Origin of the sequence: Bacillus sp. WMMC1349, assembly GCF_013155385.1 — a bacterium.
Classification (GTDB): domain Bacteria; phylum Bacillota; class Bacilli; order Bacillales; family Bacillaceae; genus Bacillus.
Window position 1 is genome coordinate 1,599,730 of the sequence record NZ_JABJUQ010000007.1, and the last position, 114,929, is coordinate 1,714,658.

The window sequence follows — 114,929 nt, forward strand, 5'->3', positions numbered from 1 at the left end:
TGTTGCAGCGCTTGTTCCGAAAGCTGAGATCGAAGGTGAGATGGGAGACACACATGTCGGACTGCAAGCAAGATTGATGTCCCAAGCGCTTCGGAAACTGTCCGGAGCGATTAATAAATCGAAAACGATCGCAATCTTTATTAACCAAATTCGTGAAAAAGTCGGTGTCATGTTTGGTAATCCTGAGACAACTCCTGGCGGAAGAGCGCTGAAGTTCTACTCATCTGTTCGCCTTGAAGTGCGCCGTGCTGAACAGCTTAAACAAGGAAATGATGTCATGGGAAATAAGGCGAAAATCAAAGTCGTGAAAAACAAAGTGGCACCTCCTTTCCGGACAGCTGAAGTCGATATTATGTATGGTGAAGGCATTTCAAAAGAAGGGGAAATCATCGACCTTGGATCAGAGCTTGACATTGTCCAAAAAAGTGGAGCATGGTATTCTTATCAAGATGAACGTCTTGGACAAGGGCGTGAAAATGCAAAACAATTCCTTAAAGAAAATAAAGATATCCTTCTTACCATTCAAGAGCAGATCAGGGAGCATTACGGACTGGATACAGGTAGTCCTGCTTCACAAGAAGAAGCTCAGGAAGAACTCGAAATTTAATCCTCTAAGGTTGCCGGCGAAGATCGGCAACCTTTTTCTATGTTTAAGTGAGATGGGAAACGTTAAGACAGCAAGCTTGACAAGTATTTCCCACACAATTACAATGAAATTGTATCACTTGTTTTTCTTAACATGATTGATAAACATTTAAACTTGACAAGGGCAGTGAAACGATTTTCATTCCCTGTGAAGGTTCTGTATGTTGAGAGATAGTACAATGTACATGCCGACACTTACTTTTAGCAAGAAACAAGTTCATAGCAAGAGGAGGTGAAAGTATGAGTCCTTTAACAATTCTCATCTCCATTTTGCTGAGCCTATTCTGTTTAGTTGTTGGCTACTATGTTCGTAAAATCATTGCCGAAGCAAAAATTTCAGGTGCGCATCATGCAGCCGAACAAATTCTTGGAGACGCCAAGCGAGATGCGGAAGCGTTGAAGAAAGAAGCCCTTCTTGAAGCAAAGGACGAGATTCACACGCTTCGGATAGAAGCTGAACAAGAAGTTCGTGAAAGACGAAATGAGCTTCAAAAACAAGAAAACCGTTTACTTCAAAAGGAAGAGAACCTTGACCGAAAAGATGAATCATTAGATAAACGGGAAGCGATGTTGGAGAAGAAAGATCATTCTCTGAATGAACGACAACAACATATTGAAGAGATGGAAAGCAAAGTGGATGAAATGATTCGTATGCAGCAGTCAGAATTAGAGCGAATTTCTAGTCTGACGCGTGATGAAGCGAAACAAATCATTCTCGAACGAGTTGAAAATGAGCTTTCCCATGACATCGCGATCATGATGAAAGAAACTGAAAATCGTGCGAAAGAAGAGGCTGATAAAAAAGCAAAAAATATTCTTTCATTGGCCCTACAGCGTTGTGCGGCTGATCATGTAGCTGAGACAACGGTTTCAGTTGTTAATCTTCCAAATGATGAGATGAAAGGGCGTATTATCGGACGGGAGGGGCGCAATATCCGTACATTGGAAACGTTGACGGGTATCGACCTTATCATCGACGATACACCGGAAGCTGTTATTCTTTCGGGATTTGACCCGATCAGACGGGAAACCGCTAGAATCGCTCTTGATAAACTCGTTCAGGATGGCCGTATTCATCCTGCCAGAATCGAAGAAATGGTTGAAAAATCCCGCCGTGAAGTGGATGATTATATTCGTGAAATGGGCGAACAAACGACTTTTGAAGTTGGTGTTCATGGTCTTCATCCGGATTTAATCAAAATTCTCGGTCGTTTAAAGTTCAGAACAAGCTATGGTCAAAATGTATTGAAACATTCAATGGAAGTGGCATTTTTGACCGGTCTAATGGCTTCAGAACTTGGAGAGGATGTCACACTTGCTAAACGGGCAGGACTTCTTCATGATATTGGAAAAGCGATTGATCACGAGGTGGAAGGAAGCCATGTTGAAATTGGTGTAGAACTTGCCACCAAGTACAAGGAGCATCCAGTCGTCATCAATAGTATCGCATCACATCACGGAGATCAGGAACCAACTTCCATCATCGCAGTGCTCGTGGCAGCAGCCGATGCGCTGTCAGCCGCAAGACCTGGTGCACGAAGTGAAACGCTTGAAAACTATATTCGCCGCCTTGAAAAATTGGAAGAAATCTCCGAATCATATGAAGGTGTTGAAAAGTCATTTGCGATACAAGCTGGACGGGAAGTACGGATCATGGTAAAACCGGATTCAATTAACGATCTAGAAGCCCATCGTCTGGCACGAGATATTCGAAAACGAATTGAGGACGAGCTAGATTATCCTGGACATATTAAAGTAACTGTGATCAGGGAAACAAGAGCAGTTGAATATGCAAAATAAAGTGGTGCAGAATGCATCGCTTTATTTTTTTGTTTTCTTATGTAACACTATTAAAAAGCCTATTTTAAAAAAGAAAGGATCAAAACATGAGAATTCTATTTGTTGGAGATATTGTCGGTTCACCCGGCAGACATATGCTCAAAAGCTATTTGCCAAAACTAAAACTAAAATATAAACCGCATGCCACCATCGTAAATGGAGAAAACGCCGCACATGGGAAAGGCATAACTGAAAAAATATATCATGAAATCATAGAAGCGGGAGCTGATGTGATCACAATGGGAAACCATACATGGGACAAAAGAGAAATATTCGATTTTATTGATGATGTTCCCAAAATGATCAGACCTGCTAACTTTCCGAAAAACACACCAGGGAAAGGAATGACATATACAAGAGCAAATGGGAAGGAGTTGGCTGTCATCAATCTGCAAGGTCGGACATTTCTTCCACCGCTTGACTGTCCTTTTCAAAAAGTAGATGAGCTGATTGAAGAAGCCTCTCGAAAAACGCCGTATATTTTCATCGATTTTCATGCTGAAGCAACTAGCGAAAAACAGGCGATTGGCTGGTATACAGATGGGAGAGTGTCAGCCGTTGTGGGAACACATACACATGTTCAAACCGCTGATAATCGTGTACTTGAAAAAGGTACAGCATATATTTCTGATGTGGGGATGACCGGCCCATATGACGGAATTCTTGGAACTGACAAAGAAGCAGTGATCAAACGCTTTAAAACAAACCTTCCTGTTCGCTTTGAAGTTGCCGAAGGTCGTACGACATTAAGTGCAGTTGTCATAGATATCGATGAACAAAGTAAAAAAGCTGTTAAGATTGATCGAGTTTTAATTAATGATGATCATATGTTTTTTGAATAGCATTTTAGAAAAATATTAAATAGAAAGCAGGAATATCCAGATCTTTTAGTGAATATAGTAAAAATGGAAGGTACCCTGCTATTTTTGAAAAGCAATATTGGGGATGGCTTTAGAAATAGCAATATCTAATAATGATTGTTCTAATGAACACTCACTTATCTATTGTAAATTTAGAGGGGGAGCAGGAATGGAAATATTAAAAGTTTCAGCAAAATCAAATCCGAATTCAGTTGCAGGTGCACTCGCAGGAGTTTTAAGAGAACGAGGAGCTGCAGAAATTCAAGCAATCGGAGCAGGAGCACTAAATCAGGCTGTAAAAGCTGTGGCGATTGCCCGTGGATTTGTCGCACCAAGTGGAGTTGATCTGATTTGTATCCCGGCCTTTACCGACATTCAAATTGACGGTGAAGAACGAACAGCGATTAAATTGATTGTAGAACCTCGCTGATAGACAAAGAACTTCCTATTCCATATGCTTCAACCTGCTTACAGATGTAAGTGGGTTGTTTTTGGTTACAGAAAATAGCGGCACAAAGAAAAAAACATTGATAATCATTTTCATTTAGTATATAATGATGGGTTCTAGGTTGTATTGACAGCCTGGAACCTTTATACTGAAGAGTGAGTTTGTTTGAAAGGAGACAAAAAAACATGAATGAGAAACAGCGAACTGAAAGCGGACAGATTAATCCAGCGGACAAAAAATCCGAGAAGGATTACAGCAAGTATTTTGAAGCTGTTTATATTCCGCCTTCATTAAAGGATGCAAAAAAACGCGGCAAAGAAGCCGTTGAATATCATAACGATTTTAAAATCGCAGAGCAATACAAAGGCATTGGTGAGGGACGAAAGTTTTATATCCGCACATACGGCTGCCAGATGAATGAGCACGATACAGAAGTAATGGCAGGAATTTTTACGGCTCTTGGCTATGAACCGACCGACTCGACAGAAGATGCCAATGTCATTTTGTTAAACACATGTGCTATCCGAGAAAATGCAGAAAATAAAGTGTTTGGTGAAATCGGTCATTTAAAATCTCTAAAAAAAGATAATCCCGATTTGATTCTCGGTGTTTGTGGATGTATGTCACAAGAAGAGTCAGTTGTCAACAGAATTTTGAAAAAACATCCATTTATTGACTTGATTTTCGGTACACATAACATTCACCGCCTGCCAGAACTGTTATCAGAAGCTTATCTTTCAAAAGAAATGGTTATTGAAGTATGGTCTAAAGAGGGAGACGTAATTGAAAACCTACCAAAAGTTCGCCATGGTAAAATTAAAGCATGGGTGAACATCATGTACGGCTGTGATAAATTTTGTACGTATTGTATTGTACCATACACAAGAGGAAAAGAACGCAGCAGACGTCCTGAAGAAATCATTCAGGAAGTCAGAAGGCTTGCGGCAGAAGGCTATAAAGAAATTACGCTCCTTGGACAAAACGTTAATGCTTATGGAAAAGATTTCGAGGATATGGAATACGGTCTCGGCGATTTAATGGATGAGCTCCATCAAATTGATATTCCTAGAATCCGGTTTACAACAAGCCATCCGCGTGATTTTGATGATCACTTGATCGAGGTGCTTGCAAAAGGCGGCAATCTGTTGGATCATATCCATCTTCCAGTCCAGTCTGGTAGTTCAGCAGTATTGAAGCTAATGGCACGTAAATATGACCGTGAACGTTATCTTGAATTAGTCGCTAAGATCAAAAAAGCGATGCCAAACGCTTCTTTAACAACCGATATTATTGTCGGTTTCCCTAATGAAACAGATGAACAGTTTGAAGAAACACTTTCCCTGTATCGAGAGGTTGAGTTTGACAGTGCATATACGTTTATTTATTCACCTCGTGAAGATACACCGGCAGCAAAAATGAAAGATAATGTTCCAATGAGGGTGAAGAAAGAACGTCTTCAACGTTTAAATGAACTGGTCAATGAAATTTCCGCCAAGAAAATGAAGGAATATGAGGGGCAAGTTGTCGAAGTATTAGTTGAAGGTGAAAGTAAGAACAACCCCGATATTCTCGCAGGCTACACTCGAAAAAACAAGCTTGTCAATTTTAAGGGACCCAAAGAAGCAATTGGTCAGCTTGTTCAGGTGAAAATTCATCAGGCGAAAACATGGTCGCTTGACGGAAAAATGGTAGGAGAAGCAACCGAGGTGAAATAAAATGACTCTTTACACAAAAAAAGATATTGTCACAAAGGCACGCGAACTTGCTAAAATGATGGCAGAAACAGAAGAAGTTGACTTCTTTAAAAAGGCTGAAGAACAGATTAATGAAAATAGCAAGATTACAAATATTATCAGTCAAATCAAAGCCTTACAAAAGCAAGCTGTCAACTTTAAACATTATGAAAAACATGAAGCGTTAAAACAAACAGAAGCAAAAATCGATGCGCTTCAGGAAGAGCTTGATGAGATTCCGATTATCCAAGAGTTTAGACAATCTCAAATGGAAGTTAACGATCTTCTTCAACTCGTTGCTCATACAATATCAAACCAAGTGACAAATGAGATCATTCAATCGACCGGAGGAAATCTTTTAACAGGAGAGACCGGCTCAAAAGTTAAAAACTCACAACCTAGCTGCTCATTATAATTCAGCGCCTTTTAAAAGGCGCTGTTTTTTTAAAATGATTTGGAAAACCCCTGGCTATACCGGGGGTTCGAGAGAGCTTATAGCGTGGTCATAAAAAAACCTCCTTCATGGTAGGATAAAGTTGGTTTCCCGACCACTTCATCTCACCATAGAAGGAGGCATGCCCTCGTGAAGGACATGAACAGTTTATCGGAATTTTAAGTATCACGTAGTTTTTGCCCCAAAGTACAGAAGACAGATGATTATGGAAAATATAAAAAGAGCATTGGGCAAATCATAAGAGATTTATGTGAATGGAAGCAAATGCTTGCCCAGATCACATCCATATGTTAGTAAGTATCCCGCCAAAATGAAGTGTATCTCAATTCATGGGTTACTTAAAAGGAAAAAGTAGTCTTATGATATTTGATCGACATGCCAACTTGAAATATCGATATGGAAATTTAAAATTTTGGTGTCGGGGTTTCTATGTAGATACAGTGGGTAGAAATAAGAATACAAGAATATAATAGAAATCAGCTAAAAGATGACTATATAGCAGATCAGTTAACATTGTTTGAAAGATATGACCCATTTACGGGAGAGAAAAATCGTAAGAAATAAAGAAATTCTTTAGAATGAGTGAGTGAATGTGGTGCAGAAGGGAAACCCTTTCAGCGGGCCTTTTAGGCCGAGGCCAGTAACAGAGGCTTTCAGCCGCAGAGCAAGGAGCTGTCTAAAAAGTCCTTTTTCAACATAAATCAGCGAGCAAATTCCCCAATTTTTATTCATCCACACGACTTTCAGGACACCCCCTTTGATTGTGGAAATGGTATGTCTTTTTCTTTTCGCATTTTAAGTCAAGTTTATCCGCTTTTCTGCATACACTTAAACAGATTCATAATATAAGACTCTCTTTTTCATTTCTTAGGATTTAGCACATGAGACAAATGCCCAGCATAAAATAACATGATCAAAAACAAGGAGGCATGACCGAATGTCTGAATACAGGGAAATTATTACAAAAGCGGTGGTTGCGAAAGGCCGGAAATTCACCCAGTGTACTCATACAATCTCCCCTTCACAAAAGCCAACCAGTATTTTAGGGGGATGGATTATCAATCATAAGTATGACGCTGAAAAAGTCGGCAAAACGGTTGAAATTGAAGGGACCTATGATATCAATGTTTGGTATTCATATGCTGACAACACAAAAACAGAGGTTGTTACAGAACGCGTTTCATATGTTGATGTGATCAAACTGAGATATCGTGACAAAAATTACTTAGATGATGAACATGAAGTCATCGCGAAGGTGCTTCAGCAACCAAATTGTCTGGAAGTAACGATTTCTCCAAATGGAAACAAAGTCGTTGTTCAGGCAGAACGAGAGTTTTTATCTGAAGTGGTGGGTGAAACAAAAGTTGTCGTTGAAGTAAACTCTAATTGGACTGAGAGTGATGAAGAAGATGCATGGGAAGAAGAACTAGATGAAGAACTGGAGGATATCAATCCCGAGTTTTTAGTAGGAGATCCAGAAGAATAAGAGGAAGCTAGGGAAACACCGCCCTAGTTTCTTTTTTGTGTTATAATCTATTTTGGAATAAATAGAACGTAAAATACATAGTGGGGGATTTTTATGGCAAGTTACACGCCTATGATACAGCAATATTTAAAGATTAAGGCAGATTATCAGGATGCCTTTTTATTTTTTCGTCTCGGCGATTTTTACGAGATGTTTTTTGAGGATGCAAAAAAAGCATCTCAGGAACTCGAAATCACTTTAACGAGCAGAGACGGAGGTACAGATGAACGAATCCCGATGTGCGGAGTTCCTTATCATGCTTGTTCATCCTATATTGAACAGCTGATCAAAAAAGGTTATAAAGTAGCGATCTGTGAACAAGTGGAAGACCCTAAGACTGCAAAAGGAGTCGTAAAAAGGGAAGTTGTTCAGTTGATTACACCGGGAACCGTCATGGACGGAAGGGGCATCCATGAAAATGAAAATAATTTTATCGCCTCGATCAGTGTTAATCAGCACACATACGGTCTTGCGTTTTCAGATTTGACGACAGGTGAAAATCTAGTAACAACCATTGAAAATTTTGATGATGTCGTGTCAGAAATATATTCTGTCGGAGCACGGGAAATTGTTGTTGCCAGTAGCTTTAGTGATAAAAGCATTGCCATGTTAAAAGATCGCTTAGGAGCAACCATTTCTTTTGAAGACGAGATAGAAAAATCGGCTGATATTGTCAAAGACGTACCAGATGATGATATGAGGCAAACCTTTCTCAGACTTTACACATATTTAAAACGCACGCAAAAAAGAAGCCTTGACCATCTTCAGAACGTACAGCCATATCAATTAGAAGAAGCGATGAAAATCGATCTATATTCTAAGCGTAATTTGGAACTGACTGAAACGATCCGTTCAAAAAATAAAAAGGGCTCACTTCTCTGGCTATTGGATGAGACGAAAACAGCGATGGGCGGCCGCCTTTTAAAACAATGGATTGACCGTCCGTTGGTTCGGAAAAGCCAGATTGAAGAGCGGCAGGAGATCGTTGAAACATTGATCACACATCTGTTTGAACGCGAAGATTTGCGCGAACGGCTGAAAGAAGTATACGATCTTGAGCGGCTTGCTGGCCGGGTGGCTTATGGAAATGTGAATGCTAGGGATTTGATTCAATTGAAGGAATCACTAAAACAAGTTCCAGCAATAAAGCAGCTTGTCACTTCTCTTGATCATCCGAAAGCAAAAGAACGTGCAGAAAAAATTGATCCATGTGATGACTTGTTAGAACTTTTAGAAGAAGCTCTTCATGAGGATCCACCACTGTCTTTAAAAGAAGGAAACTTAATTAAAGACGGTTTTCACGCAAAACTGGATGAATATAGAGATGCAAGTAAAAATGGGAAGGACTGGATTGCCCAACTTGAGCAAAAGGAGCGGCAATACACTGGGATTCGCTCCTTAAAGGTCGGATTTAACAAGGTGTTTGGCTACTATATTGAAGTCACAAAAGCAAACATTCATCTTCTTGAAGAAGGACGTTATGAACGAAAACAAACGCTAACAAATGCTGAGCGCTATATAACCCCGGAATTGAAAGAAAAAGAAGCATTGATTCTAGAGGCGGAAAACAATATTTGTGAACTGGAATATAAGCTGTTTTCCGAGCTTCGCGAGCAGGTGAAGCAATATATCCCCCGCCTGCAAACACTCGCTAAAATGATGAGCGAACTCGATGTTTTGCAGTGCTTTGCAACAATTAGCGAGAATCGCCATTACGTAAAGCCGATATTTTCTGAGGACAGCGTTCAAGTTGTTGATGGACGTCATCCGGTCGTTGAAAAAGTAATGGATAGCCAGTCATATGTGCCGAACAGCTGTGAAATGGGGAAAGGCAGACAAATGCTGTTAATTACAGGGCCAAATATGTCGGGGAAAAGCACATACATGAGACAGATGGCTTTAATTGCAATTTTGGCGCAAATCGGCTGTTTTGTCCCTGCTAAAAAAGCAAACTTACCGATCTTTGATCAGATTTTCACGAGAATAGGGGCAGCCGATGACTTAATTTCTGGTCAAAGTACTTTTATGGTGGAGATGCTTGAAGCCAAAAATGCGATTATCCATGCAACAAAAAACAGCTTGATTTTATTTGATGAAATCGGTCGTGGTACATCAACATATGATGGAATGGCACTTGCTCAGGCGATCATCGAATACGTTCATCACCATATTGGTGCAAAAACACTGTTCTCCACCCACTATCACGAACTGACAGCACTTGAGGAAAAGCTCCCAGATCTGAAAAATGTTCACGTTCGTGCGGAAGAATATGAAGGAAAAGTGGTTTTTCTCCATCAAATGAAAGAAGGAGCCGCAGACAAAAGCTATGGAATCCATGTCGCTCAACTTGCTGAACTGCCTGCCGATTTAATCAGTCGAGCCAAAACAATCTTAGCAGAGCTTGAAGCTGGTGCAAAGGAAGCGACACCAACAACAAAAGAAACTCCGACAGCTGTAGCCGAGGAAAAGCCTGCCCAGTTATCTTTCTTTGAAACGAATCAGCCTCAAAAAATGAAAGCAAAGCTGTCTAACAAAGAACAGGGCGTTTTAGAGGAATTTAAAGCGATGAACCTATTGGATATGACCCCTTTACAAGTGATGAATGAATTGTACAAGCTGCAAAAAAAACTAAAATAAAGAGAGGTGAACCAACTTGGCAAAAATAGTCCAGCTTCCTGATGATTTATCAAATAAAATCGCCGCGGGTGAAGTTGTGGAAAGACCGGCATCAGTTGTTAAAGAACTTGTCGAGAATGCAATCGATGCAAACAGTTCAGTTATTGAAATCGAGGTTGAAGAGGCAGGACTTTCCTCTATTCAAGTTGTTGACAATGGTGAAGGGATGGATGCGGAAGACTGCAAAACCGCATTTTTGCGTCATGCAACAAGCAAAATCAAAGATGAAAACGATCTGTTCCGCGTCAGAACACTCGGATTCCGCGGAGAAGCTTTGCCAAGTATTGCATCTGTCTCACACTTAACCATCAAAACAAGCACTGGTGAAGGAGCAGGTACCCATCTCACACTTCAAGGAGGAAAAATCATTTCCGAGCAAAAATCGTCTAGCCGGAGAGGAACAGAAATTACGGTAGCCAATTTATTTTTTAATACACCGGCACGACTAAAATATATGAAAACGATCCATACTGAGCTCGGTAATATTACAGATGTTGTCAACAGAATTGCTTTGGCCCATCCAGAGGTATCGATTAGGCTGCGTCACCAAGGAAAAACTTTGTTGCAAACAAATGGGAACGGGGATGTTCGCCATGTACTGGCAGCGATTTATGGAACAGCAGTTGCCAAAAAAATGCTTCCGCTTCGTGCTAGCTCCCTTGATTTTGAAGTGAAGGGCTATATAGCGCTTCCTGAAATCACCCGAGCTTCACGAAATTACATGTCATCTGTTGTGAATGGTAGATACATTAAAAATTTTCCGCTTGTAAAAGCCATACACGAAGGCTACCATACATTGTTGCCGATCGGACGGCACCCGATCACTTTTATTGAAATCAATATGGACCCGCTCCTTGTCGATGTCAATGTACATCCGTCTAAACTTGAAGTACGGTTGAGTAAGGAGACCGAGCTTCACGAATTAATTCGCGATGCAATCAAAAACGTATTCAAACAGCAGCAACTCATCCCAAGTGTGCAAACACCGAAACCTCCGACTCCTTCATTTGTGAAGCCTGAACAGCAAAAAATGAGTTTTGACAATGCTCCTGATATAAAAGCTAAACTAGAACCAGCTTCAGTGCCTTCTTTCTCAGAAATTGTAAAGGAGGCACCACTATCAGAGGAGAAAGAGGAAGATCTTCCTCGGCAAGATGTATGGTCTGAATCAGAGGTCATTGAAGACATGGTGGAAGAACAATATAAAGCACCATCGGACAATAAGTTTAAGCACGACGAAGAAACAGCGACAGCAAAAGAACGTGTCCCGATTATGTACCCGATTGGTCAAATGCACGGCACCTACATCCTAGCGCAAAATGAAAACGGACTGTATATCATTGATCAACATGCTGCACAGGAGCGAATTAAATATGAGTATTTTCGGGAAAAAGTTGGCGAGATCGAACCAGAAGTCCAAGATCTGCTTGTACCGCTGACTTTCCATTATTCAAAAAATGAAGCCATGATCATTGAAGACCATTTCGAAGATTTGGCTAAAGTTGGCGTCTTTCTTGAATCATTCGGTGCCGGCAGCTATATCGTCCGAAGTCATCCGACATGGTTTCCGAAGGGTGAGGAAGCGATGATTATTGAAGATATCATCCAACAGGTTCTTGATAACCGAAACATCGATATCAAAAAACTTCGCGAAGAAGCGGCCATAATGATGAGCTGTAAAGGCTCAATCAAAGCGAACCGCCATTTGCGCGATGATGAAATCAGCGCTCTGCTCGACGAGCTGCGCCGGACAGCCGACCCCTTCACATGCCCGCATGGCCGCCCGATTATCATTCATTATTCGACATATGAGATGGAGAAGATGTTTAAAAGGGTGATGTAGGGAATATACGTTTTTTGAGCGTGAGACACGATATGTCTCACCTTTTTTATATGTCATGGTTATTGTCGGAAAAAGAGTTTTTATATCAACGGTGAGGGCCGAGGTCACTTGGTCTTGTTAGCACGCTATTAATGGATATACTGCAGGGAGTTTATACGGATGCCAACACTTATATTCAAGGGATTTATCGCTTGACTGGAAAACTCAAAAGAAGGGCAGTGAAAACTAGTACACTGCTCATATCTATAAATTGACAAGCAGAGCGGTTTATATAGCGAGGAAAATGCGACGGGTTACTTTAAATCTTCAACACCTATTAAAAAGTTTAGTGTGCCGTCTGTAAAAAGAAAATTAGAAAGCGGCACGAAGGATTCAAAAAAGAAAAGCGATTGGAAGCTTTAGTTCTAAAAAATTTCGGATAATGGAAGGGATTTAAATAAAAGAGGGCTTGTCTTTGAGATGAAGCCCTCCTTAGGTTCTCTAGTACTTGGAAACCCATAGGGCAACCATTATACAAATTTCGTAGTTGTTTTCATTTTTCGAGAAAATGTTATAATGAAAAGCCATGAAATGATTTGAAGAGGGGGAATTTCGATGCATTACATAACTGCATGCTTAAAAATCATCAGTGATAAAGACCTTAATGAAATAATGAAGGAATTCAAAAAACTTGAGGAAGAAACTAACAAAGAAGAAGGGTGTATTAAATTCCATGCTTATCCGCTTGAACCATCAGAACGCAAAATAATGCTTTGGGAGATTTGGGAAAACGAAAAAGCTGTTAAAGCCCATTTCACGAAAAAACACACAAAAGACGTTCAAAAACAAGAATTAACGGAAGTAGAATGGTTAATTAAAAGCAATGTGAATGATTAAAAGGCTCCTTAAAAAGAGACATTCAATGACTAAGAATCAACTACTTGTAATTAAGTGGTAAATTATTGGCGGATTGTTGTCCAACTCTGCCAACAATCATCATTTTCATTCAGAAATCATCCGATATTTAATTCAATAGCCCTTGAAATAAAAGGGGTGATCAGAATCGAATATACTTGTTTTGAAGGCATCATCTACACTGGCAGTGTAGCCCTGACCACATACTTCAGAGTGACCACTAAAATGATCACCATTTTTTTAAAACTTGCTGAAAAAACATAAAAATAAGAATAAGTGTTGTTTGTAAAAAATCTTATAAGGTTTAGAGATCAGAAGGGAACGAATGTTCGAGAAAGATCGTTTTTAAACGGGTGATGTGAATGGTCTTGATTCTATCTTTGGTCATGGACTTGAGAAGGCTGTGAAAGTTTTTCAAAAGGCGAATGGTCTGGCTGTGGATGGGGTAGCTGGGAGAGTTACTTGGACAAGATTTTTTGTATAAGGGGCTGTCCTGAAAGTCGTGTGGATGAATAAAAATTGGGGAATTTGCTCGCTTTCCGCGGGCGATCCGCGAGCCTCCTCGGAGCCCGTACCTTGCTCCTCTTGGGTCTCACCTGGTTCGCTGTTTCCGCAGGAGTCTCGCAATTCCCCCCTGATTTATGTTGAAAAAGGACTTTTTAGACAACACCTATCATTGTTAAGTTTTATTCCTCTTCATTTTCATAATCAAGAAATTCATTGAAATTATTTGATAAAAAATACATATTTTCCATTCCATCCTGTTCTTCATCATGTGTCCAATGATAAATTTGTCCAAAATACTCTTTGCTTATTCCGATACATATTTGATTCCCACTTGGATCATCTGCTATTGGAATAAAGCCAATTTCTAATATTTCATCAAAAATATCAAATTTTTTCTCTAAATTGTCATACATACTTCCAATTCCATAAAAAATATTTAATATACTTTCACTTAATTCATCAGAAATCTTGTAAGTACCTGGAGTTGGATAACCTCCATTATACGCCAGTAAAAATTCTCTATAATCTATAGGAAATGTAATATTATGATTGTGCTCAAAACCCTCTAAATCACCTGTAGTTAAACGCTCATGTATCATTTCAATTTTTATCTTAGTCCCACTCCTTATTTGCTATTTTTCCCATTCGTTTTTGATTGTCCACCTATGTGCTTAAATTCATCATGAATATTTTTTTCTACAAGCTGCATTGTTTTCCCATCTTGGTGATGCTGCCAAGTGTATCCTATAGGAGGTCTCCTTTTATCGAAAATCGGTGTTTACTTAGTTTAGCTGCTTTATTAGCATTCTTAAAATCTTTCGAATTATTTTTAGGCGAACGAACCTCTATTTGTACAGACTGAACATTTGGATGCATATAAGGTGTAAAATCTGGTTAACCATTAGGATAACTTACTGATACTCCAGACTTGTTAGTATAAGTCCAAGTTCCATCACTATCAATAGAAATTTTTCCACCCTTATCATATCTTAGGTATCCGCGAGTTCATCGGTTTGTTTCCAAAATTTCTTTAGTGAAATCTTCTAATTTTAATGGGGTGCTATTACTCGTCCCTTTACTAACATCTTTCCCTGGCTCATGCTTCGTCGGCTTAGAAGACTCATGAGGATGCTTACCAGAAATGTTTCCAGCACCTTTAGTAGACTCGTGAGGCTTATCAACCTTGTGACCAGCTTCGTGTGGTTTTGATTTATGTGGAACTTTAGGTTCTCCACCATGGTCACCTTTCGGAGTCTTCTTAATGCCGTCCCCACCATGAGCTTTTCCACCTTTAGGACTTGTAAAATGATCAAACGACTTCTTGATGAACTGAATCATCTCATGTCCAGACTGCCGTAAATTAAGTACATTTATAAGACTTCCCACAAACTGCATCTACGGATTCCTCAAGGGGTTATGTAATTGTGTCCATTCTGTCTTTCAAGAATGGTGTAGCCTATTTTTCAGGATTTTACGAACCTAATAAGAAGGCAAGACTTGAGGCATTATTGAAGTAAAATCAAAAAGGCCCACTATATATGGCCTCTAAGTAAAATTAATATGATTTATAGGTAATATGTTTATTCACTTAACACCAATCTTAAATAATCTGCACATTTTTCAACGGTACTGTTTAATTCTAGAAGGTTACTACAAAATATTTTTTTTATTGGTTTTTCCCAATCACCATCTCTTATAATAAAAACTATAAACTTGTTAACTCCAGAATACCACCCAATATCTAATATATAGTTATTAGGATAATTTACTTTAAACATGTCTTCTTTTAATCCATCATCGTCAAAGTCAAGGGGTTGATTTAAGTTTATTATAAAATCATTGTGTGTTATTTGACCAGGCGTAAAATCTATATTCTCAAACATATACTATCCTACTTTCTTTTGGTTAATTTTTGGTACTCTCGTTTTGTAATGGGATGACTATGAACTGTACCATCAGGACTTATTTCTACTCTTATATATGGAGTTTCAACACCAGATTTAGCTCCAACAATTTTATCTGCTTTGAAAAGTTTCCACGGTTTACCGTTTGTGGCATCTATCCCATTCTTTAAAGCGCTTTTTTCAAGTTCTACAATATCTGTTCCATGTTTGTATTTAGCAGGACTACTTTTAGTAGCATTTACTATCTTCTTCCAAGGAACATTCTTTGGTGCCATGTGCTTACCATCATATGAACTGTGTTTATAAGTACTATATTTCGTACCCTTAGCACCTCTATGATGATCAAAAGACTTCTTAATAAACTGAATCATCTCATGTCCAGACTGCCGTAAAGTAAGCGCATGTATAGGAATTCCTTCTGTTACGAGGATCTCCCGTGCAACTGGGTTAGGTAAGTCTCCTATTTTTATGAGTCCTTTTTTGATTAGTTCTCCAACTTCCTTGAGATCTTTAACGACTCTGTTTCCTACGACTATTCCAACGTGTCCAGCACCTTTGATTCCTTGTTTGATTGCCGTTTTTCCAGCGCCTTTGATTCCTTGTTTGACTATTGATTTACCCGCAGCGCTTGCAAATCTTCCAGCTTTCGAAGCAATTGATGCACCCTTTGATGCTGCACCGGCACCACCTGATATAAATGTAGTGACGATATTTAATTTAAGATATTCAGCATAATGTGTCCTTGAATACAAATCTCCATGTACAAAGTTTTTATCCCATTTTTCTTTTACTTCATCCCAAGCAGAATTCCAAGCTTTTTTATAGTCGAATTCTATAATTGAGTTTGCAGTTCTAACTGGATGTAATGCAGAATTTCTTACAAATTTATTTAGTGTTACAACGCCTTCAAGAGTTTCCTTAACAAAATCATATCTAGCCACTGTTATTCCTTTTGCATAGTCGTATGCAGAGCCTAGATATTTTTTACCTGCCTCATCTACAGGTGCTAAAACTTCTTTTAGTTTCTCCTCTCCTGTTTCTATAAGATTTATAACACCATCATCAAAATCGTCTAACTTCTCTGATACATAATCTATAGGATGTTCCCAGAAACTAACATCTTCTTCTTCAAGGGATTTAACATACTCCTGTTGTTCTGGTGAAAGGTTGTTATAACCAATTTCTTTAGCCATTTTAACATATTCATCAGGGTCAGATACGTTTGCAAGCTTCTCTTGCAACTCTGCAATTCTGCGGGCTTCTGCTTGCTCTTTTTTCGCATTAATATATGTAGTCGCTTGTTTGTCGGTTTTGATTGCTTCTTTATATAACTTATTCGAGTGAAAAGCCTTTTTATCAAAATACATAGGAGAAGCGCTTTTGCCATTACTTGTGGCTTCCATCAATGCTGAGAATTTTTTGGAGATACTTTCGGCTTCAGCCAATGCTTGTGTGTATTCGCCTGTCAAAGATTTATCCAGATCGTCTACAGCATCAATTGCATTTTCCCGAGTTGTTTGTGCTTTTGACATCTCTACTGTGTAATTGTGGTCAGTCCACTTATCCAGATCAACGATGTCGCTCACTCGGTCTATGATCCGATCCATGCTACTCTTTAGGGAGTCGACGATTTGATCGGATTTTTTATCTGCATTTTTCAGTTCAGTCTTTAAAAAAGACATTTCAATGTACGAATCGGGCAGTTTTTTCGCTTCGATATCACCAGAAACCCCATTAAAAAACGAGCTCTGCATATCGGCAAGAGTGATCCAACTGTCGACAACCTCAGCCTGTCCTCTAAAAAACTCTTTAATGTTATCTGCGCCTTTTCCTGTGAAATCATCGCCTAAATCTGCCACTCCAAGACACGCTGTTTTTAGCGTCTGAAGTTTCTCTTTTAGGCTTTTATAATCTTTTTTTCGTTGATCGGCTCTTTCAACTAAAGTACTGGCTTCAAAAACTTTAGCTGAACTGTCTAACTCTTTGTCTTTCTTTTTCTTGTCCGCCATCACATTTTCCTTTCAGATAGTTATTTTTTTAAACAACATCATAAAAATACAATCAGTTAAAATTTTATCATGTTAATGAAAAGGATGGCGGTGAAATCTTGCTATTCTAAGAAAATGAATCTTTAGGATTAGGATATTATTCCTATTATAATTGGTTGGAATTTTTAGAGATTTCTAACGTATTATCTTCAAATAGACGGTCGTATTTCCAAAAGATCAATCATTGTTCATCAAATCAATGAAGGTTTTATTCGAGCGTATTGTTTTAAGAGCCGACAAACAAAGACGTTTACAATTGAAAATATCCTCGCTGTTTTTCCTGCGGATCATAAAAAAGTTGTTTGGAGAGTTTTTTAGCAGTGGGGTAATCAATTGCTAGAAAAATTTTTGTATTGTATGATGATCTTTGCTTGTTTTACTGTTTTTTTAATTACCATGAGTCAATCAGCTCAAGTAGCTTCAAGTAAATCTATGCGTATAAGCGGTGATTATAGTATCGTTTTGAAGGACCATATGTAAGTGGCATGTTCATGTTTATAAAGGGAAATAGAAAATTGCGTCTGAAAATATGGATGGCTCTAAGCATGATGATGAATCTACTTTGAAAGATGCTCCAAAGTCTGTTGTGATAAATTAAAATCAAATGGAACAATTATAAGAGCAAAGAAAAAAACTTAAAGAAGTCCGTACAAAAGTGCAACAATATAGCTGGTGGCAGTTATTATTTGATCCGACTCCACTTATATTGTTGGCTTCTGCACTGGGTGTTGCTTTTCAGACAACTCTATGCTTGTTTGGAAAAAATAGCATTTTAATTTTGAAAGGATAAGATATCAGATGAGAACTTTGAATTCAAGATTTAAACGTTTGTTAAGGTTACGCGACGTTGAATTTTTTATGGTGGAATTAAGTGATTCGGAAAAAACACCTTTTTTATTGTTTCACGATGAAAGGTTATCAGGAGACAGTAATCATGTTAATATTTATTTGATTTCTGATTTTAAATTATCTGAGGAATCGTATCAAGACGTTTTGAGTTTTAATGATGATCTTTTAGATATGAAACATGGTTGTTCTTATTTTATGAAAACTGTTTCAGTTGAAGAAGAGTTTGATTTTGATTTTCCTGACGATATGCTTGCTATTCGTAAATATGTGCAAGAAATACTTTCTTTGTTGGGAATTGATAAAGAACTTCCGGACTTTAAAGAAACTGCTTTTAATTATTTATCGCAAGATTAGTGTCAAGAATCAATATTGGCGATATTTCATTGCAAAAAATTGTTTCTTGACTTATCATAAAGATAAGGATAAATTCTAAAGAAATTGCATAAAATAAAAAAAGAAGACCCGACTGTTGGTAGCAGTCGGAGTCCATTGTACAAAGTGGCCCATCAAAGGGCTGACTCAAAAGGTTGGTTTTAAAAATAGACCTTTCCCTTAAAGTTTAGAGGCTCAAGGGAAGGTCTATTTTTTATTTATATACGACAACAAGGCAAGAATAAACATGCCAAAAGCAATCATTAAATAGATTGCTTGAAATGTTGTCATGAGCATCACCCCCTTTCCATAGGGTAGGGGATGAGCCAGATTCCCTTGAGTGAGCCAAGACTTTGTACATTGAATATTTTACCACACACTCCAAAGGGCTGAGAGTGTTTTTTATTTTCCGAAGGCAAAATGTTGATGAAAAGTATGCATTTCAAAATAATTTTTCGAAATGTTTATCTTTAAATATGGCACAACCAAAGGAAACTAAAAGATTGTATTTGGCAAAAAATATGTCTTTTGTGTAGCTCTTTTTTGACCACATACTTCAGAGTGACCACTAAAATGCCCACCATTTTTTCAAAACTTGCTGAAAAAACATAAAAAAGTGTTGTTTGTAAGAAATCTTATAAGGTTTAGAGATTGGAAGGGAACGAATGTTCGAGAAAGATCATTTTTAAAAGGGTGATGTGAATGGTCTTGAGAAGGCTGTGAAAGTTTTTCAAAAGGCGAATAGTCTGGCTGTGGATGGGGTAGCTGGGAGAGTTACTTGGACAAGATTTTTTGTATAAGGGGCTGTCTAAAAAGTCCTTTTTCAACATAAATCAGGGGGGAATTGCAAGACTCTCACGGAAAGCGAGCAATTTCCCAATTTTTATTCATCATTACCATGCATTAAATCATCTAGTCTTTGGTTCTGTTCTTGAATTTGTCTAAAGCGCTCTATTCTATTCCTTAAATATGTTAATGAAATTTTTTCGTTACTTGAATCATTGGATTGGTATATTGTAACTTTTGCGCCTTCACTTGATAGAGATGTAATCAGTTTTTCCAGGTTAGCAGTCTCTTCTTCATTTTCAAATAGAACACACTCAAAAACAGGTTCGTCATTTTCAATTCGTGATGTAAGTTCACTTAATCCGAGTTTAGTGAAACTTCTCAAATGTTTACCATACTTTAAAAAGTTATTGTCATTTTCAACTTTCAGACTAATTTTCCACATTTTTTATTCTTTTCTGTTTTAACGCTCTGGGGTAGTCTGTTGCTGTTTTTCTGTTTTTGTAGCCATAGCTTTAAGTGTGGTGACCGAATCATCGTTTTACCATTATGTTTTGTTAGACCAGATTGTATAGAGTGGTTATTTTTGTTCTTAGAAGCTATCTTCATCTAGACCTTTTCATTTCTTAAGTTTCCTTGCAACCTTTCCTGTTAAAGGGAGTAAGCAAAGAGGTTTTATTTCTTCATAGTTTTTGTTGGTGTTGAAAATTTAGCAGTAACTGCTCGCCAACACCACGCAATTCAGACGCTTCAAGTGCAAAACATAGTTAAAACTTTGCTGCAGGAACTCCAATTAGAACTTTTTGAACCGTTTTCTAAATGTTGTTGTTTTATAGCGGTTAGTATTTTGTTTGTGGTTGATATGGCTTTTTTCCAACTTAATATGCCCATAAATTACTTTAACATATCTTCCAAACTAGCCCATTATCGGTATGCTACAGCAGCAAAGCATTCTCCAGTTTAAACAGATAAACTCCTTCAAAAGTTCTCTTATTATTATAATAATACCCATTGGTTTCCACCGACAAATGTTCCGATTTTTTCGAGGTCTTTTTCATATTATATGTGTCACTAGTTATCGATGTCTAGCGAACCTTTATACTATCTGATTCGTGTGAAAGGCTTAGATGAGGGAGCAGCTTTTTCCACCCACTACTTGAGTTTTTGCTGTAAATAAGGGTTGCTCTTTTAGATATTGCATTTGATTTATCCGCTGGAAGAAAAAGAAAGCATACTAATCTGTCTACTACGGAGGGGATTTTTTATGGGGACAAAATGACGGATTTTAACACGTAAGCCATAGAAAAGCATTGATAAAAGCAAAGTTAGAAGAAGGTTAACCATATTAATGTAGAGCGGATAGATAAGATAGAGAACCCAGTCAAGGAAATCCAAGAATTCCTCGAAGATCCTCAATCTAACATTCCCCCTTGAAGCAGAGGTGGAAATGCTATAAAAGCTCTTAGAGATGTAAAAGGGAATACAGGATGATTGAAGTCATGAGAATAGGGAAAATTGGGTAGGAAGAAAAAATGTGTTGGAAAAACCTATGATATTTCTTTTCTTTAATTTACATGTCATAGTACCGATATAATGATTAAGTAGAATTGAAAGAGTGATGCCAATTGTTATCCTTAGGAGATATCATAATAATAGAATTCGAAAACGAAAATCAAGAAGATGTCATTGCGAAAAGCAAAGTGTCATCTATTGAAGAAAATGTTTTAAGAGTACAATATCCTGTTAATGAAGAAACGGGAAGGACTGTTATTATTCCAACAAATACAATGGTCACGATTCATTTTGTAAATAAAAAACGAGTCCCGTATAAGTTTACCAGTGTCATACAGGGACGAGAGATCCATTCCAATATCCATGTATTAACTATGTATTTACCTGAAGAAGATCAAATGACAAAAATTCAAAGGCGGCAATTTTTTAGAGTAAATGCAACGCTTCCGGTCACTGTTCGTCCATATGGATCTGGCTCAATATTTAAAACATATACAGCAAATATTAGTGCTGGAGGTGCGGCCTTAATCATTGAAGACACAGAAAAACACGAACCAGAAAAAGATTTGAAATTAAGTATCTCTCTACCAAATGAGGAGCATGATGACGCTGTGATTAACGTTCATGCTCAAGTCAAACGCACTTACCTTGATCGCAGAACAAACAAACAGATCATGACAGTTGAATTTATCATGATGAATGAGCATGATAAACAAATATTTGTTCAATATTGTATAAAATGCCAATTGATAGAAAGAAGAAAACTTAAATCTGAATCTGAATGAGATGTTCTATTTGCTATTGTCTAGATGGGACAGCCTACGGTGTCTTTGTTCAAGGTAGAGAATGTTAACCCTCCAAAAATTGAGGAAGACGGTGATCTGCCACGGATTCTCTTATTACAATGGAGGGTTTTTTATGGAATTTATATAAAGAACTGTTGACGAGGCATAACTACTGAAAGTGCAGATTTTTTTTGACCTTTCAAAACTCTAGATTGAAAGTAAATAAAATTTACTGACCGCATTAATGGTTGGACTGCAAAGGTCTGTGACTGAATGAAACAGGATGGATGGTGTGAGAGGCTTAGCCATGCTTCTCAATGTTTCTGCATGTAGCAAGGCAAGAGCCAGAATGGTAATGTTACCATTAAAAAAGGCGGCAAAGCCGGTTTTATCGCTGAAGATATCAAACGATAAGAGCAGGCGCTAAACAATTCCACTGATGAATAAGTACACAAAACTGAATAAAAAAATCAAGATTCCTATCAGAACATTATACTTTTGAAGCGAGTTCTTATCGTAATTTTTTGATATAAGAATGAACCCAACTGATAGGTAGGTAATAAACATACCAATTTCAAACTTAAATAAAAGAGCAATAAGAACTCCAAATACAAGTGCCACTGCAAGGAAAATCTTCAAAAGTGGATTCAAAATATCTCTCCTCTTTAGCAAAGCCAGTTATGATTTCACAAAAAAACTTATTATTTCCATTATATCACAATGAAAACGCTCTGTTGGGGATAAAGGAACTTTTTTTAAAAACCCTGTTATTTACGAACTTATTATTTTAAAAGCCGATAGACAAAGCCGTTTCCTCTTTAGACACCCTCGGCTGCTGAACAGCCGAATTACTCGATGCAAAATTGCCCATCAAAAGGCTGGTTCAAATGAAACTTAAGAGCTTTTCAGGATTTTTCTTTCACAACACGGCAATCAACATGCTGAAAGCAATCATTAAATAGATCGCTTGACACATAGGGAAGGGGATAAGCCAGCTTTTCTTGAGTGTTTTGAATATGAATATTTCACCATATAACTCCGATGTTGAGAGTATTTTTTATGATGTCTCCATCACTCATATCAAATTAGGATAACGAATCATTTTAAGGCAAATGAACGCCAACTTTTTGAGCAGCTTTTACGAAGCGGCTGGTCATTCAAGCATACTAGAAGTCTTAAAAAACTCATTGGTGAATTGTTGTCCAACTTTCATTTAGAAAAAACAGAAATTTCTGTCAATATACTGAAAAGGTACCGATTCATAATGTTTTAGTTATTTGCAGATATGTATTATACTGTAATTGTAAGATGAGATGGATAGATAAAGGGGTGTTTACATATGGAAATTAAGTCGGTAACTTTACAAACGGAATGTATCAAAGAGATGAGAAAGTTTTATGTAGAAAAATTCGGATTTCCTTTACTTAAAGAAGATAAAAATAGCATTCAAATTGCAATTGGTTCAAGTGCGTTAAAGTTTACATCAGAAAATATAGAAGGTAAGCCATATTACCATTTTGCTTTTAACATTCCAGCTAATAAATTTGCTGATGCAAAATCATGGGTTAGAGAAAAAGTTAGCTTAAATATTGAAGATGGAGATGATGAAGTATATTTCTCAGGTTCACATGCACATTCACTTTATTTTTATGATCCTGCAGGTAATATAGTTGAGTTCATTTCTAGGCATTCTATCTCTAAAAAAGGGTTGGAACCTTTCTCTATTGAGTCTGTTCTAAATATTAGTGAAATAGGTCTGATTGTAGATGATGCAATAGATGCAGGTAAAAAGCTGATGGATATCGGAATTCATGAACGAGAAAATGAGCCTTTAAGCCCAACCTCACTTCATTTTATGGGAGATGCTTCAAAAGGAATATTCATTTTACTTACTCAACCAGGAAGAAGATGGCTTTTTTCTGATAAATTATCTGCTATATATCCTCTTGAGATTATAACGACCAATAACAATCGAGTGATAATGAACTCAGATAAACAGTTAGAAGTGTACAAGACTAGCAATAAGTAAAGATTTTGTTTTGCATGTTAGATTTTAGTAATGGTTGAGTTTTCGATAGCATCACGTTGGACAATGTAAAAAACAATGGCTTTTTCTTGAACACTTTGAACTCTTTTTATGTAATCGGCTTTTTTAGCTAACTGAGTGAACCAACTTTGTGTGTGGTATTTCTAAGACATTCTAGATTGTAATGGGCTCCGTTGGGAGGTGAGATTTGAGGAAGGTATTGCGCTTATACTTGGAGCGAAACAAGAAATCAACGTGATCGATGCTAATTAGATGTGGAATGTTATATTCTTTTCTGAGTTTTTTTTTTGAAAATTAGCAGTATGATCCCTGATGCTATTAAACTTATGATTAGTGATGTTGTGTCTAGTTTGAAAATATTCTTTATCCCATTAATAAAACAAGACCATAAAATATATATAGTAATAGCGCTTAAAATAAACATTCTGAACCATCTGGGGATGGCTAGCCAAACTTTTAGAAATTTTGTTGAGAATTTTGCCATTTTATCCTCCTGTTAACCCTCTGACTTGTTATGAAAAATAATATAGTAGTTCTGAAGGCAGCAGAAGCCAATTGTCAACGCTAAATGTCTCACTGAAGCGAGAGCGGAAGGGATTTAAGGAGTTGACAATCTTGCTACCGAATCCTCTTGGTATTGAACAAAAAAACATGCGATTTCTATTTGCCTTTAAACCAGACTGCATCTTTTATAATGTCCGAGGATAATGATACACCTCTTCTAAAGTTTCGGTCGCAAATACTTCCTATGGTAAGACCTCTTCAGTGAAATAATCAAGTATCATACATCCCGCTCCCTGTGCTACGATATTGTAAGCTGCAGTTGACTTCTTAATCTGTACATGACGATTTGGAAAGTGCATGAGTCGCTTTTGTGCTGTTTCAGAGGCTACTTCATAAAAAAGAGGTTTTGGAACTAAGGTTCCTCCACATATCACAATATCTGGGCGCAAAAGGAAAATCAAATTACTAAGACCGATACCAAAAAAATAAGCTGCTTCCTTAACGACTTCAAGACAAAGAGGGTCTTCTTTCTCTATTGCATTTAAAATATGGTGAAAATTGATATCTTCTACATCATGAATCTTATCCTCAAGTAAGGACATGTGACCACGTTTCATTCGCCGGACGACTTCATCACGAATAGCTGGCAAACTGCTATATGCTTGTAGACAACCATATGATCCGCATGAGCAACGTCGGCCGTGGAGATCGACTATGGTGTGTCCAAACGCATCATTCATGTCATTTTTGTTATGAACCAATCTGCCTTGTAAAATTGTACTGTAACGAATCCCCATATCACTAGAGACAAAAACGACATTATCTGTTTCTTTCCAATAGTTATTGCGGTATTCAGCTAATGCTGCCAAATTTGTTCCATTATCAAGCAGTACGAGGGTTTTATTTTTCTGTTTTAAATGGTCGACAATATTTAGATTATCCCATCCTTCTGCAGGAAAAGAATGAGGATTTGTGATCACTTCCCGTTCTTGATCAATAGGATCCAAAACGCCGATACCAATTCCTAGCAATTTGTCCCTTTGAATGTTGTGTTTCGCTAATAGTTCATCGATGCATTGGGATACAAAATTTAATGTGTACTCTCCTGTACATTTGGAATCCATCTTTAATTTTTCAATGGCTAAAATATTTAAGTTCAGATCCAGAAGCAATACTGTGGTGTATAAATTGGTAATTTCCACGCCAACTAAATAATAAGTGTTAGGATTGATAACGTACATCAATGGTTTTCTTCCGCCACTTGATTCTCCAATCCCACTATCATAGATCAGTCCTTCTTCAACAAGTTCATCGAGTAGACGTGCACAAGTCACATGTTTGTAGCCAGTTAGTTCAGTAAGTGTATTGATCCTTACAGGCCCAAACTTGCGAACCAAGCTATATAAAAGTTTTAGTTTTTTTGTCTTTGGCGATGTTAGCCCCACAAATTGGTTTAGCATTATATTTCCTCCGAAGACTCTTCATTTATTATATTTATTTTATCTAATTTATTTAAAAAGATGAAGCCAAATCATTCTAATCTTTTATTTATTTATATAAAAAGAACGCCGTTTAGAAGGTGTTATTTTGTTTTTCTTTTGTTATTTTTACATACTTTTTATAAAAATGAAATTTAGTTATTTACAATCAGTCGTTTTACCTGCTAAACTAGTCTTAACAAATTGTTATGAATGTTGTCACCTTAACAGTTTGTCTAATAGCTTATTTATTTAAGGAGGAGTTATCAATGCATAATTACCAAGAAATTTTAGAAGCTAGAGATTTTATTATGAATAAAACTGCTCATCGTCCAACGATTGGAATGATTTTAGGATCAGGTTTAGGAGCTCTTGCTGATGAAATTGTAAGCCCTTTCAAAATTCCTTATCATGAAATTCCACACTTTGCGAAGTCTGAAGCAGTTGGACATGCAAATGAATTAGTCATAGGAGAATTGCAGGGAAAAACGGTAGTGGTGATGAAAGGGCGTTTTCATTATTATGAAGGCTTTAGCTTGGATGAAGTAACTTTTCCAGTACGTGTGATGAAGGCACTAGGTGTAGAAAATTTGATGATTACTAATGCATGCGGTGCGATTAATACAAGTTTTAATCCAGGGGATTTAATGCTAATTACTGATCACATTAATTTAGTTGGTACAAATCCATTGATTGGTCCTAATCATGATAAATTGGGAACCCGTTTCCCAGACGTTTCTGAAGTTTATCATCAGGGTTTACGACATATTGCCTCTACTGTAGCGAAAGAACAAAATATTACATTACAACAAGGTGTATATGCTTGGTGGAGCGGACCGACATACGAAACCCCAGCTGAGATTCGGATGATTCGCACATTAGGTGCGGATGCTGTTGGTATGTCAACAGTCCCAGAGGCAATTGTTGCTGTTCATGGAGGTATGAAAGTACTTGGTATTTCCTGTTTAACTAATATGGCATGTGGGATTCTTGATCAACCATTAAGTCATGATGAAGTAATTGAAGTAGCTGCTACAGTAAGAGAGAAATTTATTAAATTAGTTAAAGAATCTATTGCAAGAATGTAAGACAAGATGAGGTCTCAGGTGATTGACGCCTTGTTGGCTATTGAAAACCTAAGATGTGCAATCGGTTTCCAGAGAGAGCACACGTGTTGACGATCGTCATTTGTTACAGTTACATGATTCAATTATATTATTCTAACTGTTTAAGTCTCTGATTTTTATGATCGACAAATCAACTATTATGCTTAAGATCAGGAGGAAGAAATGAATACAAAATTACGTCTTCGAATTATGTTTTTTCTTCAGTTTTTCATTTGGGGATCTTGGCTTGTAACAATTGGATCTTATATGATCAACACGTTGCATTTTACTGGAGCTCAAGTCGGGCTTGTTTTTAGCTCAAAAGGAATTGCTGCAATTCTGATGCCAAGTATTACAGGGATTATTGCAGATCGTTGGATAAAAGCAAATAGATTATACGGGATTTGCCACTTTTTTGGAGCTGGCGCATTATTGGTAGCTGCACAGATTTCAGATCCTATCATCATGTTTTGGGTTATGCTTTTTAATGCAATCGTTTACATGCCAACAATTGCTTTATCTAATGTCATTTCTTATGTTTCTTTAGAAAAAACAGGGCTTGATACAGTAAAAGACTTTCCGCCTGTTCGTGTTTTTGGAACAGTTGGTTTTATTCTTGCCATGTGGACGATCAGTTTTTTAAAGCTTGAATTGAGCAACATTCAGTTATACGTTGCTTCCGGTGCTTCACTCTTACTTGCACTGTATTCATTGACACTCCAAGATTGTCCAACATCGAAAGCGAAGAAGAATAAGTCGCTCGTTAGTCTTTTAGGCATTGATGCTTTCGTACTTTTTAAACAAAAGAAAATGGCGATCTTTTTCCTTTTTGCGATGCTGTTAGGAGCAGCACTCCAGATTACGAATACTTTTGGGAATCCATTTCTACATGATTTTGCATTGGATCCTCATTATAAAGATAGTCTTGTTGTTAAATATCCAGCAGTTTTATTATCAATATCACAGATTTCAGAAGTATTCTTTATCCTTGCCATCCCTTTTTTCTTGCGTAAATTCGGAATAAAAAAGGTTATGTTGATCAGTATGGTGGCATGGACTTTACGTTTTGTATTCTTCGCTTATGGAAACCCATCTAGTGGAGGATTTATTTTATTACTATTATCAATGATTGTGTACGGTTGTGCATTTGACTTTTTTAATATTTCCGGAGCGATTTTCGTAGAAAAAGAAGTGGATCATCGAATTCGCGCGAGTGCACAAGGTTTATTCATGACAATGGTTAATGGAATTGGTGCCTATGTAGGTGCTATTATGAGTGGGAAGGTCGTGGATTATTTCACTGTAGACGGTGTGAAGGATTGGCAAAGTATTTGGTTAGTGTTTGGAGCATATACGCTCATTCTCGCCGTTGTTTTTGCAGTAAGTTTTAAATATAAACATGACCATAATGAAATGAAGAAAGTAACAATAGGTCATTGAAAACTTGAAGTAGCAAGGAGAAAGATCAGGTGGGATTATGAAAGGGATTATATATATCATCTTAGGAGCTTGTAGCTATGGAGTTTTATCTACGATTGTAAAATTAGCTTATAAAGCTGGATTTATCGTGAATGATGTTGTTGGAATTCAAATGTTCTTGGGGGCGTTCATGTTGTGGGGAGGTGTGTTTTTTAGCAGTAAAAAGCGTTCAAACACAAATAAGTATGTAAAGCCAACCAAAAAAGAAATTTTTCTGTTAACTGTGGTTGGGTCTACAACAGGATTAACAGGAATGTTTTACTACCTTTCCCTTCAATACATTTCTGCATCATTAGCAATTGTCCTTCTATTTCAATTTACATGGATGGGCGTGTTCATTGAGGCGCTTATTAATCGAAGGGTTCCAGAGAAAGGGAAGTTGCTCTCGTTAATTCCTTTATTTATCGGAACACTCTGTGCTACCAATATATTTTCAACAGGAGTAAGCCATATCCATTTGTTAGGATTTTTATTTGGGCTATTGGCAGCCATGTCATATACGATCTTTATTCTACTCAGTGGAAAGGTTGCCGTTCAAGTAAATCCTATGACAAAAACAGCACTTATGATTTCCGGCGGCTTTACAGTCTGTACAATCATTTTACCGCCTACATTCTTTGCTAACGGAAAACTACTAGTAGAATTGTCTCTAGAATTTGGGATTTACTTAGCTTTTTTTGGTCCCTTTCTTTCAACATTGCTGTTTTCTAAAGGTGTTCCACTAGTTGGTTCTGGTTTGGCATCCATTTTGGGAGCATTAGAGCTTCCTACAGCGGTTATAATGTCTTTGTTTGTCCTAAAAGAACATGTAGGTGCTTCCCAATTTGTAGGTATACTTCTCATTTTAGCAGGTATTTGTCTTCCTAGATTGTTGAAAAAGAAAGTTTTAATTGAGAATGCAAGTACAGTGAATAAAAATTTTTGAATTTAAGTTTATAAGTCCAAGTTTTGAAACACCATAGATATTCCTTCTATGGTGTTTTTTGACTTTAAGAATATATGGTCTATAATTATTGTAAATTATCTAAATAAGATTAAACTTGTTTGAAGCCTTGATGGGTCATATTTCCATTGGCTGCTAAACTCCAAATTTCACAGTATGGAGGAGTGAAGTGAAATGAACAAAAGCTTCTTACCGATTGGTATTATTTTAGTAAGTCTTATCGTCATGATTATAGCGTTTCCGAATGTGCCGCATGAATTACCTGTTCACTGGTCAAACGGTAAACCTGATCAATATGTTGATAAAACATGGGCTATGTTGTTAATGCCTTTTCTTATGGTAGTTTCGCATATGTTATGTCATAAAAATAACATGACCATATTATATAAAGTCAATATGACGATGCTAAGTTTTTTTTGTCATACACTTGGTCATCATTGCTTTTGGCTTAGGTTTCGAGTTTAATATTCGCTTGTTCATCGGAGCTTTACTTGGATTTTTTATCATCATTGTGGCTCATCCTATGCAAAAAACAAAATCTAATCATGCGTATGGATTGAGGACACCGTGGACATTAAAAGATGAAAGAGTGTGGAAACAGGTCAACCGTTTTGGAGCAAAATTGTTTGTTGTCATAGGCTTTCTAATAATAGGATTATCTATTGTCATACCTGAGTATATAACAATTGTTCTGATTGGTTTGCTATTGGTGGGCGCATTAATAGCAGTTTATGCCTCATATATAATCTATAAGAAACTAAATAGTTAATAGATTTACTTACAAGGAGCTGTCTAAAAAGCCCTTTTTCAACATAAATCAGGGGGAATTGCGAGACCCCGCAGGAGCAAGGAACGAGCTCCGAGGAGGCTCGCGGATCGCCCGCGGAAAGCGAGCAAATTCCCCAATCCACACGACTTTCAGGACACCTCCGACTGTTTCAGAGCATGGGGAGAGCAGCACGACCTAATCAGTGTATGATCTGCTTTTCTAGTTATGAAAGTGTCGATATTGATTACAAAAAGAAGCCCAATGTGAAGGCTTCTTTTTGTACCATCATTTAATCTCTCAAGATTAACAAGTCGTTGATTCTGAGTCAACAGAGCGATTGATCTCCTTATCAGACTTGGACTGAGGTGCAACACAAACTTTATTACGCCCAGTCCTTTTTGCTTGATATAAAGCCTTATCGGCCATTTCAATTAACGTAGAAGAATCATCTGCAGTACCACCAGTGCAAGCAACACCGATGGAGACTGTAATCGAAACTTTTTCTCCACAACTAAGCGGAAATACATGGTTTTCAACGGATGCCCTAATTCGTTCACTAACTTCAAGGGCTCGGTTTAATGGACAATCTAAGAGCAACACTGTGAACTCTTCTCCGCCATTTCGACTCACAAGATCAGATGATCTTATGGAATGTTTAAGAATATGTCCAAGTTCTTTTAAAACGATATCACCTTGTTTATGTCCATAAGTATCATTTACTTGTTTGAAAAAGTCGATATCAATATAGAGTAAACATAGCTTTTTACTCTCGGTTTCCGAGTTTTTCCATTGAAAATTTAAAATTTCATGGAATTTCCTAACATTATTTAATCCGGTTAGTCCATCTGTAAATGACTCTAATTTATATTGATTAAATAGTTTTTGAGTTTTTCTTAAATACTCCAACATATAAAATGAAAAGAAGCCTGATAGGTATGAGATGACCCAATATGAAGGGAGTAAATGACTTAATAGCCTTATATCTTTTATTAGGAAAGAAAAAATAACCGATAATATGGTGTTTGCTAGTGTCAGTGTCGTCAATATTTTCATTCTTTTTGAAAAGTTCACGTTTGCAATCCATATAGAAACAAGCGTACATAATAATAAATAAATAACAGCTGCAATATTTATACTAAATAACAAGCGACCTAGCATGATCAAAATCATGGCTATCAATGCGGGAAGACTACCGCCATAAAATGCAAGTAAAACGATAGGGATATGTCTAAGATCAACCATCGTTTCATCAATATGAATACTATATTGCATTAAAATATTCCCCAATAATCCTCCTAACAACCCTAAAAGAAGCCGTGTTTTAAATGGGGAATTCCGATGAATCGGCAGTGAATTCGTAAATTGAGTATACAAAAAAATACACGAACAAAGCATTGCTAAGTTAATCATCAAATCTTTTATGAACACTATCATATTTATCACCGTTTTTCACAATAACACAAAATCTTTAAAATGTAACCACTATATTTTTCTATAAAACATGGAATAAATGGAACAAATACGAATTGTAAATCTAATTGTTTGTTAAACTTATCGAACAATTAGATTGGAGAAATACGGAATACGAAATGATTATGCTATAATTTTCTTTGTCAAAAAGCATATCGGGAAATTTTTTCTCGCAGTTATATTGATGCCTTAAAAAGGAGGCCGAACACAAGAAAGGATTGAATCACATTGAAAGATGCTTATTATCGAAACATCATGGTTTTACTTCTCTGTTTGACAGCAGGAATAGTAGATGTGATTGGCTATTTAAGTATAGGTCATGTATTTACCGCAAATATGACTGGGAATATCATTTTTTTAGGATTAGCGATCGGTCATTCACTCCAAAAAAGAGTGATGTACTCACTGACTGCATTATTGAGCTTTATCATCGGTGTAGTGATCGCATCGATGATTGTTTGGAAGCAGGAAAAATCATTGTGGCCTTTTGTCATAACCAAAACACTTGCTGTTGAAGGGTTTGTTTTGCTGCTCTTTGCCTGTCTATCCCTATTCCATCCTTCCCCACACCTTTTAATCATGTTGCTTAGTATTGCAATGGGTCTTCAAACGATCGCTGCAAGAAAGCTCAATATTGCGGGTATTTCCACTACTGTTTTGACTGGAACGCTCGCTTCTTTTTTCGAAGATATCATGAAGCGATTTTGTAGCAATAAGAACAAAAAAAACTTTCAATCAGATGCATTGTTACGGGCTTTTGCAATTGTGTTGTATTGTCTTGGCGCTATTATCGCTGCATTTACTAAACCCGCTTATCCATTTGTAGCTATTTGGCTCCCGATTTTGATCATTTTTGGGATGATTATTGTCACTGAAATCATGTTTCAAGTTGAAAAAAAGCATTTTTTTAACTCTAAATCTATGTAGTGTAAAAAGGGATTATAACGATTGGAAAAAACCCGGTCTTAGGGGACCGGGGCGACAAAAATTGTCTAATAGATTGAGTTAAGGTGTTAGTAATGCTTTTTAAAATCGAAATACTTACAATAGTAATACTTCTTGTCATGATCATGGTCATAATACTTTTTATCGTAATCATAATCATAGTCATAGTGTTTCTTGCAAGGATCGAAATACACCTTTTTACACTTGAAGTAATAGTAATCATCATGTTTTTTATGGTGGTCATAATAGTAATCCATAAAACTTTCCCTCCTTCATATTTTAATCAATTTTATAGTATGTCATTTAAATGAAACAGTTTGTGTATTTGCTACGTATATTAAAAAGAGGCGAATTACTAGAGTGAGAGGATGATGATCGCGGATAGAATAGTTGATATTTTTCGTATCGATGGATTGAAAATTGAATACTCAATGCTAGGCGATGGTGAACCTATACTTGTGATGCATGGTGGACATTCAAATTGCTATGAAGAGTTTGGCTATCAAGCCCTGTATGAAAAAAGTTTTTCATTGATTACACCTTCTCGATCTGGCTATGGTCGAACATCTAAAGAAATCGGAGACACTTTGGAGAGTGCTTGTCATTATTATTTGGCATTACTGGATCATTTAAAAATAGACAAAGTTCATGTGCTTGCCATGTCAGCAGGAGGACCAAGCGCTCTTTATTTCACTTCAGTATATCCAGACAGAGTGAAATCGTTGATTTTACAAAGTGCTGTGACAAAAAAATGGCTGACAAAGAAAGACATTGAATATAAGATCGGAAAAAGCTTGTTTCATCCGTTTGCTGAAAAGGTCGTTTGGAAATTGATTTCATCACTGAGTAATCGATATCCAAAATGGATATTTAAAAAAATGATCCCTTCATTTAGCAGCTTGCCTCCTGAACAAGTGATGTTTAAAGTGAAAAATGAAGATATTGAAGAGTTACGAAAAATGAATAATAGACAGCGCTCAGGTCATGGCTTTATAATTGATTTAAAAAATATTGATGAGCTATCAGTTTATCACTTACAGTCGATTACTTGCCCCGTTTTAATTATGCATTGTCCGCACGATCGAGCGGTTCCGCTTGATCATGCTGATCATGCCAATCAATATCTGCCTAATTCTAAGATTTATCAGGTAGATGCATGGGGACATTTGATTTGGCTAGGAACTGGAGCTAACTCAGTTGCAGACAAGGTGATCAGCTTTATTCATTCGCTAAAATAAATTTATTTTGTAGTATGGAAATGCTTTCATGTGGCAGGGTAACTGATATACTTAATAAGGAGGAACAACGTATGCTTATCGTTACAACAGATGCAATAGTAGGAAAAAACATTCAAGAAGTAAAAGGACTCGTTACAGGAAGTATTGTACAGTCACGAAACATCGGAAAAGATATCCTTTCAGGATTCAAATCGGTAATTGGCGGGGAATTAAAAAGTTATACAGGTATGCTTGAAGACTCAAAGAAAATGGTGAAGGAACGTTTAATTGAACAAGCAGAAGCTGCTGGCGCAAATGCCATCGTTGGACTAAGGTTCGAGCTTTCAGCCGGCCAAGGTACTTCTGAATTAATCGGATATGGAACGGCTGTCATTGTTGATTAATCTAAAAAGTCCTTTTTCAACATAAATCAGGGGGAATTGCGAGACTCCTGCGGAAACAGCGAGCCAGGCGAGACCCAAGAGGAGCAAGGAACGAGCTCCGAGGAGGCTCGCGGATCGCCCGCGGAAAGCGAGCAAATTCCCCCAATTTTATTCATCGACACGACTTTCAGGAATTTATTAACTTATTTTGGCTCTGACTGCTCTGCCTTGTTATTTTTATTGATAAAGTGGGGGTATTTCTTATAGATGATCACCATAATGATCAGCATGTATACACCATAGATCGCAAATGATATCAGTTTGTGTTCATTGAAATTAGCACCAGCAATGGAGATAACGAACACATTCGGAATTTTTCCCAGTGTTGAAGCAACAAAAAAGATGAGCCACTTGACTTTGCTTAATCCACAGACAATGTTCATGACAACGGAAGGAATGACAGGGATCAGCCTTCCTAAAAGTACGGCTGTGAAAGCATTTTGATTAAAATAACCTTCATATTGATTCATTTTAGGATATTTCAGCATTTTTTTCTCTGCCCAATCTCTAAACCCATAACGAGCAAGAAAAAATAGCATCATTGTTCCTAGCATTGATCCTGATAAAGTGATCAATGCCCCGTTGATGATTCCAAAGACAGCTCCATTTAACCCAGCGATCACGGCAAACGGAACAATGGGAAAAAACACACAGACCGCCACAATCAGGCAGCTAAATATAATAGAATAAATGCCTCCTGCTCTAACTAATTCAAGCCATGACTCTTTTTGAGAAAAACCGATCACAATGATCATAATGACCGAAAGAATACTTAACCATTTTTTTGTCATAGTTGCTGTTTCTGCCTTTCTTTTTTAAGTACTTAGCAATACGTTTTCTAAATAGGTGAAAATCTCGTCAGTTTTTGATAAATTGCAATTACTAAGGATAATGAGCACCTTTTTTTGATTGATATATCTGTTGATCGTGCTGTAAAAACCATGTATTTCGCCTTCATGCCATATTTTATATGTGTTTTGTTTATTAATAAACCATCCATACCCGATCGAATTGTTTTGGATAAGGTTTAAAACAGGACCTTGTTTTTGATAAGCTGACCTTTTGAGACAGGTGTAAAGGGTGTCTCTCAGTGTGCTTTTCGTTAACAGTTTTTCAGTATAAAGAGCGCGATCCCATAAATACAAATCCTCGACTGTTGAGAAGAGCCCGCTTTCTCCATGACCGTATATAGTAGGTGCTTTAATGACTGCCTGATTCATACATATGTACCCAACAGTTGGAGCAATATCTGCCGGTGAAGTGAAAAACCCTGAATTATTCATGCCTAACGGTTTAAATATGAGCTTTTGAATGACGTTTTGGTAAGAATCTTTTGTAACAATTTCCAATATTTTAGAAAGAAGAATGTAGCCCGAATTGCTATAGTTAAATTTCTCGCCAGGATTGAACTCGAGCGGTTTGTCAATAAAACGCGTGATGAGTTGATCAATTGGTGTAAGCTCTAACTCGATATCAAGCAACTCTTCTGTTAAGAAATCAGGAATTCCTGAAGTGTGGCTTAACAAATGTTTGATCAGGATCTTGTCCCCATTTGGATAGTCATTTAAATATATTTCAAGGGGGTCAGAGATGTCAATCAGACCTTTTTCATGAAGTTGCATAATAGCCATTGCTGTAAACTGTTTTGTTAATGAAGCAATTTGAAAGCGAGTATCCGCTTTATTTTTGACTTTATCCTTGTAATTAGAGTATCCATAGCCTTTGGATAAAATAATGCCACTTTGATCAGCTAAAAGAATACTACCATGAAAACAATGGGTGGATACCCGTTTCTCCAGATAGGTATCCAGCTGTTCTGTTGTGTATGTCAATAGAACCAGTCCTCTCAGAATCTACCTAGAATCAAATGAAAAAGGAAGTTAAATAAAATCATAACAACATAACTTTATAAAAGTTTTTTTATGTTTACTATAAAACGGGCTATAATTTAAGCTAATTTAAAAAACAAAGCCAGTGAAGAAAAATACTTCACTGGCTTTGTTTTTCCAAAAACTTCTATATTTGAGGTAAATCTTTAGCTTTTTCCGCGGCTTGTAGATCCATCCGGATCTGTTCCGAGAGGTTGGTCGGATGATAATAACCTTTAGAAATCATATAATTGGTAATTTGTTCATGGGTGTCAATGGCGTCATTTAAATATTGTTTTAATGTTTCACGTACTTCTGGAGAGGAAGTTTCGGTAATGGCAACAGCGATATTTTTTACCCCTGATTTGGCAGAGATGAGAAAATCAGTTGCGACTACTTGTTCGGTCAACGCTCCCATCCCTGTCATGTTTTGGATGAAATCATTCACAGTGTTTCACTCCTAACCGTTAAAAGACCTTGTAAATGTTCAATCTGTTGTTTTGTTCGAGATGCATCACGTTGTAAAATATCTTTAAGCTCTTGATCTTTGACAAGACCGGTCATCGTTGCAGACTTTGTTAAGCAAAGATTTTTAAACATTAACAGCTCATGAAGTTCCAGTGTTTCATGAATCGCATTGTTCAAGCATCAACACTCCTGTTCATATAGTTTACTTCTGTTTCGTTCATATTTTCATGATTTCAGGCTGGATTTATTCGATTCATTTATTGGAACAATTAGCAAATTGTCCATTAAACTTTACGGATACGGAAAAATTTAGTTAATAACCATGTGCCTTGTGGGAAACTTAATGTCAACTGCCAGACACCTCCGTCATCAAGGTCATACTCTTGCATAAGTTCCAGTTTCCTGCCAATACTTTGTGCATCTTCAAACCAAACTGTATGCTTGTTACCTAGTTATCGACATATTGAAAGAATGGTGATTCAAATTCTTTTGCATATTGAACAGGAACTTGATATTTCATTGCAAGCCGAATGGTATGTTGGTTTGAAATTCCTGGATAGACAACACCTTGTTGATAAGGAAGTGTCCCTTATATCCATAATGCGGGAAACCAAGAATAATTTTATGTTTTGGAACATGATTGAGGGCAAATTGAATGGTTGTGCAATCGGTCCTGGCTCACTTGTTCCATGATGCCAGTCATAAGGCATAATAAACATGTAGTCGCTGAAAGAGGCAATAGCTGAATAATCATAACCATGTGATATGATTACTTGTTTTTGGCGGGACAGCAACAGTCAAAACATAGCCGGAAGTTCGTTTAAAAAGGCAGGGAATAAATCCTTATCTTTAGCTGAGACATTTTCAAAATCAATATTGACTCCTGCATAACCCTTTGTTTGAATGGTGCGAAAAATGTTTTCAACCAAGTTTCGTCTAACAGCTGGCTGCTGTAATACTTGATGAATAAGGTTTGAACTAAATCCTGTTTTTGTTAAATTGGTAACCGTCATAATGGGAGAGACATCGCCTTTCCATCCTGTTTTAATCGCTGTTAAATCATTGAGTTGACTTAAAGATCCTTCACTTGAAAAGTGATATTCAAAAAGTGCCAAGTATGTGGTGTAGGGAGCAAAATTTTTGATCAATTCCTGATCTAACTGGGGATTTCTTGTTGGTGTAGTAACCTAAACCTGTTATGTATTTTTTTGAAGTCTTGGGAATTGTCAATTTCATTCCCGGGCGTAAGAGGCTGGGAGTTATCGCTGGATTTACCTTTTTCAAGCTTTCTACACTTAAAAATGTCTTATTTGCCATCGAATCAAATCCAACGAAATTCCTAATTTTGCACCAATGGAAAATAAAGAGTCTCCAGGCCGAACGGTATAGATGAACAACGAATCCACTTCCTTCTTTCATGACTTGTGAAACTCTTAAATATTCATATGTTTGAGATGATCTGTTCATGCTGTTTTAAAAAAACAAGAGGAAGACCCTAGGGATAGCTAGGATTTTCCTAAAGATCATTTTTAAAACATTTCATTAATTTCCCAAGATTCTACTATTTGATAAGCGGTTTGCGGATCCATTCCACGCCCCAGTAAATATGCCATTGCAGCCACTTCTGTCATGGCATGTTGATAAGAAGTGCCCTTTGCTTCCTTTAAACCATAAGAAACAAAAGGAGCGATCGTATTTAATGTCATGGATTTCAGTTGTGGATATAACGGGGTTTTCATCGTATGGGCTGTCGTTTCTGATTGGGGATATTGCGGAAACTGTCTACCTTGCATCGCATACATATGATTCATGTAATCCATTATTTTCTTCCTTTCTTAACTTGATGAATTCGATTATAGCTTATGCTCCGCTCATGTCCTACGTGTTAGGCATGTTCCTATGTTAGGTTTCAAAAGTCTAGTACGGAAAGAAAGGATAACCGTACCCGCCGTACCCGCCATACCCACCGTATGGACCTAGCAGTGCCCCTGCTGTAAGGCCTCCTAAAAGTCCGCCGAAAAACGGACCGGGACCGTAAAAGAATGGTCCGCCAAAGGGTCTTCCGAAAAAGGGTCTTCCATAAAAAGGTCTTCCGATAATTCGATAATCACCGTGAGAAAAATGATCATGTCCGATTACGTTCATAAAAAATCCCTCCAATAATATAATGATACTTGACTACAATAATGTATTCTGCCTAAATGTTTTTGCTTGGGCAGACGGCTATAGGTCATCGGAATTTCTATGGCACCTGCCTTAAAAGGAGAGAGCAAAATGGGATTATATCTGTCAGATTGGGATCTGGCGCCTGCACATGCTCATGCGTACCGGGCGAGAACATCTGAATTTGCTGGGCATGTTCATTTAATTGAGGGATTTTCACAGCCTGCTAATGGAAGTAATACAGATGCTCATATCCATTTTTATTCAGGAATTACCTCATTTGAAAATGGTCATTACCATAGATACTACGGGATGACTGGGCCGGCCATTTTGAGAAAGGATGGGACTCACTATCATGAGATAGGGGGGACGACTTATTTTGCTTACACAAAGTCTCCCTCTATGCATTATGGGGGGATTGTTTATGTAAGCGGGGACCGTAAAGAAAGGCATAGGCATTCATACCGCGGCGTGACGAGAGAAGTGGTCGGAAATGAACCGCTCGGATGGTAATGTTTATATGTGGTATAAATTGGATAAAATGAAATTTAAAAGCTAAAATGGTATAATGGGAGGAGATTGTATAAAAGAGAGTGATCATTAGTGAATAAAAACAAACCATCTGTCATTGTCATGATCGGTCCGACTGCGGTTGGCAAGACACAATTGAGTGTGATGTTGGCTGCCAGTTTAAACGCAGAGATTATTAGCGGAGATTCAATGCAAATTTACAGAAAAATGGACATTGGCACAGCGAAAATTAAAGAAGAAGAAATGAATGGAATACGACATCATCTTCTTGATATAAAAGACGCAACAGAACCTTTCTCAGTCGCAGAGTATCAGCAGATTGTGAGAGAAAAAATTGCTGAGATTGAAGATCGCGGAAAATTGCCGATGATTGTCGGGGGAACAGGGCTTTACATTCAATCGGTTCTTTATGACTACTCATTTACAGAAGAAGCAGGAGATTCTAAGTTTCGAGCAGAAATGGAAAGACTTGCAGTTGAAAAAGGGAATGAATATGTGCACTCTTTACTTAAAGAACGCGACACTAAAGCGGCAGAAGCGATTCATCAAAATAATGTTCGCAGGGTCATTAGAGCGCTTGAGATTTTACATACCTCTAAGAAAACAATGTCCCAACATATCAAAGATCAACAAAAACAACTTTTATATAACACAGCACTTGTCGGTTTGACAATGGACCGCCAAGTGCTTTACGACAGAATCAACAACCGGGTTGATCTAATGATGGATGAAGGACTTTTAGAAGAAGCAAGGCAATTTTTTGAAGATGAAAAAGTGAGACACTCGCAATCTGTGCAAGCGATCGGTTATAAAGAACTGTTTGCATATTTCGAAGGCAGGGAGACGCTGTCAGAGGCTGTCGAGACGTTAAAGCGAAATTCAAGACGCTATGCTAAACGGCAGCTGACATGGTTTAGAAATAAAATGGATGTCACATGGTTTGATATGACACCGCCAGTTAAAATCGAGCAGAAAAAGCAGGAAATTTTCACATATATAGCAGGAAAGATCGAATTTTAAGCGAAACAATATGATATAGAGAAATGAGGAGGATCAAGAACATGAAAACGATAAATATTCAAGACCAGTTTTTGAATCAGATTCGTAAAGAAAATACATTTGTCACAGTCTTTTTACTAAATGGATTTCAACTCCGAGGTCAAATAAAAGGGTTTGACAATTTCACAGTATTGCTTGAAACAGAAGGAAAACAGCAGCTTATTTACAAGCATGCGATTTCTACTTTTGCACCGCAAAAAAATGTTCAGCTTGAGCTCGAATAACCATCTTTTCATAAAGAACCATGCCGGCGGACGGCATGGTTCTTTGCATTCTCTAAATCAGAGCTTCAAGGGGAAAATCAAATCCGATGCTTTCAAATTTACAAACTGTCCTCTAATCGATAAACTATAAACTAAATCGTTTTTTCGCAGGAAGGAATGAACAGAATCATGAAACCGAATATTGTCATCAACCATTGGGAAGAAACATGTGAAAATGATTCTTGTTATGAATATGGCACAAGCATCATTGTGAATGGAAAAGAACTGATTAGGGAAGCCTCGATCTTCACTGCTGTTCAATCAATTCTTAAAGAACTTGGGATCGAAGCCGATATGAAAGAGGTATGTGAGAATAAGTGTTGTAACACTTACAAAAAATAAGCGAAAAAGTCTAGTCTACTATCTTATTTTTTTTCATGTTATGATAATTTCAGTTTATGAGTAGAGTGAGCAAACAGCTCTTTTTCTACTCATATTTCTTTGCCTTTGCAGCTTGTTATGCTGATACATAAATGTGAACTTTTTTTCGTCTCGAATCAATATGTTGTGTTTTGGTGAGTGATAGTATACCATATATTGTGTAAGGTCAAGTCTAGAAACAATTTTAATAGGTTGTGATAATGTTGATTCAAATCGTATTTGATTCAAAGACGGGGAATGTTCAGCGCTTTGTGGATAAAACACCATTTCGGAATATAAAGAAAGTCAACACAGAGGAATACTTAGATGAACCGTTTATCTTAGTCACCTATACAACAGGATTTGGGGAAGTTCCGAAAACAACTGAGATGTTTCTGGAAAAAAATGCTCATCTGTTAAGAGGAGTTGCTGCAAGCGGGAACAGAGTATGGGGAGAATATTTTGCAAAAAGCGCAGAAAAAGTATCGAAACAGTATCAGGTTCCGATTCTCCACCAATTTGAACTCAGTGGGACGATCAAAGATGTTGAACGATTTACTCAGGAGGTAGAAAGAATTGTCACAAAATCAAGTGCCAAAATGGATCCAGTTAAACAATGAGATTATGATCCAAAAAGATGGAAAATTTCAGTTTGATAAAGATAAAGAAGCTGTACATAGTTATTTTGTAGACTATGTCAACCAAAATACGGTTTTTTTTCATGATCTGAAAGAGAAAATTGATTATTTAATCAAAAATCAATATTATGAAGAAGAATTTTTAAGCAAATACACGTTTGAAGAAATCAAAGAAGTATTTAAACAAGCTTACACTAAAAAATTTAGATTTCCGTCATTTATGAGCGCGTTTAAGTTTTATAACGATTATGCGTTGAAGACAAATGACAAGAAAAAAATACTTGAACGCTATGAAGACCGGATCTCAATTGTCGCTTTATTTTTTGCGAATGGTGATAAAGAAAAGGCACTGGAATTTGTTAAGGTGATGATCAATCAGGAATATCAGCCAAGCACACCAACATTTTTAAATGCTGGACGCAAGCGTCGCGGTGAACTTGTTAGCTGTTTTCTTCTAGAAGTGAATGATTCATTAAATGACATTTCTCGGGCCGTGGATATTTCAATGCAGCTATCCAAGCTTGGTGGAGGCGTTTCTCTGAATCTTTCAAAATTGCGGGCCAAAGGTGAAGCTATAAAAGATGTTGAAAATGCCACAAAAGGGGTTGTCGGCGTCATGAAGCTCCTTGATAACGCGTTTCGCTATGCTGACCAGATGGGGCAAAGACAAGGTTCAGGTGCAGCATATTTAAACATTTTCCACCGTGACATTAATGATTTCTTAGATACGAAGAAAATCTCTGCAGATGAAGATGTCAGGGTAAAAACACTGTCTATTGGTGTTGTCATACCTGATAAGTTTATTGAACTTGCAAGAGAAGATAAAGCGGCATATATATTTTATCCCCACACTGTTTATAAAGCATACGGCGAGCATTTGGACGAAATGAATATGGACGAGATGTACGATCAGTTAGTTGAAGATCCAAGGGTGAAAAAAGAAAAGACAAACCCCCGTAAACTGTTAGAGAAACTTGCGATGTTAAGATCGGAATCCGGGTATCCATACATCATGTTCCAAGACAATGTCAATAAAGTCCATGCATTGAATCATGTATCAAAGGTGAAGTTTTCTAACCTTTGTTCAGAAGTTCTTCAGGCTTCCCAAGTTTCGTCCTATACAGACTATGGTAAAGAAGATGAAATCGGTCTGGATATTTCCTGCAACCTTGGTTCTTTAAATATCCTGAATGTGATGAAAAACAAATCACTTGGACAAACGGTCAAACTTGCGACAGATTCATTGACACATGTTTCAGAAACGACCAACATTACGAACGCACCTGCTGTCAGAAAAGCAAACAAAGCGATGAAATCAATTGGTCTTGGGGCGATGAATCTTCACGGATATTTGGCACAGCATGGAATTGCATATGAAAGTGAAGAGGCTAGAGATTTTGCAAATACTTTTTTCATGATGATGAATTTTTATTCGATTGAGCGATCAGCAGAAATTGCCAAGCAAAAAGGTGAAACATTCCATCAGTATGAAGGTTCTACTTATGCGACTGGAGAATACTTTGAGAAGTATGTGACACAAGACTTCACACCAAAGTTGGACAAGGTTGCACATCTTTTTGAAGGTATGCATATTCCGACTAAAAAAGACTGGAAACGCTTGAAAGAATTTGTAAGAGAACATGGTTTGTATCACAGTTATAGACTGTGTATCGCACCGACAGGTTCAATTTCATATGTGCAGTCAAGTACTGCGTCAGTAATGCCGATTATGGAACGAATTGAAGAGAGGACATATGGCAATTCGAAAACCTACTATCCAATGCCAGGACTTGCACCAAGCAATTGGTTTTTCTATAAAGAAGCATACGATATGGATATGTTCAGAGTTGTTGATATGATTGCAACGATTCAGCAGCATGTTGACCAAGGGATCAGTTTTACATTGTTCCTAAAAGACACAATGACGACACGCGATCTGAATCGGATCGACCTTTATGCCCACCATAAAGGAATTAAAACACTTTACTATGCAAGAACGAAAGATACAGGGCAAGAAGGCTGCCTTTCTTGTGTCGTTTGATTAAAGGAGAGTATGCAAAAGTGACGAAAATATATGATGCAGCAAACTGGTCAAAGCATGAAGATGATTTTACCCAAATGTTTTATAACCAAAACGTGAAGCAGTTTTGGCTCCCGGAAGAGATCGCGTTGAACGGTGATCTTCTTACGTGGAAGTATTTGGGTTCTAATGAGCAGGACACTTACATGAAAGTACTCGCTGGGTTGACGCTTCTCGATACAGAGCAAGGAAACACCGGTATGCCTCTTGTCGCAGAACATGTTGAAGGCCATCAGCGTAAAGCAGTCCTGAATTTCATGGCGATGATGGAAAATGCTGTTCACGCTAAATCCTATTCAAACATTTTTATGACGCTTGCACCAACAGAGACAATTAATGAAGTGTTTGAATGGGTGAAACAAAATAAATATCTGCAAAAAAAAGCTCGAATCATTGTCGGACTTTATGAAAAAATCCGCCATGGCGACAAAATATCGTTATTTAAAGCGATGGTCGCATCCGTTTACTTGGAAAGCTTTCTATTTTACAGTGGCTTTTACTATCCGCTCTATTTTTATGGACAGGGAAAACTGATGCAAAGCGGTGAAATCATAAATTTGATCCTGCGTGATGAAGCAATCCACGGTGTATATGTCGGATTGCTTGCTCAGGAAATTTACAACATGCAGACTACTGACAAGCAACAAGAATTATATACGTTTGCGATCGATCTCCTCCAAGAGCTTTATGAAAACGAACTTGAGTATACAGAAGATCTGTACGATCAAGTTGGTCTTTCACATGATGTGAAAAAATTCATTCGTTATAATGCAAACAAAGCGCTAATGAACCTTGGATTTGAAGCTTATTTTGAAGAAGAAGAAATCAACCCGATCGTATTGAACGGTTTAAATACAAAGACGAAGTCACACGACTTCTTCTCTATGAAAGGAAACGGTTATAAAAAAGCAACCGTTGAACCTTTAAAAGATGATGATTTTTATTTTGACGAACAATAAAATTTGATGTTTATGGCGGTATTCATATCGCCGGGCAAAAGAGCAGAACCCCTCTGCTCTTTTATTCTGAGGAGGAAACGATGACAATGGGAAAAATGGATGAAATCATTCTCGTGGCACCACGAGCACATGTATTTGCAAATGAAGCCTTGACATTTCAAGGTGTGAATAGCGATCAAGAGACAATCGAAAAGATCATGAAACATATTGAAGACAACTTTAAGGAAATGAGAAGAGGGGATGCTGAGGAAAACCCTTCTTTTAAACAGCCAATTCCATATGTCGTGATTAAAAGAGAAGATGAGATATTCGTTTATGAACGGCTTGAGGGAGGAGGCGAAGCGCGGCTTCACAACAAGCTTTCCCTTGGCTTTGGTGGCCATATGAACTTTGCCGCTGACTTAGCGTTCTCTGATATCTTAAAATTAAACACAGACAGGGAACTTGACGAGGAATTAATGATTGAGGAAGAATCCAAAGTTAAAATGAGCACGCTTGGACTGATTAATGATGATGAAAACAATGTCGGTAAAGTGCATATCGGCATCCTTTCTGCACTTGAATTAAAACCGGGTGCACATGTTGAAGTAAAAGAAAAAGACCAGATTGCCGGCCATTGGATGAGGGCTTCTGATTTGAAAGAGAAAAGTGTATATGACAGACTTGAGTCATGGTCACAGTTTGTCGTTGATATATTAGTTTGAATAAAAATCTAAGAAAATTTGCTTTTTTGGCAGATTTTCTTAGATTTTTTTGTTAAAATTATATTCAAAGGAGAAAAGAGGGATAATAATGACTTTAATTCTAACAGTTCTATTGGTTGTTTTCGGGTTTTTCTTCTTTACGATCTTCCTAAATACTAGATATTTTATGAAAGGGAATAGTTTAGTTTTAAAATTTGGTCTATCTAAAACTGAAATTCCACTTGGTGACATTGTTGAAATTAAAGAATCGGATCAGTATGGAACAGCAGAGCGTGTTGACCATCGGATCGGTATACCGTATGGTCAGCCGGATAGAGTAGTGATAAAAACCAAAACGAACAATTATCTTGTTTTTTTAAACGGTTCACATCTTCTGATGAACAAATTTAAAGCTGCTAAGATGTCTTAAAGGTTTATGAAAAAGGCTGTCTAAAAAGTCCTTTATCAACATGAATCAGAGGGGAATTGCGAGACTTCTGCGGGAACAGCGATCCAGGCCAGGCTCGCGGATCGCCCGTGGAAAGCAAGCAAATTCCCCGATTTTTATTTATACACACTACTTTCAGGACACCCCTTCATTTTATTCCTGATCAATAAAAACATCAAAACCGGCATTCTTTGCTTTCTGAGCAAGTGTTTCAGCATTGTCTTTTTTAGAAAAAGCACCGATCTGTACTTTAAATAAGCGGTCTCTATTCATGACGACCGTTTCAAATCCTTTTGCTTTAGCCTTGTTGGCAAGAGAGTCTGCATTCCGTTTTTCTTTAAAGGCACCGATCTGCACTTTATAGAGTGGGCTCTTTTTGGTTAGTCTAAAAGCATTGGCTAGTCCATTTGCATGGCCTTTGACAATGGAATTAATAAAAGCTGCTGATTTCAATTTATTGGCATCATTATCATTGTCAACAAATCCATTTTCTGTTAATAAAGCCGGCATAATCGTTTCACGCAACACATAAAAATCTGCAGTTTTTTGACCGCGATCTGGGAACTCAACTGCTTTTAAAATTTCTTCATGAATGATATCCTGATAAGTGGTAGTCGGTGAACCGACATCAGGAAAAATATAACTTTCAAATCCACTTCCCCCTCCAGCGTTCACATGAATAGAGAGAAAAAAATCAGCCTTCCAGTTGTTTGCTGTCTCTGTTCTTTGCATGAGACTGACAGTCTCGTCATTTCTTCTACTTAACTGAACCAACACATTTTCATACTCCTTTAATAAAAGACTTTCAAGAGCTAAGGCGATGTCTAGTGCCAAATTTTTTTCCTGTAAACCATTACCGACTGCACCTGGATCAATGCCACCATGGCCCGGATCAATGAAAATTTTCACCATTTCATTCACCTCAACTTATTTTATGAAAAACAGATCATCATGGGTTGTACTTTTGTCATTTCTCTCTAAAATATTACAAAGAACTTGCTTTTTTGTTTAGTCTATAATATAATTTAAATACGCTGCATTGTACGTAATGTTAATTAAGTTTTAACCTTTATGCTGTAACAGGGAGTTTTATATCGAAACTGGAATGCCAAGCCTTCCAAAAAAGGACGGCAAGAAAGTTTCTGCAGACACCCACTTTGAGGAGTGTGGTTTAAAACTTTCTTACTTGCATACGGCAAATGCGGCACATAAGTCATTTTGAAAAATGGCTTTTTTATTTGCGTTTATTTAATTATACATAAAAATATTATGTTAACAAAAAATAGATAGACCATTCCCTCTGATAATTATAAGAGAGAGGTCTATTTTCTTTTATGCGATTAGTCTAATTGATTAGCATGTTTCATATTAAATACAGCTTCTATAATCGAAAGGAAGATTGCAGCAATCAGAAGGGTATTTGAAGGGATAAAAACATCATCGACAAATTGATCTGCAATATGAAATGTGAGCAAATTCATGATCAGATCGATTACAAACTTTAAACAAAAATATAAAGTAACATGTTCTATTGATATGGAGGCGATCGTAATTAAAATCTTGCCCATCACATCAAAAACTCCCCCAATTAAAAAACAAACAAAAATAAAAAGTAAAATTGATGTATATGAGGCAAAAGACACATCAAAAATCCTAAAAAACCCAATGGCACCAAAGAAAACAGCAAACAAAAAGATCGAGACACCGATAAAAAAAATCATGCCGATCGAAATGATGATAGTTAATTTAGATTTTAAGTTTAAATGTTTAAAAGGCACATCATTTTTATTCATGAATCAATTGTACTCCTCTCAAAAACGATTCAATGTCGAGAAAATGTCACAATCCCGATCTGTCAATGCAATGTTTTAATATTTATATATTTTAACAAAAAAACCAATTGAAAAGAATAGGGTTGAGTGTTACGATTTTTAATGAAATGTATGACATAACAGGAAAAACATTCATGATTTCTTGGTTTCTTTCAAAAAATTCACAATAGAGAGAAGGCAGTATAATGAATTTAGAAGAAAAAGCCATTGAAGAATTTAAATCAAAAATGGATGGAAGTGAACAGCTTCAAGAAACAATATTGACTTTTTATGAGTGTGAAGTAGGATTTTCTGGAATGGTTGGGATTGCGAATGGACCCACTCCAATTAAAGGCATTCTCGGATATAGCAATAAACAACTGCTGTTTTACGGAGAAATGTTCAAAAAAGTGCCTATATCATTTCAGATACCATCTGACCAAATCGCTAAAATAAAAGAAAAAAAACAACCATTCACACTATTTAAATCAGTCCCTTCGTTTGTGGTATTCCATCAAAATGACCAAGTGACCTTCACAACACGTGGAGATCAAGAAGAGTTTGCTAAGCTAAAATTGTTCTTTGATCATATGCTTTCCATGTTTGATGTTGTTTCATCTAGTTGACTATAATTTTATTATGTTAAATGAATGGTTTGATAAGGTGAAAAAACAAACCACTGTTTGTTTTTTGGGCACACTTTTTATGAAGCAGTTATAATGACTGCTTTTTTATTTTGGATGCAAGCCTGAAGGACGGTTACAAATTTTAAGCCTTGATAACTGAGTGATGAGCTTTCATTCAAAAGGGGCTTGTCCGGAATGCTCTAGGAGTGGTTTTATTTTTACGGACCTTGCATTTCTGGAGAATGTCAGAACTACTTGTGAAACATGTCATGGTAAACACTTCAAAGAAGTTTTTCAGTATAAGTTAGCTGACAAAACGATTTCAGATGTTTTAGACATGTCAGTCAAACGAGCGAAGAAGTAGCTCACACTTTAAAAACATGATCAGTAGGTGAATGTCAAAAAAACATTTACTTACTTGACGAGCCGATAACAGTACGCATATGGCAGAGTGATGGGGAAGGCAAAATCGAGTAATTGCGGGGTTCCGGATAATAACTCTCACACAGATTGAGTGATGGCAAAAGAAGAAACCATGCATCAGTGTGAAACAGCTGACCTGCACCTGCCAAATATCAATATCAGACTGTAACCGTTGCGATGACTTCGTTCAGAAAAATAGCGGAGAAGGTGGAAGCAATATTTCCTGGGTAAGCGCAAATTACGACGTTGTTCATCGTTCAAATATTTAACATTTGTTATCAATTGTAGAACAAGAGAAATTCTTGTAAAATAACGTTAGACATGATGGAGGGAGAGTCGATATGTATAAGGGATTGTTTTATTTGTTCTTTGTTTTAATACTGTTTGTGATCTTTATTTTGACTAATTTCAAGGAAAGCTTTATTGCTTACTTTTAAAATAGGTTTTTATATTAGTACATGTTCACCCCCTGCTTCATAGTTTAATAGTGTATATAGAAGCTACAGAAAGGGGATTTAACATGCACTGTAAAAATGTGATGCCACCGATTTGTCATCCTACTCAATGCTGTTACAATCATTGCTACGGAGAAACTGTCGTACCACATGTCCATCCACAGCATACAACCAATATTAATCATCAACATTTTCAACACGTTCACTACTTTCCGCAAACCCAATCAACGGTTGGGCAAACGACACATCAGCATTTTGTTAGTCCTGGTCAGGGACCTGGAGTCGGTTTCTAACAGGACGTAAACAGGATGAATCAAGGCATATTCAATTCAAACAAATCTGTAAAAATGGGGCGAATTCAGGGCCCCATTTTTCAAATTAGGTGATGAAAATGAAAGTATTGGCGGTCACTGGCTACAAACCATTTGAAATCGGCATTTTTAAACATGATGATCAAGCTCTGTTTTACATAAAAAAAGCGCTTGAAAACTGCATTCTCACTTTGCTTGATGAAGGACTAGAATGGATTCTCATCTCAGGTCAGTTAGGAACGGAAATGTGGGCAGCTGAAACTGTTTTCTCTCTTCAAGAAGAACATCCAGGGCTAAAAGTGGCGGTGATTACACCTTTTACTGATCAAGAGAAGAACTGGAATGAGGCAAATCAAGAGCGATACCAAGCCGTATTGGCGCAAAGTGATTATACGGAAAGTCTGACACACAGACCATATGAAAGTCCGTTACAGTTTAAGCAAAAAAACCGATTTTTTATTGACAAGTCTGATGCTCTGTTAATCCTTTATGATGAAGAAGTAGAAGGGTCGCCTCTATATATGCTGAATGAAGCAAAAAAAGCTCAGGAAAAACGCGATTATCCTATTTTCGCCATTACAATGGATGATCTTCGAATGATAGTTGAAGATGTCAGTTTTTCCGACGAATCTGAATAAAATGACGAAGAGAAAATTTGACATCAGAAACGATTTCTGAAAAAATATAATATGATGATTCACGATATGAGGTGAAAAAGATGCTTGCTGATAAAGTGAAGCTTTCTGCTAAAGAAATTTTGGAAAAAGAGTTTAAAACAGGAGTTAGAGGCTACAAACAAGAAGATGTTGACAAATTTTTGGATATGGTCATTAAAGATTATGAAGCATTCCATCAAGAAATTGAAGAACTGCAGCAGGAAAACCTGCACTTGAAAAAACAGCTGGAAGAAGCCAGCAAACGACAGCCAGCTCAATCAAATACAACCAATTTTGATATTTTGAAACGGTTATCTAATTTGGAAAAACATGTATTTGGAAGTAAATTATACGATTGAGGAAAAACCATTGTCTTTTAAAGAGTTGTAGGATATAATGATATATGTCTTAACGTTCGGGTAATCGCTGCAGATTGTAAAGATCTGTAGAGGAAAGTCCATGCTCGCACAGGCTGAGATGTCTGTAGTGTTCGTGCCTAGCGAAGTCATAAGCTAGGGCAGTCTTTTTTTAGGCTGACGGCAGGAGAAAAGCCTAAGTCTTTGAGATATGGCTCAGTATCCTTGAAAGTGCCACAGTGACGAAGTCTCATTAGAAATGATGAGAGTGGAACGAGGTAAACCCCTCGAGCGAGAAACCCAAATTTTGGTAGGGGAACCTTCTGGACGGAAATGAACGGAAGGAAGGACAGAGATGACTCTGTAGATAGATGATTACCACCTGAGTACGAGGCTGATTGCCATTTGCAGTACGAAGGAACAAAACATGGCTTACAGAACGTTATAGATCAGTCATTAAGATTACAATCATGAATGGTAAAACATAAAAGCTGATGAACTGTCAAAGACGGTTTATCGGCTTTTTTTGTGGGAAAAACTGCTGAATATAATAACTTTCTCAAGTTCGTCAATCGTACATGTAGCATTGGAGTAGTTTTGCTTATCATACTTGATGAAGTGGCATATTTCCCTTTTCAGCAACAAGGCTCCGAATTATTGTTTTTACATAATTGCGGGCTGTTATGAACATTGCATTAAATGAGGATGCCAGATTGGTCACCAGCTCATTCATAGCGTTTCACAGAGAAGTATACATAAAGCGAACCATTCAGAAGCCCTTTAAGTTTAGGTCAGTAATGCACGATGTAGGCAAAGTTAACATAACTGCAAGCTCAAATATCGTTGTCGTAAAAGGGAAGGTTACTTTTGAATAATTGGAAAAAATGAGTTTTGTTTTACTCTCTGTATCATTTTACAGTCTTACTGTTTATAGGAATGGTTGAGGCTATGCTGGGTGTAGGTGCTTTTTTAGGAGCTGCTATGAGCCTTTTCCTCTTAAGTCATTTCAAATCAGGTCATTTGCTGCTTTTTTCGACAACCTTACTCGGTATATGGATGTTTTTGGTTGTACCTCTACATAGGCTTTCTCGTATATATGTTGTTCCTTCTCTATATATTTGGGTTTCGATGATTGGGTTCAACATTCCGATGAGCAGCTTATTTCTTGGAATTTTACAAATGACTTCTTATACAGTTTTGTTATTAGGATTAATAATTTCGGGAGTACTAGCTACATTTTTTGGTGCAGTAACTGTGACTGCGATATCCGGGTTGTTAATGGCCATTAAAACAAAGGGATTTAAAGAGGTTTTAACGATAGATCAACCGAGTAGCAGAGTGTCTGTTTCAAGATTGGAACAAAAAGATGTTTGATATCATTGCAAATGAAACAAAATATGATATATTTGAGAACATATATTTGTATATAATAGATAAGAGTTGCGGGAATGCTCAGGCAATAAGATTCAAAAAAGGGGTGCCCAGGTTAGAGACTGACTTTTGGGACATCTCTTCATATGAAAGACATACATATAAAAGAAGGTGTTATAAATGAAATATAAAATAATTGCAACTGCACCGATGGGAATTGAAGCGATTGTTGCAAAAGAGGTGCGCGAATTAGGCTACGATTGTATTGTTGATAATGGAAAGATCATTTTTGAAGGTGATGCACTGGCGATTTGCAGAGCAAATCTGTGGTTGAGAACGGCTGACAGAATCAAAATTCAAGTTGCGGAATTTACTGCGAAAACATTTGATGAATTATTTGAACAAACAAAAGCAATTGATTGGCAGTCCTTTATTCCTGAGAATGCGAACTTCCCTGTTATCGGAAAGTCGGTCAAATCTGTACTGGCCAGTGTGCCTGATTGTCAACGTATAGTTAAAAAAGCGATAGCTGAAAAGTTGAAAGCACAATATCAAAAGGGAAGCGAATGGCTTGAAGAAACAGGTCCTGAGTATAAAGTCGAGATCTCTCTTTTAAAGGATAGGGCGATGCTCACACTTGATTCTTCTGGGATAGGACTTCATAAAAGAGGATATCGTGTCGGTCAGGGAGAAGCACCTTTAAAAGAAACGCTTGCTGCTGCCCTTATTCTGTTAACAAACTGGACGCCGGACAAACCGTTTGTTGATCCGTTTTGCGGCTCAGGAACGATTCCAATTGAAGCGGCTTTAATTGGACAAAATATTGCACCGGGGTTTAACCGAGAATTTGTTTCTGAAGAATGGGAATGGATCGGGAAAGAGGTCTGGGATAAAGCGCGGCTGGAAGTTGAAGAAAAAGCCAATTATGATCAACCTTTGTCAATTTACGGATATGATTTGGATCATCGCATGATTGAAATTGCGAAGACGAATACTGAAGAAGCCGGTTTGGCTGATATCATTCAATATAAGCAGATGCAAGTAAAAGACTTCACGACAAAAGAGGAGTATGGCGTGATCATCGGAAATCCGCCGTATGGAGAACGGCTTGGTGAAAAGCAAGCTGTAGAAAATATGTATCGGGATATGGGGAAAACTTTCGCTGGACTTGATACATGGTCAATCTATATTCTCACCTCGAACGAACAGTTTGAAGAGTGTTACGGAAAAAAAGCGACGAAAAAACGGAAGCTCTTTAACGGTTTTATTAAAACAGACTATTATCAATATTGGGGGAAAAGACCGCCAAGAAATAAATAACTCACATGTGAACTGTCGACACTGTCGGCAGTTTTTTCATTTAGGTATCAATTAAACATAATGGGTTAAATTATGTGGGAAAGGAAAGGTGAACATGAAAAAAATATGTTTAACAAGTATATTAGCGTTATTCCTTTTTCCGGTGGTTGCTCATGGAGCCACAACATATACAGTCCAACCGGGGGATAGCTTATGGAAAATAGCCGTCAAATATCAGGTTGGGATTAAGGAACTTATTGGGGCCAACCCGCAAATTCCGCGTCCCGATTTAATCTATCCGAATCAAAAAGTAAATATCCCAACCATTACTGAAAAATCTGTAGAAAAGCAAGTCATTCAACTTGTCAATCAAGAAAGAGCAAAAGCAGGTTTAAAGCCGCTAGCAGAGGATTGGGAGTTATCAAGGGTGGCAAGATACAAAAGTATGGATATGAGAGATAAAAACTATTTCTCACATCAAAGCCCAACATATGGTAGCCCATTTCAAATGATTAAAGCTTTTGGTATTAGTTATAAGACTGCTGGTGAAAATATTGCAAAAGGTCAGTCAACACCACAGGCTGTTATGCAATCTTGGATGAACAGTTCTGGTCACAGAGCAAACATTTTAAGTGCTCAATATACCCATATAGGTGTAGGCTATGCCGCTGGGGGTACAGGGAGACATTATTGGACACAACAATTTATTAGCAAATAAGGGAGGACTCTTCCCTCCCTATTTTAGCTGTTTTCTTAAAACAGTTTTACATAATCCAGGATTCATTTTTCTTTTTAAATGAGTGATGACGTTTTTTGTCATGTCTAGAGCAGTGTTTTTTACATGGGCTATGGTGTCTCTTGCAAGGCCTATGACAGTCTTTCCTACAAGGTTCATGCTCGTAATATTTTCTGCAAGGTTCGTCATAACCTTTCTTGTCATGTTCATGATAATAGACATCTTCTTTATAGTGCTCATTCCCGCAAGGCTCATAAAAATCTTTATTATAATGCTCATGGTAATAGATATCTTCTTCTTTTTCATCATACTCATGATACTTCTCGCAAGGTTCATAATGGTGACAAGGTTTATCATAACCATACTCAGGGCATTTTCCACAATGCTCATCATAATAGTGATGATATCTTCCGCAAGGCTCATAGCTATTTTTCATACAAGGTGTATCATAAAATTTCATATCATGCTCTTTTTGATAGGGATTATAATCATGATATTCATGATAATCCCAGTCATCTTTCTGATATGGCTCGTAATCATACATAAGTCTCCACCTCAGTCTATTAATTTTGAATTCTCTACAAGATATGATAAAAGAATGGAATAGTTTGGGTAGATGATATAGCTATTTAGCACATTGTATTGTGCAAATTTATAGTGTTCCCATTTTTAACATGTTACGATTTCATATGTAAAAAATATGTAAGTGGGGGATTATGAAGTGAAGCGGGATCAGAGTAAATATAAATGGATCGTGTTATTGATCGCAACCTTTGCACAGGGATGCGCTACTTTTGTAACTTATGGAACAGGTCCTTTAGCGACTTTTTATCAACAATCGCTCTATTTATCTCAATTTGAAACAGGAATCATCGTTTCTGTTATTAACATTGGGCCTATTTTCTCAATGATCTGTTTAGGTGACTTGATGGATCGTTATGGAGAGCGCTGGTGTATTGGATTGGGAGCTATTTTGTTAGGATTAAATATTTCCCTTGCTTACTTTGCGCAAAGTTTTTTTAGTTTACTGATTATTTTACTATTTACTGGTGTTTGGTATGGAACAGCTCAACCAGGAGGAAGCAGTGTTATTTTGAAGTGGTTTCCACATAAAAATAGAGGTATGGCGATGGGGATTAGACAAACAGGTATTCCACTAGGTGGAGCAATCGCCTCTATCACACTTCCAACGATATTTTTTCACTATGGGTTAAATGGAGCCATTTTAGGACAAGGATTGGTCGCCATGATCGGAGGTGTCCTCTTTTTAATCTTTTATAGGGATATCAAAGGTCGTGCAAATAGAAGCAAAGATCAGATGACATTGAAAGAAAAGTTGAACCTGATAAAAAACGATACGTTCCTATATCCGATTTTTTTTATTGGGTGTAGCATGATTTCAGTTCAACTGATTATTGTCGCTCATTTCATGAGTTATTTACATCATGGTCTCCATAAATCCCTTTCAGAATCAGGTATATTGTTAAGTGCAGCATTATTTGGGGGAATGTGTGGAAGAATGATACTTTCTTGGGTGAGTGATACGTTGTTTCATGGTAATCGAATCAAACCTTTAAAAATAACGATTTGGTCAACTGCTGTTGTGATGATCAGTCTGGCGATATTACCTTATCAGTCAAACGATCTTCTGCTTTTAAGCTTATCTTTCACGTTTGGTTTTCTCGGTATGGGTTGGTTCAGTTTATTTATTGTTCTCCTATCTGAAAGCGCTAAATCAGAGGCTGTTGCGACAACAGTAAGTGTAGGTTTGACCATCAATCAGCTGTTTATTGTGTTTGCACCTGCAGCATTCGGTTTTGCGGTCGACTGTTTAAAAAGCTATACCGTTCCATTTTTTGTTTTGGCTTGTTTTATTCTGATTGGTCCGTACTGGTTGCAGAAGGCGGAAAAGCAGTTAACTGTTTCAGAAACGAGATATCATGATGGTTAATAGCAGAAAAATAGTTTAAGTCATCAACTTGTATAAAACAAAATAAAGCTGCATATACTCGGGATTATTGAAAATAAATCATGAGGTGAATTTATGAACAGTGAGCATATTCAAATGATTCAAAAAGCGCTAGAGGGATTATCTAGTTTGGATGGTTCGGCTAAAGTGCAGCTTACATATGCAAAAGAAAACCTTGCTCATGCAATCAGCCACCTGCAATCAACTGATCATCCATTTTTACCGTATGCAATTGATTGGAAATAAGCTTCAAGCGCCCCTCTCGTAAAACGGTTTCTTGTTGAATTTCTAAATCGAAAGTGATAGGATAAAAGTTCTGAAATCTTGATAGTTAGGGGTTGGAACAGGTGACAGCATCTCGTCTGCCTTTTTCTTTAACAAAAACAAAAAATTTTTATGAAGAACTGAATAATTGGATTGGTGATGTATTTTACGATATTCTTCCTGAAAAAGGCTTTGATTTGCGGGATGAGCAAATATTTATGGCTTTTCAATTGGAACGGGCATTTAAAGAAAAAAAGGTCATGTTTGCAGAAGCTGGTGTCGGAACCGGAAAAACGCTTGTTTATCTTCTCTATGCTGTCAGTTACGCTAGGTACACAGGGAAACCGGCGATCATTGCTTGTGCGGATGAAACATTGATTGAACAGCTTGTCAAAAAAGAAGGTGATATTTATAAAATGTCCGAGCACCTTGGTTTGAAGATTGATACAAGGCTTAGTAAATCCCATGATCAATATCTTTGTTTGAAAAAACTTGAGAAAACGATGCAAGGTTCAGATGATGAAAAATGGCTTGACCTTTATGAAGCTTTGCCATCATTTGTCCATGAGTCTCAAGGTATGCAATCATTTTATCCATATGGCGGAAGAAAAGAATATTCGTCATTATCAAATGACGAGTGGAATGAGATCGGGTATGATTCGTTTCAAGATTGTCTTACTTGTGATATGAGACATCGCTGTGGACTCACTTTATCAAGGGATTATTACCGTAAATCAACCGATTTTATTATTTGTTCCCATGATTTCTACATGGAGCATGTTTGGACAGAAGAAGCAAGAAAACGAGAAGGTCAACTTCCACTTTTGCCTGAGCATAGTTCGGTTGTGTTTGATGAAGGGCATCTCTTAGAGTTTGCAGCGCAAAAAGCGCTAACATACAGAGTAAAACAAACGACATTAGAAATGTTTCTTGAGCGTCTACTCGGTAATAACAATAGAGAGGAATTTGCCGAACTTGTTGAAAATGCGCTCCTTGTCAATGATCAATTTTTCCAGCTGCTTTCAAGCCATGCTGAGAAAACAAAAGGGTCTGAGCGCTTGCGCATCAAGGACGATCATAGCGTAAAAGAAGCAGCTGACGCTCTATATGATCTGCTAGAAAAAATCGGTGAAGCACTTGTTTTGGAAAGTGAATTATATACGATGGATCAGTACGCTTTAGCCGTTGTCGAAGAATATCTTGAGCAAATGGCATATTCACTTTCTCTCTATCAAAAACAAGCGATTTCTTGGCTTGAACAAAAAGAACAGGAAGCAACTTTTGTCGTTATGCCAAGAACAGTTTCTGAAGTGCTTGGAGAAAAAGTGTTTGCTAAACAAATGCCATATATTTTTTCGTCAGCAACATTGTCGGAAAGCGGTTCTTTTGATTATTTGGCAAAAAGTCTCGGCATTCGCGATTATTTATCCCTTACGGTTGACTCTCCTTATGACTACGAAGAGCAAATGAAAGTATATATCCATCGCCTGACAGAAGCAAATGCAACGGATAAAGGACAACAGACGTTCAAAAGCATGAAAGCCTTGAATGGACGAACACTCATCCTATTCCCATCTTTTGAAGAACTTGATGTCTTTAAACAGCAAGTTGCACACCAGAATCTTCCGTTTCCTGTCTATTTTGAAGGTGATGAAGAAATCAGTACGATCGTAGAAAAATTTCAAAACATTGAAGAATCAGCTCTTTGTGCAGTTCATCTATGGGAAGGGCTTGATATTCCAGGTGAATCTCTGCAAAATGTGGTCATTTGGTCATTGCCTTTTCCGCCGCAAGATCCTGTTTTTGAGGCAAAACGAAGCGGTGTGAAAGATGCCTTTCATGAGGTCGATCTCCCGTATATGCTGTTAAGACTTCGGCAAGGAATTGGTAGACTTATTCGTACCAATGAAGATCGGGGCATGATTCATATCTTTGTTGGGACTGATCAAGAATTAAGTGTCATCGATCAAGTAGAAGCAGTTCTTCCTGTTCAACCTGTTTATTTAGATCATTAATAATGAGGCTAGTGATTTGGATTTTATAACTCCAATTCACTAGCTTTTTTAATCTTGCAGAAAAGTTGACTTTCTTAAATATTTCCATTAGTCTGATTACATTCGCATGTATACAGAAAGATAGGGGGAGCGACATGAGTTTACTTGCTTATGAAAAAGAATTTTTAGAAACCTTGCAGAAAATTAGTAAATATGAACAAGCGTACAAATTAATGTATTGGGATATGAGAACCGGCACACCGAAAAAAGCGAGAGAAGAACGCTTTGAAGCGATTGGACAATTATCGGCTGATATTTATCAAATGAAGACATCCGCACGAATGAATGAACTTTTAACGGTTTTGTTTGAACAAAAAGAGCGTTTACCAGAGGATACATTAAGAGCGCTTGAAGAAGCAAAAAAAGAGTATGAACGTAACAAAACGATTCCTGAACATGAATTTAAAGAATATATGATCCTGAAATCCAAAGCAGAATCGGTTTGGGAAGAGGCAAAAAAAGCATCAGATTTTTCACTGTTTTCCCCTTACTTAAAAAAGCTAATTGAATATAACAAGCGTTTTATTACATATTGGGGTTATGACGGGCATCCTTATAATGCGCTTTTAGATCTATATGAACCAGGTGTAACAGTTGATACATTAGATCAATTATTTGCTGAATTAAGGAAGTCCATCGTTCCGCTCGTCCAAAAAATTGCCGACAGTCCCAATAAACCTGATACAAGTTTTGTGTATAAACATTTTCCGAAAGAACGCCAACGTGAACTGTGTCATTTCTTCTTAGAGAAGCTTGGTTATGACTTTGATGCTGGCCGTCTTGATGAGAGTGTTCATCCTTTCCAAGTCACAATCAACAGTGGGGATGCTAGGGTTACCACTTCGTTTAACGAAGGAGATTTTCGTTCGGCTATTTTTGGAACGATCCATGAGTGTGGACATGCAATTTACGAACAAAACATAGATAAAGCTTTAAGCGGAACAAATTTATTTGACGGTGCTTCAATGGGAATTCATGAATCCCAATCTTTATTTTATGAAAACTTTATTGCCAGACATCTCGGCTTTTGGAAACAATATTTTCATAAAATGAAAGAAGCCTCTCCCCAACAATTTGAACAGGTGACAGCTGACGGATTTTACAGGGCTGTTAATGAGTCTAAACCTTCATTGATTAGAACTGAAGCAGATGAACTGACTTATCCGCTTCATATTATGATTCGCTATGAAATCGAAAAAGCCATTTATAGTGATGAAGTATCAGTGGAAGAATTACCAAGTCTGTGGAATGAAAAATATGAAACATACTTGGGAATTACACCTCCTCATGATGCCCAAGGCATTTTACAAGATGTACACTGGTCAGACGGTAGTTTCGGTTATTTCCCTTCCTATGCACTCGGCTATATGTATGCAGCTCAACTGAGAGCGAAGTTGCTTGAAGAACTTCCTGAATTTGATCAGTTCATTGAAAAAGGCAATTTTCAGCCAATTAGAAAGTGGCTTACAGAACGAGTCCATATTCATGGGAAAAGAAAAAAACCGCTTGACATCATAAAGAATGCTACAGGTGAAGAGTTAAATATCTCTTATTTGATTGATTATTTAGAAGAAAAGTATACAGCATTATATCTATAGTTGAAAAACCCTCCACATATCGGAGGGTTTTTTGTCAGGTGAACTCTTTTTTAAATTTTATCTTTCCATTCCAGCAGAAAGTTGTTATAATTTGATACATTATATCACTCATATAATCGTGTGAATATGGCACACAAGTTTCTACCGGGCACCGTAAATGTTCCGACTATGAGTGGGCTTGATGTAAAAACGTCTGTACGGAAACAGCCGCTTTTTTCTGTTTAGCACTGCCCGCTCGATTCATTTAACGAGCGGGCAGTGCTTTTTTTTGATAAGGGGTATCTCATCACTGGAGGTTATATAATATGGAACTGCTTAAACAAAAAATTATTCAAGAAGGAACCGTTTTGTCTGATGAAGTCTTAAAGGTGGATGCCTTTTTAAATCATCAAATCGATCCAGAATTAATGATGGCGATCGGAAACGAATTCGCTTCTCTTTTTCAGAATGAAGGAATTACAAAGATTGTTACGATAGAATCTTCGGGTATTGCACCTGCTGTGATGACTGGTTTGAAACTTGGTGTACCGGTCATTTTTGCCAGAAAACGTCAATCGCTGACTTTGACAGAGAACTTACTGACTGCATCTGTTTACTCGTTTACAAAGAAAACTGAAAGTACAATCGCTGTATCAGCCACTCACATATCAAAAAATGATAGAGTGCTAGTCATTGACGACTTTTTAGCGAATGGACAAGCGGCTAAAGGGCTTGTTTCTATCATCGAACAAGCCGGTGCAAACGTGAGTGGCATTGGAATTGTTATTGAAAAATCATTCCAAAACGGCAGAAATGAGCTTGACGAACTAGGACACAAAGTTGAGTCCCTTGCCAGAATTCAATCACTTACAGGCGGACAAGTCACCTTTTTAGAGGAGGTTCACTCATGAAACTCTCAGCCGGAAAAACCGTTTCTTTAAGTATCCAGCATGTTCTTGCTATGTATGCGGGAGCCGTTATGGTTCCTCTTATCGTTGGAGATGCTCTTGGATTAACAACTGAGCAACTGACTTATCTTGTATCTGCCGATATTCTAATGTGCGGAATTGCTACACTTCTGCAAGTCTGGAAAAATCGGTTTTTCGGAATCGGTTTACCTGTTGTTTTAGGGTGTACGTTTACAGCTGTATCGCCAATGATTACAATTGCATCAAAATACGGAATTCCGGCGATTTACGGAAGTATCATCGCCGGCGGGCTGATCATTATCTTATTTTCTTTTTTCTTCGGAAAACTTGTTCGTTTTTTTCCGCCTGTTGTCACTGGATCTGTTGTAACAGTGATTGGAATTACACTGATCCCTACAGCAATGAATAATATGGCAGGTGGGCAAGGGAGCCGTGATTTCGGATCACTTTCAAACCTTGCATTAGCGTTTTCTGTTCTTTTAATGATTATTCTTCTAAACCGGTTTACAAAGGGTTTCTTGAAATCAATCTCGATTTTAATCGGGTTATTGGCTGGAACTATTGCGGCAAGCCTAATGGGAAAAGTCGATTTTACTGATGTAGCAAACGCCGGGTGGATGCAGATGATACACCCGTTTTACTTTGGGACTCCAGTGTTTGAAGTCACTCCGATTATTACAATGACGCTTGTTTTGATCGTCAGCTTGGTGGAATCTACAGGTGTGTATTTTGCACTAGGTGATTTAGCTGATCGGTCATTGACAGAGAAAGATTTAGCGAAAGGATATCGGGCAGAAGGCATCGCTGTTTTATTCGGCGGTATTTTCAACGCTTTTCCATATACAGCTTATTCACAAAACGTAGGTCTTGTCCAATTAACGGGAGTCAAGAAAAATAGTGTCATTGCTCTGGCTGGGGTATTTCTCATTATATTAGGATTATTTCCGAAAGCAGCCGCTCTCACAACGGTTATTCCCAAGCCGGTTTTAGGTGGTGCAATGGTGGCGATGTTTGGTATGGTCATTGCCTATGGAATTAAAATGCTCAGTAGGGTAGACTTTGCTGAACAAGAAAATCTGTTAATTGTCGCCTGTTCAGTAGGAATTGGACTTGGTGTAACGGTTGTCCCTCAAATGTTTCAACAGCTTCCAGATGCCGTTAAGTTGTTAACGGAAAATGGGATTGTTGCCGGGAGCTTAACCGCCATTATATTGAATGCCATTTTTCATATTCATCCATTTTCGCGGCCGTCTGAACATCCAGACCGTGTAGCACCTGAAAAGTCAGCAGTTTAAAACCTCACGATTGTGGGGTTTTTTTACTATCTGATTGAAAAGGGATTTAGATTGACAAAATGTGATAGAAAAAGAATTGTGAATATGATATTTAATCGAGTTTAACGTAATCACAAAAGAATTTGAACGAGTAGCACCTGCTAATTAACATTGAAAATGATTATCATTTTATTTATAATAAGAGTGAAAAACATTCTCATTAGGATGGTGAGAAGGATGACTGCGTTTTTTCTGTTTGCAACTGTATGTACATACAGTTTAATGATTGGATTTGTCTTAAAAGGAATATCAAAGCGGTCCGCATAAATGACAAAGAAAGCTGCTCGTTTGGCAGCTTTCTTTTTTAAATGCCCCTGGCTATGCCGGGGGTTGGAGAGAGCTTATAGCGTGGTCATAAAAAACCTCACTTCGTGGTAGGATAAAGTTGGTTTCCTGACCACTTCATCGTGTATCTCAATTCATGGGTTACTTAAAAGGAAAAAAGTAGTCTTATGATATTTGATCGACATGCCAACTTGAAATATCGATATGGGAATCGAAAATGTTGGTGTCGGGGTTTCTATGTAGATACAGTGGGTAGAAATAAGAAACAAATACAAGAATATATAAGAAACCAGCTAAAAGATGACTATATAGCAGATCAGTTCACATTGTTTGAAGAATATGACCCATTTACGGGAGAGAAAAATCGTAAGAAATAAAGAAATTCTTTAGAATGAGTGAGTGAATGTGGTGCAGAAGGGAAACCCTTTCAGCGGGCCTTTTAGGCCGAGGCCAGGAACAGAGGCTTTCAGCCGCAGAGCAAGAAGCTGTCTAAAAAGTCCTTTTTCAACATAAATCAGCGAGCAAATTCCCCAATTTTTATTCATCCACACGACTTTCAGGACAGCCCCTTTGATTTTGTGTCTCTTAAAGCAAATATGATAAATGTTGTGTAAAATAGGGGTATGGGATGAATGACAACAATGTATTAAAAGGGGAAGAAAATAATCATGTATGTAAACAAAGAAGACAGTTTAAAGACTAAAGCAGGTGCTATTTACAAACAGTTGAAAAAAAACGGAGACGAAAAACGGGCCGCTCAGCTTGCAGCGACCATCAGGAAATGGGTTCAGAAAGAAGTGTACATCGCATTGACCGGCCACTATTCAGCGGGAAAATCTTCATTGTTAAATACACTTCTTCAAGAAGACGTTTTACCGACAAGTCCGATTCCAACGAGTGCGAATCTTGTTCTGATCCGCCAAGGAGAACCCAAAACTGTCATCCATACACAAGATGGCAAAACAGCGTTGATTTCTGGTTCATTTGATAAACAAACCGTGCAAGCCTATTGTAAAGACGGCAGTCAAATTGAAATGATTGAAATTGAAGGAGCTTTTCATCGGATTGCTCCGCATAGCGTCTTGATCGATACACCTGGAATTGATTCAACTGATGATGCTCATTTTCTTTCGACAACATCGATTTTATATCAGGCTGATGCCTTGTTTTATGTGATGCACTATAACCATGTTCACTCTGAAGAAAATATCAATTTTTTAAGGTCAATTAAAGGAAAAATCCCGAATATATACTGCATGATCAACCAAGTTGACCGTCATGATGAAAGTGAGACAGATTTTCAAGTCTACAAAAAACAAGTTGTTGACATGCTGCATAAAGAAGGGATCAAGGCCGGTCAGATTTTTTTTACTTCTGCCACAGACATAAATCACCAGCTGAATGATTTAACACAACTTCAAGAAATATTGACTCAGCTCCAAACTCAAACTGAACAACAGCTCTTGACAAATACGGAACAAAAAGTGATTCACATATTGAATGAACATATAGAAATGCTTGTCAGTGATACAGATGATGATCTGCTTGAAAAAATGACGGCTTTAACAAAAAAGTTAGCGTCTTTAGAGGTTCAGTTAAAAGATAAGCAAGCCATTAAGAAAAGCGTAGAATTACATATCAATAAAGAAATAAAATCCATTATCGAAAATGCAAATTTAACACCATTTGAGATGAGAGAACATGCCAAAGCTTATTTAGAGGCGAATGAAAAAGGCTTTAAAAAGGGCTTTCTCTTTTCTAAAACAAAAACAAGTGAGGAAAAACAAAAACGGCAAGATACCCTTCTTCAAGATGTCCAGAAAAGAGTTCAGGCTGAGATCGACTGGCATATCATTGAGACATTTAAATCATTTGCACAACAGTATGAAATGAAAAATGGCGATTTTTTGACGAATCTGCTGAATTTTAGTACAAAAATGACTGAAGCCGATTTAGTGAGGCCGCTAAAGAAAGGGGCAACATTTTCTCCAGAGTATGTCTTACATTATACAAAAGAATTGGCAGACAACATAAGAAGAACAGTGAAAATCAATGCTCAAGCTTTTATCGAACGATTTTGTCATCTGTTGAATGAGAATGAAGTACAAAAAACGGCTATTCTCAAAAAAGAATATGAAGAAAAAAAAGAAGAGCTAATCGTTTTCAAAGAGCAGCTACAGTTGCATGAAAAGGCAGCTCATCTGAAAGAGATTTGGAAAGCCGGTGTAAGCGGAGAGGACGTTGCTGCCGACTGGTTTATTCTCAAAAAAGACAGATTACAAGAACCGCTTGAAGTAAAGCGAACTGATTCTACTGCGTTCTATCAGGAACCAATCCATACAGAAAAACAACCTATCGAGTTAAAGAGTATGTCCGAATATATTAGCTTGTTTATTGAATTTACACAGCAATTACAAGGCATTCCGATTTTAAAAAAACAAAGAGAGGAGTTTCTTGAAAAAATCGAACGATTTCAAGCAAGGAAGTTTACATTGGCTGTTTTTGGAGCCTTTAGTTCGGGCAAATCTTCGTTTGTCAATGCACTTTGCGGAAAAAAAGTGCTCCCGTCTTCACCAACACCGACGACTGCAACAATTAATAAAGTCACCAAACCATCAGCTATGAAAAGGGATGGTACAGCTGATGTTGTCTTTAAAACAGAAGCCGAGTTGATGACAGAATTGAATCAGCTTTTAGATGGAAAAATGGTTAAAGCAAAAGGGCGAACGTTTTCTGAACAGCTTCAACACCTTTTAAGAAAAGGTGGGCTTGATCGAGAACAGTATCTATTTACAGAACATATGTTTAAGGCATACGGTCGTTTTCAAGACGATATCATCAATCAGAATACACTGACGATACCATTCGATCAACTCCAACAATACGTTGCTGATGAAGAAACAGCTTGTGCCATTCGTGAAGTCATTGTTTATTTACAAACACCAATTACAAACAAAGGGATTACAGTTGTTGATACACCAGGTGCAGGAAGTATGAATAAGCGCCATTCGGAAATGGCTTTTCAATATATGAACGAAGCTGATGCACTTCTTTATTTAACATATTACCAGCACGCTTTTTCAAAAGCGGATCGCTCCTTTTTACATAAACTAGGCTTAATCAAAGACGCTTTCAGCATGGATAAAATGTTTTTTGTTTTAAATGCGACAGACTTGGCAAAAAGTTCTAATGAATTAGCAACAGTTGAAGAATATGTAAAGGGCGAACTTTTAAAACAGGGCATTCAACATCCGCAAATATACCATGTCTCAAGCAAACATGAGCTAGCCGGAACAACTGTGCCTTGTAACGATTTCAACCGATTGCGTCATGACCTGGCATGTTTTATTGAAAAAGGGTTAACAAAAGCCGCTCTCGATCAGCTTATTTATGAAGGAGAAAAGCTATGTGAAACGATTTTTCATTTGCATCGCTCTTTACATCGGTCTGCTCAGGAGGCAGACGAAGAAAAAAAGCAAATTGAAAAAGCTTATGAAGCTGCCCGGTCAGCTATACTAGCAGCCAAATTAGACGATTTTGTTTTTTTAATGACGGAAAAAGATATAAAAGAACAATGTTATTATATTCAGCAACGCCTTTTCTTTTATGCTCATGACTTGTTTAAAGCTGAGATCCACCCGGGACTGCAAAATGGTCATTGGCAGGCTAATCTACAACATACTGTGAAAAACTGTTTGAAAGAATACGAATTCGAATTCATTCAGGAATTAAAAGCTCTTGATATCCGAGTTGCACATATGATGATCAAGTATGCTGATGAACAATGGATCAGTGTCACAGAACAACAAAACGATAATCGTTATTTTTCGTTCCATCTTACAATTGAATTACAAGATAAAGAAGATGGGGAGCAAGCAGAAGTTTCGATCGGAATGGAGACATTTGCAGACGAACTGAAAAAATACCGAACAGGAAAAGCATTTTTTCAACAAAACGGAAAAGCTGTGTTGATTGATGCACTTACAGCAAGACTTAAAAAAATGACTGACGATTGGTTCAAATCTGAAAGACAGGTGCTGTTAGATCGCTGCAAACAAAGAGCTGAGAACTTACAACAGATGGTCACTCAAACAGCGATGGCACAAATTACGCAGCAAAAGGAAAGGTATTTTCTTGAGCCATTAAACAGTGATGAAGGAGAAAAAATTGAAAAAGCATTCATAGCAGCAAAAGAATATCAAGAACAACTAATAAAGGTATGATAGACTAAATAAAAAAAGAAGGGGTTTAAGAAGCGAAGATGACAAACGTTCATGAAGCGATTACTGCACATTCGAAAAAACAGCACCGACATATTCAAGAGTTTCTCAAGTTGGAAGAGGCAAGAGAAGCTGCAATTGCACAAGTTATAGCAAAGTGTAAAAGAAATGAATTATTTACAACAGACCGAATCAATCACATTACACAGAAGATGAATGAGCTAGCAGCAAAAGGAATTGTTCCAAAGCGGCGGCTTGTGACCAAAGAAATGGTGATCGAATATGTCAACCGAGTCTAGCTGGTTGATCCTTCCTTGAGTCATTTCGGGATTTAATGTGAAAAATATACCTGATCCCCCATAGGAGGTGAAGGATAATGGGAAGAACGAAACTTGGTAATGCAAATGCTCAGCGAAATAATAATGCTAAAAAGAAGAATGGTTTTAACACTGAATTTTCCACTGAATCCTATGCACAAATGGAAGCAGCGAAAATGATCTCAAATAAGAAAAAACAGAAATAAAAAACAGCTTGTTGACAAAGTCATAAACCCGGCTTTGGTCGACAAGCTGTTTGCTTTTATTCATTTGTGTAATAACGTTATCGATTTTCAAGGTCTGCGCTTAAGGCTGAATTAAATATGTGATCCTGATTTTAGAAGCAGATCAGACCGTTTTTGAAGGATCAGTACGCCAACGAGCTCAGAGGAGGCTCGCGGATCGCTTGCGGAAAGCAAATTGTCCGATTTTTATTCATCGACACCGCTTTTAAGCCCCCGATTCGTTAGAAGCTGTTCTTGGAGAGCATGCGGGGAAAGCAGGTGTCTGTTCCGCTATTTTCATCATTTTTTACCTGTGATACAATAGGTGCATTGTATGGATGAGATGAAAGGAAGTTTCTAAGATGAAAAAGAATTTGCTACTAGTTGATGGGATGGCTCTATTGTTCCGCTCATTTTATGCGACAGCAGTGCACCGCAATTTCATGATTAATGATCAAGGGGTTCCCACAAATGGGGTTCACGGTTTTATGAAGCATTTGCTGACTGCCATCAATGTTTTTGAACCGAGTCATATTGTCTGTTGTTGGGATATGGGTAAAAAGACCTATCGTAATGATTTATATCAGGATTATAAAGCAAACCGTGGCGAACCGCCACTTGAATTAATTCCGCAATTTGACCTTGCGAAAAAAGCTGCATCAGAGTTAGGTATTACTAATATCGGGATGGCTGGATTTGAAGCGGATGACTGTATCGGTACGCTTGCATCATTATATAAAGATGAAGCAAACATTACAGTCGTTACCGGTGATAAAGATTTACTTCAACTTTTGACTAACGCTGTTCAAGTTGCACTGATGCAAAAAGGGATCGGCAATTATAAGCTGTATACAAAGGAACTATTTACAGAAGAAACAGGAATCTTGCCAGCAGCCTTAATTGATGTGAAAGCATTAATGGGGGACACAAGCGATAATTATCCAGGTGTTAAAGGAATTGGTGAAAAAACAGCATACAAACTGATCAAAGAGTATTTAACAATTGAACAACTGCTTGAAAATATTGATCAGTTAACAAAAGCTCAACAAAAGAAAATCACCGAAAACCTTGAAGACTTAAAACTATCTAGAATCCTCGCTGAAATCAAATGTGATGTTCCAGTATCTTTCTCATTGGAAGAGGCGCTTTTTGAATTATCACATGACAGGGCTGGAAAAATGTTAAAACTGCATCAGATCAGAGGAATTGAACCGCTGCTATTGCAAATGAAAAGAAGAGAGATCGGCTAATATCGATCTCTCTAACGTTTTGTATTGCTTTTTTTGCTCGGTTTTCAAGCTCAGTTTTCGGATCTTTATGTTCGTTCATGTATATTTCTCCCTGTGGTGTCACACTGCCGGTCAGACGACCTTTGCCAGTAGGTTGTTGTTTTTCCACATGTATCACCTCATACTTTATCATGAACCAATCAGGGTAACTTTACTCTGGATGATTTAGTAAAATTGCTTTTTTAGCCAACTTGTCGGCTACTTGGTTTTCTTTTGAGGGAATCCATTTAATAAAAAATAATTCAAAAGCTTTCTTTAAGCTGATAATCTCTTCTAGATATGGCTTAAATGTTTGATTTTTGACAAATTCTAAATCTGTTGCGCGTTCAACGATTTCGGAATCGGTACGAAATGAAACAATGGGATAATCCCTTTCAATGCAAAGCTTCATACCCTGAATCAGTGCAGAGAATTCGGCTTCATGGTTACTTAAACGGCCAGCAGGAATGGAAAAAGACTCTGATTTTTGTCCATTTTTAATGAAAATACCAAGTCCGCTCAGCCCGGGATCACCAGAGCTCGCTCCGTCAATATAGACTTCAAGCGGCATCCTTTTCACTCCTTTCATCCAGTGGTTTCATTCTTTTAGCCAAATATGCATATGGAGTTGCAAAAAGGGCCACAACAAATTTAAATACATATGTTGTAATAAAAATCTCGATCCATATAGCAAAAGGGTATGTTCCTAAAAATGCAACACTTGTAAAAATCAGCGTATCGAAAATCTGACTGACAGCTGTACTCCCATTATTACGTAACCAAAGTGCACGATCTGAAGGAAATAATCGTCTAATCCAAGAATATACATAAACATCAACTGTTTGGCTGATGATATAGGCAAGCAGGCTACCAAGGACAATGCGCGGCATAAAACCAAAAATCGTTTCCAAAGCCGGTTGTGCAATATCTGACGGATGAGGTTTAAAAAGAAGGGCACCCTGCATAACGGCAGTCAAACTAATGAGAATGAAAAAACCGAGTGAGACAGCCTTTTTTGCTTCTTTTTTTCCATATCTTTCATTAATGACATCTGTTGCAAAAAAAACGCTGCCGTACATAATGTTACCAAGCGTTGATGTTAAGCCGAAAAGCTCGACTGTTTTACCGACCTCAAGGTTAGCTGCAACAGTTGCAAACCCAATCCAGACGAATAAGCCGGTTTTGCCAAACTGCTTGAAAAAGAAAAGAACAATGATAAAAACGATAATCGCTAAACTAATCCACAGTATTTCATTAAACAAAAAAGCTACTTCCTTTCTAAAATAAACTGGGTCAAGACCGATTTGATTATAGCATAATAAAGGTGATGTTATGAAGCTTAGAATAAGAATGAAAATCAATATAAAAGCAACGCCAAATGTTCATTTTACAGCCGATGATTGGCTAGAAACAAATGAAACAGTCATAATGGGTCGTGAGCTTTCTCGTAGTCCGTATATTGATGAGCTTGAGTTTGAGGATGAAAAAGGCAGCATCTGGACACTGAAAGAACTGGAAAAACTGAAGGAAGAGTTAGCACACGAACCAGATGAAATCACAGTCTTTTTTGACGGAAGCTATGATAAAGAGAGTCAACTTGCAGGTTTAGGTATTGTCATTTATTATTCTCTTAACGGGGAACGATATCGTTTAAGAAAAAACAAGAACTTTCGCCTGACAACGAATAATGAAGCTGAATATGCTGCACTTTATGAAGCCCTAAATGAGTTAAGAGATCTTGGAGCAGGCCGGAACTCAGTTATTATTAAAGGTGACTCACTTGTCGTATTAAATCAGTTGGAGGGAAACTGGCCTTGTTATGATCCCATCCACACAAACTGGTTGGATAAAATCGAACGACAGCTGCAACAATTGAAACTTTCGCCAACCTATATACAAATCAGCCGTAGTGAAAATAAAGAAGCAGATCAACTTGCTCGAAAAATTTTCGAACATAAATTGGTAGAAAGCAGTGTTAAATTAGATCAATAACGGAGATGAAAATTTTTGGATAAGAAGGAGATCTTTAAAGAATTAACAGACTTACAAGACAACTACTGTGAAGGGTGTTTTATTAAGAAACAGTTCCGAAAAGAACACGGAAAAACATATGCTCATGCGTTCTGTATCACAAAATGTACAGTTGGAGAAAAACTCCGTACTTTTGGTGAAGTGTTAATGAATAAAAACTAAAAACCGCGAACTGCGGTTTTTTTAGTTTTTTATAACTGTGTCATCTGCTGTTTTATAAAATCTTCAGCAAAAATTTGCGATTCATTGCTTTCAAATAAGTTTCCAACATCGTTTAGTCAGCTGATTTTAGCAAAGTAGAACGATCATCCGTAATTATGAATCATTCCACACGCCACCAATAATGTTTCTTCATGACAATTTAAATTAATATGCAAAAAAAAGAAAAATATATAAAAATGATCCGATATAACTATTGAACCTGAAAAATATAAGTCTTTATTACTATTTTGGGTATCTTCAATAAGGGGGTATGAAGATTTTGGAAGAAGCTGAATTGAAAACTGTTCTCCAGAAGACATTTCAAGAGGTATATAGAGATTTAGATCAATTAGTTAAAATAGCCAAAAAAGGGCGGCCATCTTTGGAAAAGAGTATTGATGAAATGGGACAGAGGCTAAAACAGAATATACTAGCTGTCGAATTTCAGCTCAAAACCAAATAGGAGAGGCTACATTAGCCTCTCCTCTATTTGAAGTCTCATTTTTTCTTCATTTTGTTAAATTTTCACAACATTAGATGCTTGAGGTCCACGATTACCTTCAACAATTTCGAAAGAAACTTCTTGTCCTTCTTCTAAAGATTTGTATCCGTCACCTTCAATAGCAGTGAAATGAACGAATACATCGTCTCCGCCTTCAACTTCGATGAAGCCGAAGCCTTTTTCATTGTTAAACCATTTTACTTTACCGTTTTGCATATTGCTTAATCCTCCTAGTACTGTAGCACATAGTGCTAAAAAAAATTTTCATCATCTAACCATAGTATGCTAAATGATGGTTTCACTATACACCATTTGTTGTGACGAGTCAAGTTGTCAAGAGAAAAAAATGAACTTTATTTCCTTTTTAAGGTGTTTTTTTTGTAATCGCTTTCGTTAATTCTGAAAAATAAAATGTTTTTATGTTAATCTAAAGTAAAACAAAATGAATAAGGAGCAGTGGAGAAAATGAATCGATATTCAATTAACGAATTTGTGAATAAAACACAGCAGCAGGATAAAGGAGAAGGGTTGTTTGAATTGGAAACTCCCCGCCTCCTCGAAATCAATTTGAACGGGAAAATATGGGCCAAGGCCGGCTCAATGATTTCCTATAGAGGGCAAATGAAGTTTAAACGTGAAGGTGTATTTGAACACGGATTGGGCCGGATGATGAAAAAAGCTCTCAGCGGTGAAGGTACAGCCCTTATGAAAGCTGAGGGAAACGGTAAGCTGTATATTGCAGATCAAGGTAAGAAGATATCCATTTTAAATCTAAATAATGATTCTATATTTATAAATGGAAATGATTTATTGGCATTTGAGACTGAATTAAACTGGGATATTAAAATGATGAAAAAAATCTCTGGAATGATTGCTGGCGGTTTGTTTAATGTCAAGCTTGATGGCACAGGTATGGCGGCTATTACCACCCATTATGATCCACTAACATTAATCGTCACACCGGAAAGCCCTGTTTATACTGATCCAAACGCAACCGTAGCTTGGTCAGGAGATCTTCAGCCTGAATTTGTCACAGATGTTTCTTTTAAAACATTGATTGGCAGGGGAAGTGGCGAATCGATTCAAATGAAGTTTTCAGGAAACGGATTTGTTATTGTTCAGCCAGTTGAAGAGGTCTATTTAAATCAATCTTAATGAACAATAAAAAGAGGGTGTCCCTGAAAGTAGTATGGATGAATAAAAATCGGGGAATTTGCCCACTGATCATGTTGATAAAACGACTTTTTGAGTCAAGTATTTTGTAATTGTGTTGCGCACGCTAAATCGACCAAATGATAGCATATATTATAGGTGATTGCTGGCGAATTGGTGATGCTGTTTCGTCATCATCGTGTATTTCGTGTGTAATAAGGTGAAATTATACACGGAATGGACGCAACTTTATGAGATTTTCTCAGAGGTTGCGTTTTTAATTTGTCATCATACTTCACTAAATGGTTATAAAGAATAAGATCTTGTCCTTATAGTGAGTATTACCTGACTAATCACGCATAATATAGGCATTTAATTGTAAAGTGCCTTATATCTCCTAACTCGCCAATGATTTGAACAGCTGATGTTTCCCCTATCCTTGGAAATGATCAAAGTACTTGATACTCTACGCGTTCATTTGAAAATTTTTTACAAGCTGTTTCTTTTTTCTTTTAAGTCTGTGATGCGCCTTGCGTCACCTTTGACTTGTTACAACGCAGTCTTCTTTTGTGATTGCTGGATAAGAGGTTTGAGCAGCTTTAAGAAAGGCGATTCCTTTCTATTCTGCTCGTTTCGGAGTATTTGTTTTTAATTTAAAACTTCATCAGAGTGCCGATACAATTGCACAATATTCAAAACAAGGAAGACCGATTTGAAATAGTTGGTCCAATGAAAAGCTCAATTGCAGAGTTTTGTGTAAACGGCAATATAGTGTGTGATCTCACTCATAGTAACGTGTGAATCCACACATCTGTTGATAGTAAACCTCTTCTTGATAAGTTTGTTCACGCTCTATTCAAAAATAAGATGTAGCCAGCTCGTTTATCTGTTTTTTGGCGACGCATCAGTTCGCTTCAAGGCAATATGTATAATCATAGCCTAGGAACCGTTCTAACGTTTTGGAAGGTGCTTGTCCATCTTAATAAGTTAATGCTTGAAGTGTTTCATGAAGTTGTTCAAAAGAGGAGCGATTATCGTCAATCTCTTTACATTGGCGATATTGACTGTAAATAAACCATTGTACTTTTTGCCCATACTAACATCTAGAGCTACAACATGTTTCATTATTCCATTTTCCCTTTTTGCCAATCATACAAGCCTTCATATGACCTTATCAATTCCATTCTCTTATACACGATCTCGAAGGAGCCGACATATATAGTGTGGACTCTAAATGGTTTCGACCTTTCTTCACTTCTGCTGCTGTAAAAAAATAGTAGCACAAACCGTGGCCTTGGTCTGTGCTACTAATGTTAGTGTGTTTTTTACAATTAAGTTAGAAGGCTCCAACAGTCTGTTTCTTATTCATGATTAATTCAGACTGTTCAACAATATCCTTAAGAATGACTTCTGATGACTGAGAGAGGTGAAGGCTTTTGATATTTTGTTTCATTTGATTTAACCTTTGTTCATCAGCCAAAAGCGATGAGACGGATTCAAGGATTTCCTCGTGCCGGTTTATGACAATCGCAGCCCCTTTTTCTTCAAAGAATAAGGCATTTTCTTTTTCTTGTCCTGGCACTGGTTTATACAGAATCACTGGAACACCGATGGCAGTTGCCTCTGTAAGTGTGATTCCGCCAGGTTTTGTGATCATACAGTCCGTCACTCTAAATAACTCGTCAATTCTTTCAACGTATCCAAATGTTTTGAGTTTATGTGGGTGTGCAGCTTCAAGTTCTTCCAATGAATTTTTCAATGTAACATTTTTTCCGCAGACAACGATAACTTGGACATCGTCTTTTTTAACGAGAGACTCGCACAGTTCCTTTACATTTTTAAGAACACCATGCGCACCAGCCATAATCAATAAAACCTTTTTATCTTTCGAAAGTTGATATTTTGCGTATATCTCCTCTGTATCGATGTCTTCTTCAAATTGACGGCGAATTGGGATACCGGTAATTTTTACATTGTTAGGATGTGTGCCTATTTCCACAAGCTTTGCTTTGACGTAGTCAGTTGCGACATAATATTTATCAATGTGCTCGTGAACCCAAATTTTATGCAAGCAGAAATCAGTCATTACGTTAAAAGTTGGAATCACTTTTCCCATTCTTCGTCTGTATTCAGGGACAACAATCATTGGGAACGTATTGATGATGATATCTGGTTTATGTTGTTTAACAAGTTGATCAAGCCGTTTATTTCCCATCTTAAAATAAATATTAAACTTTCTTTTATTGTATATTTTATCAACTCCATAATAAAAGAGACGATAAAACTGTTTTCCGATAGAAAAACTTTTTAAATAAAGAAATTGTGTAATCTCAGATACAACAGGATTTGATTCTTGATACAAATTTGAAACAGTGACATTCTTAAAACCTAGCCGTTCGCACTCTTTATAAAGAGTTTTGGCTACCTGAACATGGCCATTTCCATAATTTGCAGTCAGTATTAATATATTTTTGTTGATATTCAAACATATTCACCTCAATTAATTCAAACAACAAGAGCTAATTAGTAAAAAACAGAGTCAATCCCAACACATACCATACCATAAAATATTATTTTTTTATAAATGAAGAACAAAAAATTTAAGATATTTTTAAAGTTTTTACAACAGAAGGACACTAAACGGTATCTGCTTCGTGAAAACTTTTATGATGTGAAGAAACTTTTTAAAATACTGACCCAAACAGTATTTTATCATATTTTGTCCGTCTTGCATCAGACCAGGGTACGAAAATTCATTTCCATTCGTAAGGAGTCTCTTGGTAAACATAATAATTTAGCCAATTCATAAACAAAAGCGTAGCATGTGCTTTCCAACGGTTGATAGGTAAAGCTCTACCACCTGTGTCTTTAAAATAATTCAGCGGTGGGTCAATCTCGATGTTTTTTGCTAGATCTCTTTCATACTCTTCTTTAAGAGTATCTGTATCATACTCTGGATGTCCAGTCAAAAAAATTTGCTTTTCATCTTTTGAAACAATCAAACACACTCCAGCATCTTCAGAAACGCTCAGTACTTTTAATTGAGAGCTCTTTTTTAAATCATCTATGTTAATATCTGTATGTCTGGAATGTGGTACATAGTAGAATTCTTCAAATCCTCTAACTAGACGCTCGTTTTTCTGTAATAGTTTGTGTTCAAACACGCCAAACAGTTTTTTCGGCAATTTTGCTTTACGAATCCCGTAATGATGGTATAGTCCCGCTTGAGCTCCCCAGCAAATGTGCAGTGTTGATGTGACATGTGTTTTGCTCCAGTCGAAAATCTCCTTGAGTTCGTTCCAATACGAAATGTTTTCATAAGGTAAATGTTCGATCGGCGCCCCAGTAATAATCATACCGTCAAACTTTCTGTCTTTAATTGCCGAAAAAGTTGTGTAAAATTGTTCTAAATGCTGCCGTGCTGTGTTTTTGGGTGCATGTGTAGCCGGAATTAAAAAAGTGAAGTATACCTGTAAAGGAGAATTTCCGAGCAGCCTTAACAACTGTGTTTCCGTTCTGATTTTTTGTGGCATTAAGTTAAGAATGACAATATTTAATGGTCTAATATCTTGATGAAATGCCCGTTTTTCATCCATGACAAAAATATTTTCACTTTCAAGAATCCGCCTGGCAGGCAAGTCGATAGGGATGTTGATAGGCAACACGCCACCTCCGGTTTTTTTCCGCTGATTTTTCTTCATTATAGGAATTTTTTGACGATATTTCAATGAGTGAATTATGATACAATAAAAGAAGTATGTGAAAAAAATGGAAACCTATTTGTGATGAACGAAAAGGAGGCTCTTCTAGTTTATGAAATCCCACTTATCAGACATTGAAATTGCTCAAAAAATTAAATTAAAACCGATCACTGAAGTTGCCCAGCAACTCTCTATACATAACGGTGATTTAGAGTGTTTTGGTCACACGAAAGCAAAAATTTCTTTAGACATTCTTAATCGTTTGGAGGACAAGCCTGACGGACAGGTCATTTTAGTGACATCGATTAATCCGACACCTGCAGGAGAAGGAAAATCAACGGTTACGGTTGGATTGAGCCAAGCTCTGGCAAAAGCAGGTAAAAAAACAATTGTTGCATTGAGAGAACCTTCGCTTGGACCGACAATGGGTATGAAAGGCGGTGCAGCTGGCGGAGGTTATTCGCAAGTCCTCCCAATGGAAGACATCAATCTCCACTTTACCGGGGATATGCATGCTATTACATGCGCAAACAACGCTTTGGCCGCTTTCATTGACAATCATATTCATCAAGGGAATGAATTAAACATTGATATCAGAAGAGTGGTTTGGAAACGAACACTTGATTTGAATGACAGAGCATTAAGAGAAACTGTCATCGGATTGGGTGGTAAAGGGAATGGTTTTCCGAGAGAGGACGGTTTTGATATTACGGTAGCATCTGAAATCATGGCTGTTTTATGTTTAGCCTCAGATTTAAAAGATTTAAAAAAACGGCTTGCGGCTATGATTGTCGGCTTTACTGTTGATCAAAAACCAGTAACTGTCAAAATGCTAGGGGTTCACGGAGCACTTACATTGCTTTTAAAGGATGCTTTAAAACCGAATCTTGTTCAAACCGTTGAAGGAACACCTGCACTCGTTCACGGTGGACCATTTGCAAATATCGCTCATGGATCAAACAGTTTGATTGCGACGAAAGTAGCTGCAAAACTGGCAGACTACGTTGTAACTGAGGCTGGGTTTGGTGCTGATTTGGGTGCGGAAAAATTTTTACATATTAAAACAAGAGCAGGTCAATTTACACCTGGAGCGGTTGTGATTGTCGCAACAATCAGAGCGCTAAAAATGCACGGTGGTGTAAAGATTGGCGATTTAAAAACACAAAATATTGAAGCTGTAAAAATTGGAATGGCGAACCTTGAAAAACATATTGAAACGATTACTGCATTCGGCCTTCCATATGTTGTTGCTCTCAACAGGTTTGTACAAGATGCTGAGGAAGAATTGGAAACGGTGCTTGATTGGTGCGAGGAGCACAGTCATCCTGCGGCATTGTGCAATGTCTGGGAAGAGGGAGGAAAAGGTGGGCTCGCCCTTGCCGAAAAAGTCATTAACGTACTAGAGAAAAAAGAAAACCATTTTACCTATTTATATAAATTATCAGATTCTATCGAGGAGAAATTAACGAAAATTTCTCGTACTGTCTATGGAGCTGAAGGAGTGAAATGGACAGAAAAGGCGAAAAAGCAGCTTATTGAATTAGAAAAGAACGGATTAGGGAACTTGCCTGTTTGTGTAGCAAAAACCCAATATTCTCTATCAGACGACCCTGAAAAAATCGGTCGGCCAAAAGGCTTTTTCATCACTGTCCGTGAATTAAAACCATCAGCCGGTGCTGGTTTTATCGTCGCTTTAACCGGCAGTATTTTAACGATGCCGGGATTGCCTAAGCATCCCGCAGCCCTAAACATGGATGTCGATGAAAACGGCAAGGCAAAAGGATTATTTTAACAGTTTTTGTGAGAAGCCCACCATTTCAAACAAGTGATGGGACCGGTCACAAAACGGCCGAATTTTTGTGCAAGGAATGGTCAAAACGACAACTTTCTCCATCCTAAAGAAAGGGAGAGGCATTTCATGAATCAGGAAAAAGAAAGACAGCTAAACCAAATTTCAAAATGGGTAAGGGGGAAGCTGGTAGATGAAGGGACAGGACATGATTGGCTCCATATTACTAGGGTGCGCTCTTTAAGTATTGAAATCGCTAAAAAAGAAGGGGCAGACCTGTTTATGACAGAAGCGGCTGCTCTTACACACGATATGATGGATGAGAAGCTGTCAGAAAAGCACCGGGTTTCAGTTGATGAACTAAACAAACGGTTTTCAGAATGGAAAATAGAAAAAGACGAGACCGACAAAATCCTTGGTATCATTACAAACATTTCGTTCAGAAACAGAGACAAATATAAAGGTACCAAACTTTCAAAAGAAGGAATGGTTGTACAGGATGCAGACCGTCTCGATGCGATCGGTGCAATTGGGATTGCCCGGACATTTATGTATGCAGGTTCGAAAGGTCACTTGCTGTATCATGAAGGAGAATTTGAAAACATTCCTTCAGCTGTCGGTCACTTTGATGAAAAGCTTCTCCGCTTAAAAGATTTGATGAATACAAAAACCGGTAGAAAGCTTGCTGAAAGAAGACATCATCTGATGGTCGGTTTTCTAAAAGAACTAAAAAAAGAGTGCTCATGCACCGTCCAAACCGCATTATTAGATGAAGAATAGGCAGTATGGTAAAATGAGACCCGGGTTTTAACAAAGGGAGAAGATCATGAAAATCAAGTCTATTGAACCGACACCGAGTCCAAATACCATGAAGGTCATTTTAACGAATGAACTACCTAGGGGAAAAAGCAATAATTATAAAAAGGATCAAGCAGAAGATGCCCCTCCGGTTATTCAGCGAATATTAAAGATAGATGGTGTAAAAGGGGTTTACCATGTAGCAGACTTTTTGGCAGTTGAGCGCAATGCTAGATTTGACTGGAAAGACATCCTCCCCGCGGTACGTTCCGCATTTGGAATGACAGAGAGCCAGGAAGAAAATCGAGAATCGTCTGCTGAAAGTGAATCATTTGGTGAAGTCAAGGTCTATGTGCAAATGTTTAACGGTATCCCAATGCAGGTCAAACTGACTGATGGTGAGCGAGAAGAACGGTTTGGGTTACCAGCGCGGTTTCAAGAAGCCATTCTCAAACTTAGAGCGACCTCTCCTAATGTCGTGTCTGAACGCTCATGGAAGGAACAAGGGGTCAGGTTCGGTGATTTTACTGAAATCGGTCGTGATGTAACAGAAGAACTTCAAGCCGCCTATGATGAAAACCGCCTTCAAAGACTAGCAGAATCTGTTGCTCAAGAGAACAAAAGCAGTACCCTGCCAAGAAAGTCTTACAAAGTAACACTCGATATGCTTGATGAAGAAAATTGGCAAAAACGCTATGCTCATCTGGAACAGATGGATCCGAAAGAAGAAGACATCGATGTGCTAGAAAAAGCGCTCCACGATCCAAAAACATCAATTAGACGGCAAGCCGTTGTTTATTTAGGCATGATTGATTCACCTGAGGTTCTTCCACATTTATATCAAGCCTTAAAAGATAAGACGATAACGGTAAGACGGACAGCGGGAGACTGTTTGTCAGACATCGGAAATCCAGAAGCCGTTCCCGCAATGGTGAAAGCTTTGAAAGATCCAAGTAAGCTGGTGCGTTGGAGAGCTGCTATGTTTTTATACGAGGTTGGAGATGAAAGTGCACTCACTGCTTTGAAAAAAGCTGAAAGCGATCCGGAATTTGAAGTCAGCCTGCAAATAAAAATGGCCATTGAACGGATTGAACATGGAGAACAGGCAAAAGGGTCTGTGTGGAAACAAATGACGGAAAGTCGCAAAAAATAAAACAGATTGGCGAGCAGTCATCCACCTCTAAAATAGGTGGTGTGATGATCGCCTTTTTTTTACTTCAAAAATTATATAACGTATATCAGCGGTTTACACCTTGACAGATTAAATGATCCTTTCTAAAAATGTTTTTTATAAAAATATTTTGAATATTGTTGAAAAATAATTTAAAAATATATATAGTAGTAACAATATCGAGATTCTGAAACTAGCAGTAAAACGGAAACGAAGACTAATGGTGAAATTCAGGAGGTTCAACATGGCAGGATTACGCAGTGATATGATAAAAAAAGGGATTGACAGAGCACCACACCGTAGTTTATTGCGAGCAGCAGGGGTAAAAGAAGAGGATTTTGAGAAGCCATTTATTGCTGTTTGCAATTCATATATTGATATTGTACCGGGACATGTGCATCTGCAGGAGTTTGGGAAAATAGTTAAAGAGGCCATCAGGGAAGCTGGCGGAGTTCCTTTTGAATTTAATACGATCGGTGTTGATGATGGAATTGCGATGGGTCATATCGGAATGAGATATTCTCTCCCAAGCCGGGAACTGATTGCAGATTCGGTTGAAACGGTGGTATCGGCTCATTGGTTTGACGGAATGATTTGTATACCAAACTGTGACAAAATCACGCCGGGAATGATCATGGCAGCCATGCGAATCAATATTCCAACTATTTTTGTCAGCGGGGGTCCGATGGAAGCAGGGAGAACAAGTGATGGACGAAAAATCTCTCTTTCTTCTGTATTCGAAGGAGTAGGAGCATATCAATCTGGGAAAATGGATGAAAAGGGATTGCAGGAGCTTGAACAATTCGGTTGTCCAACATGTGGTTCTTGTTCAGGAATGTTCACAGCCAATTCAATGAACTGCCTTTCCGAAGCCCTTGGAATCGCACTCCCGGGCAATGGAACCATTCTAGCAACATCCCCTAAAAGAAAAGAGTTTGCCAGACAATCGGCCCACCAGTTGATGGAACTCATCCACTCTGATGTAAAACCGCGCGACATTGTCACCGAAAAAGCGATTGATAATGCGTTTGCATTAGATATGGCACTAGGTGGATCAACAAATACGATTCTTCATACATTAGCAATTGCAGGCGAAGCGGGTGTTGAATACTCGCTTGAACGGATAAATGATGTTGCCGCAAGGGTGCCGCACTTAGCAAAACTAGCACCTGCATCAGATGTGTACATTGAAGATTTGCATGAAGCTGGTGGTGTATCAGCTGTATTAAATGAATTATCGAAAAAAGAAGGTGCACTACATCTAGATACAATCACGGTATCCGGAAAAACACTTGGGGAAAACATCGCGGGTCATGAAGTGAAAGACTTCAAGGTTATTCATCCGATTGATCAGCCGTATTCAGAACAGGGCGGACTTGCCGTGTTATTTGGCAACCTCGCGCCTGATGGGGCGATCATTAAAACGGGAGGTGTTCAGGATGGCATTACCCGTCATGAAGGTCCCGCTGTTGTGTTTGACTCACAGGAAGAAGCACTTGATGGTATCATTAATCGAAAAGTCAAAGCTGGTGATGTTGTGATCATTCGTTATGAAGGACCTAAGGGTGGACCTGGGATGCCTGAAATGCTAGCTCCTACTTCGCAAATTGTCGGCATGGGACTAGGTCCGAAAGTCGCTTTGATTACAGATGGACGTTTTTCAGGTGCATCGCGAGGTCTTTCAATTGGTCATGTTTCACCAGAAGCTGCTGAAGGCGGACCGCTTGCTTTTGTGAAAAATGGCGATCATATTGTAGTTGATATTGAAAAGCGAGTTCTGAAGATTGAGATTTCTGAAGATGACTGGGAAAAAAGAAAAGCAGAATGGTCCGGTTTTGAACCTAAAGTGAAAACAGGCTATTTGGCACGATATTCGAAGCTGGTTACTTCTGCAAATACCGGTGGGAGGATGAAAATCTAGTGTTTGAAATTTGCCTTTCTCTGTAGTATCCTTTAAATCAATGAATAAAGGTAACAGAGGGGGCTTTTTTTATGTCTTCAGCTTATGAAGAATATATGCGCCAGCTTGTGGTGCCAATGCGCCAAGAACTGGTTCAAGCAGGCTTTAAAGAATTAACAACCGAAGAAGAAGTGGAACATTACATGGATACTGTAGAAGGTACAACGCTTGTTGTTGTCAATTCAGTGTGCGGATGTGCAGCTGGTCTAGCGAGACCTGCAGCTGTCCAAGCCATCGCATCAAGCGACCATCGACCTGATCATGCTGTAACGGTTTTTGCCGGACAAGATCGTGAAGCTACGGTGAAAATGAGAGAGTATTTTAATGGGTTAGAGCCTTCTTCACCTTCTATGGCTGTGCTGAAAGGAAGCGAGGTTGTTCATTTTATTCCGCGTGAAGAAATTGAAGGTCGTGATATGACGGATATTATGGAAAACTTGACAGACGCTTTTAAAAAATATTGTTAATGGCCCCTTGAAACGGGTATTTTTTCTGGAGAAAAAAATGATCATTACAACAAGCTACAGACCGACCGAAGCCACCATAGCTACAGCAAAAAATATCAGCCGGATGCTCAACGCGCGGTTTTGCGAACGGAGAAAACGACCGATTCATCTCATTCAGCTGAAGGAACAGGATGAAGTTCTTGTGGTCGGGAAAGAACGATTTGAGCTTTATTTTACGGATGGGGAAAAGTTCTTTTTTCATCCGAATTCAGCGATGTTTCGTGCCAAGCGATTATTAAAAGGGGAGACAGATCCGTTTATTGAAGCTTCTCAGCTTAAACCAGGTGACATGTTGCTCGATTGTACGCTCGGCCTCGGTTCAGATGCCATCATCGCAAGCCTAGTGACAGGTGAAAAAGGAACAGTTTGCGGCATTGAAAAAAGTCCGCTTCTCGCCTTTTTTGTTGAGACTGGACTGAAGACATGGGAGACGGATCTCACACCATTGAATGAAGCGATGAAAAGGATTCAAGTTCTGTCAGACGACAGTTTTGAACATCTTAAAAAGCTTGCTGATCATTCTGTGGATGTTGTTTACTTTGATCCGATGTTTGCTGAAGGAATCAAAGAATCTGACGGTATCTCTCCTTTAAGGAAACTAGCCAAGTTTGATTTTTCGTTTGCGGGATGTATAGATGAAGCATTGCGGGTAGCCAAAAAGAGAGTGGTCCTGAAAGACCACTGGAAAAGCCCGCGATTTGAGGCATACGGCTTTCGCGTGAAAAGGCGAAAAACAGCTCTGTTTCATTATGGTGTCCTCGAACTTGAATCTGAAGATGAAAACAAAACCTAAGGACTAAACCCTTAGGTTTTTTAATCCGCAATTTCCATGATGATAAAATAAGCGAGGCTGACCAATGAAGCTGTAATAAAAAGTCCTTCCACCATAAAGGATCACTCCCAGTTTTGGAATTTTCATCTATGATTGTAAACGTTTTATTGCCAAAAGAAAAGATAAATTTCCTATTCACGTAAATTTGATGTGAACAGACATAGAATCTTTTAAGTTTGTTCCTTTCGTATAATCTAACCTATATTTGCTGAAATGGTGCAGTTTCCAGTGGTGTTTAGTGAAAATTTTATTTCGTCTATAAAGGTGGTATTTTCTTTTTCTAGTAATTTCCTAATCTCTTTTGAATGACTGAAAATTCAACATATGATAGAATAAGTGATAAAGAATGTAAAAACAGAAGGGAACCAACAGTCATGAAGGTGTGGATGAGAAAAGCTCTCGTTGTCTTATTTACAATTGTGACATTCGGTCTTGTATCCCCTCCTGCCGCATTGATGATGGACAAGTCGCCAGAACATCAACGGATTCATCAAACAGGGCATACCACCGGATACCAGAATCGGAAAGAACCCGAGCCAGATAAGGAGAAGAGCTCTAAATCTTCTTTTGATATATATAAAGATGGCTTACTCTATGATGCAGAAAATCAGTCTCTTGAAAAATTCGGAGAGAGGATTTCTCCTGTGATTGAGGACGAGTACAGGGAAGAAGTATTTCCTAAAATTGAAGAGGTCATCGCCAGCTACCTGATGACATTGAAGGACAATGAGGCTTATCAAGATCTTGCGATAACGAAAAAACCGACACCAGGAAAAACAGAGAAAATTTTCCATGTATATAACCGAAAAACCGGGGAAGATGTCTTAAGATTTCATGTTCGCAGAGATCAGCCGCCACTTAAAGGTTACTGGTTTAATTTTCATTATCATACTGTAGAAGATGGATTTCAAAAACATCATCATCTCGGAAATATTTATTGGGATCGTAATACGCCACCTAATTGGATGAGTCATTAAAGGAGAAGAGTAAAAGATGAAATATACAATGAATGAAATGGTTCATTTGACAAAAAACATGCTCAATGAGCGGGGTGTAACAGTAGAAGATATTGCACACATCGTTCAAAAATTGCAGGAGAAGTATCATCCTAATCTGCCTTTTAGTGTGTGTGTTGAGAATGTTGAAAAGGTTTTAAATAAACGGGAAATCGTGCACGCTGTTTTAACAGGTATTGCGCTTGATCAGCTCGCAGAGAAAAAACTATTACCTGAACCGCTTCAATATTTGGTTGAAACTGATGAACCTCTTTATGGAATTGATGAAATTATTCCGCTTTCCATTGTAAATGTTTATGGTTCAATTGGTTTAACCAATTTTGGATATCTTGACAAAGAAAAATTCGGGATTATTAAAGCATTGGATTGTTGTTCCGATGATGAAGTGCATACATTCCTTGATGATATTGTAGCAGCACTTGCTGCAGCTGCAGCAAGTCGGATCGCTCATACGTATCAGGATCTAGAAGACGAAGTAAAGGAAGAACAAACGGAACATCAAAATGTCCAAAGATAGACGATTTGTAGGCTGATATGTTATTCTAAACCCGCTAAGCGGGTTTTTTTATGTGAACCAAAAAGAAATGAAACGAATCCGGGAATTCCCTCGTCTGATAGTAGATGGATTTGTTCGTATTCAATTCAAATAAAAATAAGCTCACAAACATTTTACATAGATGAATTAATTAGAGGAGGCAACATAACATGATTTCATTCATATTTGCTATGGACCGAAACAATTTGATCGGTCAAAACAATGATTTGCCTTGGCATCTTCCCGAGGATTTGAAGTATTTCAAAAAAGTGACGAGCGGTCATCCTGTCATTATGGGAAGGAAAACATTCGAGTCAATTGGAAAACCTTTGCCAAACAGAAGGAATATTGTGGTGACCTCAAACCGAAACATAACCATTCCTGGCTGTGAAATGTTGCATTCTGTCCAGGAAGTTGTCAAATTTGCGAACAAAGAGGAAGAATGCTTTGTTATCGGAGGTTCAACACTTTACAGAGCGTTATTCCCCTTCGCTGAAAAGCTATATATGACAAAAATTGATGAGGCGTTTGAAGGTGACCGCTATTTTCCGGAATTTGCAGAGAACGAGTGGGAAATGGTTTCAAGAAAAAAAGGATTGAAGGATGACAAAAACCCCTATAACTATGAATTCCTCGTTTATCAGCGAAAAGGATAGAGAGGAGAGATATTCATGTTTCGTTTAAGTTTTTTGACAATGCATATGACATATATGCTTGTGAAGCATATGAAATTGCTACGCGAGCTTCAAATTCTTGATCCTCGGCTTTCTTATGTGAAACAAATGGAGATTGTCTATGATAAGCCGAAAGCCTTTATGAGGGAATGGATTGGACTGACCGGTTCGACTGTATCCATTCATCAATATGGAAGACTTCATGCAGGTCCTGTGATCTATGTCCATCCAAAGCTTAAGCTATTAGATCTAGCACTCATCTTAGGTCACCTTGACAAGACAGCTTCCTTTTTTGCAGAACCCCGAGTGTTCCGCTATCCTTTGATCAGACAATGGCTAAATAAAATGGGTGTCATTAAAAAGGGGGGAGATCAGAAAACAAATCTCGAACAAATTGAAGAATACATACGTAAAGGTCAAAGCTTCATTCTTTCTGAAGATGACGATATTGATTATCATTCTTTATCAGGAAGGCTTAATGTTCCAATTGTTCCGGTAGAAACTGCTGGTACAGAAGAGATGATAAAAGGGATCGTATTCAAAAGGTTGAGAGCAGTAGATCTTGATTTGACGATTCATCCAGCTTATGTTAGTAAAGAGAAAAAACAGTTTCGGGCATAGCGATGAAGGAGATAAATGTTCACTATTGAACAAAAACTGATGCCATAACCGCGACGCAGGTTGAGTTACTTCTGGATTGAATAGTACCTTGTTACACTAACAGGGTTTGTTAGTGTAACAAGAACTTAACTTTAGACAAACGGTACTTTTGTGACGTAAAAAAGGACACAGAAGAACATTGAGGCACTGCCACCGAGTACAAAGGTATGCCAAATGGCATGGTGATAGGGAATTTTTCTCCATAAGTAAAATATCGTGCCGACGGAATATAAAATTCCACCTAAGAGCAGCAATGCAAAGCCTTCACCTGTTAAAGCTTGATAGAGCGGTTTAATGGCGATGATCGCCATCCATCCCATTAAAAGGTAGACGACGGTGCTAATGACAATAAAACGCTTGACAAAAAAGATTTTGAACACTATACCGCAAACAGCAAGCCCCCAAATAATCGCAAGCATTGTAAAGCCAAGTGGTCCTTTGAGTGAACCGAGAAGAAGGGGAGTGTAAGTTCCCGCAATTAAAACATAGATGGCGGAGTGATCAATGATCTCTAGAATATCTTTTGCTTTTGCATGCTGGATGCTGTGTAAGAGTGTTGAGCTTAAATACAAAAACAACATGGATGCTCCAAATATTGAGAAACTGACAACATCAAGGGGACTTCCATAACGCACCGCAAATATCACTAAAAAAACAATCGCAGGAATGGATAATAAGACACCAATTCCGTGTGTAATCGCATTGGCAATTTCTTCTTTGATCGTATACATCTTAAAACACCCTCTCTAATCTTGAATGATATGATTTTTTAAAGAGCTTAAAAAGCGCAGACCTTCTAAGGTAATTTTAGTTCCGGCTCTTCCACGGCCTTTGGTGACATACTCTTTTTTTTCCAAAAAATCCAGTCTGCTTCTGACTTGCTGTGGAGTGAGCACAGTTTTTTGGTCATTGCTTTGCTCTGACAGCATTCTTCGGCTTGCTGGCTCTCCTTTTTCATTTAATTGTTTTATTGTTTCTAGCAAAAACACAAATTCTTCTTTTTCCATTAATGTCAAAGATGTTGTTTTGCTTTTTTTATCTTTTGTTTTTTTACTTTTGACCTGTTCTCTTAAAATAGGCGGAATGTCATAAAGTTGAACGGTTTTTTGGTCAGATACCGTTTTTATGTAATCCGTAATATTTTTTAATTCTCTGACGTTTCCAGGAAACTCATATTGTTCGAACGCCTTCCAAACCATTGGTTCGACATAAATATCCTGATCTCCGCTTTTTAAAAAGTGGTGAACAAGCAAAGGAATATCACCTTTTCGTTCATGAAGTGATGGGAGCGGTAGATCAAGTACATGGAGCCTGTAAAACAGGTCTCTTCGAAATTCATGACGTTCCATCCGTTTGTTTAAAGATACACTTGTCGATGAAATCAGTCTACACGAAATCCCTTTTTCAATTAAAGCTAATAGTTTTCCTTGAAGGGGTAAAGACAATCCCCAGACTTCATCAAGAAATAAAGTTCCCGATTCTTTCAAAGGGGCAAGTAAAAGTTTTTCACTAAATTCTTTGTCACTCAACGTACTGCAGCTGATACGAAAAAAAGGTCCAGATTTGTATGAAGATTCAAAATGGATCGCTTTTGCAAAAAGATTTTTGCCTGTTCCTGTTTCTCCGGATATAAGAACCGGATGAGAAGATTCCGCAAATTGTTTTGCTCTAATTTTTGCTTCTAAAAAAGCATCATCTTCTCCAATTAGTTCAGCAAATGTTAGAGGATTTTCCATCACTCAAGCTCCTTTTGGTTCCAATTGGTTCTATTATAACACCCAATTGGAACAAATAAAGCCTTTTTTTTAAAAAAATTGATCAAACTGCATGAAAACTTTTCATTATCACATATAATAAAAAAACCTTTATTTTTTGAATATTCGTGATATAATGGCGTATTAAATAAAGCTTTAAAAAGAAAGGATCCTATACATGAAACCGTTGCTCAAAGAAAACTCTCTCATCCAAGTTAAAGATATTTTAAAAGCTCATCAAAATGTGAAAGATATTGTGATTCATACCCCTCTGCAAAAAAATGAGAGACTGTCCGAGAGGTACGATTGCAATGTATATTTAAAAAGAGAAGATTTACAGGTCGTTCGGTCATTCAAACTACGAGGCGCTTATCATAAAATGAAACAGCTCTCAAAAGAAATGACGAAAAACGGTATTGTCTGCGCAAGTGCCGGAAACCACGCTCAAGGAGTAGCATTTTCCTGTAGCCACCTTGCTATTCATGGAAAAATATTTATGCCTTCAACAACTCCGAGACAAAAAATCTCTCAAGTTGAATTATTTGGAAAGAATAATGTGGAAATTATTTTGGTAGGGGACACGTTTGATGATGCTTACCAAAGTGCACTTATATGTTCTGAAGAAGAAGACCGCGTCTTTATCCATCCATTTGACGATCCAGAAGTGATGGCAGGGCAAGGAACAGTTGCTGTTGAAATTTTAAACGATATTGAAACTGAGCCGCATTATGTATTTGCAAGTGTTGGAGGCGGCGGACTTCTGTCAGGTGTAGGAACTTTCATGAAAAATGTATCTCCGCAAACAAAGCTGATTGCTGTTGAACCAAAAGGGGCGCCTGCTCTATTTGAGTCAAATAAAAAGGGTGAAGTTGTCACTCTTGAAAAAATTGATAAATTTGTAGACGGTGCTGCAGTTCAAAGGATTGGTGAAAAGACATTTCAAACACTTGAAACGATTGTCGATGACATCTTGCTTGTTCCAGAAGGAAAAGTTTGCACCGCTATTTTAGAATTATACAATCAATGCGCAATTGTCGCAGAGCCTGCTGGAGCTTTACCTATCGCAGCATTAGATCTGTATAAAGACGAAATCAAAGGGAAAAATGTCGTATGCGTGATCAGCGGAGGAAATAATGACATCGGAAGAATGCAGGAAATTAAAGATAGATCGATGATGTACGAAGGCTTACAACATTATTTCATTGTTAATTTTCCGCAAAGGGCCGGGGCATTACGGGAATTTTTGGACGAGGTCCTTGGACCAACCGATGACATCACCCGCTTTGAATATACAAAGAAAAATAATAAAAGCAGCGGCCCTGCTCTTGTTGGTATTGAATTAAAACAGCGGAAAGATTATGATCCGCTGATCGACAAAATGAAGCACAAAGGATTTCACTTTGTTGAAGTGAATAAAGATGAAGGACTTTTCAATTTGCTCATTTAAAAAAATTTTTGCAGACAATAACTCCGGATATTATGTATAATAAAGAAAATATCCAAAAAAAGAGGATTGATAATTTGTTACTTAAAAGCCTAGAGTTCAAACGTTTGGATGGACAGCAGGTGAAGGTGACGGAAATACCTCTGTTACAGGAGGATGACCCCCATTTTTTTATGACAAAGCTGAGGCTTGAGGCATTTATAAAAGAGCTTTATTGTTCGAAGCGCCAAAAAAAGGTATACTCCTTTAAAGAGTACTTAAAAAGAGCTTTAAAATGGCGGGTTTATCTTGCTATTTATAACCAAGAAGAGTTAAAGCATAATGCATAGCACTTTAAAAAATTCTTTGCTGGTCTGAAAAATGCCGCTTATGTTACGGAAAAAGGTATGTGGGCGGCAAAGAATTTCATGCGTTTTTGCCTACATCATGAAAACATCTTAGGCTGACAGGAAGTGAAGAAGATTGACCAATATTAAAATTGTGACAGATTCAACGGCAGATTTAAACAAGGAAACACTTGAGAAATTTAATATTCATGTATTGCCACTTTCAATAGCAATTGATGGAGTTCCTTACAGAGATCAATTGGACATTCAACCAGATGAATTTATTGAAAAAATGGAATCAGCAAAAGAGCTTCCGAAAAGTTCCCAGCCACCATTGGGTGCATTTATTGAATTATACGAAAAACTAACAGAAGATGGAAGTGAAGTCATCAGTATTCATCTATCAAGTGATTTAAGCGGGACATTTCAAACGGCTGTAAGCGCTTCAAAGATGGTTGATGGTAAAGTAACAGTTATTGACTCCAAGTATATTTCAAAAGGTCTCGGTTTTCAGGTTGTTAGAGCAGCAACACGTGCTCAAGAGGGATGGTCAGCAGTTGATATTGTGAATGATCTTGATCATTTAAGAACCCGGATTTCCCTTTATGTGACAATGGACACGCTTGATAATTTGATCAAAGGGGGTCGAATTGGTAGAGGAAAAGCACTGATCGGCTCTTTACTTAAAATAAAACCAATTGCAAGACTAGAAGACGGTATTTATACACCGGAAAAAAATGTTCGGAATAGCGGTCAGCTTATCCGTTATTTAACAGGCCAATTTCTAACCACCATCAAAGGGAAAACCGTTCAGGCGATCGGAATCGCCCATGCTGATGCATTGGATCTTGCCCATAAATTGAAAGCATCTTTACTTGAACATGTGCCGGGAGTAAATATTGATATTTCTTACACAACACCGATTATATCGGTTCATACCGGAAGAGGAGCGATTGGTTTTTCTTTTTACACTGATTAATAAAAGGGGATGGGGGAATGAAAAACGGGTTTACTATTTTACTGGCAGGGGTCTTTGTCATTATCATGTGTGCCTGCGGTAACAGTAAAATAAAAGATCCTTTGAATTATGATGTTGAGTCTTTTTCTTTTCAAAATCAAGACAAAAAAACGGTATCTCTTGAAAGCTTAAAAGGGGAAGTTTGGATAGCGGATTTTATCTTTACAAACTGTACTTCAATCTGTCCACCGATGACCGCACATATGACAGAACTGCAAAAACAGTTGAAAAAAGAAAATCTTGATGTCAGAATCATCTCATTTAGTGTCGACCCTGAAAATGATACACCAAAGAAGCTAAAAAAGTTTGCAAGCAACTACCCCTTATCTTTTGAAAACTGGGATTTCTTAACGGGTTACAAACAGAAAGAAATTGAAAGTTTTGCGTTAAATAGCTTTCATGCAATTGTTAAAAAACCTGAAAATAACGATCAGGTGATTCACAAAAGTTCATTTTTTCTAGTTGATCAAGAAGGTAAAGTCATGAAAGAATACAATGGTGTGACAGATACGCCATACGATGAGATTATCGCTGATATCAAGCTGTTAAACAACTAAAATATATGCGAAAAACCTGTTATCCAATCAGATAACAGGTTTTATTTAACATCAGGCAAATAATTTTCAAAAGAATAAAAACATGATACACTTTTTTTAGGTAAAAAAGGAAGGGGATCATTTTGAAGATTCGGTTCGTGTCATTCATGGTAGCTCTCATCTGTCTGCTCTCAGCCTGTACAAAAGGTGTTGTGAGCACTGAACAAACAACGACAGTTCCGAAACGGGATGTTGTAATTGCTGCAGTCGGTGATTCTCTTACAGTTGGAGTTGGCGATGAGAAAAGAAAAGGCTATGTCGGCATGGTAGCTGATCAGCTAGAACGTCAAAGCGATATTAGATCTGTTACGATTAAGAACTATGCAGTGGAAGGTTATCGAACTAAACATCTCCTAAACAAGTTACAAGATCAAGAAATACAAGAAGGACTTAAGAAAGCAGATTATATTTTATTTACAATCGGTGGCAATGATCTGATGAAGGTCGTTCGGGAAAACATTGCCGATTTAACGATTCAGCCATTTAGACATGAGCAGAAATTATTTGCCGAACGGTTTGCCAACATTTTATTCGAAATTAGAAAACAAAATAGTGATGCTGAAGTGATTTATGTCAGCTTGTATAATCCATTTAAATTTACATTGTCTGAATTAAAGGAAGTAGATCAAGTCGTTGAGGAATGGAATCAGGCAGCAGAAATAAAGCTCAACAAAGTTGGCAATATGAGAATGGTGGATATCGCTGATATTTTTGAAAAGCGCACAAATGAAAAAAGGATTTCAAAAGATGAGTTTCACCCTAATCAAATTGGGTATAAATTAATAGCAGAAAGAGTTTTTGCTCAAATCATAAACCCAGCAGAATAAGGTGAAAAACATGAACAAATGGAAGAGTTTATTTTTCATTTTGATGGCGGTGAATCTGATCATCTTGATCGGGAGTTTCATTCTGATGTTGCTCCCCAGTGATAAAAGAGAGCCGACAGATCCGCCCCCAAGTAAGTATGAATTGAATGTGACAAGTACGAGAGAATCTTTGTCCGCATTCATTAATTCATATTTAGAAAACAAATCGTCTCCTGATCATGATTATAAAATAGAAATTGATGAGGAAGTTCATATTGTCGGCACAATCCGTGCATTTTCTTCAACTGTTGATGCAACAGTTTCGTTTCAGCCAACGGTGGAAAAAAACGGAGATGTCGTCTTAGATGTCACGAGGTTTTCTATCGGTAAACTCAATGTCCCCATCTCCGCTGTTTTAAAGTACATGGATCAGTATTATGATCTTCCGAATTTCGTGCATATTCTTTCAAACGAGAAAGAAATCCGCGTTCATATGTCAGAAATGCCATTAGAAACCGGGCAGTATTTAAAAGCAAAACGGATTAATTTAAAAAAAGATCAGATTGAATTTATTTATTATCAGCCGGCATCAGTTTGATTCCGGTTGATAAGCATGATGATGGGGTGTATGTAATGCAACGTATTTATCGATATTTTAGTTTATTAGCATTTATTTTCTCACTATATTTTGGAGGGTTAGCAACTCTCAGCTTTTTTGATGAAAACTTGGATAAAATGTATTTAAATATCGGCTACTGTGCTTTGTTTATAAGTGTTATGATCTATACGCTTAATGTTGTTGAAAACGAAAACGAAAAAAAATAGACAGCAGTGACTAGCCTCAAAAGCCTTGAAGACATTGTTAAGGCTTTTTTTGTTCGTTAGCAGGTTGATTCTTTGCTTGCCTGGTAAAAGATTTAAGGTCTAGTCATATACCGTTAATAAAAAACTTGGCTCTTGCTATTACAGCTCAAGCCAAGTTTTATACCTAGATGTAGGATTAGTTGAGTTTCAGCTTTTTGTTTAAATTCACTTGGACAATATTGGTTTCCTCGACAGGTATATGAATATATAAAGTCTTCGTTTTGTCAGAATAGAAGTACGAATATTTTCTATTTACCATGTCTTTTAAACTGTTAACTTTTTCGTACTTCTTTTTTCCTGCCAGTACATTTTTCGGAGCTTTTTCATGATGAAGCTTAAGCGTATATTGTTTAATTTTAGAGTCAAAATGATCGGCTTTCACACGTTTCAAAAATTTAATTTTGTTTCGGGTTTTTTTAATACTGAACTTCGTTACATTGAATTCGCCTTTTTTATAGTTTAATGTTTGATCATCGTCTTCATAGAATCTATAGGTTGTTTCACCATCAATATACGTATCTAAAACAAGGTTTGTTAATTTTTTTTCGTTCGTATATTGTTGTTTTTCACGTGTTGGAACAATTGAATCATTCTTTATGAATATAGGCAGATGATCAAGTGGAGCAGCAACTGTAATCTTTTGCCCACCTTCGAATTCTTCCTTCGTCCAGTAGTCTATCCATGTATCGCCTTCAGGAAAGTAAACTTCGCGGCTCATTTGTCCTTCATGAACAACAGGTGCAAACATGATAGAATCACCTAACATAAACTGGTCACTGATATTATATGTGTTTTCATCTTTTTGATATTGATAGACAAGTGGTTGTTGTACGGGTTTACCAGATTCTGAGGCATCTTTAAATGCATTATACAGGTAAGGCATAAGCTGATACCGCATTTCAATATACTTTTTGGCAATAGCTTCGACTTCTGGTCCGAATACCCAAGGCTCTTGCCCTATTTTAGTATATGATTTTGTATCAGAATCATAGTGAATGCGAGAGAACGGTAGAAATGCGCCTAGTTCAATCCAGCGAGTAAACAATTCTCTGTCAGGACGAAAAGCGAAACCCCCAATGTCATTTCCTACAAAAGAAATCCCTGATAAACCGATATTCATGTTCATTGGCAATGACATTTGCAAATGTTCCCAGTTGCTTACATTATCACCTGTCCAAAGTGCTGAATAACGCTGTGAACCGGCAAACATATCACGAGTTAATACAAACGGACGTCTATTTGGTTTATACTTTGAGAAAGCGTTATATGTCGCTTCTGCTTCGAGATGTCCGTATAAATTATGAAATTCTGTATGGAGTATTTTGTTATCTTCTGTTCCGAAATACGTATCTAAAGGCATCGTATGGTTGTATTTACCGCCATCAATAAATACTGCTGGTTCATTCATGTCGTTCCAAATTCCATCAATGCCCGCTTCGAAAAGAATCTTGTGTTTTTTAGACCACCAATGACGAACTTTTTCTTTTGAAAAGTCAGGGAATACTGAATCTCCTGGCCAAACGGGACCAATAAAGGTGCTGCCATCCGGGTTTTTAGCCAAATAATCATTTGAAGTTCCTTCTTCATAAATACGGTAATCTTCTTCTTTTTTCACTGCTGGGTTATTAATCGCAATCGCATGAAATCCTGCTAAGTTTTTTAATCTCTGTAAAGCCATTTTATATTTTTGTTCCCATGTAAAGACACGATAGCCCTTCATGTAATCATTGTCAAAATGCATCGTATCTAAAGGGATTTGTTTATTTCGATATGTTTTAGCCACATCTATGATTTCATCTGGTGTGTATCCCCATTTACTTTGATGAAATCCCAATGTCCATTTTGGCGGAAGATCCATTTTTCCAGTAAGTTCTGTATAAATATCCAATACGTTTTCAATTTCTGGACCATACATAAAATAATAAGTAAGCGGACCGCCATTTGCGTAGAAGTAATAGTAATCATCAGATTCACTTGCCATCTCAAAGTAAGAACGATAAGAGTTATCGAAAAGAATTCCATAGGTCTTTTTATTTTTTAATCCCATAAAAAAGGGGATTGACGTGTATAAATATTTTGTGTTTTTAGTATAAGCGTACGCATCAGTATTCCACATGCCTATACTTTCACCACGCTGATTTAAGCTTAATCCGGCTTGTTCCCCAAAGCCGTAAAAGTTCTCACCTTTATCTGTCTTTTTAAATACATAGGGCTTGTCTTCTTCATAACCACTAGACTTGCCATTTTTCAAATCATCTTCATTGATGACATGACCTTGCTTGTCTAAAAATTTTACACCAAATGGCATTTTGCTTATTTTTATCGTTAGTTCTTTTGTTGAAATCGTAAACTCATTTTGATGATCAGCCGTTTTAAATGCAGGTGTCTTCCAACTTTTTTTTTGAATACCAGGAGAAAATGTTTCCTCTTGTCCATCTTTTAATATGGATACTTTTACTAGATCACGAGCGTAAATGCGAATGTATGCTTCATATCTTCCGAGGTCGAATTGGATACCGTTTTTTAATTTTTTAATGTTTTTCACAGATAGTTTTTCTAAATTCTCCTTGTTTAGTCGAGTATCAGGCTCAGGCTGAGTTACCGCAAAAACTAGGGTCATGTTGGCCGTTAAAACAACAGCGGTTATGACTGAAAAGGCCATCAACATTTTGAACGGTTTTATCACTTTACGCACATCAGCACCTCATTCCGAGTTTTTTGTAGTACAGAGCAGAACATATTAATCTTTCCTATCAACAAATCACGACTTCTTGGATGAATCATCGCCACCTTTCAAATGTTTTATATGAACTCGAATTATGATGAAACTCGAGCTACTCACTTAGTCAGAAGTCAGAGATAAGTAATGGAGTCGGCGGTTCATTTCATTAGAATTGTATGAATATGACAAAGATCGGCTTCTTTATTTCCTTATTTAACTTAATATTATAAAATTTGGATTATATTTTCTATTTATAGAAAAAAATAAAGGGGTATTATGTTCTCGACTTAAACAAATAAAAGACACTATTTTCATTTAAAATAATAGAATCACAGTTTAGTTAAGGCATGGCACATATTCTTGTAAGCGAAAGAAGCCACCTCTTGGAAATTCCACAAATATTTTTAAAATGACGAGAAGAGATTGGAGGGTGTCGTTTTTTGTGATTTTTAACAAAATACTTACATTTTAATATACAACAAATATAGCGCAGGAGAATTCAAGTTTGTCCGGGAAGGTGTACTTTGTTAGGACGGGATATTCCTGAGGAATATTTGTTTTTTGGATGTTTGGGAAAGAAAATAAAGAAATGTTCCTGCCATAATCAAAAAGGAGGGATAATGATGTACCGAGTTCTCATCGTGGATCATGATCCTGACATTCGACAAAGAATGATTTTCTATGACATGATTCGTCAAGGCAAGCCCGTTGCAAAAGCGATTGAATCTATTCATGGACGTTGGAAAGGAGAGACTTTGAACCTAGAACAAGTTCAACATGAAGCGTGTCATCTTCTTGTAAGCGTTTCTGGTTTTTTTGGTCATTCTGATATACTGCTTTCTGATGAGCAAGATCAACTTAAACAAGTAGAGACCTTAGATCAGCTTGTAGATCTGCTTATTTGTTATTTGGAAAAAATCACAATCCCTTTTATACCAAATATAAATAGTCAATATGAAGGGCGTATAATTATGAAGGCTCTTGACTTTATATCTTCTAACTATAGAGAAAAATTAACGCTTCAGTGTGTTGCAAAATACGTTCATCTTAGCAAAAGCTATTTCAGCCTCTTTTTCAAAAAACAGACGGGTCGAAATTTTATTGACTACTTAATTGATTTGAGGATTGGGGAGGCAAAGAGACTTTTAACAGAAACGGAAAGATGGATTTATGAAGTGGCGAAAGCCTCAGGTTTTAAAGATGTCAAATATTTCAGTAAAGTGTTTAAGAAAGTAGCCGGATTGACTCCGTATGAATACAGGAAACAGTATAAAAGAAAAGGATGAAATTAATGGTACGCTCCAATACAATGTGGCTGGTTGGCGTTTAGTGAATCACGATTGACAGAAGTCAAATCCTCCATTTCGATAAAACTATCCGGTTCAGGTGGAATTATGAACCGGATGTATTAAACTTCTTTAGCGTTTATCGTATTCAGCATGCTTGATAAATGTCTTTTCATCTTCGATTAAACCACAGGCACCACATTGCACTTTCATGTGCGGACCACTGTATGGAAGGTGAAAAGGGGAGAGTTCTCCTTCTGTATACGTTTCCACAATTTCTCCAGTTGCAGGATCAAGTTTAACAGAGCTTGGCGCTTGTTCGATTAAATTAAATCGAGTCCGGTTTGTTTTGCAGTTTGGACATAGGTAAGGGACTGTTGTCATATATGGTCCACCTCTTTTTTTACTTTTAATGTGCACAAGAAGTGAAAGATATATGTGTAAAATATTAGAGTCTATTTTTATCGAGCTTACTGAACAAATTGATTAATGTTTGTAGCTCTTCATCACTATAATGAGTGAAACGTTTAAGAAAGTATTCCTTTTTCTTTTGTTCAAAATAACTGACAATTTCTTTTCCTGCATCCGTTAAGTGGATTTTGATAATCCGTCTGTCTTCTTTAGAACGTACTCTTGTAATCCAATTTTTTTGAACTAACGCATCAGTAACTGCGGTAATGTGGCTTGCAGAAACACCTAACATCGTTGCGAACTCTGTGACTTTTTTCGGACCCTGCTCGCTAATTAAGCGCAAAATCATAAATTCATTTCGAGACATTTCTTTCGCAAGCAGTTCATTTATTTCATCTCGCATCTGTTTAAATGCAGTGCGAAGCAAAGCTTCAATTTCAAACATCATTTGTTCTCTGGATTTCAATTTTGCCCCTCCATAACGAGCACATTTACGCTCTTTTTTAAAGAATTACTGCTATCATTATGATATCATAATTCCTTTACATCAGTTAGTCTTTCAAATAATTTTTAGTTCATATGACCATCAACTTGAGGAAAAGAATATGGTCTGAGTTTCATAAGAGATTAAGAAATCTTCATTTATGTTATAATAATTCCCACTAAGTGAAAAGAGCAGGAGGCGTTCTAGATGAATGAAAAACAAGAACTCGCTACATTTGCCGGAGGTTGTTTTTGGTGTATGGTGAAGCCTTTTGATGAACAGCCTGGTATCCTTAAAGTTGAATCAGGTTATACGGGTGGATATAAAGAAAACCCGACATATGAAGAGGTCTGTAGCAATACAACAGGCCATCGTGAAGCTGTGCAGATCACATTTAATCCTGATGTATTCTCGTATGAAAGACTGCTTGAACTTTATTGGCAGCAAATCGATCCTACAGACCAATCCGGACAGTTTGGAGACCGAGGTGATTCATACCAAACGGCGATTTTTTATCATAATGAAAACCAACGGTTATTGGCGGAACAATCAAAGAAAAAACTTGCAGAGAGCGGCATCTTCAAAGATCCGATTGTGACAGAAATTATTGAGGCGGGACCATTCTATCCGGCTGAAGAATATCATCAGGATTATTATAAAAAACATCCTGAACGCTATAAACAATACAGAATTGGAAGTGGACGGGCAGGATTTATAGAAGAGCATTGGAGAGATAAGGCATGACTTTTAACAAAGAAGAGCGCCTAAAGCAACTAAACCGGATACAGTACGAAGTGACACAGCAAAATGGAACAGAACCTCCATTTCAAAATGAATATTGGAACAACCAAAAAGAAGGCATCTATGTTGATATTGTGTCCGGAAAACCGTTGTTTTCTTCGTTTGATCAATTTGATGCCCATTGCGGGTGGCCGAGCTTTACAAAGCCCATTCACGATCAGGAAATAATCGAAAAACAAGATACGTCATTTGGCATGGTTCGTACAGAGGTCAGAAGCAAAACGGCTGATTCCCATCTTGGTCATGTTTTTCCAGACGGACCGACACCAAATGGTCTGCGCTACTGCATTAATTCAGCTGCGCTTCGTTTTATTCCAAAAGAGGAACTTGAACAAGCGGGATACGGTGACTATGTCAAATTATTCAACCCTTAAAAGATGACCTTTTTACTCAGGGTCATTTTTTTCATTTGTAGAGAAAGAAAAGAGGCTATTTTCATGAGATCGGTTGTAAAAACTGAAACAAACTATCTATTATTAACATGCAGTAAAAAAACACAATTATCCTATGATGTGTATCAAGATGACAAGTTGCCACAATTGTTTGCCTCACATTTTATACAACTTCGGGACACCTATTCACTAACAGACCTACATACATTACTAGACCATACTCCTGCGATTTTAAAGAGAAATTATGTTCATGTGAAAGGTTCGATTTCACAAGATTTTTCTATCTCCAGCAAAAAAGCACTGTTTGATCTTGGATATATACTTGATGAAGAACTTTTTTACGGGATTGATTTATCTAGTTGGTCAGGATATCACAATGATCGGGTCAGTTGGGGAACGAAAAAATCTCTTAAAGACGGTTGTTATGTCATGCAGCTGTTTGATTCTTTAACTATGGATGAGTCATTTGCCAGAGAAAAACTTAATCGTCGGCGTCCACTTTACGAACAAGGTATCATTGAGCTGTTTGTTTGCTACTCTGAAGAAGGAATCCCAATTGGCTGCGCAGAACTTTATCTGGATCACAAGGAAAAAATATCAAAAATTGAGGAAGTTGCAATATTAGAACCTTATCAGCGCAAAGGTTATGGCACTGGGTTGATCGGTCAAATGCTAACCGTTTCAAAGCAATGGGGGATCAAGTCAAGTTATTTGGTTACCAATAGACAAGCAAAAAACTTCTATGAAAAGTTAGGGTTTCAATACATCCACCACATGACCACCATTTTTAAATATTTGTTTTCTTCTATATAACATTTGAAACCTTAGTATTTAAAGCAATTTTAAGAAACTCCCCAATTGAGGTCATGACTCAAAAATTTGAACAGATTCTTCTTCTAAGTCTTTGAAAGTTTTCCTGAGGTCCCAACCGATCTGCAATCGCTTTGAGATTGTTGTGTGAGTATGTCGCAGACGATTCGATCAATGCTGTATTTATATAGTGTTTAGAGCGACTGGCTTACAGATAAAAGTTTCAGAAAAATCAAAGTCTTACACCTTTTTCTGTGAAATCATCACCTGCATTTTCCACTACGAGATCTAAAGCTGCTTTTCAAGGTTTGCTGTTTCAATGAAAGAGTTTTTCTTCACATACATTGTTTGAATTGTTCAATTTTGTGCTTGTTTTTCCAAAATTAAATAATAGGTAGAGGGGAGATGTCCGAAATAAATCGTTTCTCCCTTTTCTATGTATTAGTTCCTCAAAAGAAGAAGTTAAATAGGACTAATTTTTGGAGTTTATTCGGTACTACGAAAAATTTTCTTTCGAAGAAATTTTTTTATTTATATTCGGAATATTTGTGATATTATTAACAAAAAAGGTATTTTAAAACAGAAAGGAATGAGGGGCTTGGAGACTATACCATCTTCGGTTGTAGGAATGAAAATCAATGAATGGTATAACGAGATACAAAAATTAGATGTGATAGAAGCAGAACGACTTAAAGAAGAAGTTCAACAGGAGATAGAGAATATGGAAGAAGATCAGGATGCTTTATTGTATTTTCAGCTGATGGACTTGAGGCATCAAATGATGTTAGATTATCTGTTTCCAAAAGAAAGAAACCTAACTCTTGCTGAATACCTCAAAGAGATAGAAGGAAAGGGAAAGAAGTTTTCTGGATTATTACAGTATTATTATTCATTTTTTTCGGGAATGTATTATTTTTCAGAAGGTAAATACATAGATGCAATTAGATACTACAAGATAGCAGAAAAAAAGTTGAGTAAAGTTTCAGATAAAATAGAAAAGGCTGAATTTTATTTCAAAGTAGCAGAAGTCTTTTATCATATGAAGCAAACTCATATGTCCATGTATTATATTTTTCTTGCAGACGATATTTACAAAAAACACCCAACATACAAAGCGAGACGAATTCAGTGTCATTTTGTCATTGCAGGAAATTATGTTGATTTACAGTCACAAGACAAAGCTCTGCCTTATTTGCATAAAGCATTGGCTCTTGCTAAAGAAATTGAAAATTGGTCTATGATCACAAAAGCATTATTAAACATGGGAATCTGTTATCAACATATTGAAAGCTTTCAAGCTATCCCATTTCTTCTTGAGGCTGTTAAAGCAGGAGAAAAAGTTCAAGTAAAAGAGATTACAACTGCTTATTATGTTTTGGCGTTAATAAATCTTATTGATAATAATAAAATCGATGGACGGAAATGGCTTGATAAGGCTTTAGAGAGTGCTCGAATGTTTGATGATGATTTATTCTTAGCATTGGTAAATGTTTTAGAGACGTTGTTTATGAAGCAAGCAGATAGGATAGAAGTATTAGAATCTCTAGAGCCACTCAGGAATAGTCAAGGTTATCCTTATATAGAAGAACTGGCATTAATCGCCGCAGAATTTTATAATAAGAGTGAGCGACCAAATGATTCTGTGATGTTCTTCAAACAAATGGTTGATGCTCAAAAACAAATTCGAAGGGGAGGATTACAAGATGAAAGGTAAAAGCATTTTCTTATCAGTCATCATTTTGGGAGTGTTGGCAATGGGTGTTACTGGATTTTCGAAGGTGGATCAATGTAATAATATGCAAGAAAGTGTACGAATGGCTACTTGAAATTTTACGTAAAAATCATTGAATAGTACTTAAATTGAATTTTAGGAAATCGGAGCCCAACTCTAATGAGAAGGGCTTTTTTTAGATGCATTTTATAAAAGTTTTTTTGGTTATTTTAAAGTGTTACAGTACTTTGAACCCCTGCGAGATAACCAGGGATATCCATATTTGGAAGAACTAGAATTAATAGCGGCAGAATTTTATAATAAGAGTGAGCGACCAAATGATTCTGTGATGTTCTTCAAACAAATGGTTGATGCTCAAAAACAAATTCGAAGGGGAGGATTACAAGATGAAAGGTAAAGGTTTCTTCTCGGCAATCATCATTTTAGGTGTTTTAGCGTTAGGTATTACAGGATTTTCTGTGAATCAAAGTGAAAGTCTAGAAGTTGCACATCGAATGTCTACTTAAAGGATTGACGTATAAACAAATTTAAAAAGATGTAACCTAACTCTAATGTGGTGTACTCCCCTGAACAGATGAAATAAAAAGTCTGTTCAGGGGAGTTTTTTTCATGGTTAGAAAAATGGTTTTCAAAAGAAAAAAATGAACGTTCTGTAAGAGTGTGGAAAAGGAATTGTTTGATCAAAACGCAAATTTATATTTTAAAACAACCAAGGGCAGATTTCTATATGGTTGAATCGTTTGCCTAACAATTTCTTTGTCGCTTTTCCGGCAGAACGACGGACGCTACGTTTTCCTGCTGTGCCTTTTTTCGCTGCCTTTACAACAAGCTAAGATTTAGCCGACTTGTTCATTGCTGATCTGATTTTGTAGATGCCTACTTTTTCACGCATTAAGTTGAAATGTTTCCCCCAAGACGTCCTCGAAATCAATGGGGGAGCATACAAATATCTACAAGGCAAGAGTGAAAATGATCAACGTTTCTAGGATTTTTGTCAATGTTCTTTAAAAAGCATTTCTTCTATGTAGGCAAATGCACAAACCAATCATAACTTGGCCTGCATAGGCTGTGGTGTAAAGATTTTATAGGAAAGGATGAAAGCCCGTGCATTATCCTCAATACTGCTGTCCATCTGGCGGATATGGTTATGGCTATCCAGGTCGAAGCACTTTCGTATTAATTGTCGTGCTGTTTATTTTGCTGATCATTGTTGGTGCGGCATTTGTTTACTAAAGAATTAAACATCTTTCTTTTGAAAGAGAAGCTCAGACTGATAGTGTGAGCTTCTCTTTACTCTTTTTACCAATGGTGAATTAACATTCTTCTGCTTTACTATGGTGTAATGGTGGCGGGATAAGCCAACCTTTTTCTTTATTAAGGCGGAGTACTTTGGCTCCCAGTGTTGCTTTTTGAACATGAAACTGTCCGAACATCATGGCGATATCTTCTCGAACGGACTGACCGATGATTACACTGCATGAAACTAATCCTGCAGCGATGTCTTTTGATAATGAAGCAGCTATTTCTGGATCTAGAAAGCGTGCACCGGTTGGAATGTCTTCTAAGCATGCTTTAGGACGTTCAGGTGGTGTTGGTGGTAAACCGATACCATTTTCTTTTAATAAAGTCTCAATTTGTTTGCTCTCTTGATGTCCACCTTGGATTGCTTCCTCAAGCAATTTTTTCAAGTCTTCATCACCAGCGTGGTTTAACATCGTTTGAAAACCTGCTATTAATCCCTTCGTTGTTGTTAGAAATGCCCACGCACCAAATACTTCACCATAATGCATCGGTTGTTCTGTTGGATTTCCACTTAAAATACCCATTAACATCCTCCTAAAAATTTTCATTTCATGAATGGTTCTCCTTGCTATTGGCTTACAGTTAAAGTTTCCGCAGGATAGAAAAATCCTATTCCAAATCTTTTGTGTTTTGATTTGTATTTTTTTTAACTGGTTGTATAATAAAACAACAAAAGAAAGACAGGAGGGGGAGCGTGAAATCGTTTTATCACTATTTAATGAAATATCGCCATCCAAAACCAAAGGACAAGATCAGTGATTTTGCTAATCATGCTTATCATGACCATGGGTTTCCTAAAAATTCTGGGGATTATGATGAGTTGAGTTCTTATCTTGAACTTAATGGCGAGTATTTATCATCCATGGCGACATTTGATGAAGTTTGGGAGAAATATGTAACAGAAACAAGGCATTCATAGCTGCAGGCAATCGTTCTGCGGCTTTTTCCTTGCTATTAATCATTCCTAATATATGTGTTAATCTTGATTCAGGAAGGGAAGATTGATTTGACAAGGAGGGAGAAAAGCCGATTGTTTTTCTTAGGTTGATCAGCCTGACTGTCATCGCTATTTGCTTATTATTGATACGCCCCTTTTTTGCTCATGCCGGTCTGGGTACTATTAATAGCCGCTCTTATCATTTGTCTTTATTTTGTGATTAAGATTGAAATGAAGAACTTAAAAAAGAAAAAGTTCGGTAAGGATCTTGAAAGTTTCTTCTGAAAAACTCATAATCGCTTAATACCCTTGCCCATGCGAAATAATCATTTACTGCATACGATAAGCATAAGACGGAATTCCTTAGGCAAGGGGGAATGAAAATGAAGTCAAACGCACCTAAATATAAAGTCGGCGATATAGTAGTGGTTGTCATGTATGGAACGGTCGGAACAGTTACAAAAGTTCATAAAATTGATCAACATTTCCTGTATGAAGTGAATCATAATGAAATTCTTTATTTTGAGACATCTTTAGAGCATTACAAAGACTATGATGGGGTCATTATTGATATGGAAAAACTCGATATTGAATATGAATTTTTAATTGGAGATGTTGTTTATGTTAAAGACTATGGAAAGGAATTGTTCAAAATTACCGGTTATAGAACGGAAATCTGGAGATATGCAGATAACGGGTGGGAAGATATTATTTATGAACTGACCCGGATGAAAGACGGGGAATGGCTGGAAAAAGAAGAAGATGATTTGACACTCGTTCTCAGAGCTTATGAAACAGATCAGTTTATTCATCAGCTTCTTTTTGTTCACTATGTTGGAGAAGTGAAGGAAAAACTTGATGAACCTGTCACTGCTGAATTGACATTTCTTCCCTTGGCAAATGATCCTGTTGAGCAAATAAATGCACATCAGGCAGCAGCGACTATTGTGGATGAGCTATTGGATATTTATAATGATTACAAGACTTTGTATGAAATGTTTCAGGATGAAGAATATAAAGAAATGATGGAGTTTGTTTTAGGAAGCCTGAAAGAATATTTCAGTTAAACAAGAGTAAAAACAAAAAATAAGGAAAACAACCGCATATAATGAAGCTAAACATCACTTTTAAGACTTTATCCATCAACAGGTCAAAACAATCTCCGTCAAGCATCTCTATCGTTTTCTGTATCATCATCTTCTCCTCCTTCACATGTTGTTACAACATGTATATGATGGAGGACAACCTTTATGACAAACCGGTTATAAAATTGACAGCCAGTTCATACATCAGAATTAGGGAGGCGATCAAATGAAAGAAATTGAGCTTATGATAGATACAGAAGAAATCGCTGATTTTTTTTATCTTCAGTTGACAAGAAGAGGTTACATACCGAGTGAAGAGGAGCTATTTGAAATAGCAGATATCACCTTTGATTATCTAATTGAAAAAAACATGATAGATGAACATATAGAGGATTAAGCTAGGACCAGGTGAGTTGCCCCCGGTCCTTCTTATGTTTAAAACACAAACTCAAGGAGGACGCCACAGTTTTATGAACATTGTGTTTTATTTGTTAGCTGTTTTTATCATCACCGCCTGGGCCATTCAAATTCCATTTGTCCAAACAATCGATCAAGATATTGTCCAAGCTGTGATAACGATTAGACATCCACTTCTAACAAAGTTCTTTCTTTTCGTGACAAGCCTAGGATCTAGTGCGGTCATATTTCTGTTCATGTTGATCATAACCCTAACCCTAGTCCGTTTAATTCGAAAAAGAACGGTGTCTGTATGGTATATGTACCTGTTCTTTTTTCTTGAAAGAGTACTCAATGAAACTTCAAAAATTTGGATTTCGAGAGAACGGCCGTCATTTGCTTCGCTTGTTGATGAATCATCATTTAGTTTTCCAAGTGGTCATTCGATGAACGCTGCATGTATGTATGCTTTTTTTGCTTTTTATCTTTTAATGGATGTGCCTTATTTTAGAAGGCATAGAACGGCTGTTTATATTTGGACTGCTGCACTGGTCATCCTGATAGGGGGAAGTCGCATTTACTTGGGTGTCCATTATTTAACAGATGTTATTGGAGGTTTTTCTCTCGGATTTTTGCTCTTTTTTATGTTTAAGAAAATTGCCGAAAACTTCTTATTTGTTCGACAAAACTAGAGAAAGGGATTATTTAAAAGAACGCTAATTTAATAACAAAGGAGGGATCGTGTTGTCGTTAATTTTTCAAATGTTGAAAAGGAAACAATCTGTTTATGATGTGACCATTTTCCAAACACCGCAATTTGGTGAAGACAAAGGGTATGAACTGGTTTATCGAACAGAAGTAAACGGACGAACCCATGAGGATGTGTTAAAACGTACGTTTTCTACTTTTAACGTCTATGACACGGTGCCGAATGATTATAAAGCAAGATTTCTTGCAACTGGCGATATCGTTCTAATTGATGAGGGAAGAAAGGGGAAAACCTACTATAAACTACTTTCAACGGGGTGGAGTAAAATCAACCGTGTTTTACTACAAACATCCTAGAAAAGTTGCCTAGATGAAAAAAGGAGGGTTTGTTCAACAATACGTTTCAAAACCCTCACTTTCTGTTTATGCTCCTGCGAGATTATTCGCAGTTTTTTTATGTTGTGTTTTTTCGTTTTCTGGCGCTAAACTCTTTTTCATGTGCTTCTTCTGTAGCAAGGACATCTTTAGTTGGAATGTGGTTGTTTTTTTTCAGTCCCGTCACTCTGTTGCGCTGTTTTTTACCCAAAACTATCTTCCTCCTTTCTTAAAAAATAGCATAACTAAACTATGCTGAAATTATTCGAAAAATGATTGGCAAGTCACAAATGGAAAGTGAAAATGTTACACAATGTCAACGGATGTTAATTTTCTTTTTTGTACATGTTGGTTTATAATACATAATGTAAGGGATTTCTTGCATTTAGTATAGGTGAGGAGGAATGATCATGAGCGTTCATATTGGAGCAGAAAAAGGTCAAATTGCAGAAACGGTATTACTACCTGGAGATCCACTTCGGGCGAAATATATTGCCGATACATATTTAGAAGATGTCGAATGTTATAATGAAGTTCGCGGAATGTATGGATTTACCGGTACATATAAAGGAAAGCGTGTTTCCGTTCAAGGCACAGGTATGGGTGTACCATCCATCTCTATTTATGTCAATGAATTAATAAAAAGCTATGATGTGAAAAATTTAATACGTGTCGGATCATGCGGTGCGATCAGAAAAGATGTCAATGTAAGAGATGTCATTTTGGCGATGACGTCTTCCACAGATTCACAAATCAACAGGGTAGCATTTGGATCAATTGATTTTGCCCCTTGTTGTGATTTTGAACTTTTAAAGGCAGCATATGATGCAGCAACAGCGCGAAATATTGCCGTAAGAGCTGGTAATGTGTTCACAGCTGATCAGTTTTATAATGAAAACAGTCAAGTAGAAAACCTTGCTAAACATGGCGTGCTGGCAATCGAAATGGAGACTACCGCACTTTACACATTAGCCGCCAAATTTGGCCGAAAAGCTTTGTCGATTTTAACAGTTAGTGATCATGTTATAACAGGAGAAGAAACAACTGCTGAAGAACGGCAGACAACATTTAATGATATGATTCTTCTGGCGCTGGATACCGCTTTATAGTTGTGAAAAGGATGGAGTTTAATGAAGTACAAATACGCATCAATAGCATCTCTGTTAAGTGTGGTCGTGTTGCTTGGTACAGGATGCTCAACAACAGATCAAAAAGATTCAACGAATACGAATAACGTATCAAAGACAGAAGATGCTAAAAAACATAGTTTAGATCAAGATTTTTTGCTAGAAAACAAATATTTTAATCAAATCAAGGAAGTTGATGGACTTCCGACTATTCAAAATCCTAATAATATATTAGCGCTTGTCAATAAAAAATACGCACTTCCGGGAGACTACAAACCGTCTGATTTGACAGTGCCTAATGTTTCTTTTTCGTTTGCAGAGGATATTGATAAGCGTTATATCAGGAAAGAAGCGGCTAGTGCGCTTGAAGAGATGTTTAAAGCCGCAAAAAAACAAGGTAGTTCACTAGTAGCAGTATCAGGTTACAGATCTTATGACAGGCAAAAAACAGTCTATCAAAATGAAGTGAGCCAAAAAGGGGAAGAGAAAGCCAAAGAAGCCGTTGCTTTTCCGGGTCAAAGTGAACATCAGACAGGGCTAGCGATGGACATTTCTAGTAAAAGTGCAGGCTATAGCCTTTCTCAGGAGTTTGGAAAAACAAAGGCGGGAAAATGGGTTCAAGATCATGCCTACCAATATGGCTTTGTGATCCGTTATCCGAAAAACAAAGAGAAGGTTACACATTACAAATATGAACCATGGCATTTGCGTTATGTTGGCAAAAAAGCAGCCAAAGTCATGAAAAAACACGATCTGACGCTTGAAGAATATTTTAAGCAAGTGAAAAAAATATAATCAATTTAAAACAGACAAAGATTACCTTAGCTTTATATTTAGCGACATACGGACTTGCTCGTGGATAATTGGGCTAAAGCCTGTGAGTGTTTGGAATAACTTAAGCGGTAATAAAAAACGGAACTCTAATGATAGAAATCTATCTTCGAGTTCCGTTTTGGTTTATGGAAGGTCGATGACTTTTGCAGAGACGATATCAGCGATGTTTTTTAGTTCATCTATCACTTCATTTTCCAGGTGTCGGTCAAATGAAAGCATCATGATGGCTTCGCCGCCTTTTTCTTTTCGTCCCACTTGCATTGTTGCAATATTGATATGGTGATCGCCAAGAATTTGTCCAACATGACCGATTGCTCCTGGTCTATCTTGATGATGAATGTACACAAGGTGTCCGGAAGGATAAAAATCAATGTTAAAACCATTTAAAGAGACAATCCGTCCGCCAAAGTGGGGGATGTATGTCGCTCTTAATGTAAAAGTTGATAAATCTCCTGTCACTTGAATAGAGATGCAGTTTTCATATCCAGATTCATTAGAAGAAATCTTTTCACTAAAGCTGATACCGCGTTCCTTTGCAACTGTTCCGGCGTTCACTTCATTAACTGTTGTTGCAACACGCGGTTTAAGGAAGCCAGCTAAAAGACTTTTTGTAATAAACGATGTTTCAAGCTTCGCAATGGAGCCTTCATATTGGATGGCAACGTCTTTAACCGGCTCATTCATACATTGAGAAACAAGGTTTCCAATTGTGTTTGCAAATTGATGATAAGGCTGAATTTTTTGGTAAGAGTCTTTTGTCATAGCCGGAAGGTTGATGGCGGACATGACAGGCAGACCTTGCGCAAATTGCAAAACTTCTTCAGAAACTTGTGCCGCTACATTTAGCTGTGCTTCTTTTGTAGATGCTCCCAAATGTGGAGTGGCGATGACAAGCGGGTGATCGATCAGTTTTGAATCCACAGGAGGTTCTACTTCAAAGACGTCAAGAGCAGCTCCTGCCACATGCCCATTTTCAAGTGCTTCTAGGAGCGCCGCTTCATCAATGATTCCGCCTCTTGCACAGTTGATCAACCTTACACCTTTTTTTGTTTTTGAAATGGTTTCTTTGTTAAGCAGCCCTTTTGTTTCTTTTGTCAATGGGGTATGGACTGTAATGATATCTGCACAAACCAGGACTTCTTCAAAGCTAGTAGCATTGACTCCCAGTTTATTTGCTCTTTCTTCAGTCAAAAAAGGATCAAATACATGGACCGTCATACCAAAGGCTTTTGCACGGCTGGCAATCTCACTTCCGATTCTCCCCATTCCGATGATGCCCAACGTTTTTCCGTAAAGCTCTGAACCGAGATAGGCTGTACGATTCCATTCCCGTGATTTTACAGAGATATTTGCCTGCGGGATATGTCTCATTAAAGCAGCAAACATCGCAAATGTATGTTCAGCTGTTGAGATCGTATTTCCATTTGGTGCGTTCACAACAATCACACCGTGTTTTGTTGCCTCATCAATATCAATGTTATCAACACCGACACCAGCTCTGGCTACGATCTTTAAAGAGGTCATCTTTTTAAACAGTTCTTCGGTTACTTTGGTGGCGCTTCTCACCAATAAAGCATCAAACGTATGCAATTCATCCTCAATTTCTGCGACATTTTTCTGAACAATTTCAATGAAATCTGCTTCCAATAATGGTTTTAGACCATCATCAGACATTTTATCTGATACTAAAACTCGAAACATGTAAGATTTCCTCCTAATAAAGTCATAAATATCTGATAATTTACCACATTCTATTAACGGTGTCAATCGATTTTGAGTGAAATACGAAAATTAAAAGTGAAAAAACTATGAATGTGCGGATTTTAGTTAACTTAAATGATGGGAAATTTTAATTGCTGAGGATAAATTGCGGTATTTTCCTGTACATCTCTCCATCTCTATATTATAATAATGTCAAAAATAATAAGATCAATCTTCGGGGCAGGGTGAAATTCCCTACCGGCGGTGATGAGTTATGCTCTAAGCCCGCGAGCCGTTTTTCGGCAGGATTCGGTGCGATTCCGAAGCCGACAGTATAGTCTGGATGGGAGAAGATGAAGGTTCCAAACGTTTTAAAAACTTTTTTTAAAACGTTTATTCGTCCTGCTATAAAAGCCCCGCTTTGTAAAAAAAGCGGGGCTTTTAAGCTTGAGGGCAAGGAAAGAACCAGTTCTCTTTTCGTGAGATATGATCGAAAAGGAGAGAGTAACAGTATGAATCACAAAAAAGTAAGGCGTCTTGTGTACATCAGTATGTTGAGCAGTATTGCATTTGTTTTAATGATGTTGAGTTTTCCGATTTTAGGAGCTTATCCTTACTTAAAAATGGATTTTAGTGATATTCCGGCATTGCTTGCTGTTATTTTGTACGGTCCAAGTGCAGGGATTACAGTTGAAGCGATTAAAGTTGTGCTGAACTACTTTATTGCAGGAAGTGCATCAGGTGTCCCGGTTGATCAAACCGCCAACTTTGTCGCCGGCGTTTTATTTATATTACCTACCGCTTTTTTCGTAAAGAAAATGGACTCAATCAAATTGTTTGTTACAGCACTTTTTGTGGGAACAATATTGATGGCCACCATCATGAGTATTTTAAATTATTTTCTGTTTATTCCAGCATACACTTGGTTTTTAAATGCACCAGCTTTATCAACAAACGCACTTAAGACGACAATCCTTGTGGGAATATTGCCGTTTAATTTAATAAAAGGTCTTGTAGTAACACTGGTGTTGACACCAATTTTTCTTCAGTTAAAACCATGGCTGAAAGAACATGTCCATATCGCCAAATAAATATATAGATGGATTAGACACTCGCAGTGTTAGCTTGTAGAGAACCAACACTTTTCTACAAGCTTTTTTATTTTATAAAACTAAAGACCTCTCGCACTTCTGATATAGAACATACAAATGGATATTGGAGTGTGAATAAACAAAATTTTAAACTAGAAAAACCTAGTAAATTTACATATCTTTCTTGCTGGGGTTTTTTCTGGATCGGAACTGTAATATGAAAAACGAGAGAAATTAAAAATCGTGATCATGAGAATGAGTGAAACACTATGCTGACAAACGGTATGGTATCAACATAACCGAAAAGAAAAAAGATAGGTCTCAGCTAGTTTAAGTATGCGTTTGAGAGTCATTGGTTAGAAAGTTCATCATAACCTCCGCCGTGTAAATCATCTAAGATAGCATCACCACTTGAAAGCAATAATAGCATGAGTTTTAAGATTGAAAGTAGTGTGCGCGAATGAAAATCGCGGAATTTGCTCGTTTTCCGCAGGCGATCCACGAGCTTTTCGAGCAGGAATCTCGCAATTCTGTTGTAAAGAACTTTCTCGGACAACCAAACACTCCTTCCTATATAAAGCTGCCAATCACCGCATGCTAAAAATAAAAATATCCGGCACATGGATACCGGATATTGCTACCTTCTATTCATGTTTAAGCGGGTCGCCTTCGAACGGTTCATCCGCTACTTTAATCGAATCAGTAGGACAGCCTTCGAACGCGTCCATCATATCTTCTTCTAGTACGTCTGGTACTTCGACAACACCTTTGTTATCATCAAGAGTGACAAACGCGATTCCTTCATCATCGTAGTCATAAATATCAGGAGCAGCTGCACCGCAAGCTCCGCATGCAATACACGTATCCTTGTCGACAATTGTATATTTTGCCATGAATCAAAAACCTCCCAGGTTGTTCTTCGTTGGAACAAATGGTTTAACTCTCTATCTATCCGATATGAAACCTATTCCCATTACTTATTGTAATGGTGTTAATCATACTTTTCAACTCAAAAATCTAAAAGCGCCCGCTTTTCACAAAGGGTTTACTGCTAACATCCCCCTTTTGTCTGACTTTAAACATCGATTTCTCTGCAAAATCTGTTAAAATAAAAAGAAGAAAATATCGATGTCTGGAAGAATATAGGTGGTGCTGTTGTGGCGATTCAATATATTGACGCGATTGTGCTTGACATCCTCTCGAGCATGCAAGGAGAGCGATCTCCAAGCGCGGTGTATCATCTTTTAAAAGGAAAAAAATCCTCACAGACGATTCAAGACACAAGGTTATTCTCACTTTCGAAATATTTCGGTTTTTGTTCATCACTGTCAAGAGATCGTTTAAATAGCAGTTTTCAAAGATTGATCCAAGAATCATTCATTACTGAAAAGAGAGGCTATATTCCAACAGAAAGCGGTGAAAAGGAACTTACCGCTTATTTCCGTCTGTATCCATGGCCTGCTCATTTTCATGGTGCGCATTATCAACGAACCGCCAAAATCATGTGGGATAGAATGTCTTTGTTGATTCAAGTTCTTTCAAACCATCTCCATGGCAAACAGGTTTATTTACCAATAACAAAAGATGGTCAGATTCAAAACTGGGTCAAAAAATTTCTGAAAAAACGAGATCCTGCAGAGATCTCAGCCCATTTTCATCACGAACTAAAGACAAAATTGATGGCACTTCATGATGAGAGGCAAGCCACTATTTTCGTACATTCTCTGACATCAGCTGTTAAAATTGGCTTGACATTTAAACAGCTTGCGGAACGGCTAGGTGTAGATGAATGGTACATATATGTTTTGTTTTGGGATGTTCTGCACTACTTTATTCAATCTGTTCAAAAAAGTGAAAGTCCGTTTTTTCAATTATTAATTGAAGGTCTACCTTTGCAAGATGGGTTGACAAAGTCGACAAAGGAGACTCTTTTTCTTATAAAACAAGGAAAAACAATTGATCGAATTGCACAAATTCGCCATTTAAAACGAGCGACGATTGAGGATCATATTGTCGAAATCGCTATTCATGATCCTGCTTTTTCTATAGAACCGTATATTTCAGAAGAAGAGCAAAAAACCATTACAGATTATGCTAGAATCAATCAAACCAGAAAAATCAGATTAATTAAAGAAGGACTCGGCAGTAGATATAGCTATTTTAAAATTCGTCTGGCCCTGTCGAAAGCGGTGGTATAATATGGATAAAATTCGGCAAACTTTATACGACTACTTTGGCTATCGTTCTTTTAAAAAGGGACAAAAAGCGATTATACAAAGTGTACTTGATGGTCATGATACCGTTGCCATGCTTCCCACTGGAGGTGGAAAATCATTGTGCTACCAACTTCCGGGTTTATTGTCTAGCGGAATGGTGATCATTGTTTCTCCATTGCTCTCTTTAATGGAAGATCAAGTGCAGCAATTGAAAATGCGCGGTGAAAAAAGAGTTGCATCATACAATAGTATGTTAAGCTATCAAGAAAAAACAGCAATTTTAAATCAGCTGCAGCATTTCAAATTTCTTTATATTTCGCCTGAAGCACTTCAGTCTAAACCGATCATCAATAGGCTGAAAGCGATTAAAGTCAGCCTTTTTGTCGTTGATGAAGCACACTGCATTTCTCAATGGGGACATGATTTCAGGCCTGATTATTCGAAGCTCGGTCATATTAAAGCCCAGTTTGGTGGTGCCGTTACACTCGCCTTGACAGCGACAGCAACAGCATCCACTTTAAAGGACATATCCAATCTATTAATGCTAAAACAGGAAAACTATCTGATCTATTCTGTTAATCGTCCGAATATTGCCCTTCACATTGAAGAGCTGGAGCATACTACTCAGAAAATAGCAAGGTTGGTTGAACTTGTTGGCAAACTTCAAGGACCTGGACTTGTTTATTGCCCAACGAGGAAATGGGCTGAAGATCTTGCTGATAGGATCAGTAAGGAGACAAGCCTGAGGACGAACTGTTACCATGGTGGGATGGAGACAGGAGATAGGGTCTTGATTCAGCAACAGTTTATTTGTCACCAGCTTGATATCGTTTGTTGTACAAATGCTTTTGGTATGGGTGTTGATACTGATATTCGATATGTCATTCATTTCAGTCTTCCGCAAACAGTGGAAGCTTACATGCAGGAAATTGGACGAGCTGGTCGAGATGGTGAGCAGAGCATCAGTATCCTCTTGAAAGCTCCAGGTGATGAAGAGCTGCAAAAACAATTAATTGAAATGGAAACCCTTAATCAAGAAGAAATTTATTATATATTTGACAAATTAACCGATATAAATGATGAACAACGCGCAAAAGAGATTCTGCTGCAAACAGGCTTAAATGAAACACAAGCACGTCATTTTCTGCATCTATATACAAAATTTCAGCGTTTAGGAATTGAAGGTCGAACGCACATTCATCAAGAAATGGTCGAGAGAAGCCGGTTGAAATTAAAAAGAATGTCAGCGTTTGTCCGCCTTACAAACGATCAAGGCTGCTTTCGAAAAGCACTGTTGGCCTATTTTAATGAGAACTGGGAACCTGATTTTGATCGTGAGGCAGCATGCTGTACGAATTGCGGATTAAACCTTGAAGCGTACATAAGTAGAGAAGTTCATCAACCATTGATCAATCAATTAACTGTCTGGGAGGAAGAATTGGATATGATATTTGCAACCAGTCGTGATTGTTTATGCTAAAAAAGCAAACTGATATCATTCATCAGCTATCAGATAGAGAAATGCTGAAACAGCTCTATTTTTCTCAACTGCTAATGCTTGTCTTCGCAGGCTTATTCGGTGTGTTCTTGTTTCACGATTTAGATGAGTTCTTTTCACTTTGGAAAATATTCGATCAAAACATTCTAATTTATGGTGTGCCGATCGCCATTTTTGCCATACTTATCGATCTAGCAGTGATGAAATGGGTCCCCAAGCATATGTATGATGATGAAGGGATTAATGAGAAACTTTTTCGAAATCGTTCATATCCGCATATTTTGATTCTTACCCTGTTCATCGCAGTTACTGAAGAGGTTTTGTTTAGGGGGGTCATTCAGACCCATTTTGGCATTTGGCTCGGTAGCATTATTTTCGCACTTTTGCATTTTCGTTATTTAGGGAAATGGTTGCTTTTTTTAATGGTTATATCCATCAGTTTTCTGCTCGGTCTGAGCTTTGAACAGACAGGTAATTTAATGGTTCCGATAACAGCACATTTTCTAATTGATTTTGTATTTGCGTGTCAGATTCGTTTTCAACACGTAAGGAGGAGTTTACATGGCAGAGATGTCAAGAATAAAGAGGAAGAAATTGGA

Annotated in this window: 126 protein-coding genes, 2 other RNA genes, 5 pseudogenes and 2 riboswitches (3 of these 135 cut by a window edge); of the genes and pseudogenes, 95 read left to right on the forward strand and 38 right to left on the reverse strand. The window is 37.5% G+C overall.

The genetic code is table 11. From position 1 onward, the window contains the following. The 12 genes and pseudogenes from recA to HOO54_RS24240 form a co-directional block, all read left to right on the forward strand. Window positions 1-607, forward strand: the 3' portion of a protein-coding gene (gene recA / locus HOO54_RS10475) for a recombinase RecA (protein WP_172294977.1). The gene continues 428 nt to the left of window position 1, outside the view; 607 of the gene's 1,035 nt are visible here — the last part of the coding sequence; its start codon lies beyond the left edge, outside the window; it ends in the stop codon at window positions 605-607. 278 nt (window positions 608-885) lie between these two features. Continuing rightward, window positions 886-2,445 carry a ribonuclease Y gene (gene rny, locus HOO54_RS10480; protein ID WP_172294979.1) on the forward strand — a complete coding sequence of 520 codons (1,560 nt, stop codon included), beginning with the start codon at window positions 886-888 and terminating at the stop codon, window positions 2,443-2,445. 86 nt (window positions 2,446-2,531) lie between these two features. Then, the gene (locus HOO54_RS10485) at window positions 2,532-3,326 is read left to right on the forward strand and encodes a TIGR00282 family metallophosphoesterase (protein WP_172294982.1); all 795 of its coding nucleotides are present in this window, start codon (window positions 2,532-2,534) and stop codon (window positions 3,324-3,326) included. 187 nt (window positions 3,327-3,513) lie between these two features. Then, complete coding sequence (gene spoVS, locus HOO54_RS10490) at window positions 3,514-3,774, forward strand: stage V sporulation protein SpoVS (RefSeq protein WP_003181955.1); 261 nt, start codon at window positions 3,514-3,516, stop codon at window positions 3,772-3,774. Between the two features lie 203 nt (window positions 3,775-3,977). After that, on the forward strand, window positions 3,978-5,507 hold the full coding sequence (gene miaB, locus HOO54_RS10495; protein ID WP_172294984.1) for a tRNA (N6-isopentenyl adenosine(37)-C2)-methylthiotransferase MiaB: 1,530 nt from the start codon (window positions 3,978-3,980) through the stop codon (window positions 5,505-5,507). A 1-nt stretch (window position 5,508) separates the two neighbouring features. After that, window positions 5,509-5,940 (forward strand): regulatory iron-sulfur-containing complex subunit RicA, encoded by a 432-nt coding sequence (gene ricA / locus HOO54_RS10500; protein WP_172294987.1) that lies wholly within the window; start codon window positions 5,509-5,511, stop codon window positions 5,938-5,940. A 193-nt stretch (window positions 5,941-6,133) separates the two neighbouring features. Continuing rightward, window positions 6,134-6,543, forward strand: a pseudogene (gene tnpA, locus HOO54_RS10505) (IS200/IS605 family transposase); the annotation flags it as partial. A 373-nt stretch (window positions 6,544-6,916) separates the two neighbouring features. After that, complete coding sequence (cotE, locus tag HOO54_RS10510) at window positions 6,917-7,465, forward strand: outer spore coat protein CotE (RefSeq protein WP_172294989.1); 549 nt, start codon at window positions 6,917-6,919, stop codon at window positions 7,463-7,465. Between the two features lie 93 nt (window positions 7,466-7,558). After that, window positions 7,559-10,141: a DNA mismatch repair protein MutS gene (mutS, locus tag HOO54_RS10515; RefSeq protein WP_172294991.1), complete on the forward strand. Its 2,583-nt coding sequence runs from the start codon at window positions 7,559-7,561 to the stop codon at window positions 10,139-10,141. Window positions 10,142-10,157: 16 nt separating this feature from the next. After that, window positions 10,158-12,023: a DNA mismatch repair endonuclease MutL gene (gene mutL / locus HOO54_RS10520; protein ID WP_172294993.1), complete on the forward strand. Its 1,866-nt coding sequence runs from the start codon at window positions 10,158-10,160 to the stop codon at window positions 12,021-12,023. A 594-nt stretch (window positions 12,024-12,617) separates the two neighbouring features. Then, the gene (locus HOO54_RS10525; RefSeq protein ID WP_172294995.1) at window positions 12,618-12,899 is read left to right on the forward strand and encodes a putative quinol monooxygenase; all 282 of its coding nucleotides are present in this window, start codon (window positions 12,618-12,620) and stop codon (window positions 12,897-12,899) included. A 376-nt stretch (window positions 12,900-13,275) separates the two neighbouring features. Beyond that, the gene (locus HOO54_RS24240) at window positions 13,276-13,401 is read left to right on the forward strand and encodes a peptidoglycan-binding domain-containing protein (protein ID WP_172294997.1); all 126 of its coding nucleotides are present in this window, start codon (window positions 13,276-13,278) and stop codon (window positions 13,399-13,401) included. A 202-nt stretch (window positions 13,402-13,603) separates the two neighbouring features. On the opposite strand, the gene HOO54_RS10535 is transcribed toward HOO54_RS24240, so the two are convergent. The 5 genes from HOO54_RS10535 to HOO54_RS10550 all read right to left on the reverse strand — a co-directional run bounded on the left by HOO54_RS10535 (window position 13,604) and on the right by HOO54_RS10550 (window position 17,337). Further along, a complete protein-coding gene (locus HOO54_RS10535; RefSeq protein WP_216664754.1) occupies window positions 13,604-14,023 on the reverse strand; it encodes an SMI1/KNR4 family protein in 420 nt (139 codons plus the stop codon). Window positions 14,024-14,049: 26 nt separating this feature from the next. Further along, complete coding sequence (locus HOO54_RS25155; RefSeq protein ID WP_375335832.1) at window positions 14,050-14,196, reverse strand: HNH endonuclease; 147 nt, start codon at window positions 14,194-14,196, stop codon at window positions 14,050-14,052. Window positions 14,197-14,429: 233 nt separating this feature from the next. Beyond that, window positions 14,430-14,819 (reverse strand): hypothetical protein, encoded by a 390-nt coding sequence (locus tag HOO54_RS24250; protein WP_253907652.1) that lies wholly within the window; start codon window positions 14,817-14,819, stop codon window positions 14,430-14,432. 185 nt (window positions 14,820-15,004) lie between these two features. Continuing rightward, window positions 15,005-15,307 carry a hypothetical protein gene (locus tag HOO54_RS10545; RefSeq protein WP_172294999.1) on the reverse strand — a complete coding sequence of 101 codons (303 nt, stop codon included), beginning with the start codon at window positions 15,305-15,307 and terminating at the stop codon, window positions 15,005-15,007. An 8-nt stretch (window positions 15,308-15,315) separates the two neighbouring features. Continuing rightward, entirely contained in the window at window positions 15,316-17,337 is a 2,022-nt protein-coding gene (locus tag HOO54_RS10550; RefSeq protein WP_172295002.1) for a ribonuclease YeeF family protein, read from the reverse strand. A 900-nt stretch (window positions 17,338-18,237) separates the two neighbouring features. Here HOO54_RS10550 and HOO54_RS10555 point away from each other — a divergent pair. Next, complete coding sequence (locus tag HOO54_RS10555) at window positions 18,238-18,579, forward strand: hypothetical protein (RefSeq protein ID WP_309244904.1); 342 nt, start codon at window positions 18,238-18,240, stop codon at window positions 18,577-18,579. Window positions 18,580-18,804: 225 nt separating this feature from the next. Here HOO54_RS10555 and HOO54_RS24255 read toward each other — a convergent pair whose 3' ends face one another. Then, window positions 18,805-18,894, reverse strand: coding sequence for a putative holin-like toxin (locus tag HOO54_RS24255; protein ID WP_309244869.1), 90 nt, complete (start codon window positions 18,892-18,894; stop codon window positions 18,805-18,807). A gap of 401 nt (window positions 18,895-19,295) precedes the next feature. Here HOO54_RS24255 and HOO54_RS25160 point away from each other — a divergent pair, with 401 nt between their 5' ends. Then, window positions 19,296-19,397: a peptidoglycan-binding domain-containing protein gene (locus HOO54_RS25160; RefSeq protein WP_172295007.1), complete on the forward strand. Its 102-nt coding sequence runs from the start codon at window positions 19,296-19,298 to the stop codon at window positions 19,395-19,397. Window positions 19,398-19,480: 83 nt separating this feature from the next. On the opposite strand, the gene HOO54_RS10565 is transcribed toward HOO54_RS25160, so the two are convergent. Continuing rightward, complete coding sequence (locus HOO54_RS10565) at window positions 19,481-19,828, reverse strand: hypothetical protein (protein WP_172295009.1); 348 nt, start codon at window positions 19,826-19,828, stop codon at window positions 19,481-19,483. Between the two features lie 1,180 nt (window positions 19,829-21,008). Here HOO54_RS10565 and HOO54_RS10570 point away from each other — a divergent pair. Beyond that, window positions 21,009-21,680 carry a flagellar brake protein gene (locus tag HOO54_RS10570; protein WP_172295011.1) on the forward strand — a complete coding sequence of 224 codons (672 nt, stop codon included), beginning with the start codon at window positions 21,009-21,011 and terminating at the stop codon, window positions 21,678-21,680. Window positions 21,681-23,019: 1,339 nt separating this feature from the next. Further along, entirely contained in the window at window positions 23,020-23,709 is a 690-nt protein-coding gene (locus HOO54_RS10575) for a VOC family protein (protein WP_172295013.1), read from the forward strand. Between the two features lie 764 nt (window positions 23,710-24,473). On the opposite strand, the gene HOO54_RS10580 is transcribed toward HOO54_RS10575, so the two are convergent. Continuing rightward, window positions 24,474-25,691 carry an ROK family protein gene (locus tag HOO54_RS10580; protein WP_172295015.1) on the reverse strand — a complete coding sequence of 406 codons (1,218 nt, stop codon included), beginning with the start codon at window positions 25,689-25,691 and terminating at the stop codon, window positions 24,474-24,476. A 287-nt stretch (window positions 25,692-25,978) separates the two neighbouring features. On the opposite strand from HOO54_RS10580, the gene HOO54_RS10585 reads away from it, so the two are divergent. The 5 genes from HOO54_RS10585 (at window position 25,979) to HOO54_RS25165 (ending at window position 30,006) form a co-directional block, all read left to right on the forward strand. Continuing rightward, window positions 25,979-26,797: a purine-nucleoside phosphorylase gene (locus HOO54_RS10585; RefSeq protein ID WP_172295017.1), complete on the forward strand. Its 819-nt coding sequence runs from the start codon at window positions 25,979-25,981 to the stop codon at window positions 26,795-26,797. 201 nt (window positions 26,798-26,998) lie between these two features. Beyond that, window positions 26,999-28,255, forward strand: coding sequence for a nucleoside permease (locus tag HOO54_RS10590; protein ID WP_172295019.1), 1,257 nt, complete (start codon window positions 26,999-27,001; stop codon window positions 28,253-28,255). Between the two features lie 37 nt (window positions 28,256-28,292). Continuing rightward, a complete protein-coding gene (locus HOO54_RS10595) occupies window positions 28,293-29,219 on the forward strand; it encodes an EamA family transporter (RefSeq protein WP_172295021.1) in 927 nt (308 codons plus the stop codon). Window positions 29,220-29,411: 192 nt separating this feature from the next. Then, entirely contained in the window at window positions 29,412-29,702 is a 291-nt protein-coding gene (locus HOO54_RS10600) for a DUF1648 domain-containing protein (RefSeq protein ID WP_172295023.1), read from the forward strand. Window positions 29,703-29,760: 58 nt separating this feature from the next. Beyond that, window positions 29,761-30,006: an SdpI family protein gene (locus HOO54_RS25165; RefSeq protein ID WP_375335833.1), complete on the forward strand. Its 246-nt coding sequence runs from the start codon at window positions 29,761-29,763 to the stop codon at window positions 30,004-30,006. A gap of 303 nt (window positions 30,007-30,309) precedes the next feature. Here the strand turns inward: HOO54_RS25165 and HOO54_RS10610 are convergent, their stop codons facing one another. Continuing rightward, window positions 30,310-31,440: a GGDEF domain-containing protein gene (locus HOO54_RS10610; RefSeq protein ID WP_172295027.1), complete on the reverse strand. Its 1,131-nt coding sequence runs from the start codon at window positions 31,438-31,440 to the stop codon at window positions 30,310-30,312. 291 nt (window positions 31,441-31,731) lie between these two features. Between HOO54_RS10610 and HOO54_RS10615 the strand changes: the two genes are divergently transcribed. After that, window positions 31,732-32,403, forward strand: coding sequence for a YoaK family protein (locus HOO54_RS10615; protein ID WP_172299479.1), 672 nt, complete (start codon window positions 31,732-31,734; stop codon window positions 32,401-32,403). Window positions 32,404-32,489: 86 nt separating this feature from the next. Here the strand turns inward: HOO54_RS10615 and HOO54_RS10620 are convergent, their stop codons facing one another. Beyond that, a complete protein-coding gene (locus tag HOO54_RS10620; RefSeq protein ID WP_172295029.1) occupies window positions 32,490-32,678 on the reverse strand; it encodes a spore coat protein C in 189 nt (62 codons plus the stop codon). Between the two features lie 111 nt (window positions 32,679-32,789). Here HOO54_RS10620 and HOO54_RS10625 point away from each other — a divergent pair, with 111 nt between their 5' ends. Continuing rightward, the gene (locus HOO54_RS10625; protein WP_253907653.1) at window positions 32,790-33,659 is read left to right on the forward strand and encodes an alpha/beta fold hydrolase; all 870 of its coding nucleotides are present in this window, start codon (window positions 32,790-32,792) and stop codon (window positions 33,657-33,659) included. Window positions 33,660-33,730: 71 nt separating this feature from the next. After that, window positions 33,731-34,042 (forward strand): YbjQ family protein, encoded by a 312-nt coding sequence (locus HOO54_RS10630; RefSeq protein ID WP_172295031.1) that lies wholly within the window; start codon window positions 33,731-33,733, stop codon window positions 34,040-34,042. A gap of 182 nt (window positions 34,043-34,224) precedes the next feature. Here the strand turns inward: HOO54_RS10630 and HOO54_RS10635 are convergent, their stop codons facing one another. The 7 genes and pseudogenes from HOO54_RS10635 to HOO54_RS10665 form a co-directional block, all read right to left on the reverse strand. Beyond that, window positions 34,225-34,872: a TVP38/TMEM64 family protein gene (locus HOO54_RS10635; RefSeq protein ID WP_172295033.1), complete on the reverse strand. Its 648-nt coding sequence runs from the start codon at window positions 34,870-34,872 to the stop codon at window positions 34,225-34,227. A 24-nt stretch (window positions 34,873-34,896) separates the two neighbouring features. Beyond that, complete coding sequence (locus HOO54_RS10640) at window positions 34,897-35,913, reverse strand: serine hydrolase domain-containing protein (protein WP_172295035.1); 1,017 nt, start codon at window positions 35,911-35,913, stop codon at window positions 34,897-34,899. Between the two features lie 184 nt (window positions 35,914-36,097). Continuing rightward, window positions 36,098-36,397 (reverse strand): spore coat protein, encoded by a 300-nt coding sequence (locus HOO54_RS10645; protein ID WP_172295037.1) that lies wholly within the window; start codon window positions 36,395-36,397, stop codon window positions 36,098-36,100. Continuing rightward, window positions 36,394-36,594 carry a hypothetical protein gene (locus HOO54_RS10650; RefSeq protein WP_172295039.1) on the reverse strand — a complete coding sequence of 67 codons (201 nt, stop codon included), beginning with the start codon at window positions 36,592-36,594 and terminating at the stop codon, window positions 36,394-36,396. The genes HOO54_RS10645 and HOO54_RS10650 overlap by 4 nt, the downstream gene beginning before the upstream one ends. A gap of 107 nt (window positions 36,595-36,701) precedes the next feature. Beyond that, a pseudogene (locus HOO54_RS10655) lies at window positions 36,702-37,814 on the reverse strand (glycoside hydrolase family 18 protein). A gap of 132 nt (window positions 37,815-37,946) precedes the next feature. Beyond that, window positions 37,947-38,237, reverse strand: a complete 291-nt coding sequence (locus tag HOO54_RS10660; RefSeq protein WP_172295041.1) for a hypothetical protein — start codon at window positions 38,235-38,237, stop codon at window positions 37,947-37,949. Between the two features lie 97 nt (window positions 38,238-38,334). Beyond that, window positions 38,335-38,562 carry a hypothetical protein gene (locus tag HOO54_RS10665; RefSeq protein ID WP_172295043.1) on the reverse strand — a complete coding sequence of 76 codons (228 nt, stop codon included), beginning with the start codon at window positions 38,560-38,562 and terminating at the stop codon, window positions 38,335-38,337. 129 nt (window positions 38,563-38,691) lie between these two features. Here HOO54_RS10665 and HOO54_RS10670 point away from each other — a divergent pair, with 129 nt between their 5' ends. From HOO54_RS10670 to HOO54_RS10710, 9 genes are all read left to right on the forward strand, one after another. Further along, the gene (locus HOO54_RS10670; protein WP_172295045.1) at window positions 38,692-39,093 is read left to right on the forward strand and encodes a YmaF family protein; all 402 of its coding nucleotides are present in this window, start codon (window positions 38,692-38,694) and stop codon (window positions 39,091-39,093) included. A gap of 120 nt (window positions 39,094-39,213) precedes the next feature. After that, the gene (gene miaA / locus HOO54_RS10675; protein ID WP_216664879.1) at window positions 39,214-40,131 is read left to right on the forward strand and encodes a tRNA (adenosine(37)-N6)-dimethylallyltransferase MiaA; all 918 of its coding nucleotides are present in this window, start codon (window positions 39,214-39,216) and stop codon (window positions 40,129-40,131) included. Window positions 40,132-40,172: 41 nt separating this feature from the next. After that, complete coding sequence (gene hfq / locus HOO54_RS10680) at window positions 40,173-40,394, forward strand: RNA chaperone Hfq (RefSeq protein ID WP_172295049.1); 222 nt, start codon at window positions 40,173-40,175, stop codon at window positions 40,392-40,394. A 168-nt stretch (window positions 40,395-40,562) separates the two neighbouring features. Beyond that, window positions 40,563-40,775 (forward strand): hypothetical protein, encoded by a 213-nt coding sequence (locus tag HOO54_RS10685; protein WP_172295051.1) that lies wholly within the window; start codon window positions 40,563-40,565, stop codon window positions 40,773-40,775. Between the two features lie 242 nt (window positions 40,776-41,017). Then, complete coding sequence (gene nrdI, locus HOO54_RS10690) at window positions 41,018-41,413, forward strand: class Ib ribonucleoside-diphosphate reductase assembly flavoprotein NrdI (RefSeq protein ID WP_172299483.1); 396 nt, start codon at window positions 41,018-41,020, stop codon at window positions 41,411-41,413. After that, the gene (gene nrdE / locus HOO54_RS10695) at window positions 41,370-43,472 is read left to right on the forward strand and encodes a class 1b ribonucleoside-diphosphate reductase subunit alpha (RefSeq protein ID WP_172295053.1); all 2,103 of its coding nucleotides are present in this window, start codon (window positions 41,370-41,372) and stop codon (window positions 43,470-43,472) included. Before nrdI ends, nrdE begins: the two co-directional genes overlap by 44 nt. Window positions 43,473-43,492: 20 nt before the next feature. Next, on the forward strand, window positions 43,493-44,470 hold the full coding sequence (gene nrdF / locus HOO54_RS10700) for a class 1b ribonucleoside-diphosphate reductase subunit beta (protein ID WP_172295055.1): 978 nt from the start codon (window positions 43,493-43,495) through the stop codon (window positions 44,468-44,470). Window positions 44,471-44,556: 86 nt separating this feature from the next. Continuing rightward, window positions 44,557-45,174 carry a hypothetical protein gene (locus HOO54_RS10705; RefSeq protein WP_172299485.1) on the forward strand — a complete coding sequence of 206 codons (618 nt, stop codon included), beginning with the start codon at window positions 44,557-44,559 and terminating at the stop codon, window positions 45,172-45,174. Between the two features lie 88 nt (window positions 45,175-45,262). After that, window positions 45,263-45,583 carry a SunI/YnzG family protein gene (locus HOO54_RS10710; RefSeq protein WP_172295057.1) on the forward strand — a complete coding sequence of 107 codons (321 nt, stop codon included), beginning with the start codon at window positions 45,263-45,265 and terminating at the stop codon, window positions 45,581-45,583. A 171-nt stretch (window positions 45,584-45,754) separates the two neighbouring features. On the opposite strand, the gene HOO54_RS10715 is transcribed toward HOO54_RS10710, so the two are convergent. Beyond that, window positions 45,755-46,513: an N-acetylmuramoyl-L-alanine amidase gene (locus tag HOO54_RS10715; RefSeq protein WP_172295059.1), complete on the reverse strand. Its 759-nt coding sequence runs from the start codon at window positions 46,511-46,513 to the stop codon at window positions 45,755-45,757. A gap of 116 nt (window positions 46,514-46,629) precedes the next feature. Between HOO54_RS10715 and ssrS the strand changes: the two genes are divergently transcribed. Then, window positions 46,630-46,813, forward strand: a non-coding RNA gene (ssrS, locus tag HOO54_RS10720) — 6S RNA. 128 nt (window positions 46,814-46,941) lie between these two features. Here ssrS and HOO54_RS10725 read toward each other — a convergent pair. Beyond that, window positions 46,942-47,394: a YrvL family regulatory protein gene (locus tag HOO54_RS10725; RefSeq protein ID WP_172295061.1), complete on the reverse strand. Its 453-nt coding sequence runs from the start codon at window positions 47,392-47,394 to the stop codon at window positions 46,942-46,944. 224 nt (window positions 47,395-47,618) lie between these two features. Between HOO54_RS10725 and HOO54_RS10730 the strand changes: the two genes are divergently transcribed. The 8 genes from HOO54_RS10730 (at window position 47,619) to safA (ending at window position 53,627) form a co-directional block, all read left to right on the forward strand. Further along, window positions 47,619-48,038 carry a hypothetical protein gene (locus HOO54_RS10730; RefSeq protein ID WP_172295063.1) on the forward strand — a complete coding sequence of 140 codons (420 nt, stop codon included), beginning with the start codon at window positions 47,619-47,621 and terminating at the stop codon, window positions 48,036-48,038. Between the two features lie 943 nt (window positions 48,039-48,981). Continuing rightward, entirely contained in the window at window positions 48,982-49,209 is a 228-nt protein-coding gene (locus HOO54_RS10735; protein ID WP_172295065.1) for a CotD family spore coat protein, read from the forward strand. 98 nt (window positions 49,210-49,307) lie between these two features. After that, complete coding sequence (locus tag HOO54_RS10740) at window positions 49,308-49,865, forward strand: SLOG family protein (protein WP_172295067.1); 558 nt, start codon at window positions 49,308-49,310, stop codon at window positions 49,863-49,865. Window positions 49,866-49,945: 80 nt separating this feature from the next. Continuing rightward, on the forward strand, window positions 49,946-50,242 hold the full coding sequence (gene gpsB, locus HOO54_RS10745) for a cell division regulator GpsB (RefSeq protein ID WP_076763994.1): 297 nt from the start codon (window positions 49,946-49,948) through the stop codon (window positions 50,240-50,242). A 52-nt stretch (window positions 50,243-50,294) separates the two neighbouring features. Beyond that, window positions 50,295-50,679, forward strand: an RNA gene (gene rnpB / locus HOO54_RS10750) — RNase P RNA component class B. Between the two features lie 508 nt (window positions 50,680-51,187). Then, window positions 51,188-51,613, forward strand: coding sequence for an MFS transporter (locus HOO54_RS10755; RefSeq protein ID WP_172295069.1), 426 nt, complete (start codon window positions 51,188-51,190; stop codon window positions 51,611-51,613). A gap of 177 nt (window positions 51,614-51,790) precedes the next feature. Further along, window positions 51,791-52,930 (forward strand): THUMP domain-containing class I SAM-dependent RNA methyltransferase, encoded by a 1,140-nt coding sequence (locus HOO54_RS10760; protein WP_172295071.1) that lies wholly within the window; start codon window positions 51,791-51,793, stop codon window positions 52,928-52,930. A 94-nt stretch (window positions 52,931-53,024) separates the two neighbouring features. After that, window positions 53,025-53,627: a SafA/ExsA family spore coat assembly protein gene (safA, locus tag HOO54_RS10765; protein WP_172295073.1), complete on the forward strand. Its 603-nt coding sequence runs from the start codon at window positions 53,025-53,027 to the stop codon at window positions 53,625-53,627. Window positions 53,628-53,673: 46 nt separating this feature from the next. Here safA and HOO54_RS10770 read toward each other — a convergent pair whose 3' ends face one another. Then, complete coding sequence (locus HOO54_RS10770) at window positions 53,674-54,189, reverse strand: hypothetical protein (RefSeq protein ID WP_172295077.1); 516 nt, start codon at window positions 54,187-54,189, stop codon at window positions 53,674-53,676. A 177-nt stretch (window positions 54,190-54,366) separates the two neighbouring features. On the opposite strand from HOO54_RS10770, the gene HOO54_RS10775 reads away from it, so the two are divergent. From HOO54_RS10775 to HOO54_RS10830, 12 genes and pseudogenes are all read left to right on the forward strand, one after another. Then, on the forward strand, window positions 54,367-55,596 hold the full coding sequence (locus HOO54_RS10775; RefSeq protein ID WP_172295080.1) for an MFS transporter: 1,230 nt from the start codon (window positions 54,367-54,369) through the stop codon (window positions 55,594-55,596). Between the two features lie 93 nt (window positions 55,597-55,689). Continuing rightward, a complete protein-coding gene (locus HOO54_RS10780) occupies window positions 55,690-55,860 on the forward strand; it encodes a hypothetical protein (RefSeq protein WP_172295084.1) in 171 nt (56 codons plus the stop codon). Window positions 55,861-55,961: 101 nt separating this feature from the next. After that, window positions 55,962-57,893: an ATP-dependent DNA helicase gene (locus HOO54_RS10785; RefSeq protein WP_172295087.1), complete on the forward strand. Its 1,932-nt coding sequence runs from the start codon at window positions 55,962-55,964 to the stop codon at window positions 57,891-57,893. Between the two features lie 134 nt (window positions 57,894-58,027). Beyond that, window positions 58,028-59,530 (forward strand): carboxypeptidase M32, encoded by a 1,503-nt coding sequence (locus HOO54_RS10790; protein ID WP_172295090.1) that lies wholly within the window; start codon window positions 58,028-58,030, stop codon window positions 59,528-59,530. A gap of 88 nt (window positions 59,531-59,618) precedes the next feature. Continuing rightward, window positions 59,619-59,719, forward strand: a riboswitch (purine riboswitch). A gap of 116 nt (window positions 59,720-59,835) precedes the next feature. Next, window positions 59,836-60,420, forward strand: a complete 585-nt coding sequence (locus tag HOO54_RS10795; RefSeq protein WP_172295093.1) for a xanthine phosphoribosyltransferase — start codon at window positions 59,836-59,838, stop codon at window positions 60,418-60,420. Next, window positions 60,417-61,733, forward strand: a complete 1,317-nt coding sequence (locus tag HOO54_RS10800; protein ID WP_172295096.1) for a nucleobase:cation symporter-2 family protein — start codon at window positions 60,417-60,419, stop codon at window positions 61,731-61,733. Before HOO54_RS10795 ends, HOO54_RS10800 begins: the two co-directional genes overlap by 4 nt. Window positions 61,734-61,949: 216 nt before the next feature. After that, window positions 61,950-62,039 (forward strand): Fur-regulated basic protein FbpC, encoded by a 90-nt coding sequence (gene fbpC, locus HOO54_RS10805; RefSeq protein WP_172295099.1) that lies wholly within the window; start codon window positions 61,950-61,952, stop codon window positions 62,037-62,039. 130 nt (window positions 62,040-62,169) lie between these two features. Then, a pseudogene (locus tag HOO54_RS10810) lies at window positions 62,170-62,434 on the forward strand (transposase); the annotation flags it as partial. A gap of 291 nt (window positions 62,435-62,725) precedes the next feature. After that, on the forward strand, window positions 62,726-66,280 hold the full coding sequence (dynA, locus tag HOO54_RS10815; protein ID WP_216664756.1) for a dynamin GTPase: 3,555 nt from the start codon (window positions 62,726-62,728) through the stop codon (window positions 66,278-66,280). A 38-nt stretch (window positions 66,281-66,318) separates the two neighbouring features. After that, a complete protein-coding gene (locus tag HOO54_RS10820) occupies window positions 66,319-66,576 on the forward strand; it encodes a DUF2533 family protein (protein WP_172295102.1) in 258 nt (85 codons plus the stop codon). 77 nt (window positions 66,577-66,653) lie between these two features. Beyond that, on the forward strand, window positions 66,654-66,800 hold the full coding sequence (locus HOO54_RS10825; protein ID WP_172295105.1) for a hypothetical protein: 147 nt from the start codon (window positions 66,654-66,656) through the stop codon (window positions 66,798-66,800). A 380-nt stretch (window positions 66,801-67,180) separates the two neighbouring features. Beyond that, entirely contained in the window at window positions 67,181-68,068 is an 888-nt protein-coding gene (locus HOO54_RS10830) for a 5'-3' exonuclease (protein ID WP_172295107.1), read from the forward strand. An 11-nt stretch (window positions 68,069-68,079) separates the two neighbouring features. Here the strand turns inward: HOO54_RS10830 and sspL are convergent. The 3 genes and pseudogenes from sspL to HOO54_RS10845 all read right to left on the reverse strand — a co-directional run bounded on the left by sspL (window position 68,080) and on the right by HOO54_RS10845 (window position 69,348). Then, window positions 68,080-68,216 (reverse strand): annotated as a pseudogene (sspL, locus tag HOO54_RS10835) (small, acid-soluble spore protein L). Window positions 68,217-68,258: 42 nt separating this feature from the next. Next, window positions 68,259-68,657 (reverse strand): reverse transcriptase-like protein, encoded by a 399-nt coding sequence (locus tag HOO54_RS10840; RefSeq protein ID WP_172295111.1) that lies wholly within the window; start codon window positions 68,655-68,657, stop codon window positions 68,259-68,261. Then, a complete protein-coding gene (locus tag HOO54_RS10845) occupies window positions 68,647-69,348 on the reverse strand; it encodes a queuosine precursor transporter (RefSeq protein ID WP_172295113.1) in 702 nt (233 codons plus the stop codon). Before HOO54_RS10845 ends, HOO54_RS10840 begins: the two co-directional genes overlap by 11 nt. Window positions 69,349-69,418: 70 nt before the next feature. On the opposite strand from HOO54_RS10845, the pseudogene HOO54_RS10850 reads away from it, so the two are divergent. The 3 genes and pseudogenes from HOO54_RS10850 (at window position 69,419) to HOO54_RS10860 (ending at window position 70,781) form a co-directional block, all read left to right on the forward strand. Continuing rightward, window positions 69,419-70,124: pseudogene (locus tag HOO54_RS10850) on the forward strand (reverse transcriptase-like protein). Further along, the gene (locus tag HOO54_RS10855; protein ID WP_172295117.1) at window positions 70,094-70,279 is read left to right on the forward strand and encodes a zinc-finger domain-containing protein; all 186 of its coding nucleotides are present in this window, start codon (window positions 70,094-70,096) and stop codon (window positions 70,277-70,279) included. The pseudogene HOO54_RS10850 and the gene HOO54_RS10855 overlap by 31 nt, the downstream one beginning before the upstream one ends. 310 nt (window positions 70,280-70,589) lie before the next feature. Then, on the forward strand, window positions 70,590-70,781 hold the full coding sequence (locus HOO54_RS10860) for a hypothetical protein (protein ID WP_375335804.1): 192 nt from the start codon (window positions 70,590-70,592) through the stop codon (window positions 70,779-70,781). 54 nt (window positions 70,782-70,835) lie between these two features. On the opposite strand, the gene cspD is transcribed toward HOO54_RS10860, so the two are convergent. Further along, window positions 70,836-71,036: a cold-shock protein CspD gene (gene cspD, locus HOO54_RS10865; protein WP_076764051.1), complete on the reverse strand. Its 201-nt coding sequence runs from the start codon at window positions 71,034-71,036 to the stop codon at window positions 70,836-70,838. 249 nt (window positions 71,037-71,285) lie between these two features. On the opposite strand from cspD, the gene HOO54_RS10870 reads away from it, so the two are divergent. Continuing rightward, window positions 71,286-71,975 carry an AIM24 family protein gene (locus tag HOO54_RS10870; protein WP_172295121.1) on the forward strand — a complete coding sequence of 230 codons (690 nt, stop codon included), beginning with the start codon at window positions 71,286-71,288 and terminating at the stop codon, window positions 71,973-71,975. Between the two features lie 984 nt (window positions 71,976-72,959). On the opposite strand, the gene HOO54_RS24265 is transcribed toward HOO54_RS10870, so the two are convergent. From HOO54_RS24265 to metA, 3 genes are all read right to left on the reverse strand, one after another. Then, complete coding sequence (locus HOO54_RS24265; protein ID WP_253907654.1) at window positions 72,960-73,097, reverse strand: hypothetical protein; 138 nt, start codon at window positions 73,095-73,097, stop codon at window positions 72,960-72,962. A gap of 211 nt (window positions 73,098-73,308) precedes the next feature. After that, a complete protein-coding gene (locus HOO54_RS10880) occupies window positions 73,309-74,457 on the reverse strand; it encodes a diglucosyl diacylglycerol synthase (RefSeq protein ID WP_172295123.1) in 1,149 nt (382 codons plus the stop codon). 268 nt (window positions 74,458-74,725) lie between these two features. Further along, window positions 74,726-75,634 carry a homoserine O-acetyltransferase MetA gene (gene metA, locus HOO54_RS10885; RefSeq protein ID WP_172295125.1) on the reverse strand — a complete coding sequence of 303 codons (909 nt, stop codon included), beginning with the start codon at window positions 75,632-75,634 and terminating at the stop codon, window positions 74,726-74,728. A gap of 151 nt (window positions 75,635-75,785) precedes the next feature. On the opposite strand from metA, the gene HOO54_RS10890 reads away from it, so the two are divergent. The 10 genes from HOO54_RS10890 to HOO54_RS10935 all read left to right on the forward strand — a co-directional run bounded on the left by HOO54_RS10890 (window position 75,786) and on the right by HOO54_RS10935 (window position 85,575). Then, window positions 75,786-77,465 carry a formate--tetrahydrofolate ligase gene (locus HOO54_RS10890; RefSeq protein ID WP_172295127.1) on the forward strand — a complete coding sequence of 560 codons (1,680 nt, stop codon included), beginning with the start codon at window positions 75,786-75,788 and terminating at the stop codon, window positions 77,463-77,465. A gap of 126 nt (window positions 77,466-77,591) precedes the next feature. Continuing rightward, the gene (locus tag HOO54_RS10895) at window positions 77,592-78,242 is read left to right on the forward strand and encodes an HD domain-containing protein (protein ID WP_172295129.1); all 651 of its coding nucleotides are present in this window, start codon (window positions 77,592-77,594) and stop codon (window positions 78,240-78,242) included. Window positions 78,243-78,288: 46 nt separating this feature from the next. Further along, the gene (locus tag HOO54_RS10900; RefSeq protein ID WP_172295131.1) at window positions 78,289-79,413 is read left to right on the forward strand and encodes a conserved virulence factor C family protein; all 1,125 of its coding nucleotides are present in this window, start codon (window positions 78,289-78,291) and stop codon (window positions 79,411-79,413) included. A 262-nt stretch (window positions 79,414-79,675) separates the two neighbouring features. Beyond that, entirely contained in the window at window positions 79,676-81,352 is a 1,677-nt protein-coding gene (ilvD, locus tag HOO54_RS10905) for a dihydroxy-acid dehydratase (protein WP_172295133.1), read from the forward strand. Window positions 81,353-81,423: 71 nt separating this feature from the next. Beyond that, a complete protein-coding gene (locus HOO54_RS10910) occupies window positions 81,424-81,858 on the forward strand; it encodes a BrxA/BrxB family bacilliredoxin (RefSeq protein ID WP_172295135.1) in 435 nt (144 codons plus the stop codon). A gap of 40 nt (window positions 81,859-81,898) precedes the next feature. Next, complete coding sequence (locus HOO54_RS10915; RefSeq protein ID WP_309244905.1) at window positions 81,899-82,690, forward strand: class I SAM-dependent methyltransferase; 792 nt, start codon at window positions 81,899-81,901, stop codon at window positions 82,688-82,690. Window positions 82,691-83,103: 413 nt separating this feature from the next. Next, the gene (locus tag HOO54_RS10920) at window positions 83,104-83,706 is read left to right on the forward strand and encodes a YpjP family protein (protein ID WP_172295139.1); all 603 of its coding nucleotides are present in this window, start codon (window positions 83,104-83,106) and stop codon (window positions 83,704-83,706) included. A 16-nt stretch (window positions 83,707-83,722) separates the two neighbouring features. Next, window positions 83,723-84,262 carry a phosphatidylglycerophosphatase A family protein gene (locus tag HOO54_RS10925; RefSeq protein ID WP_172295141.1) on the forward strand — a complete coding sequence of 180 codons (540 nt, stop codon included), beginning with the start codon at window positions 83,723-83,725 and terminating at the stop codon, window positions 84,260-84,262. A gap of 188 nt (window positions 84,263-84,450) precedes the next feature. Then, a complete protein-coding gene (locus HOO54_RS10930; RefSeq protein WP_172295143.1) occupies window positions 84,451-84,936 on the forward strand; it encodes a dihydrofolate reductase in 486 nt (161 codons plus the stop codon). 15 nt (window positions 84,937-84,951) lie between these two features. Continuing rightward, window positions 84,952-85,575 (forward strand): lysophospholipid acyltransferase family protein, encoded by a 624-nt coding sequence (locus HOO54_RS10935; protein WP_172295145.1) that lies wholly within the window; start codon window positions 84,952-84,954, stop codon window positions 85,573-85,575. 131 nt (window positions 85,576-85,706) lie between these two features. Here HOO54_RS10935 and trhA read toward each other — a convergent pair whose 3' ends face one another. Beyond that, window positions 85,707-86,345, reverse strand: coding sequence for a PAQR family membrane homeostasis protein TrhA (gene trhA / locus HOO54_RS10940; RefSeq protein ID WP_172295147.1), 639 nt, complete (start codon window positions 86,343-86,345; stop codon window positions 85,707-85,709). Between the two features lie 15 nt (window positions 86,346-86,360). Next, the gene (locus HOO54_RS10945; protein WP_172295149.1) at window positions 86,361-87,350 is read right to left on the reverse strand and encodes a sigma 54-interacting transcriptional regulator; all 990 of its coding nucleotides are present in this window, start codon (window positions 87,348-87,350) and stop codon (window positions 86,361-86,363) included. A 196-nt stretch (window positions 87,351-87,546) separates the two neighbouring features. Between HOO54_RS10945 and ilvA the strand changes: the two genes are divergently transcribed. The 7 genes from ilvA to ypmT all read left to right on the forward strand — a co-directional run bounded on the left by ilvA (window position 87,547) and on the right by ypmT (window position 92,383). Then, window positions 87,547-88,815 carry a threonine ammonia-lyase IlvA gene (gene ilvA / locus HOO54_RS10950; RefSeq protein WP_172295151.1) on the forward strand — a complete coding sequence of 423 codons (1,269 nt, stop codon included), beginning with the start codon at window positions 87,547-87,549 and terminating at the stop codon, window positions 88,813-88,815. Window positions 88,816-88,889: 74 nt separating this feature from the next. Beyond that, window positions 88,890-89,141, forward strand: a complete 252-nt coding sequence (locus HOO54_RS10955) for a DUF2535 family protein (protein ID WP_172299489.1) — start codon at window positions 88,890-88,892, stop codon at window positions 89,139-89,141. Window positions 89,142-89,274: 133 nt separating this feature from the next. Next, entirely contained in the window at window positions 89,275-90,117 is an 843-nt protein-coding gene (locus HOO54_RS10960) for a DegV family protein (protein ID WP_172295153.1), read from the forward strand. A 17-nt stretch (window positions 90,118-90,134) separates the two neighbouring features. Continuing rightward, a complete protein-coding gene (locus HOO54_RS10965; protein WP_172295155.1) occupies window positions 90,135-90,713 on the forward strand; it encodes an SCO family protein in 579 nt (192 codons plus the stop codon). Window positions 90,714-90,835: 122 nt separating this feature from the next. Next, the gene (locus HOO54_RS10970) at window positions 90,836-91,579 is read left to right on the forward strand and encodes an SGNH/GDSL hydrolase family protein (protein ID WP_172295157.1); all 744 of its coding nucleotides are present in this window, start codon (window positions 90,836-90,838) and stop codon (window positions 91,577-91,579) included. Between the two features lie 10 nt (window positions 91,580-91,589). Continuing rightward, window positions 91,590-92,156 (forward strand): YpmS family protein, encoded by a 567-nt coding sequence (locus HOO54_RS10975; RefSeq protein WP_172295159.1) that lies wholly within the window; start codon window positions 91,590-91,592, stop codon window positions 92,154-92,156. A gap of 35 nt (window positions 92,157-92,191) precedes the next feature. Then, a complete protein-coding gene (gene ypmT, locus HOO54_RS10980; protein ID WP_172295161.1) occupies window positions 92,192-92,383 on the forward strand; it encodes a protein YpmT in 192 nt (63 codons plus the stop codon). Between the two features lie 175 nt (window positions 92,384-92,558). Here ypmT and HOO54_RS10985 read toward each other — a convergent pair whose 3' ends face one another. Continuing rightward, window positions 92,559-95,117: a glycoside hydrolase family 31 protein gene (locus HOO54_RS10985; protein ID WP_309244870.1), complete on the reverse strand. Its 2,559-nt coding sequence runs from the start codon at window positions 95,115-95,117 to the stop codon at window positions 92,559-92,561. Between the two features lie 650 nt (window positions 95,118-95,767). Between HOO54_RS10985 and HOO54_RS10990 the strand changes: the two genes are divergently transcribed. Further along, the gene (locus tag HOO54_RS10990) at window positions 95,768-96,430 is read left to right on the forward strand and encodes a helix-turn-helix domain-containing protein (RefSeq protein WP_172295163.1); all 663 of its coding nucleotides are present in this window, start codon (window positions 95,768-95,770) and stop codon (window positions 96,428-96,430) included. A gap of 132 nt (window positions 96,431-96,562) precedes the next feature. On the opposite strand, the gene HOO54_RS10995 is transcribed toward HOO54_RS10990, so the two are convergent. Then, window positions 96,563-96,814 carry a DNA alkylation repair protein gene (locus tag HOO54_RS10995; protein WP_172295165.1) on the reverse strand — a complete coding sequence of 84 codons (252 nt, stop codon included), beginning with the start codon at window positions 96,812-96,814 and terminating at the stop codon, window positions 96,563-96,565. 64 nt (window positions 96,815-96,878) lie between these two features. Continuing rightward, on the reverse strand, window positions 96,879-97,307 hold the full coding sequence (locus HOO54_RS11000; RefSeq protein ID WP_172295167.1) for a MarR family transcriptional regulator: 429 nt from the start codon (window positions 97,305-97,307) through the stop codon (window positions 96,879-96,881). Between the two features lie 225 nt (window positions 97,308-97,532). On the opposite strand from HOO54_RS11000, the gene msrA reads away from it, so the two are divergent. From msrA to HOO54_RS11030, 7 genes are all read left to right on the forward strand, one after another. Continuing rightward, entirely contained in the window at window positions 97,533-98,069 is a 537-nt protein-coding gene (gene msrA / locus HOO54_RS11005) for a peptide-methionine (S)-S-oxide reductase MsrA (RefSeq protein WP_172295169.1), read from the forward strand. Continuing rightward, entirely contained in the window at window positions 98,066-98,500 is a 435-nt protein-coding gene (msrB, locus tag HOO54_RS11010; protein ID WP_172295171.1) for a peptide-methionine (R)-S-oxide reductase MsrB, read from the forward strand. Before msrA ends, msrB begins: the two co-directional genes overlap by 4 nt. 63 nt (window positions 98,501-98,563) lie before the next feature. Continuing rightward, complete coding sequence (locus HOO54_RS11015; protein WP_172295173.1) at window positions 98,564-99,331, forward strand: GNAT family N-acetyltransferase; 768 nt, start codon at window positions 98,564-98,566, stop codon at window positions 99,329-99,331. Between the two features lie 595 nt (window positions 99,332-99,926). After that, window positions 99,927-101,042, forward strand: coding sequence for a RapH N-terminal domain-containing protein (locus HOO54_RS11020; RefSeq protein ID WP_172295175.1), 1,116 nt, complete (start codon window positions 99,927-99,929; stop codon window positions 101,040-101,042). Continuing rightward, window positions 101,032-101,154 (forward strand): hypothetical protein, encoded by a 123-nt coding sequence (locus tag HOO54_RS24720; protein WP_301539280.1) that lies wholly within the window; start codon window positions 101,032-101,034, stop codon window positions 101,152-101,154. The genes HOO54_RS11020 and HOO54_RS24720 overlap by 11 nt, the downstream gene beginning before the upstream one ends. 168 nt (window positions 101,155-101,322) lie before the next feature. Continuing rightward, complete coding sequence (locus HOO54_RS24725) at window positions 101,323-101,457, forward strand: hypothetical protein (protein ID WP_301539281.1); 135 nt, start codon at window positions 101,323-101,325, stop codon at window positions 101,455-101,457. Window positions 101,458-102,164: 707 nt separating this feature from the next. Further along, on the forward strand, window positions 102,165-102,293 hold the full coding sequence (locus tag HOO54_RS11030) for a YjcZ family sporulation protein (protein ID WP_172295177.1): 129 nt from the start codon (window positions 102,165-102,167) through the stop codon (window positions 102,291-102,293). Window positions 102,294-102,373: 80 nt separating this feature from the next. On the opposite strand, the gene HOO54_RS11035 is transcribed toward HOO54_RS11030, so the two are convergent. Beyond that, complete coding sequence (locus HOO54_RS11035) at window positions 102,374-102,886, reverse strand: DUF3231 family protein (RefSeq protein ID WP_172295179.1); 513 nt, start codon at window positions 102,884-102,886, stop codon at window positions 102,374-102,376. Window positions 102,887-103,056: 170 nt separating this feature from the next. Here HOO54_RS11035 and HOO54_RS11040 point away from each other — a divergent pair, with 170 nt between their 5' ends. Continuing rightward, window positions 103,057-103,281, forward strand: coding sequence for a YozE family protein (locus HOO54_RS11040; RefSeq protein WP_172295181.1), 225 nt, complete (start codon window positions 103,057-103,059; stop codon window positions 103,279-103,281). Window positions 103,282-103,682: 401 nt separating this feature from the next. Beyond that, window positions 103,683-104,366, forward strand: coding sequence for a hypothetical protein (locus tag HOO54_RS11045; RefSeq protein WP_172295183.1), 684 nt, complete (start codon window positions 103,683-103,685; stop codon window positions 104,364-104,366). On the opposite strand, the gene HOO54_RS11050 is transcribed toward HOO54_RS11045, so the two are convergent. Next, a complete protein-coding gene (locus tag HOO54_RS11050) occupies window positions 104,359-104,496 on the reverse strand; it encodes a hypothetical protein (RefSeq protein ID WP_172292299.1) in 138 nt (45 codons plus the stop codon). The two genes, HOO54_RS11045 and HOO54_RS11050, sit on opposite strands and share 8 nt — an antisense overlap. 114 nt (window positions 104,497-104,610) lie before the next feature. On the opposite strand from HOO54_RS11050, the gene HOO54_RS11055 reads away from it, so the two are divergent. The 3 genes from HOO54_RS11055 (at window position 104,611) to HOO54_RS11065 (ending at window position 105,845) form a co-directional block, all read left to right on the forward strand. Continuing rightward, window positions 104,611-104,781, forward strand: coding sequence for a YozD family protein (locus HOO54_RS11055; protein WP_172295185.1), 171 nt, complete (start codon window positions 104,611-104,613; stop codon window positions 104,779-104,781). Between the two features lie 73 nt (window positions 104,782-104,854). Beyond that, window positions 104,855-105,472 carry a phosphatase PAP2 family protein gene (locus HOO54_RS11060; protein ID WP_172295187.1) on the forward strand — a complete coding sequence of 206 codons (618 nt, stop codon included), beginning with the start codon at window positions 104,855-104,857 and terminating at the stop codon, window positions 105,470-105,472. Between the two features lie 70 nt (window positions 105,473-105,542). Continuing rightward, window positions 105,543-105,845, forward strand: a complete 303-nt coding sequence (locus tag HOO54_RS11065; protein WP_172299493.1) for a YodL domain-containing protein — start codon at window positions 105,543-105,545, stop codon at window positions 105,843-105,845. Between the two features lie 97 nt (window positions 105,846-105,942). Here HOO54_RS11065 and HOO54_RS11070 read toward each other — a convergent pair whose 3' ends face one another. Continuing rightward, on the reverse strand, window positions 105,943-106,074 hold the full coding sequence (locus tag HOO54_RS11070; protein WP_172295189.1) for a hypothetical protein: 132 nt from the start codon (window positions 106,072-106,074) through the stop codon (window positions 105,943-105,945). Window positions 106,075-106,273: 199 nt separating this feature from the next. On the opposite strand from HOO54_RS11070, the gene deoD reads away from it, so the two are divergent. Further along, window positions 106,274-106,972, forward strand: a complete 699-nt coding sequence (gene deoD, locus HOO54_RS11075) for a purine-nucleoside phosphorylase (RefSeq protein WP_172295191.1) — start codon at window positions 106,274-106,276, stop codon at window positions 106,970-106,972. A gap of 21 nt (window positions 106,973-106,993) precedes the next feature. Beyond that, entirely contained in the window at window positions 106,994-107,785 is a 792-nt protein-coding gene (locus HOO54_RS11080; protein WP_172295193.1) for a M15 family metallopeptidase, read from the forward strand. 162 nt (window positions 107,786-107,947) lie between these two features. On the opposite strand, the gene serA is transcribed toward HOO54_RS11080, so the two are convergent. Continuing rightward, entirely contained in the window at window positions 107,948-109,525 is a 1,578-nt protein-coding gene (gene serA, locus HOO54_RS11085) for a phosphoglycerate dehydrogenase (protein WP_172295195.1), read from the reverse strand. Window positions 109,526-109,752: 227 nt separating this feature from the next. Further along, window positions 109,753-109,884: riboswitch (FMN riboswitch) on the forward strand. 153 nt (window positions 109,885-110,037) lie between these two features. Here serA and HOO54_RS11090 point away from each other — a divergent pair. Then, entirely contained in the window at window positions 110,038-110,616 is a 579-nt protein-coding gene (locus HOO54_RS11090; protein ID WP_172295197.1) for an ECF transporter S component, read from the forward strand. Window positions 110,617-110,965: 349 nt separating this feature from the next. On the opposite strand, the gene HOO54_RS11095 is transcribed toward HOO54_RS11090, so the two are convergent. Both HOO54_RS11095 and HOO54_RS11100 read right to left on the reverse strand, forming a co-directional pair. Then, window positions 110,966-111,172 carry a hypothetical protein gene (locus tag HOO54_RS11095; RefSeq protein ID WP_172295199.1) on the reverse strand — a complete coding sequence of 69 codons (207 nt, stop codon included), beginning with the start codon at window positions 111,170-111,172 and terminating at the stop codon, window positions 110,966-110,968. Window positions 111,173-111,260: 88 nt separating this feature from the next. Further along, window positions 111,261-111,509 carry a ferredoxin gene (locus HOO54_RS11100; RefSeq protein ID WP_172295201.1) on the reverse strand — a complete coding sequence of 83 codons (249 nt, stop codon included), beginning with the start codon at window positions 111,507-111,509 and terminating at the stop codon, window positions 111,261-111,263. Window positions 111,510-111,773: 264 nt separating this feature from the next. Here HOO54_RS11100 and HOO54_RS11105 point away from each other — a divergent pair, with 264 nt between their 5' ends. After that, on the forward strand, window positions 111,774-112,814 hold the full coding sequence (locus tag HOO54_RS11105; protein WP_172295203.1) for a YpbB family protein: 1,041 nt from the start codon (window positions 111,774-111,776) through the stop codon (window positions 112,812-112,814). 1 nt (window position 112,815) lies between these two features. Then, a complete protein-coding gene (locus tag HOO54_RS11110; RefSeq protein WP_172295205.1) occupies window positions 112,816-114,312 on the forward strand; it encodes a RecQ family ATP-dependent DNA helicase in 1,497 nt (498 codons plus the stop codon). After that, on the forward strand, window positions 114,306-114,929 hold the 5' portion of the coding sequence (locus HOO54_RS11115) for a CPBP family intramembrane glutamic endopeptidase (RefSeq protein WP_172295207.1). Its footprint extends 21 nt past the window's final position; the window shows 624 of its 645 coding nt (coding positions 1-624); its start codon is at window positions 114,306-114,308; its stop codon lies off the right edge, out of view. Before HOO54_RS11110 ends, HOO54_RS11115 begins: the two co-directional genes overlap by 7 nt. Next, a protein-coding gene (locus HOO54_RS11120; RefSeq protein WP_253907656.1) for a hypothetical protein crosses the window boundary here: on the forward strand, window positions 114,925-114,929 show its 5' end (the start). It continues 352 nt past the right edge of the window; the window shows 5 of its 357 coding nt (coding positions 1-5); it begins with the start codon at window positions 114,925-114,927; the stop codon falls past the right edge of the window. Before HOO54_RS11115 ends, HOO54_RS11120 begins: the two co-directional genes overlap by 26 nt.

What these genes read in the sequence shown, in the direction of transcription:
- rny (WP_172294979.1), top strand. Translation starts at nt 886, where the DNA reads ATGAGTCCTTTAACAATTCTCATCTCCATTTTGCTGAGCCTATTCTGT.
- HOO54_RS10485 (WP_172294982.1), top strand. Translation starts at nt 2,532, where the DNA reads ATGAGAATTCTATTTGTTGGAGATATTGTCGGTTCACCCGGCAGACAT.
- spoVS (WP_003181955.1), top strand. Translation starts at nt 3,514, where the DNA reads ATGGAAATATTAAAAGTTTCAGCAAAATCAAATCCGAATTCAGTTGCA.
- miaB (WP_172294984.1), top strand. Translation starts at nt 3,978, where the DNA reads ATGAATGAGAAACAGCGAACTGAAAGCGGACAGATTAATCCAGCGGAC.
- ricA (WP_172294987.1), top strand. Translation starts at nt 5,509, where the DNA reads ATGACTCTTTACACAAAAAAAGATATTGTCACAAAGGCACGCGAACTT.
- cotE (WP_172294989.1), top strand. Translation starts at nt 6,917, where the DNA reads ATGTCTGAATACAGGGAAATTATTACAAAAGCGGTGGTTGCGAAAGGC.
- mutS (WP_172294991.1), top strand. Translation starts at nt 7,559, where the DNA reads ATGGCAAGTTACACGCCTATGATACAGCAATATTTAAAGATTAAGGCA.
- HOO54_RS10525 (WP_172294995.1), top strand. Translation starts at nt 12,618, where the DNA reads ATGCATTACATAACTGCATGCTTAAAAATCATCAGTGATAAAGACCTT.
- HOO54_RS10535 (WP_216664754.1), bottom strand. Translation starts at nt 14,023, where the DNA reads ATGATACATGAGCGTTTAACTACAGGTGATTTAGAGGGTTTTGAGCAC.
- HOO54_RS24250 (WP_253907652.1), bottom strand. Translation starts at nt 14,819, where the DNA reads ATGCAGTTTGTGGGAAGTCTTATAAATGTACTTAATTTACGGCAGTCT.
- HOO54_RS10545 (WP_172294999.1), bottom strand. Translation starts at nt 15,307, where the DNA reads ATGTTTGAGAATATAGATTTTACGCCTGGTCAAATAACACACAATGAT.
- HOO54_RS10550 (WP_172295002.1), bottom strand. Translation starts at nt 17,337, where the DNA reads ATGGCGGACAAGAAAAAGAAAGACAAAGAGTTAGACAGTTCAGCTAAA.
- HOO54_RS24255 (WP_309244869.1), bottom strand. Translation starts at nt 18,894, where the DNA reads ATGCTCATGACAACATTTCAAGCAATCTATTTAATGATTGCTTTTGGC.
- HOO54_RS10565 (WP_172295009.1), bottom strand. Translation starts at nt 19,828, where the DNA reads ATGTGGAAAATTAGTCTGAAAGTTGAAAATGACAATAACTTTTTAAAG.
- HOO54_RS10575 (WP_172295013.1), top strand. Translation starts at nt 23,020, where the DNA reads ATGGAAATTAAGTCGGTAACTTTACAAACGGAATGTATCAAAGAGATG.
- HOO54_RS10580 (WP_172295015.1), bottom strand. Translation starts at nt 25,691, where the DNA reads ATGCTAAACCAATTTGTGGGGCTAACATCGCCAAAGACAAAAAAACTA.
- HOO54_RS10585 (WP_172295017.1), top strand. Translation starts at nt 25,979, where the DNA reads ATGCATAATTACCAAGAAATTTTAGAAGCTAGAGATTTTATTATGAAT.
- HOO54_RS10590 (WP_172295019.1), top strand. Translation starts at nt 26,999, where the DNA reads ATGAATACAAAATTACGTCTTCGAATTATGTTTTTTCTTCAGTTTTTC.
- HOO54_RS10595 (WP_172295021.1), top strand. Translation starts at nt 28,293, where the DNA reads ATGAAAGGGATTATATATATCATCTTAGGAGCTTGTAGCTATGGAGTT.
- HOO54_RS10600 (WP_172295023.1), top strand. Translation starts at nt 29,412, where the DNA reads ATGAACAAAAGCTTCTTACCGATTGGTATTATTTTAGTAAGTCTTATC.
- HOO54_RS25165 (WP_375335833.1), top strand. Translation starts at nt 29,761, where the DNA reads ATGCAAAAAACAAAATCTAATCATGCGTATGGATTGAGGACACCGTGG.
- HOO54_RS10610 (WP_172295027.1), bottom strand. Translation starts at nt 31,440, where the DNA reads ATGATAGTGTTCATAAAAGATTTGATGATTAACTTAGCAATGCTTTGT.
- HOO54_RS10615 (WP_172299479.1), top strand. Translation starts at nt 31,732, where the DNA reads ATGGTTTTACTTCTCTGTTTGACAGCAGGAATAGTAGATGTGATTGGC.
- HOO54_RS10620 (WP_172295029.1), bottom strand. Translation starts at nt 32,678, where the DNA reads ATGGATTACTATTATGACCACCATAAAAAACATGATGATTACTATTAC.
- HOO54_RS10625 (WP_253907653.1), top strand. Translation starts at nt 32,790, where the DNA reads ATGATGATCGCGGATAGAATAGTTGATATTTTTCGTATCGATGGATTG.
- HOO54_RS10630 (WP_172295031.1), top strand. Translation starts at nt 33,731, where the DNA reads ATGCTTATCGTTACAACAGATGCAATAGTAGGAAAAAACATTCAAGAA.
- HOO54_RS10635 (WP_172295033.1), bottom strand. Translation starts at nt 34,872, where the DNA reads ATGACAAAAAAATGGTTAAGTATTCTTTCGGTCATTATGATCATTGTG.
- HOO54_RS10660 (WP_172295041.1), bottom strand. Translation starts at nt 38,237, where the DNA reads ATGGATTACATGAATCATATGTATGCGATGCAAGGTAGACAGTTTCCG.
- HOO54_RS10665 (WP_172295043.1), bottom strand. Translation starts at nt 38,562, where the DNA reads ATGAACGTAATCGGACATGATCATTTTTCTCACGGTGATTATCGAATT.
- HOO54_RS10670 (WP_172295045.1), top strand. Translation starts at nt 38,692, where the DNA reads ATGGGATTATATCTGTCAGATTGGGATCTGGCGCCTGCACATGCTCAT.
- miaA (WP_216664879.1), top strand. Translation starts at nt 39,214, where the DNA reads ATGATCGGTCCGACTGCGGTTGGCAAGACACAATTGAGTGTGATGTTG.
- hfq (WP_172295049.1), top strand. Translation starts at nt 40,173, where the DNA reads ATGAAAACGATAAATATTCAAGACCAGTTTTTGAATCAGATTCGTAAA.
- HOO54_RS10685 (WP_172295051.1), top strand. Translation starts at nt 40,563, where the DNA reads ATGAAACCGAATATTGTCATCAACCATTGGGAAGAAACATGTGAAAAT.
- HOO54_RS10705 (WP_172299485.1), top strand. Translation starts at nt 44,557, where the DNA reads ATGGGAAAAATGGATGAAATCATTCTCGTGGCACCACGAGCACATGTA.
- HOO54_RS10710 (WP_172295057.1), top strand. Translation starts at nt 45,263, where the DNA reads ATGACTTTAATTCTAACAGTTCTATTGGTTGTTTTCGGGTTTTTCTTC.
- HOO54_RS10715 (WP_172295059.1), bottom strand. Translation starts at nt 46,513, where the DNA reads ATGGTGAAAATTTTCATTGATCCGGGCCATGGTGGCATTGATCCAGGT.
- HOO54_RS10725 (WP_172295061.1), bottom strand. Translation starts at nt 47,394, where the DNA reads ATGAATAAAAATGATGTGCCTTTTAAACATTTAAACTTAAAATCTAAA.
- HOO54_RS10730 (WP_172295063.1), top strand. Translation starts at nt 47,619, where the DNA reads ATGAATTTAGAAGAAAAAGCCATTGAAGAATTTAAATCAAAAATGGAT.
- HOO54_RS10735 (WP_172295065.1), top strand. Translation starts at nt 48,982, where the DNA reads ATGCACTGTAAAAATGTGATGCCACCGATTTGTCATCCTACTCAATGC.
- HOO54_RS10740 (WP_172295067.1), top strand. Translation starts at nt 49,308, where the DNA reads ATGAAAGTATTGGCGGTCACTGGCTACAAACCATTTGAAATCGGCATT.
- gpsB (WP_076763994.1), top strand. Translation starts at nt 49,946, where the DNA reads ATGCTTGCTGATAAAGTGAAGCTTTCTGCTAAAGAAATTTTGGAAAAA.
- HOO54_RS10755 (WP_172295069.1), top strand. Translation starts at nt 51,188, where the DNA reads ATGCTGGGTGTAGGTGCTTTTTTAGGAGCTGCTATGAGCCTTTTCCTC.
- HOO54_RS10760 (WP_172295071.1), top strand. Translation starts at nt 51,791, where the DNA reads ATGAAATATAAAATAATTGCAACTGCACCGATGGGAATTGAAGCGATT.
- safA (WP_172295073.1), top strand. Translation starts at nt 53,025, where the DNA reads ATGAAAAAAATATGTTTAACAAGTATATTAGCGTTATTCCTTTTTCCG.
- HOO54_RS10770 (WP_172295077.1), bottom strand. Translation starts at nt 54,189, where the DNA reads ATGTATGATTACGAGCCATATCAGAAAGATGACTGGGATTATCATGAA.
- HOO54_RS10780 (WP_172295084.1), top strand. Translation starts at nt 55,690, where the DNA reads ATGAACAGTGAGCATATTCAAATGATTCAAAAAGCGCTAGAGGGATTA.
- HOO54_RS10790 (WP_172295090.1), top strand. Translation starts at nt 58,028, where the DNA reads ATGAGTTTACTTGCTTATGAAAAAGAATTTTTAGAAACCTTGCAGAAA.
- HOO54_RS10795 (WP_172295093.1), top strand. Translation starts at nt 59,836, where the DNA reads ATGGAACTGCTTAAACAAAAAATTATTCAAGAAGGAACCGTTTTGTCT.
- HOO54_RS10800 (WP_172295096.1), top strand. Translation starts at nt 60,417, where the DNA reads ATGAAACTCTCAGCCGGAAAAACCGTTTCTTTAAGTATCCAGCATGTT.
- fbpC (WP_172295099.1), top strand. Translation starts at nt 61,950, where the DNA reads ATGACTGCGTTTTTTCTGTTTGCAACTGTATGTACATACAGTTTAATG.
- dynA (WP_216664756.1), top strand. Translation starts at nt 62,726, where the DNA reads ATGTATGTAAACAAAGAAGACAGTTTAAAGACTAAAGCAGGTGCTATT.
- HOO54_RS10820 (WP_172295102.1), top strand. Translation starts at nt 66,319, where the DNA reads ATGACAAACGTTCATGAAGCGATTACTGCACATTCGAAAAAACAGCAC.
- HOO54_RS10825 (WP_172295105.1), top strand. Translation starts at nt 66,654, where the DNA reads ATGGGAAGAACGAAACTTGGTAATGCAAATGCTCAGCGAAATAATAAT.
- HOO54_RS10830 (WP_172295107.1), top strand. Translation starts at nt 67,181, where the DNA reads ATGAAAAAGAATTTGCTACTAGTTGATGGGATGGCTCTATTGTTCCGC.
- HOO54_RS10840 (WP_172295111.1), bottom strand. Translation starts at nt 68,657, where the DNA reads ATGCCGCTTGAAGTCTATATTGACGGAGCGAGCTCTGGTGATCCCGGG.
- HOO54_RS10860 (WP_375335804.1), top strand. Translation starts at nt 70,590, where the DNA reads ATGAAGATTTTGGAAGAAGCTGAATTGAAAACTGTTCTCCAGAAGACA.
- cspD (WP_076764051.1), bottom strand. Translation starts at nt 71,036, where the DNA reads ATGCAAAACGGTAAAGTAAAATGGTTTAACAATGAAAAAGGCTTCGGC.
- HOO54_RS10870 (WP_172295121.1), top strand. Translation starts at nt 71,286, where the DNA reads ATGAATCGATATTCAATTAACGAATTTGTGAATAAAACACAGCAGCAG.
- HOO54_RS24265 (WP_253907654.1), bottom strand. Translation starts at nt 73,097, where the DNA reads ATGAAACATGTTGTAGCTCTAGATGTTAGTATGGGCAAAAAGTACAAT.
- HOO54_RS10890 (WP_172295127.1), top strand. Translation starts at nt 75,786, where the DNA reads ATGAAATCCCACTTATCAGACATTGAAATTGCTCAAAAAATTAAATTA.
- HOO54_RS10895 (WP_172295129.1), top strand. Translation starts at nt 77,592, where the DNA reads ATGAATCAGGAAAAAGAAAGACAGCTAAACCAAATTTCAAAATGGGTA.
- HOO54_RS10900 (WP_172295131.1), top strand. Translation starts at nt 78,289, where the DNA reads ATGAAAATCAAGTCTATTGAACCGACACCGAGTCCAAATACCATGAAG.
- ilvD (WP_172295133.1), top strand. Translation starts at nt 79,676, where the DNA reads ATGGCAGGATTACGCAGTGATATGATAAAAAAAGGGATTGACAGAGCA.
- HOO54_RS10910 (WP_172295135.1), top strand. Translation starts at nt 81,424, where the DNA reads ATGTCTTCAGCTTATGAAGAATATATGCGCCAGCTTGTGGTGCCAATG.
- HOO54_RS10920 (WP_172295139.1), top strand. Translation starts at nt 83,104, where the DNA reads ATGAAGGTGTGGATGAGAAAAGCTCTCGTTGTCTTATTTACAATTGTG.
- HOO54_RS10925 (WP_172295141.1), top strand. Translation starts at nt 83,723, where the DNA reads ATGAAATATACAATGAATGAAATGGTTCATTTGACAAAAAACATGCTC.
- HOO54_RS10930 (WP_172295143.1), top strand. Translation starts at nt 84,451, where the DNA reads ATGATTTCATTCATATTTGCTATGGACCGAAACAATTTGATCGGTCAA.
- HOO54_RS10935 (WP_172295145.1), top strand. Translation starts at nt 84,952, where the DNA reads ATGTTTCGTTTAAGTTTTTTGACAATGCATATGACATATATGCTTGTG.
- trhA (WP_172295147.1), bottom strand. Translation starts at nt 86,345, where the DNA reads ATGTATACGATCAAAGAAGAAATTGCCAATGCGATTACACACGGAATT.
- HOO54_RS10945 (WP_172295149.1), bottom strand. Translation starts at nt 87,350, where the DNA reads ATGGAAAATCCTCTAACATTTGCTGAACTAATTGGAGAAGATGATGCT.
- ilvA (WP_172295151.1), top strand. Translation starts at nt 87,547, where the DNA reads ATGAAACCGTTGCTCAAAGAAAACTCTCTCATCCAAGTTAAAGATATT.
- HOO54_RS10965 (WP_172295155.1), top strand. Translation starts at nt 90,135, where the DNA reads ATGAAAAACGGGTTTACTATTTTACTGGCAGGGGTCTTTGTCATTATC.
- HOO54_RS10975 (WP_172295159.1), top strand. Translation starts at nt 91,590, where the DNA reads ATGAACAAATGGAAGAGTTTATTTTTCATTTTGATGGCGGTGAATCTG.
- ypmT (WP_172295161.1), top strand. Translation starts at nt 92,192, where the DNA reads ATGCAACGTATTTATCGATATTTTAGTTTATTAGCATTTATTTTCTCA.
- HOO54_RS10990 (WP_172295163.1), top strand. Translation starts at nt 95,768, where the DNA reads ATGTACCGAGTTCTCATCGTGGATCATGATCCTGACATTCGACAAAGA.
- HOO54_RS10995 (WP_172295165.1), bottom strand. Translation starts at nt 96,814, where the DNA reads ATGACAACAGTCCCTTACCTATGTCCAAACTGCAAAACAAACCGGACT.
- msrA (WP_172295169.1), top strand. Translation starts at nt 97,533, where the DNA reads ATGAATGAAAAACAAGAACTCGCTACATTTGCCGGAGGTTGTTTTTGG.
- msrB (WP_172295171.1), top strand. Translation starts at nt 98,066, where the DNA reads ATGACTTTTAACAAAGAAGAGCGCCTAAAGCAACTAAACCGGATACAG.
- HOO54_RS11015 (WP_172295173.1), top strand. Translation starts at nt 98,564, where the DNA reads ATGAGATCGGTTGTAAAAACTGAAACAAACTATCTATTATTAACATGC.
- HOO54_RS24720 (WP_301539280.1), top strand. Translation starts at nt 101,032, where the DNA reads ATGAAAGGTAAAAGCATTTTCTTATCAGTCATCATTTTGGGAGTGTTG.
- HOO54_RS11035 (WP_172295179.1), bottom strand. Translation starts at nt 102,886, where the DNA reads ATGGGTATTTTAAGTGGAAATCCAACAGAACAACCGATGCATTATGGT.
- HOO54_RS11045 (WP_172295183.1), top strand. Translation starts at nt 103,683, where the DNA reads ATGAAGTCAAACGCACCTAAATATAAAGTCGGCGATATAGTAGTGGTT.
- HOO54_RS11050 (WP_172292299.1), bottom strand. Translation starts at nt 104,496, where the DNA reads ATGATGATACAGAAAACGATAGAGATGCTTGACGGAGATTGTTTTGAC.
- HOO54_RS11055 (WP_172295185.1), top strand. Translation starts at nt 104,611, where the DNA reads ATGAAAGAAATTGAGCTTATGATAGATACAGAAGAAATCGCTGATTTT.
- HOO54_RS11060 (WP_172295187.1), top strand. Translation starts at nt 104,855, where the DNA reads ATGAACATTGTGTTTTATTTGTTAGCTGTTTTTATCATCACCGCCTGG.
- HOO54_RS11065 (WP_172299493.1), top strand. Translation starts at nt 105,543, where the DNA reads ATGTTGAAAAGGAAACAATCTGTTTATGATGTGACCATTTTCCAAACA.
- deoD (WP_172295191.1), top strand. Translation starts at nt 106,274, where the DNA reads ATGAGCGTTCATATTGGAGCAGAAAAAGGTCAAATTGCAGAAACGGTA.
- HOO54_RS11080 (WP_172295193.1), top strand. Translation starts at nt 106,994, where the DNA reads ATGAAGTACAAATACGCATCAATAGCATCTCTGTTAAGTGTGGTCGTG.
- serA (WP_172295195.1), bottom strand. Translation starts at nt 109,525, where the DNA reads ATGTTTCGAGTTTTAGTATCAGATAAAATGTCTGATGATGGTCTAAAA.
- HOO54_RS11090 (WP_172295197.1), top strand. Translation starts at nt 110,038, where the DNA reads ATGAATCACAAAAAAGTAAGGCGTCTTGTGTACATCAGTATGTTGAGC.
- HOO54_RS11100 (WP_172295201.1), bottom strand. Translation starts at nt 111,509, where the DNA reads ATGGCAAAATATACAATTGTCGACAAGGATACGTGTATTGCATGCGGA.
- HOO54_RS11110 (WP_172295205.1), top strand. Translation starts at nt 112,816, where the DNA reads ATGGATAAAATTCGGCAAACTTTATACGACTACTTTGGCTATCGTTCT.